The organism is Cobetia sp. Dlab-2-AX, assembly GCF_024124625.1.
Lineage (GTDB): Bacteria > Pseudomonadota > Gammaproteobacteria > Pseudomonadales > Halomonadaceae > Cobetia.
This window is the reverse complement of sequence record NZ_JAMXRV010000004.1, coordinates 230687-346029: the sequence shown is the minus strand read 5'-3', so window position 1 is coordinate 346029 and position 115343 is coordinate 230687. Positions and strand designations below refer to the sequence as shown.

Genomic DNA, 115343 nt, shown 5'->3' with positions numbered 1-115343 from the left:
GTCGCAAGCTCGATGTCCCGGTGCTGGGTTTCTATCACTCGGACCTGCCGCGCCTGATCACCAATCGCTTGGGCGAGTGGTCAGGGGCAAACGTCGATCGCTACGTCAAACGCCTCTATCGCCACTTCGACCGCGTACTGGCTCCCAGCCAGGTGATGGCCGACCGACTCGACCGGCTCGGTGTCGACAATGTCCATATCCAGCCACTCGGTGTCGATCTTTCCACCTTCCACCCTGACTGCCGCGATGAGGACCTGCGCCGCGAGCTTGGCCTGGAAGACCACGTGCGCCTGCTGGCCTTCGCCGGGCGCGGCTCACGCGAGAAGAATCTTGATGAGCTGCTGGAAGCCGCCCGTCTGCTCGGCCCCGACTACCATCTGCTGTTGATCGGCTCGGGCATGCCACGGCATCTACCCGATAATGTCAGCGTGACCGGGCATTTCTGCGGTAGCACCGAAGTGGCACGCCTGGTGGCCTCGGTGGATGTGCTGCTGCATGCCGGCACCCAGGAAACCTTCGGTCTGGTGGTACTGGAAGCCATGGCCTGCGGCACGCCGGTGGTGGCGGCACGCGCAGGCGCCCTGGCCGAGAATGTGCCACTGGGCTGCGGTCAGCTCTGCAACCCGCACTCGCCGCATGCCATGGCGCGTGCCGTGCAGGAAGTCTTCGCCAATGACCCCGCCGCACTGGGTCGCCTGGCGCGGCGTCATGTCGAGAAGCACCATGCCTGGGACCGTGTCGTGGATGGCTTGCTCGGGCATTATCACGCGGTCACCGGGACTCGCATGCAACCGGTGCTCGAGGAGGTGACCCATGGCTGAGTCGCCAGCTGCCAAACAGCACTTTCTGCTGGTCCTGCATGATGTCGCGCCCGAGACCTGGTCCGACTACCGGGACTTCGTCGCCGAGGTGGATGCCCTCTGCCAGGCGCGCCTGAACCACCCCTGTCCGATCACCTGGCTGGTGGTGCCTGACTTCCATCATCGCAGCGCCCTGGAAGACGCTCCCGAATTCATCACCCTGCTGGACTCTCGCCGCCAACAGGGAGACGAGCTTGCCCTGCATGGCTTTTATCACTGCGATGACGCTCCGGCCCCCCGCACCCCGCGCGATTACCTGATGCGCCGCGTACTGACCTGGGAGGGCGAGTTCTACCCCCTCGATGAGGCCGAAGCCAGACGACGCCTGCTCAAAGGCGCCGCACTCTTCAAGCGTCTTGGTTGGCCGCTGGAGGGCTTCGTGGCTCCCGCCTGGCTGATGAGTGACGGCACTCGTCAAGCCCTGAAGTCTCTCGACTTCCGCTACACCAGCGACCCCCAACATCTCTATCGACTACCTGACTTCACGGTCATCGATGCGCCAGGGCTCGTATGGAGCGCACGCTCCGCGCCACGCCGCCTGATGTCGCAGTGGGTGACGCAGCGCAAGCTGAGCCGCGAGCAACAGGCGCCGGTGTTGCGTCTGGGCCTGCATCCGGTCGATATGCGTCATGCACGCTCACGCCAGTATTGGCTGACGCTGGTCGAGCGCCTGCTCGATGAGGGACGCCTGCCGATGACCAAGATCGGCTGGCTGACGCAGCAGGGACTGCTCCCCTCCGCCACGCCTGATACGACGCAACTGAATTCGTACCAGGCGGCGCACAGTGCTGCCTGAGACCCACCCACTGTATGAGTCCCGTCGTATGGGCCTTGTGACAACCCGCTGCGGGAATCTGCCATGAATCGTGCCCTCTGGTTACTGGGTGCTGGCCTTGTGATGGTCATCGCGATACCGCTGGTGCTGGGTGGCAGCGGACTTGGCGGCCAGTTGCGCCAGTTCCCCCTCGACACCTTCCTCTTGATGCTCGGCATGATCGTCATGTGTTGGAACCTGAACGCCGGCCGGCTGCGTCTGCTGCTGGCCGGGCGTGGCGGTCACCTGGGGCAACGGCGCGCCGTCGGCATGGTGATGGCGACCGAGTTCGCCATCAGCGCCACCCCCGGCGGCAGTGGCGGTCCGCTTACCCTGATGGGGCTGCTGTCACGTCAGGGGGTGCGCCCGGCGCAGGCCACGGCGGTCTTCGCGGTCGATCAGATCACCGACATGCTGTTCTTCCTCTCGGCACTGGCCAGCATCGGCCTCTACGCCCTCTCGCATACCATCGACCTGCGCCTGGGGTGGATGCTGGCCGTGCCGGCGCTGTTGCTGATCATCGGCTTTGGCCTGCTGGCCGCGCTGGGCAAGCATCATCGGCGCCTGCTCAAAACCAGCGGACGCCTGCTGCGCTGGCTCAAGGTACGTCATCGCTCACGCGTCAAGCTGGCGAGGGGTCTGATCCACTTTCGCCATGCGCTGGTCGAGACGCTCGCCCTGCCGCGCCTGACACTGAGCCTGATCTTCCTGCTCTGCTGTGCGCATTGGCTGCTGCGCTACTCGATCCTCTATCTGGCCGTGTCCGGGCTGGGGCAGGACATCGACTGGAGCTGGACCTTCATCGTGCAGATGCTCTCGCTGGCAGCGGGCCAGCTGACGCTGCTGCCCGGCGGTGCTGGAGGCGCGGAGCTGTCCTCCACTGCCCTGCTCAGCCCGATAATCGGCGCCGCCAGTGCCGCGGCGGCCGTGGTGATCTGGCGAGCGGTGACCTTCTATTTCTACCTGATCGCCGGCGCTCCTGTGTTCTTCGTGATGGCGGGACGCAGCATGCTGGGAAGCTTGCTCAAGCGTCGCTCGGCGACCACATGACCGGACGACCGAGCAGCGGCTCTTACTCATCATGAAAAACACTTGATGATCGCCTTATGAATAAGACTTTGTTATGTTGGCAGACGACTTTATTGAACGGTCATACAATAACCACAGCTCAAGGTGATCTCACATGCCGCATCCTTCCCAGCGTCACCCGACTTACCCCCGTATTCGTCGTCCGCTGGCCATGATGGGCGTGGTCGGCTCTCTGCTGGCCACCTCGACCTCAGCGGCACTCGCTGATGACAGGCCTCTGCGCAGCATCGACCCCGGCCATGGCACCGACAAGGTCGTGGTCGCCCACCGGGGGGCCTCGGGCTACCTGCCCGAGCACACACTCGCCGCCAAGGCGATGGCCTACGCCCAGGGCGCCGACTTCCTCGAGCAGGACGTGGTGATGAGCAAGGACGACCAGCTGGTGGTGCTGCACGACCGCTTCCTGGATCGCGTGACCAATGTCGCCGAGGTCTTCCCCGAGCGTGCGCGCGACGATGGCCGCTACTACGCCATCGACTTCACGCTGGATGAGCTGCGCAAGCTGTCGTTCAGCGAGGGCTTCACCGTCAAGGATGGCGAGCCCGTCGCCGACTACCCTGAACGCTTCCCGCTGGGCAAGTCGCACTTCGGCCTGCATACCCTGAGTGAAGAAATCGAGATGATCCAGGGCCTGAATCACTCAACCGGACGCGATGTCGGCCTGTACGTGGAGATCAAGGCACCCTGGTTCCACCAGTCGGAAGGCAAGCAGGTCTCCCGAGCCATGCTCGAGACCCTCAAGCAGTACGGCTACATCGCGCACGATGACAATGCCGTCGTGCAGGTCTTCGACCCCAATGGCCTCAAGCGCATCCACGACACGCTGCAGCCTGAGCTGGAGATGGACCTGCGCCTGGTACAGCTGATGGGCGAGACCAGCTGGGACATGACCTTCCAGCCGGATGCGGATGGCAAGCTTGAGCCCTACGACTATGACTGGATGTATCAGGAAGGCGGCATGCAGCGCATCGCCACCTACGCCGATGGCATCGGGCCATGGAAGCCGATGGTGATCGAAGACAGCTCGACCCGGGACGACATCAAGGTCACGCCGCTGGTCGAGGAAGCCCATGCGCAGGGGCTGATCGTGATGCCCTACACCTTCCGGCTCGATGAAGGGCGCATTCCGGACTGGGCCAGCGATTACGACGACATGCTGCGCGCCTTCTTCGTCGACGCCAGGGTCGATGGTATCTTCACGGACTACCCGGACCGCGCCGTACAGTGGCTGAAGCAGCACGGTGAGGCTCTGTAAGCAGCCCTTCAAGACAGGCAGTCCTTGGCAGAGGAACATCAAAAAGCCGGACTCCGTGAGGAGTCCGGCTTTCTCGTCCTGCTTGTTTCTCGTCCTGCTTGATTGGCAGCGATCGATCGTCAGTCCCCGTTGTCAGTGCACGATATCAGCATCGGCACGTGATAAGCGCTGCCTTCATTGACCCGCCGCTTCGGCGGCCAACCCCTTGAGCAGCCCGGCGATCTTGTCCAGCGGCAGCTTGCAGTCGCCCAGATCATGACGATTGGCCATGTACTGGGGATCATTCCACTCGATCACGCTGCCGCCCTCCACGGCGCGAATCAGCATCTTCTGCGGCAAGTCCAGGGCGGCCGCCCCGTTGCACTGCATCAACAGGGTGCCCACCTTGGGATTGCCGAAGATGACGGTATGCGTCGCGGGCAGCTCCATGCCCACCTTCTTGGCTCCCGCTTCATGATCGATGACGCTGAACAGCGTCAGCCCCTTGGCCTCGAGAGCCGTCTCGAGACGCGCCTGGACGGAGGCGACATCATCACGACTGGTCACCGACTCGATGCCCTTGGCAGGTACCTGCATGCTCGCTGAAGCTTCAGGGGCGGAGGCTGCCGCCGCGCCGGAATCTGCACTGGCAGCCAGCGGCACGCCAGCAGCCAACGGCAGGGACAGCAGCGCCAGCAGGCGCGCGGAACGCGTGAGGGCTGGGAATGACTTGAGCATGGAACATCCTTATCAGTGAGTCGTGTTACGCCGTGGGGCATCTGCACGTGTCGCTTGGTCAGGTGCCAATGAACAGTCATCAGACTATCAATTGCTTGATATGAACGCACCTGCCCCGCCTGCATCAGCCGAAACACCTCGCCCCTCGCCCTACGTCACAGGCCGCTGGTAGACCCACTGACATGCATTCGGGAGCCACTATTGGGGGCCAGAAACAAAAAAAGGGCAGGCCCTGTGGGCCTGCCCTTTCGGTGACATGCGATCCGCTTGACGCCGATCGTGTCAGGAGATCAATGGCTTACCAGCCAGTGACTTCCTTGATGGCATCGCCGATCTGCGCGAGGGAACGCACAGTCTTGACGCCAGCCGCTTCCAGAGCCGCGAACTTCTCGTCGGCAGTACCCTTGCCGCCGGAGATGATGGCGCCTGCATGGCCCATGCGCTTGCCCGGAGGCGCAGTCACACCAGCGATGTAGGAGACGACCGGCTTGGTGACGTTCGCCTTGATGTAGGCAGCCGCTTCTTCTTCAGCAGAGCCGCCGATCTCGCCGATCATGACGATGGCTTCGGTCTTCGGGTCCTTCTCGAACATCTCGAGGATGTCGATGAAGTTGGAACCCGGGATCGGGTCGCCGCCGATACCGACACAGCTGGACTGACCGAAACCGTGGTCAGTGGTCTGCTTGACGGCTTCGTAGGTCAGGGTGCCAGAACGAGACACGATACCGACCTTGCCCGGCTGGTGGATGTGACCCGGCATGATACCGATCTTGCACTCACCCGGAGTGATGACACCCGGGCAGTTCGGACCGATGACGCGCGCGCCCAGCTCGTCGCACTTGACCTTGACTTCCAGCATGTCGAGAGTCGGCACGCCTTCGGTGATGCAGACGATCAGCTTGATGCCTGCATTGGCCGCTTCAAGGATGGAATCCTTGCAGAACGGTGCCGGCACGTAGATGACGGACGCTTCAGCGCCAGTCTCGGCAACGGCTTCGGCAACGGTGTTGAACACCGGCAGGCCCAGGTGAGTCTGACCACCCTTGCCCGGCGTCACGCCACCGACCATCTTGGTGCCGTAGGCGATGGCCTGTTCAGAGTGGAAGGTACCCTGGCCGCCAGTGAAGCCCTGGCAGATCACCTTGGTGTTCTTGTCGATCAAAATGCTCATTACTTGCCCTCCGCAGCTTTGACAACCTGCTGCGCCGCGTCAGTCAGGCTGGTAGCAGCGATGATGTTCAGACCGCTTTCGGCCAGCTTCTTGGCGCCGAGTTCAGCGTTGTTACCTTCCAGACGCACCACGACCGGCACGTTGACACCGACCTGCTCGACGGCGCCGATGATGCCTTCGGCGATCATGTCACAACGCACGATGCCGCCGAAGATGTTCACCAGAACAGCTTTGACGTTGTCGTCGGACAGGATGATCTTGAAGGCTTCTGCAACGCGTTCCTTGGTAGCACCGCCACCCACGTCGAGGAAGTTGGCCGGCTTGCCGCCAGACAGGTTGACGATGTCCATGGTGCCCATCGCCAGGCCTGCGCCGTTGACCATGCAGCCGATGTTGCCGTCGAGGGCAACGTAGTTCAGTTCGAACTGGGCAGCATGCGCTTCACGCTCGTCTTCCTGGGACGGATCGTGCATCGCCTGCAGGTCCGGGTGACGGTAGACGGCGTTGGCGTCGATGTTGATCTTGCCGTCGAGACAGTGGAGGTTGCCTTCGTCGGTGATGACCAGCGGGTTGATTTCCAGCAGCGCGAAATCCTTGTCGGCGAACATCTTCGCCAGACCCAGGAAGATCTTGGTGAACTGCTTGATCTGGGTCGGGTTCAGACCCAGCTTGAAGGCCAGTTCGCGCGCCTGGTACGGCTGTGCGCCGACCAGCGGATCGATCTCGGCTTTCAGGATCTTTTCCGGCGTCTCTTCAGCAACCTTCTCGATTTCCACGCCGCCTTCGGTGGAAGCCATGAAGACGATGCGACGAGTGGTGCGGTCAACGACGGCGCCCAGGTACAGCTCTTCGGCGATGTCGGTGCAGTTCTCGACGAGAATCTTGGTGACCGGCTGACCGTTTTCGTCAGTCTGGTAGGTCACCAGATTCTTGCCCAGCCACTGGGTCGCGAAGTCGGAAGCGGCCTGTGCGCTGTCGACCAGCTTGACGCCGCCAGCCTTGCCGCGGCCACCAGCGTGGACCTGTGCCTTGACGACCCACTTGTCGCCGCCAATCTTCTTGCACGCTTCAGCAGCGTCTTCCGGGGTGTCAACGGCAAAGCCCTTGGACACCGGCAGGCCATAGTCGGCAAAAAGTTGTTTTGCCTGATATTCGTGAAGGTTCATCGTGTCATGCCATTGGTTGCATTAGACTCGAACGGCAGTCGCAAGATGCCACTGCCACCGTTCGCCCCGGCCTGGCCGGGGCGACGCGCCTCTTGTTCGGAAGGACGCTTACTTGCGCTTCTTGCGGTTTGCGATGTGAATCGCATGCCCGTCAACGGCCAGCGCGGCTTCGTGCACGGCTTCCGACAGGGTCGGGTGAGCCGTGCAGATCAGTGCGAGGTCTTCGGCGCTTGCGCCGAACTCGAGGGCAGTCACACCCTGTGCGATCAGCTCACCGGCATGCTGGCCGATGATGTGAACGCCCAGGACGCGATCAGTCTCAGCGTCGGCAATGATCTTGGCCAGACCTTCAGTGGCATTGTTGGCCATGGCACGACCGCTTGCCGCGAACGGGAAGCTGCCGGTCTTGACTTCGATGCCTTCGGACTTGGCTTGCTGTTCGGTCTTGCCGACCCACGCCACTTCCGGGAAGGTGTAGATGATGCTCGGGATGGCGTCGTAGTTCATCTCGGCCTTGTGGCCGGCGATGATGTCGGCAACCATCACGCCCTCTTCGGAGGCCTTGTGCGCCAGCATCGGGCCACGCACCACGTCGCCGATGGCGTAGACGCCCGGCACGCTGGTCGCGCACTGGTCGTCGACGTGGATGAAGCCACGCTCGTCCAGATTGATACCCACATCGCTGTCGAGCAGGCTCTGGGTGTAAGGACGACGGCCAACCGCGACGATGACCTTGTCGAAGGTCTGTTCCTGTTCGCCGTTGGCGTCGGTGTACTTGACGACGACTTCGCTGTCCTTGATGTCGGAACCGGTCACACGGGCGCCGAGCTTGATGTCCAGACCCTGCTTCTTGAGCAGCTTCTGGGCTTCCTTGGCGACGGCCGCATCGACCATCGGCAGGAAGCTGTCGACGGCTTCCAGCACGGTGACTTCAGAACCGCAACGGCTCCAGACACTGCCGAGCTCGAGACCGATGACACCGGCACCGATGACACCCAGACGCTTCGGCGCTTCCTCGAACTCGAGCGCGCCGGTGGAATCGACGATCAGACCTTCGGTCAGCGGCGTCGGCGGAATCTCGACCGGCACGGAACCGGACGCGATGACGATGTTCTCGGCTTCGTAGGTGGTCTTGCCACCGTCGTGATCGGTCACTTCGACCTGCTTGTTGGGAAGCACCTTGCCGGTACCTTCCAGCGCGGTGACACCGTTGGCCTTGAACAGACCGGAGATACCGCCGGTCAGGTTCTTCACGATCTGCGCCTTGCGCTCGATCATCTTGGCCACGTCGATCTCGACGCCGTCGGCCTTGATGCCCAGTTCGGCAAACTCATCACGCGCTTCGACGTACTTGTGCGAGGTTTCCAGCAATGCCTTGGACGGAATGCAGCCGACGTTCAGGCAGGTACCGCCGTGAACGACCTTGCCTTCCTTGTTGACCCACTTCTCGACGCAGGCGGTCTTCAGACCCAGCTGAGCAGCGCGGATGGCGGCGACATAGCCACCAGGGCCAGCGCCAATGACGATCACATCAAATTTATCGGCCATGTCTCTTCCTGTTGGTGCAGTTCGATTCGGGTTGGCAACCCGGCGAGTGTCAGTGCCACTCGCCGGGGCCGCTCACGGCCTCGAGATCCTCAAGGCCGTGAGACATTGCGGTCTCAGACGTCGAGCAGGAAACGAGCCGGATCTTCCAGCAGGTCCTTGATGGCGACGAGGAACTGGACTGCATCCTTGCCATCGATCATGCGGTGATCGTAGGACAGTGCCAGATACATCATCGGACGGATGACGACCTGACCGTTCACGGCCATCGGACGCTCCTGGATCTTGTGCATGCCCAGAATGGCGGTCTGCGGCGGATTCAGGATCGGGGTGGACATCAGGGAACCGAAGATGCCGCCGTTGGTGATCGTGAAGGTACCGCCCTGCATCTCATCGATGCCCAGCTTGCCGGCGCGGGCACGCTGGCCGAAGTCGACGATGGTCTTTTCGACATCGGCGAGCTTCATGCTATCGGTATCACGCAGCACCGGCACGACCAGACCGCGATCGGAAGACACGGCCACACCGATGTCCTGGTAACCGTGGTAGACGATGTCGGTGCCGTCGATGGAGGCATTGACGTCCGGGAAGCGCTTGAGCGCTTCGGTGGCCGCCTTGACGAAGAAGCCCATGAAGCCGAGCTTGGTGTCGTGCACCTTCTGGAAGGTGTCCTTGTACTGCTTGCGCAGCTCCATCACCGCACTCATGTCCACTTCGTTGTAAGTGGTGAGCATGGCGGCAGTCTGCTGGGCATTGACCAGACGCTTGGCGATGGTCTGACGCATGCGGCTCATCGGCACGCGCTTCTCGGGACGCTCACCCTCGAAGGCCGGAGCGGCCTTCGGTGCAGCAGCCTTGGGTGCGGCAGCCGGCTTGGCAGCGGACTTGGCCGCAGTGCCTTCCTTGACGGCCTTGGCCACGTCTTCCTTCAGCACGCGTCCGCCCTTGCCGGAACCGACCAGCTTGCTGACGTCCAGATCGTGCTCGGCCACCATCTTGCGCGCTGCCGGGGCGAGGATCTTGTCGCCGACCTTCTCGTCCTGACCTTCGTCAGAGCCGGACTTGTCGTCGCTTGCCTCAGCGGGCGGCGCGGCACCACCGGTAGCACCAGCGCTGAACAGCGCCAATACGGCTTCGGTCTCGCAGGTATCGCCTTCCTCGACCTTGATCTCGCTCAGGGCGCCGTCGGCCGGAGCCACGACTTCCAGCACGACCTTGTCGGTCTCGATCTCGACGATCAGCTCGTCGCGCTCGCAGGCTTCACCGACCTTCTTGTGCCAGGTGGCGACGGTGCCTTCGGCGACGGATTCCGGGAAGCTCGGCGCCTTGACTTCCAGCGTCTTGCCTTCGCCACCGGCGGCCGGCTTGCTGTCGGACTTGCTCTCTTCGGAAGCGGAGTCACCCTTGGTGTCAGCAGAGGCGGAAGCACCTGCCTCACCGATGGAGCCCAGCACCTGCTCGGACTCGCAGGTGTCACCTTCCTGAACCTTGATCTCGCCCAGGGTGCCGTCCTGCGGGGCGACGACTTCCAGCACGACCTTGTCGGTCTCGATCTCGACGATCAGCTCGTCACGCTCGACGCTGTCGCCGGGCTGCTTGTGCCAGGTCGCCACGGTGCCTTCGGCGACGGATTCCGGAAAAGACGGCGCTTTGATATCGATAGCCATTGGAGTTCCTTAACTCAATTCTCTCTCGGTGCCCTTGCGGGTCGCGAGCCTTTACTTGTTGAAGGCGTCGTCGACCAGCTGGCGCTGCTGCTCGTTATGAACGGACATGTAGCCCGCGGCAGGTGCCGCAGAGGCCGGGCGTCCGGCGAAGTCCAGGCTCATGCCAAGCCCCTGACGGTGCTGCTCAGCGACCTGACGCATATGGTGCTGACTCTGATACCAGGCACCCTGGTTGAGCGGCTCTTCCTGGCACCACATCACCTGCTCGAGATTCTCGTAGTCGGCGATGGCAGCCTGGAGCTCTTCCTTCGGGAAGGGATAGAGCTGCTCGACACGGATGATGGCAACATCTTCACGGCCCTGCTCGGCGCGATAGGCGGCCAGGTCATAGTAGACCTTGCCCGCACACAGCACGACGCGCTTGACCTTGGAAGCTTCCAGGTTGCCCTTGTCGGACAGCACCATCTCGAAGCGGCCATCGGCCAGCTCGTCGAGGGTGGAAGTCGCTTCCTTGTGACGCAGCAGAGACTTGGGTGACAGCACGACCAGCGGCTTGCGCAGCGAGCGGATGACCTGACGACGCAGCAGATGATAGATCTGCGCCGGCGTGGTCGGCATGCAGACCTGCATGTTGTGCTCGGCACACAGCTGAAGGTAACGCTCGAGGCGTGCGGAGCTGTGCTCCGGTCCCTGGCCCTCGTAGCCGTGCGGCAGCAGCATGGTCAGACCACACAGGCGGCCCCACTTGCTCTCGCCGGAAGAGATGAACTGGTCCATCACCACCTGGGCACCGTTGGCGAAGTCACCGAACTGGGCTTCCCACACCACCAGCGCATTCGGCATGGTGGTGGCGTAGCCATATTCGAAGGCCAGCACGGCTTCCTCGGAGAGGTAGGAATCATGGATGGTGAAGGTCGCCTGACCATCCTTGATGTGCTGCAGCGGCACGTAGGTATTGCCATCCTTCTGGTTATGCACCACCGCGTGACGGTGGGAGAAGGTGCCGCGACCTACGTCCTGACCGGTGATACGCACCGGATGGTCGGCACCGACCAGGGTGGCGTAGGCCAGTGTCTCGGCGAAGCCCCAGTTCAGCGGCATGCCACCAGCGGCCATCTTGCGACGGTCTTCATAGATCTTGTTGACCTGACGCTGGACCGAGACGCCGTCCGGCACTTCGCACATCTTGTTGGCGAGCGCCTGCAGCTGCTTCATGTCCATCGAGGTATCGGCAACGCCGGTCCACTCATGACCCAGGTACGGCGTCCAGTCGACGAACAGGCCGGTATTCGGCTGTTTCACCAGGGCGTTGGCCACGTGATTGCCGGCATCGAGATCCGAGCGGTACTGGTCGACCAGCTGCTTGGTCTCTTCCTCGCTGAGCACACCTTCCTCGACCAGACGCTGCGCATACTTCTCGCGAGCGGTCTTCTGGGACTTGATCTTGGCGTACATCAGCGGCTGGGTACCGGACGGCTCGTCGGCTTCGTTGTGACCGCGCTTGCGGTAACACACGAGGTCGATCACCACATCACGCTTGAACTGCTGGCGATAGTCGATGGCCACCTGGGCGGCGTGCAGCACGGCGTCCGGATCATCGCCATTGACGTGGATGATCGGCGCCTGAACCATCTTGGCGATGTCGGTGCAGTATTCGGTCGAGCGAGCGTCATCGGCACGCGAGGTGGTGAAGCCCACCTGGTTGTTGATGACGACATGCACGGTACCGCCCGTCTTGTAGGCACGGGTCTGCGACATCTGGAAGGTTTCCATGACCACGCCCTGACCGGCGAAGGCCGCGTCACCGTGGATGGAAATCGGCAGTACGCTGTCACCCTCGGCGTCTTCACGACGATCCTGACGGGCACGAACGGAGCCTTCCACCACCGGAGAGACGATCTCCAGGTGCGACGGGTTGAACGCCAGCGCCAGGTGGACTTCGCCGCCTGGGGTCATGACATTCGAGCTGAAGCCCTGGTGGTACTTCACGTCGCCGGAACCCTTGGCGATCTGCTTCTTGCCGTCGAATTCATCGATCAGCTCGGACGGGCTCTTGCCCAGCAGGTTGACCAGCAGGTTGAGACGGCCACGGTGGGCCATGCCGATCACGACTTCCTTGGTACCGTACTTGCCGCTGCGCTGGATCAGCTCATCCATCATCGGAATGAAGGATTCACCGCCTTCCAGACCAAAGCGCTTGGTGCCCGGGTACTTGCTGGCGAGATAGCTCTCGAGGCCTTCGGCGGCGGTCAGACGTTCCAGCACGTGATGGCGGACATCGCGTGAGAAGTTCGGCTTGGAACGCACGGACTCGAAACGCTGTTGCAGCCAGCGCTTCTCTTCCGTGTTGACGATGTGCATGAACTCGGCGCCGATGCTGCGGCAGTAGGTCTGCTCCAGCGCGGCGTGGATTTCCTTGAGCGGTGCAACATCCTTGCCGAGGAACAGCGAGCCGGTCTGGAACTCGACGTCCATGTCAGCGGCGGACAGCTGATGGAAGGACAGCTCGAGGTCCGGTACCGGTGCCGGCTTGCGCAGACCGAGGGGGTCGATATCCGCCTTCTGGTGGCCACGGAAGCGGTAGGCGTTGATCAGCTGGAGAACACGAACCTGCTTCTTGTTCTCGCTGCTTTCGCCCGCAGAGACAGCCACCGGGCGGCGACTGTTGCGACCCATCTCGTAGAACTGATCACGGATCGGCGCTAGCGGAACATCCTGGGAGGGGCTGCCGTCATGACGCGGCAGAGTATCAAAGTAGTTGCGCCACTCGTCGGGAACCTCATTCGGGTCGACAAGATAACGCTCGTAGAGATCTTCTACGTAGTGGACATTCCCCCCGCTCATATGGGAAGTGCGCCACATCAACTCCATTGTGCCTTCTTGCATCTCTCGGTCACCCTGACTGATGGGGTGGGGTAGGCGCCTGACAAGCGCTGTCGGCGTCACTCGATTATGCCCTGTATGGCGAAACCATGGAGGCCTTCACCATCTGAGTCTTCTTTTATCGTCAAAAGCCGGTGCACAAGGCACCGGCTTCAGCAAGCTGTGCGCTGCGGCAAGGTGTGACACCCTGCCGCAGCTGACGTGCATCATAGCAAGCTAAGGCGCGGCTTTTAAGTGGCGTTTGCCAGCAAAAGCTCACGAATCTTGCCGATGGCACGTGTCGGGTTCAGACCCTTGGGGCAAACCGCGACACAATTCATGATTCCGCGACAACGGAATACGGCAAACGGATCGTCCAGCTCGCTCAGACGCTCCTTGGTGGCGGTGTCACGTGAGTCCGCCAGGAAGCGATAGGCCTGCAACAGACCGCTCGGACCGACGAACTTGTCCGGGTTCCACCAGAAGGACGGGCAGGCCGTGGAACAGCAGGCACACAGGATGCACTCGTAGAGACCGTCGAGCTTGTCACGGTCTTCCGGCGACTGCAGACGCTCGATGGCCGGTGCCGGAGTGTCGTTGAGCAGGTACGGCTGGATGCGCTCGTACTGCTTGTAGAACAGGCTCATGTCGACGACCAGGTCACGCACGACCGGCAGGCCCGGCAGCGGACGCAGCACCAGCTTGTTGTCCTTGACGACTTCGGACAGCGCGGTGACACAGGTCAGGCCGTTCTTGCCGTTCATGTTCATGCCGTCCGAACCACAGACGCCTTCACGACAGCTGCGACGATAGGCCAGCGAGCTGTCCTGTTCCTTGAGCATTTCCATCACGTTCAACACCATCAGGTCACGACCCTGGGTGTCGACCTGAAACTCCTGCATGTACGGCGCAGTATCGGTTTCAGGGTTGTAGCGGTATATGGATACCTGAAGCATGGTTTCCCCTCCGGGCAAACGGGTCAGGTGCATGCGGTGATCTGCACGCACCTTGATCACGGCGAACTCAAGCGAGCGTGAACTCGAGCGAGTGCGAACTTGGTCTGGAGAAACGTGCGCCCCTCGAAGCGGGACGCACGTGTCAGGTCCAGACTCAGTAGGTACGAATCTTCGGCTCGAAACGCTCGACGGTCTTCGGCGCGAAGTTCACGTCGCGCTTGCCGACACGCTTCTCGTTCGGGAAGAACAGGGAATGCTTGAGCCAGTTCTCGTCATCACGATCCGGGAAGTCGTAACGGGAGTGGGCACCACGGCTTTCCTTGCGGGTCAGGGCCGCGATGGCAGTGGCTTCCGCCACTTCCATCAGGTTGTCCAGCTCAAGGGCTTCGATACGTGCGGTATTGAAGACCTGGGACTTGTCGGCCAGACCCGCCTTGGCGATACGCTCACGCAGCTCGGCCAGTTGCTTGACGCCCTCTTCCATCTTGTCTTCCTGACGGAAGACGCCGAAGGAGTTCTGCATGATCTGCTGCAGTTCACGCTTGAGTTCCGGCACGGACTCACCGCTCTCGGACTCGTTCCAGCGGTTCAGGCGCACCAGGGCAGCATCGATGTCGCTCTGGGTCGGCTCGAGGTACTCGACACCTTCATTGAGCGCGCTCTCGATGTACTTGCCCGCGGCACGGCCGAAAACGACCAGATCCAGCAGCGAGTTGCCGCCCAGACGGTTGGCACCGTGCACGGACACGCAGGCCACTTCACCCACGGCATAGAGGCCGTTGACGATGCGATCGCTGCCGTCTTCGTTCTGTGCGATGGCCTGACCGTGCACGTTGGTGGCGATGCCGCCCATCATGTAGTGACAGGTCGGCACGACCGGGATCGGTGCATTGACCGGATCGACGTGCGCGAAGGTCTTGGATAGCTCGGAGATACCCGGCAGGCGCTTGTTGAGCACTTCCTCGCCCAGGTGGTCCAGCTTCAGGAAGACGTGGTCGCCATTCTCGCCACAGCCACGGCCTTCGAGGATTTCCATGACCATAGAGCGCGCGACGACGTCACGGCCCGCGAGGTCCTTGGCGTTCGGCGCATAACGCTCCATGAAGCGCTCGCCGTCCTTGTTGACCAGGTAGCCACCCTCACCACGGCAGCCTTCGGTGACCAGCACGCCCGCACCGTGGATGCCGGTCGGGTGGAACTGCCACATTTCCATGTCCTGGACCGGCAGGCCGGCGCGCAGCGCCATGCCGATACCGTCGCCGGTGTTGATCAGGGCATTGGTGGTGGAGGCGTAGATGCGGCCGGCACCGCCGGTAGCCAGAACGGTCGCCTTGGACTTCACGACCACGGTCTCGCCGGTCTCGATGCACAGGGCAATCACGCCGACGATATCGCCGTTGGCATTCTTGACCAGGTCGATGGCGTACCACTCGTCGAGGAAGACGGTGCCATTCTTCAGGTTGGCCTGATAGAGGGTGTGCAGCAGAGCGTGACCGGTACGGTCAGCCGCGGCGCAGGTGCGTGCCGCCTGGCCGCCCTTGCCGAAGTCCTTGGACTGACCACCGAACGGACGCTGATAGATGCGACCGTTGTCGAAGCGAGAGAACGGCAGACCCATGTGCTCGAGTTCGAAGACCGCCTTCGGGCCTTCGGTACACATGTATTCGGCGGCGTCCTGGTCGGCGATGTAGTCGCCGCCCTTGACGGTGTCATACATGTGCCAGCGCCAATCATCATTCGGATCAGCAGAAGCGATGGCACAGGTGATACCGCCCTGGGCAGAGACAGTGTGCGAACGGGTCGGGAAGACCTTGGACAGCACGGCGGTCTTCTTGCCGGACTGGGACAGCTCGAGGCCGGCACGCAGGCCAGAGCCGCCACCGCCGATGATGATCGCGTCGAATGTCAGGCTACGCATGGTGGACATGTATCAGGCTCCCCACAGGACTTGAACGCCCCAGACCAAGAAGATGAACAACGCAAGGATGACGAAGACCTGGAAACCGAAGCGCACTGCGGTCGGCTTCATGTAATCGGTCGCCACGGTCCACAGACCGATCCAGGCGTGTGCGGCAATCGAGATGAATGCCATCAGAGAGAAGATGCGCATTGCCGTGTTCTCGAACAGACCACTCCAGGTGGTGTAGTCGAGGTTCGGATGGAGCAGCAGATAGCCGACCATGAACACGGAATAGGCTGCCAGAATCACGGCAGAAACACGCTGCAGTACCCAGTCGGACAGACCGCTGCGGCTGAAATTGGTGATGTTGTTTACCATACCCAGACTCCCGCCAGGACTACGAGAACAGCACTGATCACGACAGTGACCTGCGCCTTGCGATTAGCACTTTCCAGTTCGACACCAATATCCATGTCCATCAACAGGTGCTTGATACCAGCCACGAAGTGGAAACCGAGGGCAGACAGCAGGCCCCAGGCCACGAGCTTGGCCAGGAAATTGGTTGCCAGAGCATCACGCACCGCCTCGAACCCTTCCGGGGAGGACAGCGAGGCATCGAGTGCCCACAGCGCAAATACCAGGCCCACGAACAGAATCACGCCGGTAATACGGTGGGTGATTGAAGTCAGCGCAGGGAGAGGGAACTTTATCGTCGTCAGATCGAGATTTACGGGTCGTTTGCTATTCACGGCTCTTACACACTCTCTTGGCCCAACACGGACGCAAGCCCGCAGGGGCGGTGGTTTGAGGAAGGGTCTCGGGCGCAGGCCATCCACGGTACCGAGCCGAATTTCCCGCCAGTCGCGCGACGGGGGATTATAGGGGTTGGCCATTGGCATGACAAATGACATGACGTCGCAGGGCCGCAACCACAGATTGCACAAAATGCAGTGAACAGGACGCGACCTGACACCACGGGATAGGCAAACGTCGGGGAACTCACGCACAACAGCATGGCGCGCGTCTCTACGCCGTGTGGCGAATTGACAATCCTTGGCGGGCTTCTATAGTGGGCGGGATTGATGCAAGCCCGGCATGGCAAGCAAGTCAAAGAGTTACGCGAATAATGAGGAGGTCGGCATGACTGACAAGAAAGCGACATTGACAGTAGACGGTATCGACAAGAGCATCGAGTTCCCGGTTTATTCCGGCACGCTCGGACAGGACGTCATCGACGTTCGCGGCCTGACCGCCGAAGGCATGTTCACGTATGACCCGGGCTTCGTCTCCACTGCCGCCTGCGAATCATCCATCACCTTCATCGATGGCCAGAAAGGCGTACTGCTGCATCGCGGCTACCCCATCGACCAGCTGGCCAAGAGCTCCAACTACATCGAGCTATGCTATCTGCTGTTGTTCGGAGAACTGCCGAGCGACGAGGAATACGACAAGTTCGCCCAGCTGATCAGCAACCACACCATGGTGCATGAGCAGATCGTCAACTTCTTCAAGGGCTTCCGTCGCGATGCCCACCCGATGGCGATCCTGTGCGGTGTCGTCGGTGGCCTGGCCGCCTTCTACCACGACAACCTGAACATCAACAACGAGAAGGAACGCTATGTCAGTGCGGTGCGCCTGATCGCCAAGATGCCGACCCTTGCGGCCATGTGCCACAAGTACAACATCGGCCAGCCCTTCATGTACCCGCGCAATGACCTCTCCTACGGCGAGAACTTCCTGTACATGATGTTCGGCAATCCGTGTGAGGAGTACAAGATCAACCCGGTGTTCGCCAAGGCGATGGACACCATCTTCATGCTGCACGCCGACCACGAGCAGAACGCCTCGACTTCCACAGTGCGCCTGGCCGGCTCCACCGGCGCCAACCCGTTCGCCTGCATCAGCGCCGGCATCGCGGCACTGTGGGGCCCGGCACACGGCGGTGCCAACGAAGCCGTGCTCAACATGCTCGATGAAATCGGCGAGGATTCCGAAGAGAACATCCAGCGCTTCATCGACAAGGCCAAGGACAAGGATGACCCGTTCAAGCTGATGGGCTTCGGTCACCGCGTCTATCGCAACTTCGATCCGCGCGCCAAGGTCATGAAAGAGACCTGTGACGAAGTGCTGGAGCAGCTGGGCATGGCCGACGATCCGCAGCTCAAGATCGCCAAGCGTCTGGAACAGATCGCGCTGGAAGACGAGTACTTCATCGAGCGCAAGCTGTACCCGAATGTCGACTTCTACTCCGGCATCATCCTCAAGGCGATCGGCATTCCGACCAACATGTTCACGGTCATCTTCGCCATGTCGCGCACCATCGGCTGGATTTCCCACTGGAACGAGATGATCGCCGGCGGCCACCGTATCGGCCGTCCGCGCCAGCTCTACACCGGCCACCCGCAGCGCGACTACCCGACCAAGTAACCAGTTGCCTGGCAACCAGGCAATATCGGGTCATCGACCTGCAGGACAGACCGCCTCTTCGGAGGCGGTTTTTTTTGGCCTGTCGCCTCTCATGCGCCCCCCCCCCTGTCGAGATGCAAGTCACAAAGCCGCCCCGCCCCGCCCCGAACGTGCTAGCGTGCTGATGTACCGGCTTCGTCACGCCCTGCAAGCACCGGCACGCCATGCGCCCCACCGCGAGCGGCGCAACCTCACACCTGATCGATGGCAAGGAGCCTTCCAGCATGTCAGAGACACACACCACGCCACGTACCGCCGCCTTCATCGGACTCGGGGTCATGGGTCACCCCATGGCCGGCCATCTGAAACGCGCAGGCCTTGAGGTGCGGGTCTACAACCGCACAGGTGCACGCGCCGAGCAGTGGAGCGAGGAGTACGGCGGCAGCCATCACGCCACCCCGCGAGAAGCCGCCGAGGGCGCCGATATCGTGCTGATGTGCGTGGGCAATGATGATGACGTGCGCAGCGTCACCTACGGCGACGACGGCGTGCTGGCCGGCATGGCGAGCGGCAGCCTGCTGGTGGACCACACTACCGCCAGTGCCGACCTGGCACGCGAGCTGGCCGCCGCCGCGGGCGAGGCCGGCATCGGATTCGTCGACGCACCGGTCTCCGGCGGCCAGCAAGGCGCCGTGAATGGCGTGCTGACCATCATGTGTGGCGGCAGCGAGGCGGATTACGCACGTGCCGAGCCGGTGCTGACGCACTACGGTCGCATGGTGAAGCGCATCGGCGAGACCGGTGCCGGCCAGACCACCAAGATGGTCAACCAGATCTGCATTGCCGGGCTGGTGCAGGCACTTTCCGAGGGCCTGCACTTCGCCGAGCAGGCAGGACTGGATCGCGAGGCGGTGATCGAGGTGATCTCCAAGGGCGCCGCTGGCTCGTGGCAGATGGAAAATCGTCACTCCACCATGATCAAGGACGAGTACGATCACGGCTTTGCCGTCGACTGGATGCGCAAGGACCTCGACATCTGTCTGGCGGAAGCACGCCGCATCGATGCCAGCCTGCCGGTGACGGCGCTGGTCGATCAGTTCTATGCCGACGTGCAGGCCATGGGCGGCAATCGCTGGGACACCTCCTCGCTGCTCAAGCGCCTCTCCAGATGAAGCGGCCTTGAACTCAAGCGAGTGAGCCGAACCGCATCACACGGCCTCGCACTGAAAACGCCTCATTCCAACGCCATATGGACGCGGGAATGAGGCGTTTTTTCGTGCCGCAGCGCAACATCCCAGACAGCAGCGGCGCTCGGCATGCTTTTCCACACTATCTGTGGATAACCTCGTTGATAACCCCTAGACAAGCGCAGCGAACCAGCATGACAGCGGGCTTACCAACAGATTGCACAAAATTTAACCAGCACATAAGCCATTGATATAAAAGAAATTTTTGGTAGCACGACGTAAGCGCCAGCCGCAGGGGCCGCACTTTGGGAGGAGATGCAGGGGGAGATGTGACAGCGCGCGAACAGTGGACAAGACACGAGGTCTGTCAAGGGCGACTTGGGGATAACATGCTTTTCTGCCGACACACAGGCTGTGCATAAGCCAGAATCAGGGACAAAAAAAACACACCCCTTAAGGTGTGCTTTTTTGTTGACTTCACGAGACCTGAAAGGTGGCTCGAGATGTCGAAAGAGTGGCGTCCCATAGGGGGTTCGAACCCCTGTTACCGCCGTGAAAGGGCGGTGTCCTGGACCACTAGACGAATGGGACGCAGTCGCTTGAGAAACTTGGTGGAGCCTAGCGGGATCGAACCGCTGACCTCAACACTGCCAGTGTTGCGCTCTCCCAGCTGAGCTAAGGCCCCGTCTCTCAAGAACGAGGCGTATCTTACTGATAACCCTCGGGGTCGTCAACTTCTTTTTCACACAATTCGCCTCTCGCGCCTTTTCGGCGCATGGCCCCCATGACGTCATTCATTATGGAGGCCATCATCAGCGCGACGCGCCCGTCGGGAGCGCGGTCACGGACTGCGCTCAGAGGTCACGATATTCCTTCTCGAAACGCTTGGCCGCCTTCTTGGAGACGCCACCCAGCACGGCCACGGCGTGGCGCAGACGCGCGCGCGTCATGTCGGAGCCCAGAATGACCATCGCGTCCATCACCGAGGTAGAGGTCGCCGAGCCGGTCACCGCCACGAATACCGGCGCCAGGAAGTCCTTCATCTTGAGCCCGAAGTGCTCGGAGAGCAGCTTCACTTCCGCCAGCAGATGCTCCTTGTCCCAGCGGCTCACGGCTTCAAGCTTCCAGGTCAGGAACTGCATCTGACGCACCAGGTCTTCGCCTTCCAGCTTCGCCTTGGCGAAGTCGTCCGGCGTGATGGCCGGCAGACCCGAGAAGAAGTGCCCCGCCAGCGGAATCGCCTCGGACAGCGTCTCGATGCGCGGCTTCACTTCCGGCAGGATCTGCTTGACGTAGGACTCGTTGAAGGCCCACTGACGCAGCTCGCTCAGCAGCTCATCCTCGGACAGATCGCGGATATAGAGACCGTTCAGCCAGCTGAGCTTCTCGACATCGAACACCGGACCACCCAGCGAGACACGCTGGATATCGAAATGCTCCTGCATCTCGCTCAGGGTGAACTTCTCGCGCTCGTCCGGCATGGACCAGCCCAGACGACCGAGATAGTTGATCACCGCCGCCGGCAGGTAACCCATGCGACGGTAGTAGAGGATCGACGTCGGGTTCTTGCGCTTGGACAGCTTGGTCTTGTCCGGATTGCGCAGCAGCGGCATGTGGCACAGTTCCGGCATCTGCCAGCCGAAGTATTCATACAGCAGCTGATGCTTGGGCGCCGAGTTGATCCACTCCTCGCCACGCATCACGTGGGTGATCTCCATCAGGTGATCATCCACCACGTTGGCCAGGTGGTAGGTCGGCATGCCGTCGGACTTGAGCAGGATCTGCGCATCGACCTGGGCCCAGTCGACCTCGATCTCGCCACGCAGCATGTCCTTGACCACACAGGTGCCGCTTTCCGGCACGTTCATGCGGATGACGAAGGGCGCGCCCGCCGCTTCACGACGCGCCACTTCTTCTGCCGGCAGCGCGAGGTCGGACGGCTTGAGCGCCATGTGCAGACCTTCGGCCTTGCGCGACTCGCGCAGCTCATCCAGCTCTTCACTGGTGCGATAGCACTTGAAGGCGTGGCCGGCATCGATCAGCTGCTGGCAGTGTGTGGCATAGATGTCGCCACGCTCACTCTGACGGTACGGGCCGTGCGGACCGCCGACATCCGGGCCTTCGGCCCATTCGATGCCCAGCCAGCGCAGCGAGTCGAGGATCATCTGCTCGGATTCGCCGGTGGAACGCGTCTGATCGGTATCCTCGATGCGCAGAATGAACTCGCCACCGTGCTGACGAGCGAAGCACTGGTTGAACAGGGCGATGTAGGCGGTGCCGACGTGGGGATCACCAGTCGGCGACGGTGCGATGCGCGTACGAACGGTCATGTGGAGTCCAGTAGTTCGAGAAGAGAGGGCAACAAGCGTCTCGGCAATGACTGACTGCCGGGGCGTGAAATCACGCTGCTGTCTCAGCAGCGAGTGCTGGGGCATATTATACGCAAGGTGAAGATGTGCGACAGTGCGTCGCCGTGTACCAACGCTCTCTCGGCGGTAAGCTTGCGCCAGATGCGTCATTCTCTGCCTTGAGACGTGACGCCAGCGCTTCCCTGCAACTATCTCTGCCACCACCGGCAGGAGCATGAATGCCCCGAACTGCCGCTGCACCCGATGTTTCACCCTCCCCCACCGATGCCACTGCCTCGGCAGAATTCGTGCCACGCCGCTGGCTGGAGACACTGGCACGTGCCGGTGGCCACTGGCCCCAGCTCGCCATCCTGTGCGCCCTGCTCTCGACACTGGTGCTGCTCGCCCAGGCCTGGGCCATCGCCCACCTGGCCCAGGGCGTCGCGATCGACCGCGAAGGCCTGGCGACACTGTGGCCGGCCATCGCGGTACTCGCCGCCAGTCTCTCGCTGCGCGGCGCGCTCACTGGCCTGCGTGGCTATGCCGGCACCCGCGCCAGCCAGCAGATCCGCCGTCGCCTGCGCGAGCGCCTGCTGCAGCGCTTCGCCGAACTCGGCCCGCTGTGGGTGCGTCGCCAGCATCGCGCAAGCCTGGCCAACCGCGCCTGGGACCAGGTCGAGTCACTGCACGGCTACTACGCCGACTTCCGCCCACAGACACGCCTCGCGGGGCTGATTCCGCTGATGCTGCTGTGTGTGGTGTTTCCGCTCAACTGGGCGGCCGGCCTGATTCTCGCCACCACCGCACCACTGGTGCCGATCTTCATGATTCTGGTCGGCATCGCGGCGCGCAAGCGCTCGCAGGAGCAGTTCCGGGAGATGGACCGCATGGGCCGTCACTTCATGGACCTGCTCACCGGTCTCAAGACCCTCAAGCTATTCGGCAGCGCCAGGCGCGGCCCCCAGGTCGAGGCGGTCAGCCATGCCTTTCGCAAGCGCACCATGCGCGTACTGCGCCTGGCCTTCCTGTCCTCCACGGTGCTGGAATTCTTCACCGCGGTGTCCATCGCGCTGCTGGCGGTCTACCTCGGCTTCCATTTCCTCGGCCACCTGCAATTCGGCACCTGGGGCGACTCACCGCTGACCCTGCAGACCGCACTCTTCATTCTGGTGCTGGCGCCCGAGTTCTATCAGCCGCTGCGCGAGCTGGGCGTGCACTATCACGCCAAGGCCGAGGCCGAGGCTGCCGCCAGTGATCTCGCCCCCATCGTCGGCAGTGCCCCCTTCACCCAGGAGGCGGATGGCGAGGCTGCCACACAGACGCACAATGCCAACAGCGACCTGCCCGCGGCGCGCCCTCAGACCCGCAAGCTGCACTCGCTGATGCTGGAAGAGGTCTGTGTGCGCTATCCCAATCAATGGACCCGCCAGACCAGCACGCTGACTCCACCGGCACTCGGCCCGCTGACCCTGCGGATCACCCAGGGCGAACGCGTCGCGCTGACCGGTGCCTCCGGCTCCGGCAAGTCGACGCTGCTCAATCTGCTGCTCGGCTTCGTCGAGGCCAGCGACGGCCTGCTGTATCTCAATGGCCATCCGCTGAGCCACGGCCTGCCGCCGGGCATGGCGACCTGGGTCGGTCAGGAGACGGTGGTGCTGTCCGGCACGCTGGCCGACAACCTGCGTCTGGCCAGGCCTCACGCCAGCGACACCCAACTCGAAGCGGCGCTGGACAATGCCGACCTGCTTGACTGGTACCAGCAGCTGCCGCGAGGGCTCGAGACGCGCCTTGGCGAGGGCGGTCAGGCGCTGTCCGGCGGCCAGGCACGCCGCCTGTCACTGGCCCGCGCATTCTTGCATGACGCGCCACTGGTGCTGCTGGATGAACCCACCGCCAGCCTGGACGCCGACAGCGAAGCGCGCGTGATCGCCGCGCTCAAGCGTCTCGGCGAGGGCCGCACCCTGCTGTTGCTGACCCACCGACCAGAGCTGCTGACGCTGTGCCAGCGCCTGATTCACCTCGACGATGGCCAGCTGGTGCAGGACCGCCCGCTCCCCCTCCCGACGCCGCGAGGTGACGCATGAGCCGCGCCATCTGCAAGTCCGCGCCTGACACGCCCGCGGCCGTCACAGCCAGCGAGCCAGCACTAGGTGAAGCGTATAGCGAACAGCGCCCACGTCTGCGCGAACTGACGCCCTATCTGGCCTTGATGCGCGAGCATCGTGGCTGGCTGGGCATCGGCGCACTGCTGGCGCTGATCACTCTGCTGGCGGCCACCGGCCTGTTGGCACTGTCGGGCTGGTTTCTCTCCGCCACCGCCGTGGCCGGCTTGAGCGTCGCTGCCACCCAGGCCTTCAACTTCTTCACCCCGGCGGCAGGTGTGCGCGGTCTGGCACTGGCGCGCACCGCCGGACGCTATGGCGAGCGTCTCACCACCCACGAAGGCACGCTGCGTCTGCTGGCGAGCCTGCGCCGTCGCCTGTTCGAGGCCATCGAGCCGCTCTCCCCCGCCGCCCTGCAGCATGCCGGCCAGGGCGAGCTGATGACCCGCCTGGGCGCGGATGTCGACGCCCTCGACAGCCTCTACGTGCGCGTATTGATTCCCTCGCTGGTGGCGGTCTGCGCCATCCTCGCCGCCGGCACGCTGATCGGCATCTTCGCGCCGACACTGGCGCTGGTCGCAGTGATCGGGCTGGTGCTGACCGGCGGACTGGTGCCGTGGCTGGCCTGGTGGCGTGGTAGCCGTGACGCCATGCGTCACCAATCCTCGGCCAGCCGCCTGCGCGCACGCCTGCTGGAGCGCCTGCAGGGACTGGGCGAGCTGGTGATCTATGATCGCTGGAATGAAGAGCTTGAGCGCCTGGCCGAGCAACAGGCCGAGCGGGACCGCATCGAGCGCACCCAGGCACGCCGTCAGGCACTGGCCAGCTGGCTGAGTCACAGTCTGCTGGGGCTGACGCTGGCCGGGGTCGCCCTGCTCGGCGTCATGCAGATGGCGCCATATGCGAACGACGACATCACGACGCATTCTGGCGAGCTGCTCGATGGTCGTCTGCTGGCGCTGTTCCTGCTGGCGGTACTCGGCGCCTTCGAGGCACTGGCGCCACTGCCGCTGGCCTGGCAGGGTCTCGGTCGCTGTCTGTCGGCGGCCGCGCGCCTCAACCGCGTGCAGGCCAATACGCCGGCGGCCCAGTTCCCCAGTGACTCCGAGGCTGCCACGCCGGTGGGACACGCCTTGGAGATCGAGCAGCTGAGCGTCACCCACGGCGACACGCCGGTGCTTGAAGAGCTGTCACTGACACTGGCCGCAGGCGAGCATCTGGCACTGCTCGGCCCGTCCGGCAGCGGCAAGAGCACCCTGCTGGACGTGCTCAGTCGCTTCCATGCCCCCAGTGCCGGACAGATCACGCTGGGTGGCGTGGCGCTGGACTCGCTCGACGAGGCCACGCTGCGTGCAAGCTTCGCGGTCTGCCCGCAGGACACGCACCTGTTCTGTGCCAGCTACGCCGACAACCTGCGCCTGGCCGCTCCCGAGGCCAGCGATAAGTCACTGACGCGCATGCTGGAAAGCCTTGGCCTCGGCGACTGGCTGGCCCGCCAGCCACAGGGACTGGCCGGCTTCCCGGATGAAGGGGGACGTTCATTGTCCGGTGGCCAGCTGCGCCGCTTCGGCGTGGCACGCGCACTGCTGTCACCGGCGCCGATCGTGCTGCTCGATGAGCCCTGCGAAGGACTGGACCGCACCAGCGCCGAGCAGGTGATGAGCGCGATTCTCGCCGCCTGCGAGGGCCGCAGCCTGATCATGATCACTCATCAGCCGCTGGGGCTGGAGCGCTTTGCGCGTCTGGCGCTGCTGGAAGCGGGCCGACTGCAGGAAGACACCACCCCGACCACACTGAGCCGCGATTCCCGCCTCGCCAGGCTGATGGAGCGCACTGCCTGACGATAATCCTGTTCAGCCACTACAGAGGGAGACATATATGGTAGACAGCAGACTGGAAGATCAGCCATTGGCGGCGGACACCTTCGCGCGCCTGCCACGGGGCTTCTGCGCACTGGTCACCGGCGCCAGCGGCGGGATCGGGCGGGCGCTGATCGATGAGCTGCTCGCCCATCCGCACTGTGGAAAAGTGCTGGCGGTGAGTCGCGATGTCTCATGCCTTTCGACGCATCCCGAGCTCGAGACGCTGGAGGCCGACCTGACCACCGAGCAAGGCACCGCACGCCTTGAGAAGTGGCTGGCACAGCAACTGGATGGCGAGAGCGAGACGGGGCAGCCACCGGCGCTGATACTCAACGCGCTGGGCCTGCTGCATGACGAGCGCGAGCAGCTATGGCCGGAGAAGCGTCTGGAAGACTTGAGTCTGGCGGCCCTGACGCGTCTGCATCAGGTCAATGCCTTCGCCCCGGCCCTGCTGCTGGGGATGCTGGCGCCACGTCTGCGCCGACGCACGCCAGTGATCTTCGCCTCGCTGTCGGCGCGGGTCGGCTCGATCTCCGACAACCGCAGCGGCGGCTGGTATGCCTATCGCGCCAGCAAGGCCAGCCACAACATGCTGCTCAAGACCGCCGCCATCGAGATCGCACGGCGCAATCCCGAGGCGCTGCTGGTCGCGCTGCATCCCGGCACCACCGACACCGGCCTGTCGACTCCCTTCCAGTCCCGCGTGCCCGAGGGCAAGTTATTCACGACGGGCTTCGTGGCGCGCCGTCTGCTGCGCGTCGCCTGCGAACTCTCGCCCACCGCCAGCGGCGGCTTCTACGACTGGGCCGGCCAGGCCATCGAGTGGTAACCCTCTCGGTAGAGGCGACTCAGAGCTGCAGATGCTCCTGAAACCACTCGGTGATGAAGTCGAGGTAGGCGCGGGTCTTGTCAGGCAGGTACTTGCGTGAACGGAACAGCACCACCATCGAGCCATGCTCGTTCCAGTAGGGCTGCAGCAGCGGCACCAGTTCACCGCTTTCCACTGCCGCGCGGGCCGAGAAGGTCGGCAGGTAGGCGAGACCGAAGCCGGCCTTGGCCGCCTCCACCACGCCGAGCAGATTGTTGATCACCAGCCGCGACTCCGGCTCCACATCGAAGGGCTGACCATTGAGCGTGAAGCGCCAATGCGCCCCCAGGTCGTAATTGCCGTAGAAGATGGTATCGAAGGCGCGGATGTCCTGGGGCTGCACCGGCGGTGAATTGACGCGCGCCAGGTAATCCGGTGCGGCGTACAGGCCGTAGACCACCTTGCACAGCGGCCGCGAGACCATCGAGGAATCCGGCAGCGGCCCCATGCGAATCGCCAGGTCCACCGACTCATCGATGGGCTCGAAGCGCTGATCCTCGAGCAGAATCTCGACGCTGACATCCGGGTAGCGACGCATGAAGGCGGTGGTCGGCGCGGCCAGATACATGAAGCCGAACGACACCTGTGCCGAGACCTTGAGCTGGCCCATCGGCTGCGAGGTCACGGACTGTACGCGGGCCTCGGCGGATTCCAGCTCCTCGCGGATGCGCAGGCCGTGCTCGTAGTAGATGCGCCCCGCCTCGGTGAGATGCAGCTTGCGGGTCGAGCGATTGATCAGGCTGACGCCCAGCTGCTCTTCCAGTGCCGCCACCCGCTTGGACGCCAGCGACTTGGAAATTCCCAGTCGGCGCGCCGCCGCAGTGAAACTGGCCGCGCGCACGACTTCGACGAAGACGCGCAATGCATCAAGTGTCGCCATGTGTCTCCCTTTCCCTCGCTCTGCAACCGCCATGGCCCTCCGGACACGGCCAGACACCCCATCAATCTCTCAGGTTTCCATATTGGAAACCCTAGTTTTCAATTGTACGCGCTTATTCTCCAAAGCGCGGCACCCTATACTGTGCGCCACGAACATGCGGGAGCAGGCGCGCCGCGGCATCGGCCGCCTGCTTCCGGACTAGACCGAAGACGGCCGGGCCTGCGTGGCGCAGCCCGACCGTCCAGGTTCGCGCTCAGGTAGTTGCACTGCTCATCCCACCGATTCCCGGTGACTGGTCTGCATGGCGACGCCCCCACGCGCGGTTTCGCTGTCGGCCCATCCTGGGCCTCGGTGGCGATCTTCAGTGTTGTAATGCAAGTTTCTTGTGCGCCTGGCCGTCTCACGACGCCAGGCGCTTTTTTATGCCTGTCTTCAGCAACTTACAGCCACTTCTTCCACTTGAAGAACAGATAGGTCGAGAGCGCCGATACCCCCATCAGGCACAGCGCGAAGGGATAGCCCCAGTTCTCGTCCAGCTCCGGCATCCAGTGGAAGTTCATGCCGTAGATGCTGGCGATCAAGGTCGGCGGCATGAAGACTACCGCCGCCACCGAGAAGATCTTGATGATGCGGCTCTGATCGAGGTTGGTGAAACCGATCGAGGCATCGAGCAGGAAGTTGACCTTGTCGAAGATGAAGGTGGTGTGCGGATTGAGCGAGTCGATGTCGCGCAACATGTCGCGAATCTCCTGACGTCGCGATTTCTGACGTGGCGCCGAGGGCAGATGGCGCGTCAGCTGACGCAGCAGGCGCTGGCTGTCCAGCAGCGACTGGCGCACCTTGTCGTTGTAGCGCTCCTGCAACAGGATGCCGTGCAGGGTGTCTTCCAGCGCCTCGGGGTGCACCGCCTGCTTGCCCAACGCCTCCAGGGCCCGGTAGATATCCTCGATCTCATCGGCCAGGTAATCGACCTTCATCGCCAGCAGCGCCAACAGCACTTCCCAGCCATCCTCCGGGCTCAGTCGCTGGCGACGCAGGTGATTGCGGAACAGCCGCAGCAGGCCGATATCCTCGTGGCGCATGCTGATCAACTGGCGCCCATGCAGATGGAAGGCGACGTTGGCCGTCTGTGGCTCGCGCCCCTTGCGATGCGGAAACAGCGAGACGACGTGGATGCCATCGCCTTCCAGATAGAAGCGCGACGACGACTCGATCTCCTCCAGCTCCTCGACATCAGGCAGCTCTACCGTGAACTGTTCGCTCACCCAGCGCTTTTCCTGCTCATCCGGCTCACAGAGATCGATCCACAGCACATCGCTACGCACCAGAATCGGTGGCGCCAGCTCGTCATCGGCCAGCAACCCGGCATGCAGGGCTGCCGCCTCTTCAGCGCTATCCGCCAGGCGCGGCGGCGTATCGGGCTGGCCGGGCTGCGGGTCGGGCAACACGATATGTTCACCGCGCAGGCGCCCATCATCGTGCAGTCGATAGAGTGTGATCATGATGACTTCCTCGGAAAGCCCCGCGGGTCGCGCCCGTGCTCTGACTGATGACAATGATTGACCGCAATGGCCAACCCTCTGAAAAGGCAGCGGAACCCGGGCACCTTGGCGGCGTGGGAATAGGATGTCGTCATTCTAAACGAGATGGCGCGCCAGCGGAGGCAGAGCGACGGGGCGCACCAAGCGTAGATGAGGAGGCAAGCGGGAGAGCGACGGAAGGAAGATCGAGGTAAATCGCCAGAGAAGTGCCAGACACGAAATGGAGAAGCGCCAGACATGAAAAAAGGCGACCCGTGAGAGTCGCCCTAAGACCGTGACTAGCTTGATGAGGAGAAACCCGAACAGGGGCCTGACTCCGCTGTTCTGGCTACCGCATTCCATGGCGGGAAGCGATGAATCCAGATTATGCTCTCCGGCTGACGCCGTCAATACTAATGAGAAATATTTTCATTAACATTGAGTCAGCGTTTATCTCACGCGCCGCTGGCCTCCCCTCACCGGCTGACGTATCATGGCGCCAGAATATCAAGGTCGTGACTGGCCTGATGAGACGCTTGCCAGGGACCTGACATCCAAATCTGGTGAGCACGAAGCACCGCTCGACTCGCAAGCCTTCCTCCCTGTCATTGGCAGACGGAAAGCGAATGACTCGAGAAGCGCTTCCGGACGCCTCCCTCGTGCAAGCGAAGGAGGCGTCTTTTTTTGCGCATAAAAAAGCGGCCCACCCCGTAGGATGAGCCGCTGGCAAGGACCGTAAAACTGTCTGATGAGAAGCCTCCCGGACAGGGGCCTGACTCCGCTGGCCGGGACACCGCTACCCATGGCGGGGAAGCGATGACCCCAGAATATGACCCGCGGACTCAGACGTCAATACTAATGAGAAATATTTTCATTAGTATTGGAGAGTCAGGCACTTGCCGCCGCCTCTCACCTCAGCTTCAGCCCTGCTTGTGCCACTCGAACTTCTTGAACGGCTCGTCGATCGGCGTCTCGGCCAGGTGATTGGTGTAGTTGCTCATCACCTTCTGGGACAGGCCCAGAATCACTTCCAGCACATTGCGCTTGGTATAACCGGCATCGAGGAAGGTCTGCACGGTAGCGTCATCCACGAAGCCACGCTCACGTACCACGGCCAGCGTGAAGGTGCGCAGAGCTTCCAGACGCTCGGTCGGCAGAGGCGTCTCGTTGCGCAGTGCTTCGGTGATGGCGTCATCCACCTTCATCGACTTGGCGATGCCGGTATGCGCCGGCACGCAGTAGTGGCAGTTGTGCTCGACGTTGATGGTCTGCCACACGACGGTGGTCTCTTCATCATCGAAGCTGCTATCGAGGAACAGCTGGTGCAACACCTGGTAGCCTTCCAGCAGACCCGGTGCTTCCGCCATCACGGCGTGCAGGCCCGGTACCATGCCGAAGGCTTCGACGGACTTGCCAAGCAGCGGCTTGCTGTCCTGCGGGGCATTGTCGGCGGTATAGAGTGTGAAATCAGTCATGAGAACTCCTTCGGAATGATGAGCGAGATGCGCGGAACCTCAGGGGCTGTCAGTCAGTGGCATGAAGCCTCCAGCGGCGCCCCTGAGGATGCAGGGCAAGATATGAGCAAACGCTCAAAATAAAGCCTGACCATCCGCTGCACTGCGTTGTCGGGGAACACACTAGCTGGATTTGAGCGATCATTCAAGTTAAACTTGAGTACTCACTCAATACCTTGCTCCTTGCAGACCGCCCGCTTCGCCATGCCGCGCGAAGACAGGCGTCGCTCGCGAGCCCCATCGTCAGGACAGCCATGCCACGCGCGACCTTGCACAACCGCCAGGATTCCCTCGAACGGGCGCTCAATCTCTTCTGGCAGAAGGGCTTTCATGCCACTTCGCTGAAGGACATCGAGCGCGCGCTCGACATGCGCCCCGGCAGCATCTACGCCACCTTCGGCAGCAAGGACGGCCTCTTCCAGGAAGCGCTGGACTGCTACTCCGCGCGCAGCCTGCGCGAGATGGAAAGCCTGATGGCCAGTCACGACTCACCCTTGACCGCCCTCGCCACCTATATCCGCAAGCTCGGCGGACTACGTGACTGCGAAGTGCCGTCCCGCGCCTGCATGCTGGCCAAGAGCCTGCTGGAACTCGGCGAGCGTGAACAGGCCGCCCGCGACAAGGTCGAGACGCTGCTCGCCAACATGGAAGCCCGCTTCCGCCAGGCCTTCGCGGACGCCCGCGACGCCGGAGAACTCATCGACCCCGAGCGCCCCGCTCACCAGCCGGAACGCCTCGGCCGCCGCCTGCAGGCCGAAGTCATGGGCCTGCGCGCCTACGCCCAGCGTGAAGGCGAAAGCGACGCCGTCCGCCAGCTCGCCGAAGACATCGCCCAGGATATCGAAGCGCTGAAGGTCAACAACACGCATTGAGCCATGAGCGGCGCATTGGCTCGCGGCTCCCTCTGACTCGGCGCTTCGCCTCACAAGCTGCTAGAATCACCGCCCGCTTGTCTCGACAGCGCCTGATGCTCCGATCCCTGCTCCCACACCAGCCGATATGACTGCCATGCCGATGACACCGATTGACCGCACCTTCTCCGTTGCGCCGATGATGGAATGGACGACCCGTGACTACCGCGCCTTCGCGCGCGTGTTGAGCCGTCGTACGCTGCTGTACACGGAGATGGTGACCACCGGGGCATTGCTGTTCAATCCGGACCGCGAGCGCTTCCTCGGCCATGACGAGACGGAGCATCCGCTGGCGTTGCAGCTGGGTGGCAGCGATCCGCAGGCGCTGGCCGAGTGTGCGGCGATCGCCGAGAGCTGGGGCTATGACGAGGTGAACCTGAATGTCGGCTGCCCGAGCGATCGCGTGCAGAACAACATGATCGGTGCCTGTCTGATGGGCCATCCGGAGCTGGTGGCAAAATGCGTGGCGGCGATGCAGGCGCAGGTGAAGATTCCGGTGACGGTGAAGTGCCGCATCGGGATCGATGATCAGGATGAGGACGCCGATCTCGAGCGCTTCATCACCACCGTGGCCGACGCCGGCTGCGACACCTTCAGCGTGCATGCGCGCAAGGCATGGCTGCAGGGCCTGTCGCCGAAGGAGAACCGCGATATTCCCCCGCTGAACTACGGCCGCGTGCACCGCCTCAAGCAGGCGCACCCGTCCTTGCATATCGGCATCAATGGCGGCCTGAAACGGATGGATGAGCTGCACGAGCAGCTGGAGCACGTCGACAGCGTGATGGTCGGCCGTGAGGCGTACCACAACCCCTGGTTGCTGGCGACGGTGGACAGCGAGCTGTACGGTGAGGCCGAGAATCCGCACACCAGCCGCCACGATGCGCTGCGTGCCTTCCGCCCCTATATCGAGAAGCGCCTCGCCGAGGGCGTGCGTCTCAACCACATCAGCCGCCATCTGCTGGGACTGTTCCAGGGCCAACCGGGCGGTCGCCAGTTCCGCCGCCATGTCTCCGAGAACGCCCACAAGCCGGGCGCGGGCATCGAGGTCATCGATGACGCCATGGCGCGCGTACCGGAACAGCGGCCCGAGGCGCAGGTCGAGCAAGCCTGATCGAGCTGGCCTGTTCGCGCCGCTTCTGCTCTCTTCTGTCCTTTCTTGCTCTCTCTTCTGCCCTCTCTTGAGAGCAGCGCTGTCAAAAGTCAGTCCCCGACACCTGGCCCTCACGCCGGGTGTCGTCGTCTTGGCAGTCAGGAAGTGGCGACGCGGCACGGGCAGACGTGACATCCGACGCAACCCTGCGTCGCCATCTAAGCTAATAACTCTTTGAATACCAATGACATACATGACTTTCGTTTGATTGTCTGACAAAGACATCTCACGCAAAATGATTGACCATACGGACAACAACAGGTCTCGACATCGTTACGCCCTGCGCGAGTGACGTCAGCCACACAACTGCTCCGTCATCGGCGATTCCTCCACAGTCCTCCTCTGCGACCTGTGGGCCGGTCCATGCAGTCCCGTCCTCCGGGCTGCGCTGCTTCTGCTGACACTTCCTTCGAGGTTCCATGTCCACATCCTCCTCCTCCGGAGCCAACGGCCGTGAGCTGTTCGGGCATCCGGCCGGACTCTATCTGCTGTTCTCCACCGAACTGTGGGAACGCTTCTCCTATTACGCCATGCGCGCCCTGCTGGTGCTCTATCTCACCGATGCCGTCACCAGTGGCGGTCTGGGCTGGAGTCAGGGCGATGCCCTGCAGCTGTATGGCATCTTCACGGGCCTGGTGTACATCACGCCGATGTTCGGCGGCGCCCTGGCCGACAACTGGCTGGGCGCACGCCGTGCGATCCTGATCGGCGGGCTGATCATGGCGGCCGGACAGTTCGTGCTCGCCGTGCCGCCGGCCATGAGCGGGCTCGATGCCGAGATGCTGCTGTATGTCGGCCTTGGCCTGCTGATCATCGGCAACGGCCTGTTCAAGCCCAACATCTCCACGATGGTCGGCGACCTCTACCAGCAGGGCGATCACCGCCGTGATGGTGCCTTCACCATCTTCTATATGGGCATCAACATCGGTGCGCTGCTGTCGGGTATCGTCGCGGGCTCCATGGCCGAAGGCTATGGCTGGAATGCCGGCTTCTTGGTGGCCGGTATCGGCATGCTGCTGGCAGTCGTCATCCAGCTCATCTTCGCGCCGCGCCATCTGGGGGATCTCGGGATGGAGCCCAGCGCCCGCCGCGAGGCACGCCTGAACAAGAGCCACGAGCGCAAGACGCCGCTGAGCCGCGAAGAGCGTGACCGCATCAAGGTCATTCTGGTGCTGGGCCTGTTCACCATCCTGTTCTGGGCCGGTTTCGAACAGGGCGGCGGCCTGATGGCGCTGTATGCGCAGGACTACACCGACCGCATGCTGATGGGCTTTGAAGTGCCGGCGGCCTGGTTCCAGTCGCTCAACCCGCTGTTCATCATCCTGCTCTCGCCGCTGCTGGCGGGTCTGTGGACCCGCATGGACAACCGCGAGCCCAGCTCGCCGGTCAAGTTCGCCTTCGGCCTGATCGCCCTCGGCATCGGCTTCGTGTGCATGATCGGCGCGGTGCTGGAGCAGAAAGCCGCAGGCAGCGCCTCGATGATCTGGCTGGTCGGCGCCTTCTTCTTCCACACCCTCGGCGAGCTGTGCCTGTCGCCGGTGGGGCTGTCGATGGTCACCAAGCTGTCACCGGTGCGCATGGGTGCGCTGATGATGGGCGCCTGGTTCGCCTTCGTGGCACTGGCCAACTACCTGGCCGGAATGATCGGCTCGCTGGTCGGCGAAGCCGGTGCCATGAGCGTGTTCGGCGGCATCGCCATCACCGGCGTACTCGGCGGCCTGCTGTTGCTGGTATTCGCCGGCAAGCTGGTGGACTGGATGCACGGCGCGGAAGCGCGTCATGACGGCCCGTTCGAGACCCAGAGCAGTCACGGCTGATCTCGTACTCGTCGTCATCTTGCTGCGACGACATCACAGACTGCTGCAACGCAAACGCCCCGCTCATCGAGCGGGGCGTTTGCGTTGTCACTGCCGGCAACCAGGACCATGAGGGGGCCTGAAGTGAAACGAGACGCCTAGATGGAGTCCGGCACGAACAGCTGCTGGAAGTTGTCGACGGCGCTCTCGGCATCGTCGATCGCATGGAAGCGCGCCACGTGATAGAGCGCCTCGCCCTCGTTGGCCAGCGGTAGATTGGCCATGCCGATGATGATGCCGTCGGCGGGTGATAGCACCTCGCTTTCGCTGTTTCCGAAGGGGTCGGCGACGATGCCCAGCACCTGATGCTTCTCGACGCGGTCCCCCAGGCCCACGCGGCTCTGGACGATGCCATCGATGGAGGCCCGCGCCCAGCTGGAGCCGTTGGACATCTCCACCGCACGCGAGCTGGGCTTGCGGTCGCGGTCCTTGGCCAGCATGCCGATGGAGCGCATCACGCGCTTCACGCCGCTGACGCCCGGGCGAATCGCCCACTCATCGAAGCGCAGTGCCTCACCGGCCTCATAGGTGATGACCGGCACGCCGCGCTCGCTGGCATAGGCACGCAGACTGCCCTCGCGCAGCTCGGCATTCAGCAGCACCGGTGCGCCGAAGGCATCCGCCATCTGACGCGTGGCATCACTGCCCGTCATGGTGGCGCGGATCTGCGGCAGGTTGGTGCGGTGGATCGCGCCGGTGTGCAGGTCGATGATGTGGGTAGCCTGATCGGCGATCTCCTCACGGAACAGCGCCGCCACCCGCGAGCCCAGCGAGCCGCTCTCGCTGCCCGGGAAGCAGCGGTTGAGGTCGCGGCGGTCCGGCAGGTAGCGCGTGTGCTGCACGAAACCGAAGACGTTGACGATGGGTACCGCGATCAGGGTGCCGCGCAGCCGTGCAAGGCTGGAACTCTTGAGCAGCCGCCGCACGATCTCGACGCCGTTGATCTCGTCACCGTGGATGGCACCACATACCAGCAACACCGGGCCGGACTGGCGACCATGCACCACCTCGACGGGGATGTGCAGCGGCGCATGGGTGTAGAGCTTGGCGACAGGCACATCGACCTGGGCCCGCGTTCCCGGCGCGATGCGGGTACCGCTGATTTCAAATGGAGCGCGTGACATCGCCACCTCAGAGATTGTTCGACCAACGAGCGACAGGCATTGCGACATGCCCGACAGATCAGGCTATTCGCTCAGTGTCTCGAAAGAAAACACTGTGCGACATGCGCCTTTTAGCGCATTGGTGCGCCAAGGGAAAGACTTCATTGCAGCGTATCGGGATGAAGCGCGGGCAGAATTGTTCAACAATGGGCCTTCACGACTCACCTTGCCCGCCCTCTCGACATGAGATGCCCGTGACCGATTCTCTCGATGCCCTGCTGACACTGCCCGATTACTCTGCGCTGGCCTGGAGCGCGATCATCTTCTCGACCTACCTGACCGGTATCTCCAAGGGCGGCTTCGCCGGTGGCTTCGGCTCGCTCTCGGTGCCGCTGATGGCGCTGGCCATCGGGCCGCTGGAAGCCGCCGGCATCCTGCTGCCGCTGTTGCTGGTGATGGACTTCCTGAGCTCCCGCGCCTGGTGGGGCAAGCAGCTGTGGTCGGAGGTGCGCATCATCCTGCCCAGCGCCGCCATCGGCATCGCGGTGGGCGTGGTGCTGTTCGACGAGCTGGACGAGAACATGATTCGCGGCCTGCTGGGTGTCATCTCGCTGCTGTTCGCCGCCTATATGCTGTTCAAGCCCACTGCCAGGAAACCGCTGCCGCGCTGGCTGGCGGTGCCTGCAGGTGCGACGGCGGGCTTCACCAGCTTCTTCGCCCACGCCGGCGCGCCGCCTTACAACCTGTACATGATTCCGCGCCAGCATCCCAAGGAAACCTTCATCGCCACCACGGTGATCATCTTCGCTGGCATGAACCTGATGAAACTGGGCCCCTACGTGGCGCTGGGCGAGATCAACCTCACCAGCCTCTCCACCTCGCTGCTGCTGGTACCGGTGGCCTGGGCGGGCGTCAGAAGCGGCCTGTGGCTGCAATCCCGCGTCAACGAGACGCTGTTCTTCCGCCTGATCATCATCGCGATGGCGCTGGTGGGCGTGCAGCTGATCTACAGGGCCTGGGGCTGAGGGCCGCAAGGCCCATCACGCCCTGACGACCATTGCCGCCAGCCTTTGAAAACTCCCGGTACGGCCCTTGAGGCCGAGTACCGGAATGCCCCATGAGAACGATCGAGACAACGCCATGAGCGACTCCATGACAAGCCGCATCAGCTACTACCATGCACATCTCTACTACACCGATGAGCAGGGCCTGGCCGCCGCTCGCGAGCTGGCGGCACGCGCCGAGCAGCAGTTCCCGCTGCGCGTCGGCCGCTTTCACCAGCAGCCGGTAGGCCCGCATCCGCTATGGAGCTGTCAGCTGTCATTTGCCCCGGAAGAATTCGGCCGCATCATCCCGTGGCTGGCACTCAACCGTGGTTCGCTGGACATCTTCGTGCACGTCGGCACCGACGATGACCTCTTCGATCACACCCAGGGCGTGATGTGGCTGGGCAACTCGCATGCGCTGAATCTCGCCGCCTTCACCAGCCAGTGAGACCGCACGACGCAGCAATGCCACGACGTTGCTTGATGCCCGCGGCGGGCCTGACACGCTACCATCGCCTTGCCTCTTTGCCTTGTCCCTTCGCCTTACCCACTGACTCAAGGATGACCCCATGACACGACTGCGTCGCTTTACCTCGCGTACTGCCCTGCTCGGAGTGATCGCCTCGGGCCTGCTGCTGGCCGGCTGTGATGACAACGAGGTCGGCGATGTCTCGCTGGGCCTGTTCACCACCAAGGACATCAAGATCGAGAGCCTGATCGACCCCAAGGTGCCAGGCGTGACCTGCCACCTGAGCAACATCGAGGCGGACCTCGACTTCTCCGACCCTTCCGACATGAGCATCGCCTGCCGTCAGACCGGCCCGATCACCCCGGCGATGATCGCCGACATCGACACCTCCAAGAGTGGCGAGGAGGTCTATCGCAAGTCCAAGAGCGTGCTGCTCAAGAGCCTCAAGATTCGCCGTATCCTGGACCGCGACTCACAGAGCCTGCTCTACATCGCCTACAGCACCAAGGAAACCAGTGGCAGCTTCAAGCACGCGTTGAGCAGCGTGCCGCTATGGGGCAGCGACGCCTGGCAGGCACCGGCAGCGCAGTGAGTCACCTCGACGCCTGAATCAAGCGCCGATTGATCAAGTGCTGACTCATCAAGCGAAAGCTTCACCATCATCCCTTGAAGTTGTGGGGTGTCGCTCCAAGGTCTTGTGCAACGGCTAGCCAGCCGGATTTTCATTCGCATGACGCAAAGGAGTGACAGACGATGTCGAGCCCGGAGCACAAGCAGAAGATCTGGAAGCTGATCAAGGACGTGAAGGTCGGCATGTTGGTGACGCAGGGCGACGGCCTGCCCCATGCCCGCCCGATGCATCTGGTGCAGGATGACTACGACGGCACCCTGTGGTTCTTCACCCGTGCCAGCGCCGAGAAGGTCTTCGAGGCCAGCAAGGACAGCGAGGTCTGCCTGAGCTTTTCCGATCAGGATGATGGCGTCTACGTCTCGCTCAACGGCCATGCCAACCTCAAGCGTGATCAGGACCTGATCGACAAGTTCTGGAACCCGTTCGTGGCCGCCTGGTTCCCGGAAGGCAAGGATGACCCCGATGTCACCCTGCTGGAGGTCAAGGTACAGTCCGGCGAGTACTGGAAGGCCAAGGAAAGCAAGGCCTACCAACTCTACGAGATCGCCCGCGCCAACCTCGACAAGGACCACACCCCGGACATGGGCGAGAACGAGAAATTCGGCACGCTGTGAGCAAGAGCCGATTTCGGTAAAACGCCCGCTTGCCCCGTCACGCACACGCCAGACACGACAACGCCAGCCCGAGGGCTGGCGTTGTCGTGTCTGGCATTCGAGCCTGGAACCCGGAACTTGGAACCTGGAGTCTAGAAGAAACCGAGCGGATTGATGTCGTAGCTGACCAGCAGGTTCTTGGTCTGCTGGTAGTGCTCCAGTGCCATCTTGTGGGTCTCGCGACCGACACCGGATTTCTTGTAGCCACCGAAGGCGGCATGGGCGGGATACTGGTGGTAGCAGTTGGTCCATACGCGGCCGGCCTGGATGCCACGCCCCATGCGGAAGGCGACGTTCATGTCGCGACTCCAGACGCCGGCGCCGAGACCGAATTCGGTGTCATTGGCGATGGCCAACGCCTCGGCCTCGTCACGGAAGGTGGTGACGGCCACCACCGGCCCGAAGATCTCCTCCTGGAAGACACGCATCGAGTTGTTGCCCTTGAGCAGGGTCGGCTGGATGTAATAGCCGTTGGCCAGCTCGTTCTCCAGCTGCTCGCTGCTGCCACCGGTGAGCACCTCGGCACCTTCCTCGCGGGCGACATCCATGTAGGACATGATCTTGTCGAACTGCTCGCGGGAGGCCTGGGCGCCGACCTGCACGTCGGTGTCCAACGGGTTGCCGCGCTTGATGGTCTTCACGCGCTCCATCACCCGAGCCATGAAGTCGTCGTAGATGCTTTCCTGGATCAGCGCACGTGACGGGCAGGTACACACCTCGCCCTGATTGAAGAACGCCAGTACCAGGCCTTCGGCGGCCTTGTCGATGAACTCGGGTTCGGCATTCATGATGTCGGCGAAGTAGATGTTGGGCGACTTGCCGCCCAGCTCCACCGTGGAGGGGATGATGCTGTCGGCGGCGCACTTGAGAATGTGCGAGCCCACGGGAGTGGAGCCGGTGAAGGCGATCTTGGCAATGCGCTTGCTGGTGGCCAGCGCCTGGCCGGCCTCGGCCCCGTAGCCGTTGACGATGTTGAGCACGCCCGCCGGCAGCAGGTCACCGACCAGCTCCGCGAGCACCAGAATCGAGGCCGGGGTCTGCTCCGCCGGCTTGAGCACCACGCAGTTGCCGGCCGCCAGCGCCGGGCCGAGCTTCCAGGCCGCCATCAGGATCGGGAAGTTCCACGGGATGATCTGCCCGACCACGCCCAGCGGCTCATGGAAATGATAGGAGACGGTATTGGCATCGATATCCGCCGCGGTGCCTTCCTGGGAGCGCAGACAACCGGCGAAGTAGCGGAAGTGGTCCGCCGCCAGCGGGATATCGGCGTTCAGCGTCTCGCGCACCGCCTTGCCGTTGTCCCAGGTCTCGGCGACGGCCAGCATCTCGAGGTTCTGCTCGATGCGATCGGCGATCCTGAGCAGGATGTTGGAGCGCTCCTGCACCGAGGTCTTGCCCCAGGCAGGCGCTGCCTTGTGAGCGGCGTCCAGCGCGAGATCGATATCCTCCGCGCTGGAGCGCGGAATACGGCAGAAGGCCTCGCCCGTCACCGGACTGACATTGTCGAAGTACTCACCCTTCACCGGCTCGACGAAGCGACCGCCGATATAGTTGCCGTAGATATCCTTGAACGTGACCAGCGCATCGGCGCTGCCCGGGGAGGCGTAGATCATGGCGAACTCCTGTTGGCCGGATTCACGAGTGGCGCTCGTGATCGACGGCCTGTTGTTGTCGATGTCCTGAACAGGAGGTGGCGCTCCTGTCCATCACCTGACCGTCAATGACTGCATCAATGACTACTTGATCAGACGACTTTCACAGTCTTGTTCACTCACGCCGATCCCGACATGCCCCCATGGGTGGAGACCGTCTCATCCCTTGGGAGGAGAAAAGCGAGGAGACACGAACGCCGCCATACCGCGAAGGCCGCCATACCGCGAAGGCCGCAAGGCACGACACCACGCCATGACGTTATGCTCAAGATATCGCCCGTTACCGGCCAGGAGCCTCCATGTACCGTCTGTTGATCGCGGATGACCATCCGCTGTTCCGTGACGCCATCAGTCGTACCCTGAGTCTGAGCGTCGCTGACGCCTCGGCGGCGCCCTACGAGCTGCTGCAGGCCGCCAGTCTCGCCGAAACGCTCAGCCTCATCGATGTGCACGCCGATAGCCTCGACCTGCTGCTGCTGGATCTCGACCTGCCCGACAGCCATGGCCTGGAAGGCCTGAGGCGATTGCGCCAGGAGGCAGACTGGCTGCCGGTGGCGATTCTCTCCGCCCACGAGGCACGCGAGACGGTGCTGGAGGCCTTGTCACTCGGCGCGGTGGGCTACCTCTCCAAGTCGAGCTCGGCGGAGGTATTGCGCGAGGCGCTCGCGCGCATGCTGGCAGGGGAAGTCTACGTGCCTGCCCAGTTGATGCGCGCTGCGCCACGTCCAGCCTCGCTCTCGGCACCGTCGGCATCAGCATCAACATCGGCAGCATCATCGACATCGCTGCCACCGCCGGCGCCTCAACTGGTGCCGAGCCTCAGCGAGCCGGAATTCGCGCGGCGCTGGCAGACCCTCACCACCAAGCAACGTGGCGTGCTGGAGCGCATGGTGCTGGGCGAATCCAACAAGATGATCGCCTGGCAGCTGGGCGTGGCGGAAACCACGGTGAAGTCGCACGTGTCCGCCATCCTGCACAAGCTGGAGGTCACCAGCCGGGTGCAGGCAATCCTGCTGGCCAGCCACGCCCTGGCTGCCATGTCTGACACGGATGCGTCCCCGGCCTTGCCGAAACGCGCAACGCCCCGCCGAGGCGCTCATGAGTGAGGCGCACCGCGGGGCGTTTCATGGGCCTGCTACCCACAGGACTCTTGTCTCTCACAGGGGCACAGACACTGGGAAATAGGGCTTGGGACATAGAGCCTGGAACATAGGCCCTACATCAGCTCGCCGACCAGCACATAGCCATTGAGCAGGATGATGATCGCCGCGACCAGCACCCCGATGGCCGTCACCCAGTGACGGTTGACCAGGTCTCCCATCAGGCGGCGATTGGCGGTGAACATCAACAGCGGCACCAGCGCGAAGGGAATCCCGAAGCTGAGTACCACCTGGCTTGCGACCAGCACCTGCTGCTCCGGCAACTCCATCAGGATGATGGCGATGGCCGGCGCCATGGTGATCACGCGGCGCAGCCACATCGGTATGCGGAAGTTGACGAAGCCCTGCATCACCACCTGACCGGACAGGGTGCCGACGATGGAGGAGGACAGCCCCGCCAGCAGCAGCGTGAATCCGAAGATGAGACTCGCCGCATCCTGCCCCATCAGCGGTGACAGCAGCTTGTAGCTTTCGGTGATGGAGGCCACGCCGGTCTCGCCGTTGCCATGGAAGACCTTGGCGGCCAGCACCAGCATCGCCATGTTGATCAGCCCCGCCAGCGCCATGCCGAGGATGACATCCAGACGGTAGTAGCCCATCACGCGACGACGCTGCCCGCTGTCACGCACCCGGATGCGATTCTGGGACAGCGCGGAATGCAGGTAGATGACATGGGGCATCACGGTGGCACCGAGAATGCCGGCCGCCAGGAAGATGGCGTGGCTATCCGGAAAGTCCGGGGACAACAGGCCATGGATGATCGGCTCCACCGGCGGTCGGCTGAGGATGATCTCGAGCAGGAAGCCCGCCGAGACCGCCAGTATCATCGCGCCGATGATCATTTCCATCATGCGGAAGCCGAAACGCTGCATCACCAGTACCGCATAGGTGATGGCGCCGGTCAGCAGCGCCCCTTCCAGCATGCTGAGCCCGAACAGCAGATTGAAGGCCAGCGCCGCCCCCAGGAATTCAGCCAGATCGGTCGCGATGGCGACGATCTCCGCCTGCACCCAGAAGGCCCATACCACCGGACGCGGGAAGCGTTCACGGATGACCTCGGCCAGATTCTTGCCGGTCGCCAGCCCCAGCCGCGCCGACAGGGTCTGGATCAACATCGCCATCAGATTGGCCCACAGCACCACCCACAACAGGGCGTAGCCATAACGGGAACCGGCCTCGAGATTGGTCGCGAAGTTGCCCGGGTCGATATAGGCGACGGCAGCGATCATCGCCGGGCCGAGGAATGGCAAGGCGCGGCGCAGGCGGCCAGCGACACGGACAGGGGGAGCTGTGCGCGCACCACCGGCAGCAGAGGCGTCGCCATCGCTGCCCAGTGACACGCTTGCGGCATGACGTACGGATTTATCGGACATGACATTCAGCATGGGGGGAAAACCTGCCAGATCAATGACCCGCGAACAGATAAGGAAATATGCGGGAGGCTATGTGACAAGCATACACCCCAAACGCCATTGATTCTCATTAAAAACAAGCGTGATATCCGATAGGCACTTTCAATCGCCCTGTGACGGACGTTTATTTGCCATTGCCTTTCTCAGCGCTCCCTTCCAGCCCCTTCTTGTGCCCCCTCAATTTCTTTCCAGCGCTCTCTTCCCTTCCCCTTTACAGCATCTCTTGCAGCGCTTCTTACAGCACTTCCGTGAGCGGCTAGCGACAATTGACCAGCAACTGGCGCAGACGCAGCGGCTTGACCGGCTTGAGCAGAAAACCGAAACCGAGCGCACGCGCCCTGGCCTTGAGCGGTGCCGAGTGATCCGCGCTGATCACCACCACCGGCAAGCCCGGCCAGCGTTGTCGCAGACGTTGCGCCTGCTTGAGGCCATCGGGCTGCCCTTCGCCGAGCTGATGATCGACGATCAAGACCTGCGGCGCGGCCACGGCCTGCTGCAACAGCACCTCGGCATCCTCGGCGCAGTAAACACTCGCGCCCCAGCCCCCGAGCAATGACTGCATGCCGGCGCATACCTCTCGATCATCCTCGACCACCCAGATAACGGTATCGAGTAGCGGCTGCGCGAGCGGTGACGCGCAAGGCTGGCCGGGAGAAGAGGCGTCAGCCGCCGAGCCCTCCACACTGGCAGGCTGACGAATCGGCACGCGCACCGCGAAGGCGGCGCCGCGCCCCGGCGTGCTGGTCAGCGACAGGGGGTGCTCCAGCAGGCCGGTGATGCGCTTGACGATCGCCAGCCCCAGCCCGAGGCCGCGCTGCTCGTTGTCCCGGCGCGGCGCCAGACGTCGGAATTCCTGGAAGACCACCTCGCGCTGATGCTCGGCGATGCCGGGGCCGTTGTCGGCCACGGTGATCTCCAGCCAGTCATCGCGACGCCGACACCCCAGCAGCACCCGCCCGCGTGCCCGGCCATCCGGCACATAGCGCAGCGCATTGCTCAGGAAGTTGCGCACCACTCGCGCCAGCAATTGCAGGTCCGACTCGATACTCAGATGACTGGCCACGTAATGCAGCTTGAGCCCACGGGCGGCACCCAGCTGGCGATATTCCTCGGCGAGCACATCCAGAAGCTCACGCACCGGGAAGACGGCGACATCCGCCGTCAGCACGCCGGCATCCAGCCGCGAGATATCGACCAGCGTGCCCAGCAGACTCTCAACATCTGACAGCGAGCGCCCCAGCCGCGCCACCAGCTCGCCGGGCGAAGCGTCACCCGAAGTGGCATCGCTCTGCAGGGATTGGTTCATCTCCAGCCTCACCAGTTGCTCTTCCAGGGTGCTTGTGAACAACCGGGCGGCATTCAGGGGTTGCAGCAGGTCATGGCTGATGGCGGCGAGAAAGCGGGTCTTGGAGTGATTGGCCGCCTCGGCGGCGGCCTTGGCGGCGGTGAGGCGTCGATTGAGCGCTCCCAGCTCATCGAGGGTGCGATGCAGGGCATCGGTGCGCTCGCGCACCTGATCCGCCAGCAGTACCGCATGCTCGAAGGCGGCGTAGGGCGCGCTCGGTGAAGGACTGCTGGATTCGACCCGCTCGATCAGTGCGGCATTGATCTTCTCCAGCTGGCGATTGCGCGCCTTGAGGGCGGCGAGTTCGGCGCTCAGGGCGTCCTTTCGGGAATCTGTCAGCGGCGTATCAGGCGCCATCCTCTCCTCCCATGCCGTCGACAACCAAGCGGCGCTGGCCGATCACCACGCCGGTGAAGGTCTGGTTGATGTGCATGCCGCGGTGCTGCTCACCGTAGGTATTGAAGCCGATCACCCGATGCCGCCTGAGCATCCGTGAGGCCTCATCCTCCAGCCCCAGTGCCTCGATCTCCATGCGTCGCAGGAAGCAGTCGCAGCCAATGGTCAGCGCAGGCGCCCCCAGACGTGACTCCACCGCGCTCAGGCACTGCTCGAGCTGCTCGAGAATCGGCGTGGCCTGCATGGCGGTGAGCACGATGCCGATCTCCACCGCACAGTAGAAACTCAGGCTGGCATCATCATTCACGCGCTGGATGGAGCGCACGTAATGCGCCTCGCCGATGCGCACCGCCAGCGGACAACGCGCGAAGACCACCTCATCCAGCGCCTCGGGCGCGACGCCGGCCAGCCGGGCGTACTCCTCGGCGGCGGGTACGGCATTCAGCTCCAACACGCGGCGTGAATCACGCTCCACCGCCGTCACTACCAGCTTGTCGGCCAGCGGCGTGAGGTGATGGGTGCTGATGACCTCGAAGGGCAGCCGCGTGTTGACCACCACCACGACCGCCGCCTGATCATGGAAGACGCCCTCGGCGTAGACATAGGTATGTGACAGGCGATTGTCATCCCCGGCGGAACCTCCGAAGGCGGGAATGCTGCCCAGCGCCGCATCCAGCGTCGCCAGGACCTGCTCCTCGCTGCTCGACAGGCCATCGAGCAGCGTCAGCGCGAAGCTGTTGCCCATCACCGGTGCCACGGCCTGCTCGCGACAGCGCGCCAGCAGGCCATCACTCAGCGCCTGGGCACGCGGAAGATCGAAGCCGTCCAGGTCATCGATCAGCACCTGTGCCAGCGCGAAGTCACTGCGCGCCAGGCCGATGGCGGTAATGGAGCCGCGCGCATAGCCCTCGGGCGTGATCTCGCCGGCGGTGGTACAACCGCTGACCGGTACCTCGCCGAAGGTGGCGGCCAACGCCTGACCGAGTGCCGCCAGCGGATAATCCGCCGAGCAGAAGAACAGCACCCCGCCGAGCCGCTCACGACTTCCCAGCGCCAGATCAAACGTTCGGGCAAGCTCAGCCACCGCGGCCAGTGGGTCCTTGAGCTGGCTGGCCGCCGTGGCCAGCGGCACGGCATGCATCTCGCTCTGTGGCTGCGCCCTTTCCTTCACGTGACTGCTGACATCCGTCATGTCCCCTCCTCCCGTCGAGCGTGGCGGAGCCGGAGATGACGATCATCCGTCGGCGTCCGGCCTAGAGCACCAGCCCGCTGGCTCTCACCACGCGTCGTTCAATGGCACCTTCCAGCGTCTCACGGCGGGTGCCCGCCAGCGTGACCCGCGATTTGGCCCGCGTGATGCCGGTGTAGACCAGCTCGCGGGTCAGAATCGGGTTGGCGCCTTCAGGCAACACGAATACCACATGGCGGAACTCGGAACCCTGCGACTTGTGGACCGTCATCGCGAAGACCGTCTCCACCGCCTCGAGGCGTGACGGCAATACCGCGCGTACGCCACGGTGGAAGCGCTGGATGTCGGTGTCCTGCCCATCACGCTCGGTGTCTGGCGTCGCCTCCTCCTCGACCGGAAAGAACACGCGCAAACGCCCCCCGGCGGCGGGGTCCGGCAGGGTGATGCCGACATCGCCGTTGTAGAGCCCCAGCGCGCGGTCGTTGCGCGTCACCATCACCGGACGCCCGGCGTACCAGCCGCGCTCCTCAATGATCAGTCCACGTCGCATCAGCACCCGCGCCACGCGCTGGTTGAGGCCATCGACGCCGTAGGGGCCACGGCGCAGCGCGCACAGCAGCTGGAACTCGAGCAGCAGGTCGATCACCTCACGCGCCGGGCGCCGCTCACGCACGGCCTCCAGCGCCGGGCGATAGCCATTGATCACCAGCCTTTCCAGATCGCGGTCTTCCGGTCCACTGAGCTTGAGCCAGGCGATATCGCTGTAGCCTGTCTTCCAGGCGGTGCGCAGCGCCTGACGATCCCCGGCGTTGCTGGCACGTGCCAGGGCGCCGATGCCACTGTCGGCGGAGAAGCGATAGCTCTTCTGCAGCACCACCACGTGATCGGCGAGTCGGCCGCGTGTCGCTGAGGTCTCCTCCGGGTCCTGGTCATCAGGCACGGCGATGGCCTGCTCCAGCGTTTCGCCGGTCAGACGGGCGAGGTCATCACACAGCGCCGGTGAGTAACGCGGCGGCAGCGCGTGCTCGCAGAGATCGCCCAGCACGGCGCCGGCCTCCACCGAGGCCAGCTGGTCCTTGTCGCCGAGCAGGATCAGGCGGGCGTGAGCGGGCAGCGCGCCAAGCAGCGCCGCCATCAGGTCGAGATCGACCATCGAGGCTTCATCCACCACCAGCAGATCCAGCGCCAGCGGGTTGCCGGCGTGATGACGGAAGTGGCGAGAATCCGGACGCGCGCCCAGCAGGCGGTGCACGGTGCTTGCCTCGCGCGGGATGGCGGCGCGAACCGCGTCCGGCACCTCGAGCTTCGCCACCGCGCCGCGGATCGACTCCGACAGCCGCGCCGCCGCCTTGCCGGTCGGGGCGACCAGGCGGATATCCAGCGCTCGCCGCTCGTGGGGATGGCCTGTCTCAGCGCCTTGCGTCTCGCCCTCGCCCTCGCCCTCGCCACCGTCAGCGCCACCCGCCAGCGCCTGTGCCTGCAACAGCGCCAACAGGCGCGTGACGGTGGTGGTCTTGCCGGTACCGGGGCCGCCGGAGATCACCGTCAGGCGCTGACGCAGCGCCAGGGCGCAGGCCAGCTTCTGCCAGTCCGGCTCGCCGTGGGGGTCCGGCTGATTGCCGGCGAACAACTCGCGCAGGCGCTCACCCAGCGCATCGCTGACCCGCGTCTCTCCCTCCTCGCTCGGGCCCATCCGCGCACGCAGTCCCGCGGCGACTTCCCGCTCGGCCTGCCAGTACCGGCGCAGATAGAGACGATCGCCCACCAGCACCAGCGGGCGCAGCGACAGATGGCCCGCCGGGGCATCGGCCTGGGCCAGCACGCTGACCAGCCGTGATGACGCCAGCTGTTCGGCCCAGCGAGTGGCATCGAGATCCGCCAGAAAGGCCTCCGGCAGAGCCACGCTGACCTCGGCCAGGTGCGCCTCGGACTGCTCCAGCGGTGGCAGCGACAGGGTCGCGCGTGGTTCGGCCAGCGCCCGCGACAGCGACAGGCACACATGTCCGCGCCCCAGCTGGTGGCTGGCCAGCGCAGCCGCCAGCAGCACGCTGGCCGGGGCCTCCGGCACATGACGTGCCATGAAGCGCACCAGATGGGCATCGACGCGCCTGAGCCAGCCCAGCTCGACCCACAGGCCGAGCGTGGCGAGCAATTGATCGGAGGAAGCAGCGCTTCGCCGGGTTTCCACGGGCATGACGTCAGACATCGAAGGCCCCCTGCTGGCCGCTTTGCGTGAGTGGCGTGGTGTCGGTGGTGTTGAGGAGCAGGCTGTCCAGGGCGGAGCTGTCGCCACCCAGCCAGAGATCCAGCGCCTCGATCAGCGCCTGTGATGGCCGGCGCTGGAAGACGCCGGGCGTCGCTGTCCTTTCAAAGGGCAGGCCGGGCGTCTCCCCTTGGGCGTCCACCGCAAGCGCGGGTGAATCACCGCCGGCATCCAGGCCGCGCAGGAAGACATACAGCACCCCGCCCATGCAGCGTTCGTAATCGTAGTCGTCGCCGAGACGCGCCTTGAGCAGACGATGCAGCGCGAGGGTGTAGAGCACGTATTGCAGGTCGTAGCGGTGCTCGACCATCGCACGCGCCAGCGACTCGCCAAGATAATCCTCGGGGCGCTCGCCCAGATAGTTGGATTTCCAGTCCAGCACGTACCAGCGTCCGCCGGACTGGAAGGTCAGATCGATGAAGCCCTTGAGCATGCCGTGCATGCGGCGTGGCGCGAGTCTGGGCCGCGAGCGCGGCAACGGCTCCAGCGCGGTGACCACGGCATCCAGCGGCAGACTGCGTGCATGGACAGCGGGCAGCCAGAATTCCAGCTCCGGCTGCCAGGCCTCGAGTCGATTGAGCAGAATCGGCTCGCCCTCGAAGCCCTGCAGCGGGCGGGTCAGCGCCTGCTCCAGCCAGTCGGTGAGGCGCGGCTGCCAGCTGGCATCGAAGCCACCGAAATGCAGCCGCGAGCCCACCAGCCGCTCAAGCTCGCCGCGATAGTCATCCGCGCCGAGGCGATCAAGATCCACCGCTTCCAGCAGACCATGCAGGAAGGTCCCCGGGCGCGGTCCGCGCGGGAAGTCATGCAGATGGATCTCGCCCACCGTCATCGGCAGGCCGCCGGCCAGCAGCGGGCCTGACTGGCCCGTCACCTCGCGGTCCGGACGCGTCAGCCCCTGCTCGCCTTCTTCCAGCGCGATCTCGGTGGCGCCCTCGGGCACGCGGTCATCCGCGGCATCGGCGGTGTCTTCCAGCGCCGCCGTCACCTGACGGGCATCGGTGAGCAAGGCGGTGTAGGAGGCGATCCACCAGTCATCCTCGATGCCGCCCGCGAAGTGGCGCGCGCCGTGGAAGTGCTGGTCACGCTCCGCCGGTGGCTGATACTCGTGGCCGGGAATCCCCGGCAGACCGGCGACACTGGCAAGCCCACTCGGCTGCTGATCACACCAGCCGTGCAACGCGGCCTCGACGCCACTGGCCTCGACGTTCGGGTCTTCGCTCAGGCCGAGCAGATAGCCGATGGCCGTCGCCGGCAGACTCAGCTGCTTGCTGAAACCGCCCTTGCCGATCGGCGCCAGTCCCAGCCAGCAGGCGTACTTGGGACGCGTCAGCGCCACATAGAGCAGACGCACGTCTTCCATCAGGCGCGCATGATCGGCCGCCGCGATGGCCTCCTTCGAGGGCTTCTTGACCAGGATGCTGTCATCGAGAGCGTCATCCTCCTGATCGGCTCTCCGAGCAGAGACTTCCTCGTCATCACCTCCTTGGTCATCACCTTCCTGGTCCTCGCCTCCCCCGTCAGCCGAAGCCAGCCAGCGCTGCTTGAGATTCAGCAGACCAAAGGTCTTGTCCGGCTCGGCCGCGCGGAAGCTGGCCATGAACGGCAGCAGCACGATGGGATACTCAAGCCCCTTGGACTTGTGGATGGTGACGACGCGCACCAGCCCCTCATCACTTTCCAGCCGCTGGCTGAGGCTGTCGCTGTCCAGCGCTTCATGGCCCGATTCCAGCGCCTGATGCCACCAGCGCAGCAACGCCTGCTCGCCATCGAGGCGCTGGGCAGCATTCTGGGCCAGTTCGCCAAGGTGCAGCACGTCCGTCAGGGCGCGCTCGCCCCCGGCGCGCGCCGCCAACCGCTCACCGACCCGGAAGTCGCGCATCACGCCGCGCAGCATCGGCAGCACGCCGCGCCGCTGCCAGTCGCGGTGATAGCCATCGAAGCGCTCGACTTCACGCTCCCAGGCCAGCTCATCCACCGCGAGGCGTTCGACCAGCGAGAGATCCTCTGCCAGCAGCCGCGTCGCCAGCGCCGCGCGCAGGCGACGGTCATCCCGCGGATGGGCCACGGCCTCGAACAACTGCAGCAGCTCGAAGGCCTCCGGTGTATCGAACACCGAGCTCTTCTCGCTCAGATAGACGCTGCGGATGCCGCCTTCGGCAAGCGCCCCACGCACCGCGGCTGCCTCGCGACCGTTGCGCACCAGCACGGCGATATCGCTGGCAGCTACGCCACGTGGCGTCGCATCCCCTGCATCCATGAACACCAGCCCCGGCTTGCCCGCCGCCAGACGCTGCTGTCCTTCCAGCAGGGCCTGGATCTGGGCGCGACAGGCCTCACTCATGACGCGGCGGTGGTCATCGGCGCTCAGACGCTCACCGCTGGCCCACCACAGGTTCAGCGCGCAGGCGGCCTTTTCGCGGCCATCCGGATGACGCAGTACCAGCCGGGTGCGCGTGCCCTGGGCCTCGACCGGCTGGAAGGGAATGTCCTCACTGCCGAAGGGCGCGGGATGCTGGGCGAACAGGGCATTCACCGCGGACACCATCGCGGCGCTGGAGCGGAAGTTGCGCGGCAGGGTGAAGCGCGAGGGGGTGACCTTGCGCGCCGCCAGATAGGTGTCGATATCGGCGCCGCGGAAGGCATAGATGGCCTGCTTGGGGTCACCGATCATCAACAGCGTGCTGGACGCCTCGCCAGCATCGTTGCCGACATCACTGCTGAAGGCATCGTTGTCGGTCGGGCCATCGCCCGCCGTCTGCGGATAGATGCGCCGGAAGATGCGGTACTGGACCGGGTCGGTGTCCTGGAATTCATCGATCATCGCCACCGGCAGTTCCTGACGGATCTGGCGCGCCAGACGCTGGCTGGCCTCGCCATTGAGCGACGGGTCCAGCGCGTGATCGAGATCATTGAGCAGGTCCGAGAATTCCCACAGCCCGAGGCGGCGCTTCTCGCAGATCAGGGCACGGGCGACGCTGTCACGCGCATGCACGGCGACCTGATCCAACAGTACGGCGTCCGGGGCGGGCACCTCGGCCAGCATGTCCAGCGCCGCGAAGAAGGGATGACGCGGCGTCTGGCAGTTCTTCTTGGTGCCCTTCTCGAGCTTGGCCTGACTCAGCCAGCACAGCTTCTTGCTGTCGAGCATGTCGGCGGCGAAGTCGTGCTCGCCGCTGGCCAGCCAGGCGGCCGTCGCCGCCAGACGGGGCTCGAGTTCGGCCTCCTTGTAGCTGTTGCCGTTGAGCGCCTTGCTGGCGAAGGCCTCGCCCATTACCGCGCGGATGGCCGGCTCATCGAAGCTTTCCTCGACGGCGCGACGGGCGGCCTCCTGCTGCTGACGCCACTGTTCGGCATTGCCGAGCAGCTCGCTCAGGTCATGCGGGGCCTCAAGACATTCGCCGTCGCGGTACAGCGGGCGTGGCGTGCCATCCCGCAGCAGGCCGCGCAGCTCCTCTCCCAAGGCGTCGGGGCCGGCCCAGCGGCCACGGATCAAGGCCTGCCACTCGCGGGCCAGCGGATAGAACTCGCAGCGCCAGTAATCCTCGACGCAGCGCGCCAGCAGCGACTGGCCGTCCTGCAATAGCTCGGCGCCGAAGCGTCCACCGGCATCGAAGGCATGCCGGCTGAGCATGCGCTGGCAGAAGCCATGGATGGTAAAGATGGCGGCGTCATCCATCAGGCGCGCGGCCTGATCGAGGCGCCGTGCCGCCGCGGCCTTGAGACGCGATGCGTCCTCGGCAGATGAGGATGTCAGCAGCGGCGCGAGCAACTCGGCCAGCACCGGATCAGGACTGGCACGCTCCAGCAGCGCCTCTCGTGCCTGCTTGAGGCGCGCCCGAATGCGGTCTCTAAGCTCGGCGGTGGCGGCTTCAGTGAAGGTCACCACCAGAATCTCTGGCGGCGTCAGCGGGCGCGGATAGCAGACGCCCGCGTCCTGGCCGGGCAAGGGCCCGAGCACCAGCCGCACGTAGAGCGCGGCGAGGGTGAAGGTCTTGCCGGTGCCGGCACTCGCCTCGATCAGATGCTGACCGAGCAGGGGCAGCGTCGGAATATCGAGGGCCTGACCCTGCTGGCTCTGATCCATCTCGTCACACATTGCCGCTTCCTTGTCCCGAGCCATGACGCTCTGCACACCGCGCATGCCTTCCACTCTGGTATCGCTCATGACGCCGCCTTCCCGGTGGCAAGCTCCACCGCGCGTTCGCCGAGTATGCCCTGCCGCACGCCGATCATGCTCTCGATCAGTGGCTGGTAGAGCTGCACGCTGTTGAGCACGCCGCCGGCCTGTGCAAAGGCCTCGAACTCCGGCCACAGCTCGCCCAGTGCACCTTCCTGACGCCTGAGCGCCTGGGGGCCCTTGAAGATGTCTTCGCTGAAGCGGGTTTCCATGGCGCGCATCAGACTGTCGGCAAGCCAGGACTTGTGAATGGCGGCCAGCGCCGTCTCAAGATTTGCGCTGCCGTCAGCGGCCTGCGCCTTGAGCGCACCGAACAGGGCATTGCGATCCTCCTCGCCGACCACCTCCCAGAGGGTGGTCGCCAGTTCCAGGGCGGCCGCCAGCGGCGCCTGCCAGCCCTGGGCATAGGCCTTGACGAGATGGCGCAGCGCGGCCTCGGCCTGCTCGATGCGCAGCGCGGGGAACAGCAGCCAGCGGTCCTCGAACACCGCAAGCCACTGATAGCCTTCACGGCTTGCGCCCTGATTACCCGCCAGCTCCCCGAGGCCGGGGCGCGCATTGGCCATCAGCCACTCGAGGTAGCCGGCCAGCAGACGATGCGGCTTGCCAAGCTTCTTGTAGCGCCCTTCCTTGCCGGGCTTAAGGGTGCCGAAGTGGGTCGCCTCCAGCGTGGCCAGCAGGCGGCTCTCGCCCTCGGCGTCATCGCGCAGCTGCTGACGGCTGATCAGACGCGTGGTGAGGGTCACGCGCAGCATCTCGCCGCCCTCATCCTGCATGATCAGCGGTACCTCGAGGGTGCGCGGCGGCAGCGAGATGGCATCGCTGAGCTGGTCACGCCAGCTGGCCAACTGCTGATCGAGGCGCTTGAGACGCGGTTCGATCAAGGCATCGGCAAAGCCCAGCGCCGGCAGCCGCCCGGCCCGGCGCAGACGTTCGGCGGCCAGCGGCAATGACTGCCCGGCAAGCGCGGCGTCCAGCAACTCGCGGGTCAGGGTGAAGTTCTCCAGACCGTCGGGGGCGAAAGGTTCGTTGTCTTCATCCGGCACCTCGGCATCGCGGAAGCGCACGCCGACGCGGTCCAGCCCCAGCTGCCAGGGGCGGCGCAGGAAGCGCGCCAGCGAATCGGCACCGAGGCGCAGGTGGGACTCCGGCGCCTGCTCCACCAGCTGCTTCAAGGCAGTCGTTGTCGCCGAACCCGCCTTGGCCTCGCTTGGCTTTTCCGGATCTTTTTCAGTCACTTGAGCCTGATCTGTCGCGCGATACAGGCTCGACCAGCTGGCGTCATAGCTGAACAGATCGACGACCGCCGCCTGGCAGGCATGGAAATAGCGCCGCGAGAACGGCTGCAGCGGGTGTTCGGTGATCAGGCGTTCACGCAGTGCCGCCTCCCGCGAGCGCTTGGCGGAGTGCAGCTGCTCGGGCTCCCAGCCCAGTTCGATGTAGTCGAGCAATTCGCCGACCAGCACCGAGGGCGGCCGCTCGCCATTGTCGCGCTGGTCGCGGCCGACCCACGAGATCGACAGGCGATCCCGCGCCGCCAGCAGCGCCTCAAGGAACAGGTAGCGATCATCGTCGCGCCGCGAGCGGTCCCCCGCCTGCGGGCGGCTGGCCATCAGGTCGAAATCCTGCGGCATGCGCACCCGCGGGTAGTCGCCATCGTTCATGCCCAGCAGGTGCACTTCGCGGAAGGGAATCGCACGCATCGGCATCAGGGTGGCGAAGTTGACGCGCCCGGCGAGGAAGCGCTGAGCGAGACCGCCGCTGTCCAGCTCGCCGCGCAGTGCCTCGCGTACCACCTTGAGCGACAGGCAGCCCTCGAAACCGGCCTGCTGCCAGCCCTTGTCGAGGCGTGACAGCGCCGCCTGCAGGCGCGCCAGAATGTCGAATTCCTCGGCGCTGTCCGGGCTGAGGCTCTCCTCCCACAGCCGCTGCAGCGTGGTGGCCCAATCCGCTGGCGTGCGCGAGGTATCCAGCCAGCGGCGCCAGCGATCCAGACTCTCGATCAGCTCGCCGACCTTGCCTGCCAGCTCGGCCTCGAGACCGGCCACTTCATCGAAGGGCACCACGCCATCGAAACTCAGGCCGTTCATGTCGACAAGGCCGTCCATCATGTCGTCAATCGGAACGCCATTCTGCCCATCCCCAAGTCCCCCCTGCGCCGGATCGCCGGCCGCCGGGGATCCGGCCGCCGGGGCCCCGGTGGCGTAGCCCAGCAGCATGCGCTCGAGCCCGAAGCGCCAGCTGTTCTCATCGAGGGGCATGAAGCCGAGCTGCTCCCGATGCTCACCGGAGAGCCCCCAGCGCACGCCGCTGTCGGCCAGCCAGCGCCGCAGACGCTCGAGCTCACCCTCCTCGATGGCGAAACGACGTCGGAAGGCGGCGACATCCAGCGCATCGAGTACCTCGCTGACCCCGAGGCGGCGCTCCGGCAGTTCCAGCAGCATCAGCACCAGCCCGAGCAGCGGATTGGCCTGACTGGCCACACGGTCGGCGATGGTGAAGGGAATATGGCGCGGATTGCCCGGCGGCAGCTGACCGAACACCGCCTCGATATAGGGAGCATATCGGTCGATATCCGGCACCATCACCAGGATGTCGCGCGGCCGCAGCGGCTCGCCCTCGCCACGTTTCTCGGCGTCATGGGCCCGCTCGAAGGCCGCCAGCAGACGGTCGTGGAGAATCTCGACCTCGCGCAGCGCCGAGTGGGCGCTGACCAGGCTGATGGAATCGTCATCGGCCGCAAGTGCCCGCGGACTGCCCTCGGCCAGCGCACGCTCGCCGGGATGGACCAGCTCGAGGATCTCGTCCTGGATCTGCAGCAGCAGCGGTGCCTGCTCGGGTGGCGTGTCCTCGCTGATGCGCGGCACGAAGACGTCCAGCTCGAGATCGAAGCCGCTGTCGCGCCCCGACAGCGCACTCTCGAATTCATACAGGCTGACGATGAAGTCACGCCCCTGTGCGCCAAGCCCTGCCAGCAGCGGGTTGGCCTTGAGGTGCAACTCCTCCTCCGCCAGCCCGATCAGCGCCGGCGCCTCGGGGTGACGGGCACGCTGTTGCGCGAGGCGCTCGCTGTCCATGCGCTGGCTGTCTGCTCGCGAACTGCGCCGCACGGCTTCGCGGTCGGAGACGATATCACCCCAGTAATGGCGGCAGGGATTGGTGATCATCAGGTAGATGTCCATCACCCCGGACAGCGCATGCAGCGCATCCAGTGTCTGGCCCGGCAACGCCGAGATTCCGAACACGAACAGGCGTGGCGGCAGCGGATGACGACGGGTCGAGGGCAGTGTCTCCAGCGCGCGCGCCGCCGCGACGAAGCGACCATGCAGGGCGGCGCGGTGATGCTGGCGGCTGCTGGAGGGCGCATCGGCCAGCACCGCGCGCCACAATGCCGGCTGCCACTGCTGGCTGTCCGGCAGGTTGTCGGGCAGCAGATTGGCCGGCAGCTCGCTTGCGGCCTGCTGGCGCGCGAAGGCATCCCGGAAGTTGTCGTCTTCGAGCCCGCTCTCCCAACTGCGCACCCACTCGGGGCGATAGTTGAGGTACTGATCGAACAGGTCCGCCAGCTGGCAGGCCAGCTGCCACTGCTGACGCTCAGCCTCCGGGCCTTCGGGCAGCGCTGGCAGTGCATCCTCACCGACCGCCTCGATCAACTGGCCACGCTCGTCGCGACACAGGTAATCCCTGAGCGGCGCATAGCATTCGGCCCGGGATTCATCGGCCAGCAGCCCCGGCAGCAGGCGCAGCAGACGCCAGGCAAGCGGGCCCTTGTCGAAGGGCGACAGCTCCGGAATCTCGTCGCCCAGCACGCTGCCCAACACCCCGCGATAGGCACGCCACACGAAGCTCGAGGGCAGTGGGAAATCCACCGAGGCGGCAATGCCATCGGCCTCGGCCAATGACAATCTCAGCCACTGGGCCATGCCGTTGGACTGGACGAGGAAGGTTTCCGGCACCAGCGGAGGCTGAGGCGCGGCCTTGATCACCTTGAGGGCCAGATCGCGAAGGTCCTCGAGGTGATTGGCGTGAAGAACGGTAAACATGCGGGCATCCTGCTGGGAGTGACAACCCGGCCATCGTGGCCGTGGCAAGCCGCTGCGCGGAAGAGACAATGAATGGTTCTATCCTAGCGTCGCCGTGGCGCCGGCCCAAACGAAAAACGCGCACCACCCGGAGGGTGATGCGCGTTTTCAGGCAGAGGCAGGCCACAAGGGCCTGCCTCTCATCCTGCGATAGCAGACACGCTGATCAGACGATGCGCATCAGTTCGCGGCCGCGCGGGCTGATCGCCAGCCACAGGCCGAGCACCACGCCCATCAGCGACAGCGCCGCCACGTACCAGGTCGGCGACAGCGGCGAGACGGTCATCATCAGCGAGACCAGAATCGGCGTGAAGCCACCGAAGATGGCGTAGGCGACATTGTAGGAGAACGACAGGCCAGTGAAGCGCACCGCCGGCGGGAAGCCGCGGATCGCGATGCTCGGCACCGCGCCGACGATGCCGACGCTGAAGCCGGTCAGGCAGTAGAGCGGCACCAGCAGGCTGGGGTCTGAGTGCATGGTGGCGAGGAAGACCCAGTAGGTGATGCCCAGCAAGGCGCTCCACAGCACCAGGGTGACGCCGGCGCCGATGCGATCGACCATGTAACCGGAGGCGATGCAACCGATGCATACCGCCACGATCGCCAGACTGTTGGCGGAGAAGGCCGCGGCGCGGCTCAGGCCCTCGAGGCCTGCGATCAGGCTCGGCGTCATCAGGATCACGACCACGATGGCAGCGGTCAGAATCCAGGTGACCGCCATCGCCACGGCAATCGCCGAACGCTGTTCCCGCAGGATCATCTTCAAGGGCAGCTCGGCGGCCAGCGCCTTCTTCTGCTGCATCTCGGCGAATACCGGCGTCTCGTGCAACCAGCGACGCAGATAGACCGAGAACAGCCCGAACACGCCGCCGATGATGAACGGAATCCGCCAGGCGAAATCACTGACCTCTTGCGGGGTGTAGACACTGTTGATGGCGCTGGCCATCAGCGAGCCGAGCAGGATGCCCCCCACCAGCCCCATCGAGAGCGTGCCGCAGGCCAGGCCATTGTGACGCGGTGCGACGTGCTCGCTGACGAACACCCAGGCACCCGGCACCTCACCGCCGACCGCGGCGCCCTGGAACAGACGCAGGATGATCAGCAGCAGCGGCGCCCACATGCCGATGACGGCATAGGTCGGCAGCATGCCCATCAGCAGGGTCGGCAGCGACATCATGAAGATGGACAGCGTGAACATCTTCTTGCGGCCCAGCGTATCGCCGAAGTGAGCCATGATGATGCCACCCAGCGGGCGCGCCAGATAACCGGCGGCGAAGATGCCGAAGGTCTGCACCTGACGCAGCCACTCGGGAATGTCGGGCGGGAAGAACAGCTGGCCGACGACGGTGGCGAAGAATACGAAGATGACGAAGTCATAGAACTCGAGGGCGCCGCCGAGAGCGGACAGACCGAGCACCTTGATGTCACCACGCTTGAGCGAATTTTCGTTGGGCAAAACGTGAGCAGCGGAGGCGGAGCCCGCTGCGGGGACGGAATCGTTCATGGATCTCTGTTTAGCGGGGGCTGGTGTCCAGCGATGGTCAAGGGTGATTCACGCGTCGCGCATCTTGTCTTGGAGGCTTTCAGTCGGAGAGACATCATCCGGTCGAGAGACATCATCGATCACGGAGCGGAAGTCGTGCTGATGATGACTGAAAGCACCGGGGTTGCCCCGGAGGCGTGGCGATCATGCGGAATCCTGCCAGCGTACGACGCATCACTGCATTGCACAAAACACAATACAGGTCGATGCAGTCATGCGTTTCATGTATCGCGCCCAGAGTAGCAAAGGCGACCTTGGCTGGGTAGCGTTCGCTCACTGTTTGGCAGGGGGCTTGCGGGAAATCACGCCGGCCTTGCAAGGAGTTGGCATGAAAGACCCCGGTGCCTCGACAAGGCGAACCGGGGTGGGGGGGGAAGTCTTTCTGTCTAGTTCAAGCAATGAGGGAGGGAATGTGATGGGCGTCCTGCAGTGGGTCACCTTCCCTCCCCTGCCGGGCGACGCACGAGTCCTGGATTCAAGCTCAGGTTCATCGACAAGCGTCAGCTGCAGTAGCCCCAGCCTTCCAGGCGTTGGCGAATGTCCTCGACCCGCTGACGGTTCTTGCCGAGATCGGAATGCCCTCTGCGTGAGACGCTGCGCACATGACAGACCCCCTCCTCTTCATTGCAGACGATTTCCACATCATCGACGAAGCCCAGCACGGGGGTGTGGAACTCGGCGTGCAGATAGCCGCCATCTTCGCTGATGATTTCAGCATGGCCCATGGACTCTATGATGCTGTGCACCTTCTCCATCGCACTGACGCAGCAATCCTGCGGCATCGGGAGTGGCGCGACATAGTGCTTGCTGTCAGTGGCCTGGGAACTGACCCCGTTGGGGGTGCTGGGGGCCGGAGCCAGCATGCCATCATGCAGGCCGAGATTGTCGGGACGAGGTGAAGCAAAAAGACCTTGGCGCATTTCGAATCCTTCCTGTCATCTCTGGGCGTCGGTAACAGCATCCTCTGTCACCAGCCTGATTGTTATCCAAGTCAGCTTGAAGACATTGCGAAGTCCTTGAGAAGACTGCGCGCAAGAAAGCCCCGTGCGGGCTGCTCCGCTGATGTGATTCGCTGAGGCAACTCCCACACGCTGCCATCGCACGGGCTTGTCGGTGAATGACAAGGGCCTCGACTTTCAGCGTAGCGACTTTTGTCGATTTTGCCCGTGGAAGGCCTTGATCCAGATCATCTGCCTGATAATGCGCCGCACCTTGAGCGGCTTGAGGCCGTGCCCTCTTCCGCCCCAGCGAAGCCAGACCGTACACTGGGCAGCATTTCACCCGGCCCGGCTTTGCCCCATCCGCAGCTCCAGCCCCAGCCGCCGGCCAGACGACTTCGCAAGGACCCCATCGTGAGCTTCCGCTTCCTGCACACTTCCGACTGGCATCTCGGCCAGAGCTTTCACGGCCAGAGCCGTCACGTCGAGCATGCTGCCTTTCTCGACTGGCTGCTCGGGCAGCTCAAGACTCTGGCGCCGGATGCGCTGCTGATCGCCGGAGACCTGTTCGATGTGGTCAACCCGAGCCTGGCCGCCCAGGAGCTGCTCTACGACTTCATCGTGCGCGCCCACGAGCAGGACGCGGCGCTGGAGATCGTGATGATCGCCGGCAATCACGATTCCGGCTCGCGCATCGAGCTGCCGGCCGCGCTGCTGGCCCGCCTCAAGACCCATGCGCTGGGGCGCGTGCGCTGGGTGGATGACTCCACCGACGGCGACGATGCCCACAGTCTCGACTGCCAGCATCTGCTGGTGCCTCTGCACGATCGTGACGGCAAGTGCCGCGCCCTGTGTCTGGCGGTGCCCTTCCTGCGCCCGGCCGAGGTCACCGGCCTGAGCAGCGGCGAGCCAGCCGAGCAGGAAGGGGAAGCAGGCAAGGGCGAACGCACCCGCAGCGAGGCCTACCGCGACGGCGTGGCCCGCGTGCACCAGCAGCTGGTCAGTGCTGCGCGTGCCGCCCGCCAACCCGGCGAGGCGCTGATCGCCATGGGTCATGCCCACATGCGTGACGGCGAGGTGTCCGAGAACAGCGAGCGCCCGATCCTGATGGGCGGCGAAGAGGCGCTCTCGACCAGCCTGTTCCCCGACGACATCGCCTATGTGGCGCTGGGCCACCTGCATCGCCCGCAACGCGTGGGCGGCGAGGAGCGCATCCGCTATTGCGGCACGCCGCTGGCGATGGACTTCTCCGAGGTCGACTACGGTCACCGCATTCTCGATGTCACGCTCAACAATGACAGCCTGGAGAAGGTCGAGGAGCATCGCGTGCCCTGCCATGTCGCTCTCACGCGCGTCGGGCCTGCGCCACTGGCCGAGATCACCACTCAACTCACGGCGCTGGTCGCCGAGGCGCAAGAGGATCTCGAGCCGACACGCTGGCCGTGGCTGGAAGTGACCGTGCAACTGGAAGCCCCGCTGATCGACCTGCGCGCCCGTATCGAGGCACTGCTGGAAGGCGCGCCGCTGCGTCTGATCAAGCTGGCCACCCGCTACCCGGCGCCCAGTGCCGAGCATCGCGCGCCGAAGGGCGTGAAGCTCGATGAGCTGGGGCCGATGGGGCTGTTCGAGCGTCACTATCTCGCCACCTATGACAGTGAGCCGGACCCGACGCTGATCGAGGATTTCGCCCAGCTGCTCGAGGAGGTCGAGGCCGCGCGCGAGACGCGCCTCGAAGGCGAGCCAGCCACCCGGCCCGCTCGCAAGGCCGGCAAGGCGGCTTCGATAGACAAGACAGCCTCGACAGACAAGGCCAAGGGAGGTCAGGCATGAAGATTCTCGCCCTGCGTCTCGACAACCTGGCATCGCTTGCCGGCACGCATGAGGTCGACTTCGAGAAGGCGCCGCTGTCCGATGCCGGCCTGTTCGCCATCACCGGCCCCACCGGGGCCGGCAAGAGCACGCTGCTCGATGCCCTGTGTCTGGCGCTCTATGGCACCACGCCGCGCCTAGATCAGACTCCGGGCGACGGTAAACTGACCGACATCGGAGAGCATCAGCTGACGCTCAAGGACCCGCGCAGCCTGCTCCGGCGTGGCTGCGGCGAAGGCAAGGCCGAGGTGGATTTCATCGGCCGCGATGGGCTGCGCTATCGCGCCAGCTGGACGGTCAGCCGCGCACGCGGCAAGCCCGGCGGCCGCCTGCAGAATGCCAGGCAACATCTCCAGCTGCTGGCCACCGGCGATGACACCCAGCCGGCTCAGACCCTCAACACCACCAACAATGACGCCAAGGCGTTGATCATCGACAGGCTGGGGCTGAATTTCGCGCAGTTCACCCGCGCCGTGCTGCTGGCGCAGAGCGAGTTCAGCGCCTTCCTGCGCGCCAAAGACAATGAACGCTCGGAGTTGCTGGAGAAACTGACCGATACCGGCCATTACTCCGAGATCTCGATGGCCGCCCATGAGCGCGAGCGCGCCGCCCGCGAGGCCGTCGCTGAACTGGAACGCAAGCTGGAAGGCCAGCTGCCGGCCAGCCCGCAGGAGCGTCAGGCGCTCGAGGAGGAGGTCCATCTGCGCCAGACGGCCATGACTCGACTCAGCGCACAGCATGATGCGATGACGGCCTATCACCAGTGGACCACCACGGCGGGCGAACTCGAACAGGCCCTGCGTCAGGCGCAGCAGGAACAGACCGAGGCCCACGCCGTCGGTGATGATCTTTCCCGTCAGCGCGAGAAACTCAGCGCCCTGGAAGCCCTCGCGCCGATTCGCCCTGCCCTGCTGCGCCTCAAGGCGATCGCGCCGCAGCATGCGCAGCTGGTCACGCAACTGGCCCAGCTGGAGCAGCAGCTAGAGACCCTGTCACCCAGGGTTGAGCAGGCCCGAGCCGCCAGGCAGGCTGCCGATGAACGCATGCAGCGCTGCGAGACCTGGCGCGGCGAGCAGCTGCCGAAGCTTGAAGAGGCACGTCAGCTGGCCTCGCGACTGGCGCAACAACGCGAAGCACACGCCAGCCAGCTGAGTGAACAGCAACGCCTGCGTGACACGCTCGGCCAACATCAGCAGGAGCTCGAGGCGCAGGATCGCCAGCGTCAGCAGCTGGAGCAGCAACTCCAGCAGCTGCAGGCAACGCTGGTCGACGAGTCCGGCCAGCCGCTGCGCGATGCCGAAGAGTATCGTGACCAGCTGCAACGTCAGCGCGATGCACTACTGGAGCTCAAGCCCGTACTCAGCGAGCAGATCACTGGTCTGGCCCGCCGTGATGAAGTGCAGCAGCGTCTTGTCGAGCTGGAGCAGCAGCTGCCCCGACAGCAACAGGCGTTGCGCGATGTGGCTGCCCGGCAGGTGCAGGCATTGCAGGCCCGCGACCAGGCGCGCCACGAGGAAGACGCCGAACGCCGCCAGCAGGAGCAGGAGCGTCTGGCACGCAGCGACAATGTGCTGGCGCTGCGCCGCGGGCTGGTTCAGGGCGAGGAGTGCCCGGTGTGCGGCAGCCACGAGCACCCCGCCGCCGGCCAGGCCGCACCGGCCGAGGCGCTGATCGCTCAGCTGGAACAGCAGGCCCGCGAGCGCCTTGACCAGCGTCGCCAGGCCACGGCCACCGCACAGCAAGCCATGGAGACGGCCAGTCACGAGCACGCCCGCCTCGAGCAGCAGCTCGGCTATCTGCAGCAGGAACAGACCCAGCTGCACTCGGAGCTGCAACGCCTGCAGCAGCAGGCGCAGAGCTGCCAGACGAAGCTGACCGAACTTCTGGCCCGGCACTCGCTGTCAGAGCACCCCCAGCTTGAACCCTTGCCGACATTGCCGGCTGCCCACGCACTGCAACTGATCGAGCAGCGCCTTGGGGAGCTGGACGCCCGCCAGAACACGCTGGTGACGACACTGCGTCAACTGACGCCACTGCGTGAGCAACGCCAGGCACTGGCAACACGCCACGCCACGCTGACGACGCAATGCCAGCATGGCGAGGCTCAGCTTCAACAGTGCGAGACGCAGATCACTGCGCTGGCGCGCGAGATCGAGCAGCTCAGCGGCACGCTTGCCCAGCAGCTGAGCGCGGACCCCAAGCGGCAGCATGCCAGCGTGAGCGACTGGTCCGACTGGATCGAGTCGCTGACCACCCGGATGCGCAACGAACAAGAGGATGCGCGTCAGGCACTGCAGGAGCTGAACGATCAGCAACAGCAGCTGACGCAGCAACAGACCAACCTGCAGCAACGCCAGACGGAGCTGCGCGAGGAGCAGGACTCGCTCGATAGCGAACGCTCGCATTGGCAGGCAGCGAACCCTGCTCTGGATGATGCGCGCATCGCGGAGTTGCTGGCCGTCGAGGATCACGAGCTGCAGGCACTGCGCCAGCAACTGCGCAGCGCCCACGAGCGCGTCGCACGCGCGGATGCCCTGCGTGAGGAGCGCAATGCGCGTCAGTTCAAACACTGGCAGGCCGCTCGAACCTCCAACTGGCAGACGGTACTCGAGCAGCTGGCAGCGCCCGCCGAGGAGACGTCAGGAGCAGGTATCGCTGGAGAAGGTGTGGCGGGAGACGGCGCGGCGGGGACTGAAGAGACGGGCGTCATTCGCGCCCAGGCCCGGCAGGCACTGGCGCTGCATGCTCGCTTGCAGGCTCATGTGCAGCTCCCGCAAGAAGACGCTGGTGCGCCGGAGGATGCGCAGCCACGGCCCGCGGAAGATACCCACGCGCTTGGCGAGGCGTTGGCCGGCCTGATCGCGGCGCTCAAGACACCGCTCACTGCCGTGCGCGAGGCCCATCAATCGGCGCAGGCGGCGATACTCAATGATGATCAGCGCCGCAGCGGCAGCGCCGAACTTGGCGAGCAGCTGGCCCGCGCCCGCGCAGTCCATGAACGCTGGGGCGCGCTGTCGGAGCTGATCGGCAGTGCCAGCGGTGCCAAATTCCGCACCATCGCCCAGGCCTTCAACCTCGAGCGTCTGATCGAGCATGCCAATCTGCATCTGGCCAATCTGGTGCGCCGCTATCGTCTGGCGCGCGGCGCCAGCCCGCTCGGACTGGTGGTGGTGGACACCGAGATGGGCGACGAGCTGCGCAGCGTGCACTCGCTGTCCGGCGGCGAGACTTTTCTGGTCTCGCTGGCGCTGGCGCTGGGCCTGGCGGGCATGGCCTCCGGTGAGCTGCGCATCGAATCGCTGTTCATCGACGAAGGCTTCGGCAGCCTCGACCCGGATTCGCTGGCCCTGGCGATGGAGGCGTTGGATGGCCTGCAGGCCAGCGGCCGTCGCGTCGGGGTCATCTCGCACGTGGCCGAGATGCATGAACGCATTCCGGTGCGTATCGCGGTGCGCCCCTCGGGCAACGGCCAGAGCCGACTGGAGATCGAAGGCTAGCGGCGGTCAGGCGTCACGAAGCCAGGTTCAGCGTAGCCGCTTGAGGCAGCTAGGCATCACGAAGCCGCTTGAGGCGGCGGCTGGCGAGCTGGTCCGCCAGTCGGGTCGGCTCGGGCAGCTTGGTCTTGCCCAGACAGTGCAGGGTCATCGCCAGCGCCGTGTCCAGATTCATGCGCTGGCCCGGCGAGACGAATACCGGCTTGACCTTCGCGCGTGAGCGCAGCACGGCGCCCAGCTGGCTGCGCTGTTCGCGTTTGGGCAGCTCAGTATTCTCGATGATGCCGAGCTTGCCATCCGCTTCACGCACGCAATCCGTCAGCGCGACCCAGTCACCGCGCGCATCGCCCGGTTCGCCATACTTGCCGCACAGGCGCTTCTTGGCCACGCCGAAGGATGGCAGGTCACACCACAGGCCGAGATGCGCCGCCACGCCCAGGCGGCGCGGGTGTGCGATGCCGTGGCCGTCCACCATCAGGCATTCGGGCGGACGCTCCAGCGATTCGAGGGCGGCGATGGCGGCGGGCAGCTCGCGAAACGACAGCAGACCCGGAATATAGGGCATGCGGGTCGGCTGACGGACCAGCTGCTGCTCGAGGGGCTCCAGCGTCGCCAGATCCAGCGTCACCACCGCCGCGCGTGTCACCTCGCCCCCATCCTCGAAGCCGATATCAACCCCGGTGATGGTCGCTGGCCACGCGTCGGGACTTGATCCCCAGGGCGGTGTCAGCGTCAGTCGAGTGGCCATTTCGCGTTGCTTGGCAACGGCGGCGGCAGGGTCGAGATTCCAATCGTGCAGTGCTGCCATCCACTCACTCATGCATTCCCTCTCGGCGGTTGCGAGTCTCTTTCCCTCAGATGCTATCGATCGCCCTCGCCTTCAAGCTGCTTGCCCAGTGAACGCAGCACCTCCGCCGCCTGATTGCGGAAGCTGTCCAGCCCGTTGCCGACCTCCCCCATGCTGCGTTCCAGCTGACGCGACAGGCGATTGGACAGCGGTTGGTCCGCGCGGGCCGTCAGCTGCTCCGGCGTCATGTCGAGCACCAGTCGGTAGCGGATGTCGCCGGGCGCCGCGGCTGCCAGCGGGTCACTGACCGCCTCACGGGTGAAGCGCGAGAAGTCGATGCTGGCCGCCTTGTCACCGGCGTCAGGGCGAATCAGCAGGCGATGGATCTGGCCACGCGTATCACTGAGCACATCCTCGACCTTGCCCAGCGTCTCGCCCTGCGGTGACACCACCGGTGCCAGACGCAGGGCCTCCAGCGAGACCAGCGGGATGCGAATCTCCGGCGTGGCGCTACTGACGGGCATGTCGGACTCGGCGTGGGCCGCACTGAGTGGCAACCAGGGTGTCGCCAGCAGAGTACACAGCATCAGCTGGCGGGCAGGCGTGGCGGGCAGGCCACGGCGCAAGGCATCGAGTGAAGAGATCATGTGGGCATCCTCGGAAAATGATCGACGGTGAAGGCGCCACCGCCATGTCACGACAGGATACCAGCACCGGGGATGCCTTTCGTCCAGGCACAAAAAAACCGGCACCTCGTGAGAGGTACCGGTCTTTTCAGGAGCCGTGGCCAACACTGCGATCAGTGCTGGCCCGACTCAGGCCTGATCAGGCGCGACGACGATCGTCGTTGCCACCTTCACGACGCTGCGGGCGGCCGCCATCTTCAGACAGCTCCAGCGGGCGACCGGCGACGCGAGCACGCGCCATCTTGGACACGATGCTGGTCGGCAGACCGCTCGGCAGTTCCACGACACTGTGCGTGTTGCGGATGTCGATGCGACCGATGCGTGAACCTTCGATGCCACCTTCGTTGGCCAGGGCGCCAACCAGCTGGCCCGGCTTGACCCCGTCGCGGTGACCGACGGCCACGCGGTACAGTTTCATGCCTTCCCGGGCGACCGGGGCAGAGTTGCGACGCTCACCACGCTCCGGACGCTCACCACGCTCGGAACGCTCGTTGCGACGCGCGCCCGGCTTCGGCAGGGACTGGATCGGCGTCTCTCCGGCACGCGCCATCTTGACGAAGACAGCGGCCAGCTCGACCGGATCGTGACCTTCCTCGATCAGGCTCTGGACCAGCGCGCGATGACCGTTGGAGCTGCTGCCCAGGGCCTCGACGACGCGAGCGCGGAAGGCCGCGTCACGGTGAGCACGGATCTCGTCTTCGCTCGGCAGCTGGCGTTCGGTGATGCGCTGACCAAGGGCCTGCTCCATCCAGCGGACCTTGCGCATCTCGCGACCGCTGACGAAGGTGATGGCACGACCTTCACGACCGGCACGGCCGGTACGACCGGTACGGTGAACGAAGGCTTCGCTGTCACCCGGCAGGTCGTAGTTGATGACGTGGGTGATGCGCGCCACGTCCAGACCACGAGCAGCGACGTCGGTGGCGACCAGCACGTCGACCTTGCCACGCTTCAGGCGAGTCACGGTGCGCTCACGCAGGGACTGGTCCAGATCACCGGACAGTGCCGCCGCGGAGATACCGCGAGCGATCAGCTGCTCGACGACAGTGGTACAGGCCGCACGAGTGCGCACGAAGACGATGGCCGCATCGACGGTCTCGACTTCCAGCAGACGGGAAAGGGCTTCCAGCTTCGCGCCGCCTTCGACACGCACCATCATCTGCTCGATGGTGGAAGCAGTCTTGGACTCGGACTTGATGGTCACCTTGACCGGATCAACCAGGTAACGGTTGACGATACGCTCGATCTCGGCCGGCAGGGTCGCGGAGAAGAAGACACGCTGCGCTTCCTTCGGGGTATCGGCGACGACGCGCTTGACGTCATCGATGAAGCCCATGCGCAGCATCTCGTCGGCTTCGTCCAGCACCAGTGCGGACAGGCCGTCAAGCTTCAGGCTCTTGCGGTCCAGGTGGTCGATGACACGACCCGGAGTACCGACGACGATCTGGGCGCCGCTCTTGAGGCTACGCATCTGCTCGCGGTAGTCCTGACCACCGCAGAGAGTGGCCACTTCCAGGCCACGCATGAACTGACCGTAGCGAGTGAAGTTGACGGCGACCTGCTGGGCCAGCTCACGGGTCGGAGCCAGCACGAGAACCTGCGGTTCACGGCGGTCGAGGTCCAGGCGGGTCAGCAGCGGCAGAGCGAAGGCCGCAGTCTTGCCGGTGCCGGTCTGGGCCTGGCCGATCATGTCACGGCCTTCGAGCAGGCTCGGGATGGTCTGGCCCTGGATGGGGGACGGCGTTTCGTAGCCCAGCTTCTCGAGAGAGGTCAGGACGGCAGGCAGCAGGGCAAGATCGCTGAAGCGATCGACGACGGAAGTCGTGGTCATGTATATCTCACACCTAAATGGCTGCAAGTGAAGCTTGCAGCTGAAGAATGGGTCGGGTTGAACCGACACGAAGCGTAAGGGCTCCGTCTGGCGATGCGATCAGGCACGAGGCGCTGGCATCATCAGAAAAAACGTACGAGTGCTGGACGTCTTGGCATGGACGGGCCCGGGTTGCTCTGAAGATGGACGCATTTCCACTTTCAGGCACAACGCTGCGGCGACCGTACAGCAACCAGAGGCTCTTCTACTCAGAGTCTCGGGGCGCTCCATCATGCACACTGTGGACAGGGACGGGTCTTGCATCGCGGCGGCCGGACATCGATCGAATCGAGGGGTCACGGATGGCTGGGGCAAGCTACGCCACGCGGTCCGGGAGGCGCGAAATACCGGCTGATGGCCACAAGAAACGGCGATCACGTCGGGCTCGGCTACTCAGGATGGTGGGTCACTACATGCGAGGAGCTGGCATTCTAGCAGTCCCTCGCGCATTCTGCATCCTTTCTTTTGACCTTGGTCGCAAGCCTGACGCTCATCGGCGCGGCGCGCCCTCGCCCATCATTCTCTGACAGGAGACGGCATGACTGATACGCAAGCCCCCGCCAGCACTGACTCGAGCGAGCCCCTCGCCACGCTGTGGGTCGACGCCGACGCCTGTCCGCGCGCCGCGCGCGACATCCTGGTGCGCGCCGCGGAACGCACCGCGACGCCCACCTGGTTCGTGGCCAATCACCAGGTTCCCCTGCCCCGCTCCGCGCACGTCAAGGCACTGTCGGTGCCGGCCGGCGCGGATGCGGCGGATCAGTTGATCGTCGAGCGTGCACGTCGCGGCGACATGGTGATCACCTCCGACCTGCCACTGGCGCTGGAAGCGATCGAGAAAGGCGCGCTGGTGATGACCAGCCGTGGCGAGACGCTGGATGCCAACAATATCCGCGCCAAGGTCCAGATGCGCGATTTCATGGAAAGCATGCGCTCCAGCGGTGAGCATACCGGCGGCCCGTCCGCCTATGGCCAGCGCGAGCAGCGCGACTTCGGCAACGCTCTGGATCGCTGGCTGGCGAAGGCCAGACGTCCGAGACCGGGCGCCTGACCCGCGCCGGAGGCAACGGCAGGAATCCGGGAGACTTTCGTCAGGCGTGACGGCGGATGCCCTGTCCCGTCAGGCGCTCACGATCATGGGGCGCCTCAAGGTCCAGCGCCGGGCCGATGGGCACGATGCCGGTCGGATTCACGGCCAGCTGGCTGCCGTAGTAGTGGGTCTTGATGTGATCGAAGTGGCAGGTCTCGGCGATACCCGGCCACTGGTAGAGTTCACGCAGGTAGTTGGCGAGATTGAGATAGTCGCTGATGCGGCGCTGGTTGCACTTGAAGTGACCGTGATAGACGACGTCGAAGCGCACCAGGCTAGTGAAGAGCCGGATGTCCGCTTCGGTCAGCCACTCACCGGTGAGGTAGCGCGAGTCGGCCAGCCGACGCTCCAGTAAATCCAGGCACTCGAACAGCGCCGTGAAGTGACGCTCGTAGACCTCCTGCCGCGTGGCGAATCCGGTCTTGTAGACACCATTGTTGACCTTGTCATAGACCTCGGCATTGATGGCATCGATCTCGCCGCGCAGGTCCTCTGGATAGAAATCCAGATCATTGCCGGTCAGCGAATCGAAGGCGTCATTGAAGATGCGCACCAGCTCCGCCGACTCGTTGTTGACGATGCGACCGGTCTGCTTGTCCCACAGTGCCGGCACGGTGACACGGCCGGTGTAGTGCGGGTCGGTCAGGGTGTAGAGCTGGTGGTGATAGCGCACGCCATTGATCGGATCACCGCTGGAGCCTTCTTCCTCGAGGTAGCTCCAGCCATGTTCAAGCATCAATGGGCTGGTGCAGGACATGCCGATCAGCGGCTTGAGCCCCTTGAGAGAGCGCATGATCAGCGCGCGATGCGCCCAGGGGCAGGCCAACGAGACGTAAAGATGGAAACGGTCTGCGCTGGCGGGCACGGCCGCTTGTCCCTGCGGCCCCTCGAGCGTGGCATCGGGCGCCACGACCCAATCCCTGAGCCGCGCGCTCTCGCGCTTGAATTCACCGCCGGTGCTGTCGGTGTCATACCAGCGATCCTGCCACTTGCCGTCGACCAGTAAGCCCATCTTGCACGCTCCTTGTATGGCTTGAGGGGATGCCCCCAGCCTAAGAGCCAAGCGCGACAGCGCAAGCGAATTCACTGCGTGGCAACGATCGAGTGTCTCGAACGATCACGTCACGCGCTTTTCTCAAGCCCTCACGCCGTTCAGGAACGCCGCTCGCTGGCATCCCGCTCGACGGCAGCGTGCAGCTGCGCCTTCATCGCCCGGACGGCAGGGCCCGCGCGATCATCGTCCGACAGATAGAGCATCAGCGACACTTCGCGCTCGCCGCCATTGGCCAGCGGCAGTGGCAACAGCCGCCCCCGAGCCAGAGCCTCGCTCATGCGGGTGCGGGGCAACCAGGCGAAGCCCAGTCCGCGTTCGGCAAGATCGACTGACGTGGCCAAGTGGCTCACCGTCCAGCGCGCCTCGGCCTTGAGCCAGCCGGCATCCATGCCGCTGGAACGGCTGCTGTCGCGTACCACCAGCTGGCGATGCTGCACGAGGTCACGCAGATCCAGCGGACGCCCGAGGGCATGCAGCGGGTGCCCCGGCGCCGCTACGGCGATGAAGGTTTCACGCAGCAACGGGGTGCCGAGATGGTCATCCAGCATCAGGCCGCTGATCAACAGGTCCGCTTCCTTCTCCTCGAACAGCTCGCGCCCGCCGGTCAGCGTCGTCTCGTGCAGCTGGACACGCACCTGAGGGTAGGCCGTCGAGAAGGCTTCCAGCGCCCGTGCCAGCACATCCGACGGAAACAGCTGATCCACCGCGATGGCGATCTCGCTCTCCATGCCTGCCGACAACGCATCGGCCACATCCTCGAGTGCCCGCGCATTCTCGATCAGCTGACGCGCCCGGCGCAGCAGCAATTCACCCGCCTCGGTCAGCCGGACATTGCGCCCGACCGGCTCCAGCACCTGCACGCCCAGCAAGGTCTCGAGACGATGCACGGCGTGATTCAGGGTCGAGGGACTCTTGTGGATCGCGGCCGCCGCACGCGCGAAGCTGCCGTGGTCCACCACGGCGGCCAGCATCTGCCACTGAGCCAGTGTCACGCGTGACGACATCGGGATTCCTCTTGCAGAACGTACGGGAATGCACGGGGCAATCCTGACATGCCAGACGCAAAAAACCAGACACCTGATACTGCAACCCGACGGAAGCAAAAGAGCATTCTGTGCTGTCAGACTCCCGACATCTGGTCGCAATCCTCGGACATCAGGACGGCATCCTCTGAAATGCAGGAGGACAAATACGCTATTTTGCTTAACTTTACAAAATTTAACACCAAGCAGGATTTACTGCCTGAACAGCGTTTCCTAAGCAAAAATGGCGCTATTTTCGCCAGACCTCATGTTGCCGGTACCGCCAACTGCGTCGTCAATGATCTAAACAGGGTTGAATTACTCATACTGGATATGCGTCCAGCCTATCGAACGATGGGAACCTTGGTTAAGGTTCGAATGCCTCATTGTTGCCATCTTTTCATTTCACATAACTTTATCGGTCACATATGCTGCGAATTCTTCATTCGCTCCCTCGCGCGCACAAGTATCTTCTTTTACCTGTTGCCACCATGGTTACCGTGCTGGGTGCTCACAAGCTTCTCGAAACATTCGATGCTCCTGATGTCTCCAAGACATCACAGTCCATCGCCATCGATCTGGCCAGTGCAAATTCCAGCACCCCGGCCAAGCTGCCGCTGGCAATTGCTGCCGCCGACGACACTCAGTCTCCTCTGAGCCCGGCGCAGCTCGCCAATCAGACAGCGGCCAGCTCGGCCTCCGGTGACATTCCGCTGGCAGCGCTGACGCCCAGCGAGATCGTCGCCATCGATTTCGACATGCCGACACTGCTGACGGATGCCAACTATCACCCTGACAGCCAGACGGCAGCCCCGATCGTGGCACTGGCGCCGGCGGCAGTGAAGACCGCGGAAGCCGTCATCGGCACCGCGACCGACGAACAGGCCGGCGGCACCTCCTATGACGACCTCTCCGTCGACCCGGTCGAGCTCGGCGAAAGCCCGACGCTGCAGACCGAGCTGGCGGTCGAGGAAGTCTATGTGCCCGAGTGGCAGACCTATACCGTGCAGGCCGGTGATACCTTCGCCGTGATGGCGGAGCGCTCGCTGGGCCTTGGCTACAGCGAAACCACGCGCATCCTCAAGGCGCTGCCTGACAAGCGCGTGCTGACGCATTGGCGCATCGGCGACAGCTTCGATTACAAGCTGGATGAAGACGGCAACCTGCTGGCGCTGCGCATCATGAAGGACGCGCGTCGCGGCTTCATGGTCAAGCGTGAGACCGGCGGTGAAAGCTTCAATGTCGCCAAGATAGAGAAGGCGACCCAGGCCACTCAGCGCATGTTCGCCGGTACGGTCAGTGGCAGCTTCTCCCTGTCAGCGGAATCCACTGGCCTGGGCGTCGCGGAAGTCAGCCAGCTGACCCAGGTGCTGGGCAAGAAGATCGATTTCCGACGCGATACGCGCAAGGGTGACAAGTTCCAGGTACTGGTCGAGTCCGACATGATCGACGGTACCAGCATGGATTCCCGCATCCTCGCCGCACGCTACGAAGGTTCTCGCAAGTCACTGACCGTGGTGCGCAACAGCAGCGATGGCCGCTACTACACCCCTGATGGCAAGGGCCTCGACCCGGCCTTCAATCGCTACCCGCTGGCGCACAAGGCGCGCATCAGCTCGCCGTTCAACCTGAGCCGTCGCCACCCTGTGACCGGACGCATCAGCCCGCACAAGGGCACTGACTTCGCGGTGCGTACCGGCACGCCGGTGCTTTCCACCGCGGATGGCGTCGTCGAGCTGGTCGGCAACCACCCGCTGGCCGGTCGCTATCTGGTGCTGCGCATGGACAACGGCTACAAGACCCGTTATCTGCACCTGTCACGTCCGCTGGTCAAGAAAGGCGAGCGCGTGACCATGGGTGAGAAGATCGCCCTGTCAGGCAACACCGGCCGCTCCACCGGCCCGCACCTGCACTATGAGGTGATGGTCAACAACCGCCAGGTCGATCCCATGCGCGTTCAGCTGCCGAACAACAAGTCTCTGTCCGGCAAGGCGCTCGCCAACTTCAAGCGTCAGTCAGAGAACATGCTGGCCAAGCTGGAAGCCGCCGACAACACTGGCGCCATCGCCAAGGCCTCCACCCCGAGTCAGGGTGACGAGAGCTAGACGCGAACCCAGGCGCGGGCCCTCAAGCACAGGGTCTGCGCCTGACAGGAAACACGCACGACAAACGAAAAGGCCCCTCACCATACGGTGGGGGCCTTTTCGTTTGTCGGTGTCTCAGCCGGGGATCAGGTCACTTCTTGATGCCCTTGTTGGAGGCCTGCTCCAGCAGCTCTTCCGTTTCGCTGCTCGTGCCCTCCTCACGCATCTTGGCCACATCGGCATACAGACAGATGTAGGTACCGCAGGATGCACAGAACACCTTGTCGTCGGGATTATGGACCTGCGAGACGCGGACTCGCTGGCTACCACAGTCCGGGCACGGCTTGGGAATACGCAGTTCCTCGGAAAGATCTGACATGAAGCATTCTCCTGTTCGGTGTCTGGGCCGCTCACCTTGAAGCTGATCGATTGGCGGCTCCCCAAGACATGGGGCCACTCACACGGCATGCAACCCCGCTGGCCAGGAGTCGCTCGCCATTCGGCTCGAGCTAGCTCACCGAGCTACCGCGCCCAGGCACTGCGCTCAGACGCAAAGCCCCGACACGGTGCCCGGGGCTTGAGGGGCAGGCGCGAACAGACAGATGTCACGCGGCGCTGATGCTGCCGGCAAGCGACTCATGGCTGGTGCCGTGACTTGCGGTGTTGGACATGCGCGCGACGGGGCGCTCCGGCACACGATGCTGGCCGTGTGACCTGGCGCCATCACGCGTCAGGCGGAACTCTTCCTGCAGCGCCATCTCACGTGCCGCCAGGCGAAAATCGCCCATCGAACACAACGCATGGCCGTTGGGGCACTTGAGGATGTGATCATCCGGCAGATCACGGGCAGGCCAATCCAGCGCTTCGTTGCATTCGGGACACTGAGGCCCATTACGGGTCGGGACTGATGGGGTAAACATGCGCGAACTCCTTTTCGACGCAAAAGATGACGATGTCATGACCAGGTTCTCAGTACAGGAAACATCAAGACGTGGCTCATTTTGCGTGCGCATGATGGAGACAGATAGCAACAGGCTCCATTGCACTTTTGGTTAGATGCCACAATTTATCGCTGGTCAGCCTCTTCGCTCACGGCTGCGAAAGCTATCGCACAGAGCGCGAAACACTCTTCATGGCCGCGCGACCGGCAAGAGTCTGACAGCACTATCTTACAGTCTGATAACACCTCGCGAATGACGCAGATCAAACGCATACCAGATCAAGGAATGTCTGCCACACCACTCTTCGGACGGGCGTAAGACGGGTATTGATGGGCTTGAGCCCAAAAAAATCCCGACCAAAGGCCGGGAAAACACTCTCAGGCAGAATACGACCTATCGCGGAAGCAACGCGGCTCGTCGCAGGTCAACCAGGACGCTGAACAGTCGTCAGCGGTATCACGGAAATCTCTACTCAACCTACAGTGCCAGACGTCAAGTCTCGATTGACCGAGACAGAACGACAAACTGCTGACACAGGGGTAAAAAACTCTTGTGCGCCCTCACGAACACTGGCGAACACTGGCCTTGCAGGCACTTGCTTCAGGTCGGGGCGTCCAACTGCTGGACCACCTTCTGCGCCATAAGAGCCGGGTCAATCGCAGCTCGCTTGCGTGCACTGACTTCAAGGCGATCACGCAACATGAACCAGACACCCAGAAACTCATCACATTCGGCACAACTGACGATGTCATCATCTGCCGGGGAATCTTCGAGGTGAACCCGGTTGCTGCCACAGCGTGAACACTCCATGGGAACCTTGCGTACTGTGTTCATCTCGATGCCCTCCATTGGATCCATGATGAAAAACATGTGCTCGAAACCGGTGGAGCGGGCGGCATGACGATGTGAAAATTTGCGGCAACCTGACAGGGGATTGAAAAAGCGGCTCTGCAGCTCCATCAATGTCGTATCAGGAAATCTCCCGCCTACCCCGCCGTGCTTCGACAAATACAAAGTTAGACACTTACAAGTATTTGTACAAGTTTTAACGCGTATCAAAACGTAACTGTACAGCTAGCGTAGAGGAATTGGCAGGCATTTACGTGTGCGCTGATCAAGCGTTTACCTCTCACCATGTGCCCGCTGTGGCATGATAGCGCCCCACAGAAACTGTGTAACACTTCGCTACAAAAAGCCTCATCTGACGTGTAAAACATCTTGCTCCACTCTTCAGGAAGCCAGCCAGCGAGCAGAAAAGCCTCGAAAACGCACTGATTTCGGCACAAACAGATGTCTTTTTCGACTTTTTGCATCGTACAGAGCGGACCTTGCCCCCCCCTTCAGCACCTCACCTCTCTGCTCGCATCCTCCACTCGCCCCCTTCATCAGGCCCCTGCTGACAGTGTGCGGGCGCCCTATTCGTGACAGGTACAGGGCTCCATTACACCTTGCATGTGACAGACAGAGAAATTCTCGTACAAGTTTTTCTTTCACCCCCTTGAAACTTGTCGGTCTCGTCAGGATCTCAGTGGGTAAGGTCATGGTTCTGGCGAATCATTTGCGCCACGAGCGAGAAGGAAGCGCTCGATGGACCAGACCAGAAGTACCGATTCAACACGCAAGGAGTACTGCATGAGCAAGCTGAACCGTAAACAGATTCTGGGTGCGATCACCGCGACCACGCTGCTGTCCACTACCAGCATGGCCATGGCCAGTCCGCAGGGGCTCTACTCCGCAGATGAATTGATGGATGCCGATGTCTACCTTCACAACGATGACAGCAATGCGGTCGGTGAAGTCGAGGACATCCTGCTTGACGACAACATGCAGGTTGCCGCTCTGGTCATCGAAAGCGATGACTCCATGGGGCTGGACGAGAACCAGTACGTCGTGGAAACGGGCAAGTTCACCCTCGAGACCGAGCAGGGCGATGATCCGGACGCCCTGGAATACCGCATCCACCTCGACATGGATATGAGCGAGTTCGAGCAGCAGCCGAACTACACCACTGACTGGTGGCAGGACACGCGCAAGAGCGCCGCAGCGGCCTGGGATGAAACCAAGAACACTGCTGCCAGCGCATGGCAGGACACTCGTCAGGCGACTGCCAATGCGCTGACCACCGCCGGCAACGCCATCAGCGGTGCCGCCAATGACACTGAGCAGAAAATGGAAGAAGAGACTCAGTGATAGCGACCCTGCAAGAGATCACCTGAATCGGATGATCCGCATCAATGCAGAGGAAAACGCCTCATGCCCCACGGCATGGGGCTTTCGTGGTTCAGGACCACGAGAAATCACGCCATTGATGCACTGATGGGGGAAGAAGAGAAAGAAAGAAGAGAAAGAACAGCCAGAGAAGCCGGAATGGCAGGCAAAAAAAGCCGCCATTGGCGACTTGTCGGGGCACTGGAGCTTTCGAGCATCAGCTGAATGAAACCCCACTGGAAGGCATGCATGGTGGGCCCAGCAGGACTTGAACCTGCGACCAATCGATTATGAGTCGAGTGCTCTAACCAACTGAGCTATGGGCCCATGCAGCGCGCATATGATAGCGAAAGCATGAGCCTCGGGAAAGCCCGAAAACTCAACAACATAGCGATTTCCCACTCCCGGTTGCGACGCGAGATGTGCGTTGGTCCTCCCCCATCAGCCTTGTTGTCTGCGACGAGTGCCGCGAACCCTTGGCGCCGCCGTCTGTCCAAGGTGCCATTGCAGCATCGAATCTTTTCCAGGCGCTCATGGCGGGCCTCGCCCGATCAAGCCCCTGGCCATCAGGAGTCATGACATGTCATTGCCTTTCTCTCGCTGGACCCGCGCCCTGAGCCGCACGCTTGCGCGCCGCTCGACCGGCCAACCCGCCAGCCGACTCACCGGCACGACCAACGGAGGCCGCTTCAGCGCCCCGATCAAGGCCGCTGCACTGGCCTTCGCCATGAGTGGTATCGGTGTCAGCCTGCCGACCCAGGCCGCCTGGCAGCTGGTACCCGACAGCAGCGGCGCCACCGCGACGCTGACCGCGCAGGGCAGCCAGGGCAACGTGGAGCACGTGCATCACCTCAATGGCCTGAGCGGCACCGTGGGAGATGATGGCAAGATGAGCATTCCCTTGAGCGTCGGACAGACCGATCTGCTCGACAAGGTCGGCGAGCTGCCGCCGTGGCTGTCCGGCGTCAGCCAGATGCGCCTGGCCACGCTGACCCTGAATCTTGACCCGCTGGCCATCGCGGCGCTGGAGCCCGGCCAGACGACGCGCATGCAGGTGCCCTTCTCGGCCACCGATGGCAACCGTACCCACCGCGAGATCCTGCCGCTGAAGGTCACCCGTCAGGATGCCACCCACCTGACCTTCATCAACGCCGACCCAATCTCTCTGGACAGTGCAGAAGTCGCCAGAAATCAGATCGGCAGCACGCTGCTCAACCTGCTGGGCTACGGCAAGCTGGTAGGCGACATTCCCGTCACGCTGCAGGGCGAGATGGTCGACCAGTAACTTTCCGCACAGCGCGTCATCAGAACCGCCCCACGGGGCGGTTTTTTTGTGCCGGTAGCCGCCGAGGATGACGGCCTGCGCCGGCCAACGAGGACACGCCTGACGGCGATGGCCTGCCCTCATGACGCCACGACATAAGATAATGATAAAAATAATTCTCATTCATGGTTCAGAAAGCTGTCATCTGAACGTCTACCCACAGGAGAAAACGACGAACAAGAATCATTCCTATATAAATCATTCCGGATGGAACACCGCGCTCATGAAAGACTCCGCCACACATAAAGCCACTCGCTCCCTGCTGATGACCCTGCCCAGGCACCCTCTGGCACTGGCGATTGGCCTTAGCCTGCCCTTTGCCGGCCAGGCCATGGCGGCCGACCACCGTGAGTCTCAGGACGAGACCCTCGACACCATGACGGTGACCACCACAGCGGCTACCAAGACCGACACCGGCTATCTGGAAACCCCCCAGGCCGTCTCCACCATCACGCGCGACGATATCGACAAGCGCGCCGTCGAGACGGTACAGCGTGCCGCGGATTACACGCCGGGCGTCTTCACCAACCAGATCGGTGCCTCCAACCGCTATGACTATCTGGTGCTACGTGGCTTCTCCGATGGCAGTGTCAGCAACACCTTCCTGGATGGCCTGAAGCTGATGGGTGACTCGGGCTCCTACAGCTCGATGACCATCGACCCCTACTTCCTCGACAGCATCGAGGTGGTGAAAGGGCCGTCTTCCGTCCTCTACGGTCGCTCCTCGCCAGGTGGCCTCGTCGCGATGCAGTCCAAGCGCCCCGAGTTCCAGGACTCCGGACAGGTCCGCTTCACCGTCGGCGACGACAACGAACGCAGCGCAGCCTTCGATCTCACCGGCCCGCTGGATGACGAGCAGCGTATCGCCTACCGCCTGACCGGCCTCGCCAGCGCCGAGGACACCCAGGTCGACTCCGTCGAGGAAGAGCGTTACGCCTTCTCGCCGCAGATCACCATGGACGTCACCGACGACACCACCGTCACCCTGATGGGCTACTTCCAGAAGGACCCGGAAGGCGGTTACCACTCAGGCCTGCCCTACGAAGGCACAGTGGTCAGCTACAACGGCACCAAGCTCGGCAACGACTTCTACGAAGGTGACGAAGACTACGAGGAATTCGATCGCACCGAACGCATGCTCGGTTACGACTTCGAGCACCGCTTCAATGACGCTGTCACCGCACGCCAGAAATTCCGCTATCTGCGTTCCGATGTGGACCTCGAGCAGGTCTACGCCTATGGCTGGGCCTCGGACACCGAGCTGACCCGCTACTACTCCGGCGGCGAGGAAAGCCTGCGCGCCTGGACCGTCGACAACCAGCTGGAAAGCCGCTTCTCCACCGGCGCCTTCGATCACACCCTGCTGTTCGGCGCCGACTATCAGACCCGCACCAATGACGTGGACTGGGAATACGGCACCGCCAGCACGCTGGATGTCTCCGGCAGCAGCGATGCCGATGTCTCCATCTATGCCACCGAGAACCAGAAGCGTGAGCTGGACCAGACCGGTGTCTACCTGCAGGACCAGATCAGCTGGGGTCGCTGGAACCTGGCCGCCGGTCTGCGTCAGGACTGGGTCAACATCAAGAACACCGATCGTGACTACAACACCACCAGCGAGCTGAACGACAACGAGATGAGCGGCCGCATCGGCCTGATCTACGGCTTCGACAACGGCATCTCGCCCTATGTCAGCTACTCCACGTCCTTCTCGCCAAACTCCTACACCGATGAAGACGGCGACCTGCTCGACCCGACCACCGGCAAGCAGGTCGAAGTCGGCATGAAGTACCAGCCCAACGGCACGCGTGATCAGTACAGCGTTTCGCTGTTCCGCATCAATCAGGAAAATGTCGCCTCCAAGGACCCGGAAGACAGCTACTACACCGCCTACGGCGAGATCGAGTCCCAGGGCCTGGAGCTGGAAGCCCGTACCCAGGTGACCCGCGACTTCGCGCTGCAGGCAGGTTACAGCTACACCGACGTGACCTATGCCAAGGCGGAAGATGGCACCGAAGGCAACGATGCCAACCAGGTGCCCAAGCACCAGGTCAGCGTCTGGGGTGACTACGCCTTCAATGAAGGCCCGCTCACGGGTCTGAATGCCGGCCTCGGCGTGCGCTACTACGCCGACATGTGGGCGGATTCCGAGAACACCGAGAAGGTGCCGAACTATGCACTGGTCGATGCCCTGGTCGGCTACGACCTGAGCCAGATCGGCTGGAGCGGCACCAGCGTGCAGTTCAACGTCAGCAATCTGTTCGACAAGGAATACATCGCGTCCTGCTATAACACCAGCTTCTGCTACTACGGTGCCGAACGCAGCATGACCGCGACCCTGACCTATGATTTCTGATCCCGACACCTCCGCAGTCCGTCGATTCTGAATCGATCCGCAAGACTCGCCGGCGGCAAGGATGTCGCCGGCACCATCGCCCTGAACCACTCATCATCTGAAACACCTAGCATGCAGGCACCTCTGACATCGCACTCGCACTCTGCGCTTACGATGTCGAATCACGTGATACCGATGCCCACGGCTCGCGTGATTGACGTGACGACTACATCGCCAATAACTCCCCAACAACAACGACCGCAAACGCGGCACTTGATGAATGTCCTGACTGGTCCTCGCACCTGAGCCATCTGTCCCAGCTGGCTGCGAGTCTCTTCCAAGTCTTTATCTGCGAACATTCGCATAAGGTTATGTAATGCACAGCCTTCAAGATTCCGCCGCCACCTACGGCGCTGCCGCAGGATCCTCCGCGTCTGACACCCAGACCGACGCCTGTGCGGGCTCCCTGTCCCGCTCGCCCAGCGCCGCCCTGTTCTCGCCTGCCAACATGGATGCCTGGCAAACCGGCATGCAGCGCATCAGCACCCTGGTGGCTGAACAGCTCGACAGTGTCCAGCAACCGTTCAGTGGCATCACCCCGGAAGCTCTGCGTCCGGCCTTCGCCGACCTCGATCTCGAGACGCCCCTCGAGAGCCTCGAAGCCGGCCTGGAGGAGCTCAAGTCGCTCTACCTGAAGGATGCCGTCTACTTCCATCATCCCCGCTACATCGCGCACCTCAACTGCCCGGTCGTGCTGCCCGGTGTGTGGGCCGAGAGCCTGCTGGGCGCGATCAATTCCTCCCTCGACACCTGGGACCAGAGCGCCGGCGGCACCCTGATCGAGCAGCGCCTGATCGACTGGACCACCGAGCGCCTGGGGCTGGGGCCGACTGCCGACGGCATCTTCACCAGCGGCGGCACCCAATCCAACCTGATGGCGCTGCTGCTGGCCCGTGATGCGGTCTGCGAGAAGCTGCCCAACCACCCCGGCAACCAGACCCACGGCCTGCCGCCGGAAGCCGGGCGCCTGCGCGTCTTCGCCTCCGGCATCAGCCATTTCAGTCTGCAGAAGGCCTGTGCCCTGCTCGGTCTCGGCCACAACGCCGTCGTCCCGGTCGCCGTGGATGAGCGTCGCCGCATGGACCCCGATGCACTGCGGGAAGCGCTGGACAAGGCCCGCGCCGAAGGCCTGATCCCGATGACCGTCGTCGCCACCGCAGGCACCACCGACTTCGGCAGCATCGACCCGCTGGAGGCCATCGGCCGCGAATGCCATGCACGTGGCATCTGGTTCCATGTCGATGGCGCCTACGGCGGCGGCCTGATCACCTCGCGTCGTCACGGACACTGGCTCAAGGGCACCGAGATGGCGGACTCCGTCACCATCGATTACCACAAGACCTTCTTCCAGCCGGTCAGCTGCAGCGCCTGCGTGGTGCGTGACCGCACCCAGCTGCGCCACGTCACCTATCACGCCGACTACCTCAACCCGGAACTTCAGGCCCGTGAAGGCACGCCGGATCAGGTCAACAAGAGCCTGCAGACCACGCGTCGTTTTGACGCCCTGAAACTGTGGATGACCCTGCGTCTGATGGGCGCCGATGCGCTGGGCGACATGCTCGATTGCGTGATCGATCTCACCCGCGAGGGCTATCAGCTGCTCGAGGCGGCACCGGACATCGATGTCGCCCAGGCGCCGGAACTCAGCACCCTGGTGTTCCGCTTCCATGATGCCAATGAAGAGACCCTCAGCGCCGAGCAGTGGGATGCCTTGAACCGTGAGATCCGCAAGCGCCTGTCACGCAGCGGTGAGGCCATCGTCGCCGCCACCAAGGTGTCCGGCCGTCAGTATCTGAAGTTCACCCTGCTCAACCCGGAAACCACCCGCGATGACATCGCCGCGGTGGTCGAACTGATCCGCCAGCACGGCCAGGCGCTGGTCAAGGCGCATCATCTGGCTGCCAGCACCACGGCCCAGGCAAGCCACGCCGCAGCCCTGGTCGATACCCCGGCCGCCAAACGTCGCAGCCACACCACAGAAGCCAAGGAAAGCCGTCATGCATGACACCTCGACTCCTCACGTCACCGATACCGCTGAACCGCGCAATGAGGTGCTCGACTTCGTCGCCATCGGCATCGGCCCCTTCAACCTGAGCCTTGCCTGTCTGAGCGAGCCGCTGGAAGACGTGAACGGCGTCTTCCTGGAGCGCAAGGCAGAGTTCGACTGGCACCCGGGCATGTTGCTGGAAGATGCCAGCATGCAGACGCCCTTCATGGCGGACATGGTCTCGCTGGCCGACCCGACCAGCCACTTCAGCTTCCTCAACTATCTGAAGCTGCATGACAAGCTCTACAACTTCTACATCCGCGAAGACTTCTTCCTGCTGCGCCGCGAATACAACCAGTACTGCCAGTGGGCGGCGCGCGAGTTGACCAGCCTGCGCTTCGATCACGACGTCCAGGACATCCAGCATGTCGGCGACATCTATGTCGTGCGCGGCACTCGCCCCAGCACCGGCGAAGCCTTCGCCTATCGCGCACGCAAGCTGGTGCTGGGCACCGGTACCCAGCCCTACCTGCCCAAAGCCGCCGATGCCATACGTGACGTCGTGCCGGTCGCGGGCAGCCGCGTGTGCCATAACGCCCACTATCTGGCGCGCAAGGACGAGCTGACCTCCCAGCCGGCCATCACCATCATCGGCTCCGGCCAGAGCGCCGCCGAGATCTATCTCGACCTGCTGCGCGAGATCGATCAGCACAGCTACCAGCTCAACTGGATCACGCGCTCGCCGCGCTTCTTTCCGCTGGAGTACGGCAAGCTGACGCTGGAGATGACCTCGCCGGATTACATCGATTACTTCCACGCCCTGCCGCGTGAACAGCGCAACACCCTGCTGGCGACCCAGAAGGGGCTCTACAAGGGCATCAATCTCGAGCTGATCGACGAGATCTACGACACCCTCTACGCCAAGCAGCTGCAAGGTGTGGTGCCCACCACCCTGATGACCAATACCGAACTGACCTCGCTGAACAAGCAAGAGACTGACGGCGACTTCACGCTGGGGCTCTATCAGCGCGAACAGCAGCAGGCCTGGCGTCATGACACCAGCGCCGTGGTGCTGGCCACGGGCTATCAGTACGTGGCGCCACCCTTCCTGCGCAGCATCGAGTCGCGCATTCGTCGTGACGAGGAAGGCCGCTACGCCGTCGGTCGCTTCTACGCGGTCGATGCGCAGAGCACCGCCGATACCGACGGCAACGAGGGCGATCAATCGCCGTTCGCCGGCGAGATCTTCGTCCAGAACGCCGAGCTGCATACCCACTCGCTGGCCGCCCCGGACCTGGGCATGGCCTGCTATCGCAACAGCTGCATCCTGCGCGCCATCACCGGGCGTGAGGTCTATACCATCGAGCGCCGCATCGCCTTCCAGAGCTTCGGCGCGCCCGGCTCTGAAAAGGGCTGTGGCAATGGCTTCACACCGCTGCCCGCCGCACACCTGCCCTACGGCGAGACGGATATCCATGCCGGCACGTCCGCCACCGGCACGTCCGCCACCGGTACGTCCGCTACCGCCACCACCGACACGACTCACACCGCTGCACCGCAACACCGGGAGACCACCGCATGAACATGCCAGTCGACATCACCAGCGCCGCAAGCGCCGAACAGTCCAGCAGCGCGGCAAGTTCTCACAGTGCAGCGACACCGTCACAGCAGGTGTTCGGAACGACATCGCTCGCCGCGCCGGCACCGCTCGATCTGCTCAGCCCGGCACCGGGAACGCGCTTCACCCGCCGCGCGGTGGAGCTGGAGCAAGCCCAGGCGCGCCTGCGCAAGCCCCAGGATGACAGCGCCAGCGAGCGCGCCGAATTCGCGCTGCGCCCGCTGGATCTCGCCGCCGACATGGCGCTGGTGGATGAGTGGACCAGCGGCGAACGCGCCAGCTTCTGGGGCATGAGTGATGACCTCATCACCGCCAAGTATGACTTCTACCAGGGTCTGGAAGACAGCCAGCATGCCCAGGGCTGGGTCGGTCTCTACAACGACCAGCCAGCGTTTCTGGTCGAACTCTATGACCCGGCACACGACCCGCTCGGCAAGCATTACAGTGTGCAGCCCGGCGACTTCGGCATGCACTTCCTCGTCGCGCCGCGCAGCGAGGACCAGGCCCCCATCAGCGGCTTCTCGCGTGCGGTGATCGAGACGATCATGGCGATGATCTTCGCCGGCCAGTTCCGTGACGAGCATGCCGCTGAAGGGAAAGATGCAGTACGTCCCGTCAGCCGCGTGGTGGTCGAGCCTGACAGCCGCAATCGCGCCATTCATCCACTGAATGCCGCGGTGGGTTTCGTCGATCATGGCCCGCTGGATCTCGACGGCAAGCCGGCCCGCCTGTGTTTCTGCACCCCGCAGGACTTCCGCGCCGCTCTGGCCACTCGCAGCCCGCGTCTGGACAGCGGCATCACCGCCAACCCGGCCGTGGCCAGCCAGCACCTCACCGGGCCGGACTGGCAGCAGGCCAATCGCCTGCTGGTGCGCAAGGCGCTGGCCGAGTTCAGTCACGAGCGTCTTATCCACCCGCGATGCGCCGATGACTGTGGCACCCGCACCGCCTGCCAGAGTCATGACAACTGGCATCACTTCCGCCTGCCGCTGGCCGAGTCCGCAAGTGACAAGGCGCCCGTCAGCCGCCGAGCGGTGGAATATCGCTTCGTGGCGCGACGTTTCCAGCTCGATCACTGGTTGATCGATGCCGCCTCCATCCAGCGTCTGGATGCCGACGGCAACTCCCTGCCACTGGAAGCGCGTGAGCTGATTCTGGAACTCAACGATGTGCTGGAGATTCCGCCGCGTCTGCTGCCGGTCTATCTCGAGGAGGTCAGCGCCACGCTTGCCTCCAGCGCCTGGAAGATGCAGCGCGCCGTGCGCGAGAACCAGTCCGCCCGCGTGCTGGCCGGTGCCTCCTTCCAGACCCTGGAATCGGCAATGAGCGAAGGCCATCCGTGCTTCGTCGCCAACAATGGCCGCATGGGCTTCGATGCGCTGGACTATCGCGCCTACGCGCCGGAAGCCGCTCAGCCCTTCGCGCTGGTGTGGATCGCCGTGCATCGCGACAACGCGCACTACTCCGCCGTGGATGGTCTCGATCCGCGCCGTCTGCTGGAAGAGGAACTGGGTCAGGCCGAACTGGCCCGCCTGGAGGATCAACTGACGGCCAAGGGCCTCGATGCCGCCGATTATCTGATGATGCCGGTGCACCCATGGCAGTGGAATCACAAGCTGGCGATCACCTTCGCCGCCGAGATCTCAAGCCAGCGCATCGTCTGTCTGGGGCTAGGGGAGGACCGCTATCAGGCGCAGCAGTCGATCCGCACGCTCTACAACCGCAATCAGCCGAACCGCCGCTATGTGAAGGTGGCGCTATCGATCCTCAACATGGGCTTCATGCGCGGTTTGTCGCCCTATTACATGCGCGCCACTCCGGTCATCAATCAATGGCTTAAGGGCCTGATCGATTCGGACCCGTCCTTCGAGAAGTGGGGCTTCCGCCTGCTGCGTGAAGTCGCGGCCATCGGCTATCGCGATGATGTGCTGGAAGACGCGGACACGGCGGCCGTCGGCTATCGCAAGATGCTGGCCAGCCTGTGGCGCGAGAGCCCGGAAGACGTCAAGGATGAAGGCGAGCGGCTGATGACCATGGCCGCGCTGCTGCATGTCGACAACGATGAGAAGGCCTTGCTGCCGGCGCTGATCGAGCGCTCCGGCATCGGCGCCGAAGCGTGGATCGACAAGTGGCTGACGGCTTACATGACGCCGCTGCTGCACTGCTATTTCAAGCACGACCTGGTGTTCATGCCGCATGGCGAGAACCTGATCATGCGTCTGCGCGATGGCGTGCCGTGTGGTGCACTGATGAAGGACATCGCCGAGGAAGCCTGCCTGTTCGCCACCGATGAGACCCGTGCACTCGAATTGCCGGCAGGGGTCGAGCGGCTGGTGGTCGAGGTGCCGGAACCGATCCGCATCCTGTCACTGCTCACCGACGTCTTCGACTGCATCTTCCGCTTCGCGGTGCCGCTGCTGGTGCGCGAGCAGGTGATGAGCGAGGAGACCTTCTGGTCGCGTGTCGCTGCCTGCATCCACGCCTACCAGGATGCCCATCCGGAGATGGCCGACAAGTTCGCGCGCCATGACCTGTTCGCACCGCGCTTCACGCTGTCATGCCTCAACCGCTTGCAGCTGCGCAATAACCAGCAGATGGTCGATCTCACCGATCCGTCCGGCGCCCTGCAGCTCAAGGGCGAGCTGGACAACCCCATCGCGGCCTTCGCCCGCCGCTGAGCGCTGACGGCGAGCCAGGCAGTGTCAGCACGCCAGGCAGTGACCCAGCGTCTCGGGCCGTACACCTGAAACGCCCTGTCACTGCCGGGTGATATCAAGCAGCACCGGGACCGCCCTCGTCATGCACAGGGGCGGTCCTTGGCGTGCCTGACAAGCAAGTATTGATAATGATTCGTAACAACAATACCATTGGCTTTCCATCACGACATATCTCATTGCGAGCCGTGGATGCCCTCTCACGCCAAGCCCCCAGTTCGGACTCATCGCGACACGGATGATCGAACGCCTGACACACGCGGGCCAGAAGCTGAAACGCCCGCTGAGCTGCAGGCTTGTGCTGCACAGCAATACCGCCACTCGCTGGACCAGCTGTTTGCCGAGCATCGTCACGAACTGACCGGCTTTCTGGTGCGCCAGCTGGGCTCGCATGAGCTGGCGGAAGACATCAGCCATGAGGTCTATCTGCGTCTGCGCCTGACCGGTGACTGGCCCGCCAACCCGCGCGCCTGGCTGTTTCGCATCGCACGCAACCTGATCATCGATCATCACCGTCACCAGTCCCGCGCACCGGAATTCGAATCGGTGTCCGAGGGTGATGAGCGTGTGGCGGCCGCCCACCTGGACCCGGAGAGGAGCCTGGCGCGCCGCCAGAAGCTGCAGGTCGTCGATGCGGCACTCTCCGAGCTGGCAGGCCATTTTCGCCTCGCCCTGACCTGGTATCGCCTCGAAGGGCTGACCAAGCGCGAGATCGGCGAGCGTCTCGGCGTGTCCGAGCGCATGGCGGGTCGCTACGTCACCCAGGCGCAGCAACACTGCGAAAAGCGTTTGGCCGCGGCGAGCTGTTATCGCAATGAAGTCAGCCACGACTGCGCCGCCTGCCAACAGGGCGACGCGGACTCGCCGCCAGCCGCGCAGGGCATGTCAGCCGCGCCGCCCAGCAAGGCGCGACGACGACGCCGGCGTGATGACGTCCCGATAGCAAGAGCCGATCAGCACTGATGGCCCCGCGGAGCACGGATGGGCGAACGTCTCCGCGTCATGTCGCCCAGAATGAATCGCCCTTAGCCTGACGCCCTGACCACGGATGACGATGCCTTCATGTTCACTCTCGATCACCTGCGCTTTGACCTCGGCGAGCGCTGTCTGCTCAAGACGCAGTCTCTCGATTTCGCCCCCGGCCAGGTGCATGGCCTGATTGGCCACAATGGCTCCGGCAAGTCGACACTGCTCAAGTTGCTGGCGCGCCAGAACACGCCGACCAGTGGCAAGCTGGCGCTGGATGATCGCCCGCTCTCGCAGTTCGGCAGTCGGGAATTCGCGCGCGCCGTGGCCTACCTGCCGCAGCATCTGCCGGCGGCCGAAGCGCTGACCGGCCGCGAACTGGTCGCCTTCGGCCGTTATCCGTGGCACGGCCTGCTCGGGCGTCCCGGACCCAAGGATGAAGAAGCCATCGAGCGCGCCATTGCGCTGACCCACACCGAAGCCTTCGCCAACCAGCAGGTCGATACCCTCTCCGGTGGCGAACGTCAGCGTGTATGGCTGGCCATGCTGCTGGCCCAGGGCAGTCGCTATCTGCTGCTGGACGAGCCGCTGGCGGCGTTGGATATCGCCCATCAGATCGAGGTGATGGAGCTGGTCTCGCATCTGAGTCATACCCTGGGGCTGGGCATCATCATCGTGCTGCACGACATCAATCTGGCAGCGCGTTACTGCGATCGCCTGGTGGCGCTGCACGGCGGCAAGGTACTGGCCGAGGGCGCGCCCGACGAGATGATGACCCCGTCCACGCTCAAGGACATCTATGGCGTCGAGATGCAGGTGATCACCCCGCCGCAGAGCCGGCAGCAGATCGCGGTGCCGCTATGAAGTGGCTGTCGGCACTGATCAGTCTGAGTCTGCTGGCGGTGGGTCCCGCCTGCGCTGCCACGACGGTTGACGACCACGAGGCACCAGTGGGCTTCGTCGATCGTCCCGTCGTGGCGCTGGACTGGACGCTGGCCGAGACCCTGACCGGTATCGGAGTCCGCGCCATGGGCGTGGGGCAGGTGGAAACCTACGCAAGCTGGGTGGATCAACCGGCGCTGCCGCAGGGCACGCGGGATCTTGGCCTGCGCACCCAGCCGAACCTGGAGCAGCTGGCCGCCCTCGCCCCGGACGACATCCTGATCAGCCCGATGCTGGCAAGCCTCGCACCGCGCCTGTCGGCCATCGCGCCGGTCACCAGCATTGCCATCTATACCCCGGATGCCGACACCTGGCAGACACTGGTCACCGCGACGCGCCAGCTGGGCAAGCTGACGCAGCGCGAGCCACAGGCCGAACAGCTGATTCGCCTGAGCACCGCTCGCCTGGCCGGTTACAACGCCGCACTGCGCCAGCAGTCGGCACACGATGGCAAGACGCCGCTGCCGCTGTTGATGGTGCAATTCATGGATGACCGCCATGTGCGCATCTTCGGTGACAACAGCCTGTTCCAGGCCGTGATCGAACGCATGGGCATCGACAATGCCTGGCAAGGCGACACCAACGCCTGGGGCTTCGCCACCGTCAGTCTCGAGAAGCTGGTGACGCTGGAGGGCCGCATGGTGGTGGTGGAACCGCTGCCGCCGGGCGGACGCGAAGCCCTGGCACGCAATGGCCTGTGGCAGGCCATGCCCGGCGTGCGCGAGAACAGTCAGGCCTCGGCACCGCTGTTCCTGCCCCCGGTCTGGAGCTTCGGCGCCCTGCCCTCGGCCAACCGTTTCGCCGAACTGCTCGCCAGCCATCTGATTGACGGCGAGACGGCACCTGAGGGGGAGACCACCGATGGCAACCACTGAGCAGGCCATGAGCACTCGCCCCGCATCAAACCGACACCCGCTGCACCTCACGCCGGGCCGGGCCTGCAGCCTGTTGGCCCTGGCCCTTGTGGTACTGGGCAGCCTCGCGCTCAATCGTGAAGGCCTGAGTCTGATGCAGGGCCTGACCGCACTGTGGGTATCGCCCGACTTCAGTGATGCGGCCAGTCTCGGCCAGTCAGACAGCGCACTGCTCTCCGCCCAGCTGGTGGCACATGTCAGCTGGTGGCCGCGACTGGTCTGCGCGCTGCTGGCCGGGGGCGCGCTGGGCATGGCGGGCGTGCTGATGCAGCAGGTACTGCGCAATCCACTGGCTGCGCCCACCACCCTCGGCGTCGCCAGTGGCGCGAGTCTGGCGATGATGCTGGCGACGCTGTTCGCCCCGGCGCTGATGGCCGGTACTGGCCTTGGAGGTGATGGATTCCAGCTGGGCCGTGAATGGGTCGCGCTGGCCGGCGGTCTTGCCGCCATGGGGCTTGTATTTGCGCTGGCCTGGGCGCGTGGCATGTCGCCGACCGTAGTGGTGCTGGCCGGACTGGTGGTCAATCTCTACATCGGCGCGCTGGGCATGGTGCTGTTGCTGTTCAATCAGGAAGCCCTGCACGGCACCCTGGTATGGGGCGCAGGCTCGCTGGCCCAGAACAGCTGGGATGGCGTGATCACGCTGCTCACCCGCCTGCTGCCGGGCATGTTGCTGGCGATGGTGCTGATGCGTCCGCTGGCAGTGCTGGATCTCGACGAGGCCAATGCCCGAAGCCTGGGCGTCTCGCTGCGCAAGCTGCGTCTGATGAGCCTGGGGCTGGCGGTATTCCTGAGTGCCTGCGTGGTCAGCGTGCTGGGCATCATCGGTTTCATCGGCCTGGCCGCACCGGCATGTGTACGTCTGATGGGCGCGCGCCGCCTGGGGCAGCGCCTGCTGTGGGCACCCTTGTTCGGGGCACTGCTGCTGGCGGTGACGGACCAGGTGGTCGCCAGTCTCGATGGCCTGCTGCCCAACCTGATTCCCACCGGCGCGATGACGGCGGCCCTCGGCGCGCCGCTGCTGCTGTGGCTGATTCCGCGCCTCAAGATGGCCCAGGGGGCTGGCCCCGCCAGTCATCACGGCATGTCCCTGACGCATCGTCACCCCCGCCCCGACCGCCTGCTCGGCTGGCTGCTGGCCGGGGTCTGCGTGGCCCTGATGCTGGCCCTGCTGGTCGGCAATGGCGACGATGGCTGGACTTTGGGCGGTGACATGCTCCAGCAGTTGCTGGCCGGCCAGACCAGCGTGCTGGACTTCCGCCTGCCAAGGGTACTGGCGGCGGCAGGCGCCGGCGTGCTGCTGGCCCTGGCCGGCACCCTGTTGCAGCGCCTGACCAGCAACCCGATGGCCAGCCCCGAGATTCTCGGCATCAGCGGCGGCACCGCCATCGCCCTGATGCTGACGCTGCTGCTGGTCCCGTCGCCGGGGCAACTGACCCTGCTGGGCGCAGGCATCTGCGGGGCGCTGGCCTGTCTGGCGCTGCTGGTGGTGCTCAATCTTCGCAGTGGCTTCATTCCCGAACGCGTGCTGCTGTGCGGGGTGGCGATCACGGCGCTCTACGATGCGGTGCGCGGCATCATCCTTGCCGATGGCGACCCGCGCGGTCAGCAGATTCTGGCCTGGCTGTCCGGCTCCACCTATTACGTGGGCCTCTCCGCGGCGGTCGGCGTGCTCGCGCTGGCGATCATCGCGGTGCTGCTGGTGCGTCCGCTGGCGCGCTGGCTGGATATCCTGCCGCTGGGCATGGCGAGCGCCAGTGCGCTGGGCATCGGCGTGACCCGCGCCCGCCTGGTGCTGCTGGGCGCGGTGGCGGTGCTGACCGCGCTGGCAACCCTGATCGTTGGTCCGCTGTCCTTCGTCGGCCTGCTGGCACCGCATCTGGCACGCCTGCTGGGGCTGAGCCGCGCTCGCGAGCACATGCTCGGCGCGGTGTTGTGCGGCGCTCTGCTGATGGTGCTCGCCGACTGGCTGGGCCGCCAGCTGCTGTCGCCCTACGAGATCCCCGCCGGCCTAATGGCCTCGCTGATCGGCGGCAGCTACTTCCTGTGGAGTCTGCGCAAGTCGAGCTGATGTTCCCTCGATGAGAGGCCTCAAGCCAGACGACACGCAGCCAGAAAACACGAGACCAGAAGACACGAAGCCCGCGATCTCTGATCGCGGGCTTCGTGTTTCAGCGTTTCTCGTTTGGCAATCTGCACTCAGTTGCCGAACACCACCGTGCGCCTGTCATGCAGGAAGACGCGGCGCTCGAGGTGATAACGCACGCCTCGCGACAGGGTCAGGCACTCGATATCACGGCCCTTGGCGATCAGGTCTTCGGGATAGTGGGCATGATCCACCGTCTCGACGCCCTGGGTGATGATCGGCCCTTCATCGAGATCATCATTGATGTAGTGCGCGGTGGCTCCGACCAGCTTGACGCCCTTCTCGTAGGCCTGGTGGTAGGGGCGTGCGCCCTTGAAGCCCGGCAGCAGCGAGTGATGGATGTTGATCGCCCGCCCCGAGAGCTTCTCGCACATGTCGCTCGACAGCACCTGCATGTAACGCGCCAGAATCACCAGCTCGGCGCCGGTGTCCTGCACGATCTGCCACACCTGCGCTTCCTGCTCGGCCTTGGTCTCGGCGGTGATCGGCAGGTGGTGATACGGCAGGCCATGCCACTCGGCCAGCGGTGCCATGTCCGGATGGTTGGAGATGACGGCGGTGATATCCATCGGCAGCTGGCCGATGCGATGCCGATAGAGCAGGTCATTCAAGCAATGGTCCGAGCGCGAGACCATGATGACCACCTTCATGCGCTCATCCGGCGCACTCAGGCTGACGTCCATCTCGAAGTCGGCGGCACGCGTGCCCAGGCCCTGCTCGAAACTCGCGGCATCGAAGCCGTCATCGAGGGCACCGGCCTCGGTCTGCGGACGAAATTCGGCCCGGATGAAGAAGCGCCCCGACAGGCGGTCATCGAAGGAATTGAGCTCGGTGATATAGCAGCCCTGCTCGCGCAGGTAGCGTGTCACGACGTCCACCGTGCCGATGCGGCTGGGACATTGGGCGGTCAGAATCCAGGTATCACGCATACGTAGGTGCCTGTCATGTAAGGATTATCTATTGTTGGAAGCAGCAACGTCAGGGTTGCATTCGAGGCCCTGCGCGACAAACCAATATTATTGAGGCGGGCTTCAGTATTTCTGAAGCCCGCCTCCTGGCCCGGGCGAGGCCCCTGGCGGTTGATTCAGGTCGTGGCGTGCGCCTGCGACAGAGCTCTCTCCAGACACAGACCTTTCCAGATACAGACCTCAGGCCTTGATACAGACCCCGAATTCCTCGCTGGCATCCAGCAGCCAGCGGCCGAGATAGTCGGCGAAGCTCCTGCGCACCACCAGCTCGAATTCGCTCTCGCTGACGCGGCGCAGCACCAGTGTCGCCTTGGCGAACACCGCCGGCACGCCGCGCCCGACCGGGAAGGCACGCGGATGCACATCGGTAGGCGTCGACTTCATCAACACCTGCCGCGCCTGGTCACCGCTCAGCGAGATGACGGTCTGACCACCGCTGACGTTGACCACCTGATAGCGACCGGCCAACGCCTCATGCAGCGCCTTCTCGACAGTGAAGGCTTCCTCGCCGGGCACCAGGATCAGCCACTCATCCGGTGACAGCCACTGAATCGAGCGCCCCCCCTCATTCTGATGGAGAGTCGCCGGCGTCAACGGCAGCGCCAGACCCAGCGCCGCCTCGACACCCTCGGCGAAGCCCGGCTGCGCGGGGTCACCGCGCAGCGTCAGGTGACCGAGAAACGCCTTCTCCTCAAGCACAACGCCGGCATCGCCGTCATCGCGGGCCGTGAACAGATGCGCCAGCGGCGAACGGGCGCACTGAGCGTGAACCTCGGGCATCGGGCGCTGATCGATCACCGATGTCCGGGAACTTGTCATGTCCTGCGGCTGCGCCTCGACGGCGACACCCGCTTGCGGGTCGAGTGTGGTGGCATCAGACATGCTGGCGCTCCCCTTTCTTGTCGTAGAACACCGGTGAGGTGATTTCGGCTTCCAGCGTCGTACCATCGGCCTGGGGCAGGAACACCGTCTCGCCGATGCGCTTGGCACCGCCCTTGACCACCGCCAGCGCGAAGCCATGCCCCAACGTCGGGCTGTAGTAGCTGGAGGTCACATGGCCGACCATCGGCATCGGGATGGCGTGCTCGGGGTCGAAGACGATCTGCGAGCCTTCCGGCAGCACGATGCGCTCATCGCCGGCCTTCTTGCGCGTCGGAATCAGGCCGACCATCTGCTTGCGGTCGTCGCGGCGGGTATCCGGACGCGACAGCGCACGCTTGCCGATCCAGGAATACGGCTTGTTGTAGCCGACGCACCACTGCATGCCGAGGTCTTCCGGGGTGATCGAGCCATCGGTGTCCTGACCGACGATGATGAAGCCCTTCTCGGCGCGCAGCACGTGCATGGTCTCGGTGCCGTAGGGCGTGAGGCCGTACTTCTGGCCGCACTCGAACAGACGCTTCCAGACATGCAGCCCGTAGTTGGCCGGCACGTTGAGCTCGTAGGACAGCTCACCGGTGAAGGAGATGCGGAAGATGCGCCCGGGAATGTCGGCGATCAGCCCTTCGCGCACTTCCATGAACTTGAAGCTGTCGCGGTCGAGGTCGATATCGGTCAGCTCGCCGACCAATGCACGCGCCTCGGGGCCGGTGACGGTCAGGGTCGCCCAGTGATCGGTGACGCTGGTCATCTGCACGTCCAGTTCCGGCCATTCGGTCTGATGCCACAGCTCCAGCCATTCCAGGATCGCGGCCGCGCCACCGGTGGTGGTGGTCATCAGGAAGTGGTCTTCGGCCAGACAGGTGGTGACACCATCGTCCATCACCATGCCGTCGTCATGACACATCAGGCCGTAGCGCGCCTTGCCGACGCCCAGCTTGGCCCAGGCGTTGGTGTAGATACGGTTGAGGAACTCGCGCGCATCGCGACCGGTGATGTCGATCTTGCCCAGGGTCGAGGCGTCCAGCACGCCGACCTTCTCGCGCACCGCCAGACACTCGCGCTCCACCGCGGCGTGCATGTCTTCACTGCCCTGCGGGTAATACCACGGGCGCTTCCACTGGCCGACATCCTCGAATTTCGCTCCCTGCGCCAGGTGCCATTCGTGCATCGCGGTGTAGCGGATCGGATCGAACAGCTCGTTGCAGTGACGACCGACGATGGCACCGAAGGTCACCGGGGTGTAGTTGGGGCGGAAGACGGTGGTGCCGGTGTCGGGGATGGTCTGCCCCAGACAGCGCGCGGCGATGGCCATGCCGTTGATGTTGCCCAGCTTGCCCTGATCGGTGCCGAAGCCCATCGCGGTGTAGCGCTTGACGTGCTCGATGGACTCGAAGCCCTCGCGGGTGGCCAGCTCGATCCCGGCGGCGGTCACGTCGTTCTGCAGATCGACGAACTGCTTGGGGGCGCGAGCGGTGGGCTTGTCGTGCGGCACCTGGTAGAGCGGCAGCAGCGGGGCTTCTGCCAGCTCGGAGACTGCCGGCACCTCGCACGCCGCGACCTCGAACTCGCAGGCTTCCACCGCGGCGACACCGCTGGCGTAGGCCGCGACCAGCACGTCTTCCAGCGCGAAGCTGCCATTGGCGGCGCCGCAGGCATCGAAGCCCTTGAGCATCGGGGCGCCCAGCGCCGGCAGGAAGCCGTGGATCTCGTCGCTCCATACCGGACGTGCGCCGGTGTGCGCTGCCAGGTGAACCACCGGGCTGTAGCCGCCGGAGCTTGCGATGGTGTCGCAGGCGAGCTCTTCCACCGCCCCCGTCACACTGAAGGCATCGATATCGATGGCCGCGATGCGCGCGCCTGTCACGCGACGCTCGCCCTTGGCCTCGATCACGGCGGCACCGGCGATGATGCGGATGCCCGCGGCACGCGCCGCCTCGACCATCACGCCGGAAGGGGCCGGGCGCGCATCGGCGATCGCGACCACTTCACGACCGGCCGCCTTCCAGGCCAGCGCCGCGCGATAGGCGTGGTCGTTGTTGACCGACAGCACCAGTTTGTCACCGGCGGCGACGCCGTAACGGGTCAGATAGGTGGTGACGGCACCGGCCAGCAGGTTGCCCGGCACATCGTTGTGGCTGTAGACCAGCGGCCGCTCGTGGGCGCCGGTGGCCATGATGACGCGATGGGCACGCACGCGGTGCAGGCGTGAACGTGCCTGACGCGCGCCACGGGCATTCAAGGGCGCGAGATCGGCCTGATGTTCGGTACGGCGCTCGTGCAGGGTCACGAAGTTGTGATCGTGGTAGCCGTTGGCAGTGGTGCGTGGCAGCAGCTGCACATCCTCGCAGGCTTCGAGTTCCGCCAGCACGGCATCACGCCATTCGATGGCCGGCTTGCCGTCCAGGGTCTGATCGAGACAGTCCGCCGACATGGAGAGCAGCGAGCCACCCAGCTCTTCCTGCTCATCACACAGGATGACGCGCGCGCCACTGCGGGCCGCAACCAGCGCCGCCATCAGGCCCGCCGGGCCGGAGCCGATCACCAGCACATCGGTGTGCTGATGCAGGTGATCGTAGATGTCCGGATCGTCCTCGAGCGGAGAACGCCCGAGACCGGCGGCCTTGCGGATGTACTTTTCATACGTCATCCACAGCGAGGCCGGCGCCATGAAGGTCTTGTAGTAGAAGCCCGGCGGCATGAACTTGCCGCCCAGCTTGCCGACCTGCGGCAAGAAGCGGCTCATCAGGTCCTTCTGGGCCTTGACCCAGCCGCTGACGGCGTGGGCTTCCAGGCCTTCATAGAGCGCCTGCTGGGTGGCCCGCACGTTGGGCACCTGACCCGCTTCGGTGCTGCCCAGCTGCAGGATGGCGTTGGGCTCTTCAGCACCGGCGGCGACCAGGCCGCGCGGACGCGCATACTTGAAGCTGGCGTTGAGCACGTCGAGGCCGTTGGCCATCAGTGCCGAGGCGAGGGTATCGCCTGCCAGGCCCTGATAGCGCTTGCCATTGAAGGTGAAGGTCAGCGGCGTGGCGCGGTCGATGCGTCCACCCGAGGCGAGACGGCGCGGGGCAGCGGCGGTCTGGTGGTCTTGCTGGTTCATGCGCTCACCCCCTTGGCTTGCGTGGTCGGATCGGCTTTCGTCTCACCGGTGATGCTGGGCTGCTCGCCCATGCGATAGGTCTCGAGAATCTCGTAGGTCACGGTATGGCGGGTGATGTTGAAATACTTGCGACAGCCCACGGCGTGAATCCACAGCTCGTGGTGAACGCCACGCGGGTTGTTGCGGAAGAACAGATAATCCCCCCACTCGGCATCGGAGCAGGCTTCGGGGTCCTTCGGGCGCTCGATATGCGCCTGGCCCTTGACGTGGAATTCCTCTTCCTCGCGCAGCTCGCCGCAGTAGGGACAGAAGATATGCATCATGGTCGGTCGTCTCCTGACGGCAGGTTCAGTGCGCGACGCCAGCGGCGCCGTGTTCGTCGATCAGCTTGCCCGTGTTGAAACGGTCATAGGAGAAGGGTTCCGCCAGCGGATGGGTGCGCCCCTTGGCCAGTGTCCAGGCAAAGACGTTGCCGGACCCCGGCGTGGCCTTGAAGCCACCGGTGCCCCAACCGCAGTTGAAATAGAGCCCCTTCACGGGCGTCTTGGAAATGATCGGGCAGGCGTCCGGACAGGTATCGACGATGCCGCCCCACTGACGGTTCATGCGCACCCGTGAGAAGACCGGGAACATCTCGACGATGGCCTGCAGGGTGTGCTCGATGGTCGGGTAGCTGCCACGCTGGCCATAGCCCACATAACCATCAATGCCGGCACCGATGACCAGGTCGCCCTTGTCGGATTGGCTGATGTAGCCGTGGACGTGATTGGACATCACCACAGTGTCGAGAATCGGCTTGAGCGGCTCGGAGACCAGCGCCTGCAGCGGGTGGGATTCCAGCGGCAGGCGGAAGCCGGCCTTCTCGGCCATCACGCCGGAGTTGCCGGCGGTGACCACGCCGACACGCTTGGCACCGATGAAGCCGCGCGAGGTTTCCACCCCGACGATGGCGCCATCCTGCTTGCGGAAGCCGGTGACCTCGGTCTGCTGGATCAGATCGACACCCAGGCTGTCGGCACCGCGCGCGAAGCCCCATGCCACGGCGTCGTGACGCGCCACGCCGCCGCGCGGCTGCCAGGAGGCACCGAGGACCGGATAGCGTGCCCGGCTCGAGCAGTCCAGTGCAGGTACCAATTCCTGCACCTGCTGAGTGTCCAGTACCTCACCGTCGATACCCTGCAGACGGTTGGCATTCACGCGGCGCTGGATGTCGCGCATGTCCTGCAGGGTGTGGCCCAGGTTGAGCACGCCACGCTGGGAGAACATCACGTTGTAGTTCAGGTCCTGAGACAGGCCTTCCCACAGCTTCATGGAATGCTCGTAGAGCGCCGCCGCCTCGTCCCACAGATAGTTGGAGCGCACCAGGGTGGTGTTGCGCGCGGTGTTGCCGCCGCCCAGCCAGCCCTTCTCGATCACCGCGACATTGGTGATGCCGTGCTCCTTGGCCAGGTAGTAGGCCGTGGCCAGACCATGCCCGCCGCCGCCGACGATGACGACGTCGTATTCCTTCTTGGGTTCTGGGCTACGCCAGACCTTCTGCCAGTTCTCATGGTGGCTGAGCGCATGCTTGACCAGCCCGAATCCCGAGTAACGCTGCATTTGCCACCCTCCTCACATCTTTGCCACCGCAAGCGCTGTCCGGTGCTCTCGCCCGAGTGATATCTGTTCTTGTCACCCGAGTGATGTCTCTGCGCTTGCGGCATGTGTCGTTGTTATCGTTGTCTCTCGCCAGCGCCTTGTTCAGGCAAGTGCGGTGGGGTCGGTCACGCTGTTGGATGCGTAGACCGGGAAGCGTGCACAGACTTCCTCGACCTTGCCGCGCACCTCGGCTTCCACCTTGGCGCTCTCGCCGGTGGACAGCGCGTCGAGCAGATCACAGATCCAGCCGGCCAGTGCCTCGCACTCCGCCTCGCCGAAGCCGCGCGTGGTGGCGGCCGGGGTGCCGATGCGCAGCCCGGATGTCACGAAGGGGCTCTGCGGGTCATTCGGTACGCTGTTCTTGTTGACGGTGATGTGGGCGCGGCCCAGTGAGGCATCCGCGTCCTTGCCGGTCACGCCCTGGCGGATCAGCGAGACGAGGAACAGATGGTCATCGGTGCCGCCGGAGACCACGTCATAGCCGCGCGCCATGAAGACCTCGGCCATCACGCGGGCATTGGCGATCACGCGGGCCTGATAGCTGACGAAGTCCTGGCTCATCGCTTCCTTGAAGGCCGCGGCCTTGGCGGCGATGACGTGCATCAGCGGGCCGCCCTGCTGACCGGGGAAGACGGCGCCATTGAGCTTCTTGTGCAGCGCTTCATCACCGGTGGCGGAGAGGATCAGGCCACCGCGTGGGCCGCGTAGTGTCTTGTGGGTGGTAGTGGTAACGACATGGGCGTAGGGCAGCGGGCTCGGGTAGTGACCCGCCGCGACCAGACCGGCCACATGGGCCATGTCGACCATCAGCGAGGCGCCGATCTCGTCGGCGATATCGCGGAAGCGACGCCAGTTGACCAGGCGCGAATAGGCGGAGAAGCCGGCGATGATCATCTTCGGCTTGTGCTCGCGCGCCAGACGCTCCATCTCCTCGTAGTCCAGCTCGCCGCTTTCGGTCAGGCCGTACTGGATGGCGTTGTAGTGCTTGCCGGAGAAGTTGGGGGCCGCGCCGTGGGTCAGGTGACCGCCATGCGCCAGGCTCATGCCGAGGATGGTGTCACCCGGCGAGACGAGTGCCATGAACACGGCCGCATTGGCCTGGGCGCCGGAGTGCGGCTGCACGTTGGCATAGTCACAGCCGAACAGCGCACAGGCGCGCTCGATGGCCAGCGTCTCGACCTTGTCGACGTATTCGCAGCCGCCGTAGTAGCGCTTGCCCGGATAGCCTTCGGCGTACTTGTTGGTCAGCTGGCTGCCCTGAGCCTCCATCACCAGCGGGCTTGCATAGTTCTCGGAGGCGATCAGCTCGATATGCGCTTCCTGACGCGCTGTCTCTTCGAGGATGGCCTCGGCCAGTGCAGGGTCGAGTCTGGCCAGTCGGTCATCACGGGTGTAGCCATGTTGCTGAGACATTGCGCGCCTCCGGTAAGCGGATCGTTGTTGTTGGAATGGTTCGATGAAGGGTGATCAGTGATCGTCTGTTCGCTCAGATCCTGTCGAGTCAGCCCGGCGCCAAGGCCTTGGGTGGCTGTCTTGACCCGATACTAGCCCTGCCCCCCTGCGGCAAACTGCTTGTCAGCGTCACACCGCAGCGCGAATGCGACATCGGCAGGCAAAAACGACATCCCGTCGGCCCGCACAGAGCTGCTGCGAATGGTGGCTGCCCCACTGGCGCTACACCGACGCCCCTGCGGGCAGGTATGCTAGACACCGATACCATGCGATCAGGCGCCGGGTGACGACTGATCCATGCAAGCGCGCGCCTGGGGAAGGGAGTTGAGAATATGCTGATGGAATTGCTGGCGGTGATGGCACCGGTACTGTGTGGCGCCGCCATCGGCTTCTTCTGGGTCAGGCTGGGCAATGACTACCCGATGGCCTTCATCACCCGGCTGGTGCTCTACATCGGCACACCGGCGCTGATCCTCAATGCGCTGGGCAGCGCCGAGATCGACAACTCGAGCTTTTTGCGCACGGGCCTGGCGACGCTGTCCGTGATGGCCCTGCTGCTGGCGCTGAGCTGGCCCTTCGCGCGCTTGATCGGCAAGCCCTGGAAGGTGGCGGTGGCGCCATTGCTGTTCTCCAACGTCGGCAACATGGGTCTTCCCGTCTCGCTCTACGCCTTCGGTCAGGCCGGCTTCGCCTACGCCATCACCATCATGGTCACCATGTCGCTGCTGCAGTTCACCCTCGGCGCCTGGCTTGCCAGCACCAGCGGCAACCCGCTGCGCAGCGTGGTGCGCTCGCCGACCATCTGGGCCAGCATCCTCGCCACCATCATGTTGCTCTGTGATGTACACATGCCACGCTTTGTCGCCAACAGCCTGGAGCTGATCTCCGGCTTCACGGTGCCGCTGATGCTGATCACCCTGGGCGTGTCGCTGGCCAGCATTCGCGTCAAGAATCTGGCCGCGGGCGTGGGCTTCAGTGTCCTGCGCATTCCCTTTGCCGCCCTGTGTGCTTGGGGGATCGGCACCCTGCTGGACCTGCCCCCGCTGGCACTGCATGTGCTGACCATGCAGATGGCCATGCCGGTGGCTGTATACAACTACATGTTCGCCCAGAAGGCCGGGCGTGAGCCGGAGTACGTGGCCACGCTGGTGTTCTGCTCGACGCTCGCCGCCTTCCTCTATCTGCCCATGCTGCTGGCGGCGCTGGGGGCGACACTGGGCTGACCCGACGGCGGCTGCCCGAGCCTTCCCGCAGTAAATGACAGGCATAAAAAAACCACGCGAGCCTGAAGCTTGCGTGGTCGTGTGACACCTTCCTGCGGAAACTGCCGTGCCGTGAAGAAGACGGTATTGCACCATCCCGATATTGAGCAGCACGGCGCTTCCTGTTGCGACGATCAGCCTTGTAGTCCTGCTGGCACCCGCTCCCGGCCTGGAGGTGGCGCACCGTTCCCCTGTGTCATCATTGCCCTTTTGACCAAACCCGTGACTGGAGTGGCAGTCGTGGACCTGACGTGAACGCTCTCCGCTCTCGACCCGCAGCTGAAGAGGGCATGCAGCCCAACGGGGCCTTGTGCTCATGACACCAGGGCGACACCTGGCATGGCCTGGCGAGACTTCTCGCAGAGCCCCTGCACTGCATGCGCTCATTCACGTGGCAACATCTGAAGGGTAGCCCCGAAGTCGTCTGCACCTCCAGATGGTTTGTGCCGTCTTCCTGCGCGAGTCGACTTGCTCATGAACCTGAGCATGAAGTCTTAGAGCACTCATACCCGGCAGACTGTCAACGCACCTCAGGCGTGGCGGTTTGCAGTCCCGCCAGGCCCTCGGCCTGCTGCTGACGCAGCTGGGCCAGCGTTGTCACGGCATGTCCGCTGGCTTGCCATTCGGCGCGCTCGGCATCATCGGCCCGGATGATGCAGCGTCCAAGCAGGGTGTAGAGCAGCCCCAGCAACGGTGACAGCCAACAGGCGAAGGCCAGCGGTATGTAAAGCAGCCCCTCCATGCCCACGCCACCGGCCATCAGCCCCAGTGAACTGACGACCACCGCGCCGCCGGCATTCCAGGGAATCAGCGGCGAGATCAGCGTGCCGCCCTCTTCCAGTGAGCGCGACAGATTGAGCGTCGAGTATCCCTCACCCCGATAGACCGGCGCGTACATGCGCCCCGGCAGAGCGATGGAAAGGTAGGGGTCGCCCGCGATGACATTGGTCAGCGCCGCCGTGGAGCTGGCCGCGACCTGCAGACCGAAGATACCGCGCACCTTGACCAGCACCGCGGCACACAGCGCCTCCAGACAACCGATGATTTCCAGCAAGCCCCCGAAGGCCAGTGCGATCATCACCAGCAGGATGACCCAGGCCATCGACATGATGCCGCCGCGATTGAGCAGGCTGTCGATCTCGCTCACGCCGGTGCTCAAGGCGTAGCCGCCCTGCATATAGCCGAACAGCGCCTTGACCGCCTCGCCCTGTACGCCGAATGCCACGACCGCCCCGGCCAGTACCCCGACGAACAGCGCCGGCAGTGCCGGCATGCGCGCAACGGCCAGCGTCATCACCAGCAGCGGCGGCATCAGCACCCACAGATTGAAGGTGAAGTGTCCGGAAAGCCCTTCGGTGATGGCGGTGATGCGCTCGAGATCCAGCACCTGACCGGCGGCGAGCAGGTTGCCGGCGACCAGATAGACCACCAGCGCGATCAGCATGGCGGGAATGGTGGTCGGCATCATGTTGCGAATGTGCGCGAACAGATTCACGCCCGTCACCGCCGGCGCCAGATTGGTGGTATCCGACAGCGGCGAGACCTTGTCACCGAAGAAGGCGCCGGACACCACCGCGCCGGCGGTCCACCACGGCGGAATGCCGAAGCCGGCCCCGATACCCATCAGCGCAAGCCCCACCGTGCCCACGGTGCCCCAGCTGGTACCCAGCGCCACCGAGACCACCGCGCACAGCAGCATGGCCGCTGCCAGGAAGTATTCCGGCGAGACCAGCTTGAGCCCGTAGTAGATGATCATCGGTACACTGCCGGAGGCGATCCACACCCCGACCGTCATGCCGACCAGAATCAGGATCGCGATGGAGGGCAGACCGACACGCACGATGCGCATCATGCCCTCTTCCATCGCCGACCAGCCATGGCCCAGCTTCCAGCCGATCAGCGCCGTGATGGCGACACCGCATACCAGCGGCACATGCGGGGTGAATTCGCCGAACACGAACAGTTGCAACGCAAGAACGGCCAGGGTGGCCACGATAGGCAGGCAGGCCATCTTGAGCGATGGCCGTAGCGGGGTCTTCACGTCCCGAGTCATGTCTTGCTCCATTAGTTGGTTGTACTTTTTGTACCCCCAACGCTAATGGGACCCGGGAAGTCGAGGCTGACTGACTGCGTCATCCAGCCGCGCGAATGCGACATGTCCCCTCATTTTCCAGCACATTTGTCCAGCGCCTGCGCCCGCCCGTGAATATCGCTCGCGAAAGCCAGCAGGGCGGGAGGCCAGGTTGTGGATCAGTAATCGATCACCACATCGCCATTGGGCACACTGCAGCAGGACAGGATGAAGCCTTCGGCGACGTCTTCGTCGGTGATGCCACCGTTGTGTTCCATCGCGACCTCGCCGGAGACCTTCTGTACCCGGCAGGTACCGCAGATACCCATGCCGCAGGCCTTGGGAATATGCAGACCCAGCTTGGCGGCAGCGGCGTGGACGGTTTCGCCCGGGGCGATCTGCACCGACTTGCCGGTGGCGGAGAACTCGACCCGCATGAGATCGGAGCGGTCCAGTTCATCGGCCAGCACCTCGGCCTGTTCGGCCTGCTCGATGGCCTCCTCCTCGACCTCGACCGGCGTGGCGCCGAAGGATTCCTCGTGATAGCGGCTCATGTCGAAGCCGTGACTGCGCAGCAGGTGCTTGATCGCATTCATGTAGGGCGTGGGCCCACAGCAGAAGATCTCGCGTTCCATGAAGTCCGGCGCGATCATCTCGAGCATCGCGTCAGTGAGATAGCCGCGATAGCCGGACCAGGTCTGGCCCGTCTCGAAGCGCTCGCAGATGACGTGCAGGTTGAACTCCGGCACGCGGGAATCCATGAACTCGAGCTGACGCCAGAAGATGATGTCGCGCGGGCTGCGCGCACTGTGCACGAAGGAGATGTCCACGTTGGCGTTGGTATCGAAGTACCAGCGCGCCATCGACATCAAGGGCGTGATGCCTACGCCACCGGACAGCATCAGAATGCGTTCCGCCGGGTAGTCGATGCAGTTGAAGTTGCCCACCGGGCCATGCACCGCCAGCACGTCGCCTTCATTGAGGTTGTCGTGCAGCCAGTTGGAGACCAGCCCGCCCGGCACGCGCTTGACGGTGATCGAGAAGCTGTAGGGCACCGACGGTGAGCTGGAGATGGTGTAGGAGCGCATGATCTGCTGGGCATCGATCTCGAGCTCCAGGGTCACGAACTGTCCCGGCTTGAAGAAGAACATCACCGGCTGTTCGGCCATGAAACAGAAGGTGCGCACATCCCAGGTTTCCTGAATGACCTTCACGCAGCGCACGCCATGTCGACCGTTGGTCCAGGTCTGCGTCGTAACCGGATTGAAGTTGCTGAGAGTGGTGCTCATGAAGGCCTCGCTGGGCATGTTGTTCTTGGAGACATGTTCGTGAAGAGACAGTGTCAGGCCACCCTGCGCTGCGTGCGCGGCCAACGGTGGGACATGCTCAGGATTGTCGAGTCAGCGCTCGGCAGGCATTTATCCGTGCACGACAGAAACATGCCCGATCCCTCCAATCCCGCCCCCGCAGACCCCTGCCCACGCCTCGCCGCTGCGCCTGCCTGTACCTCAAAGCCCCTGCGCAGACGATTGGCGTCGGAAATGCATCATTGAGCGTCGCCATCAGACATAGGTCGCGACTTGACCTCAGCCACACTGCGCTCCATGCGTGGCAATGCCATTCAGATGTCATGCGGGCTGCCTGAACTTCCACGCTGACCATCCTGTTGAACGAGCGGCCTCCTGGCATGCGCCGCCCTCGACACCCGAACCGACCAGGACGGGACGACGCACCGCGCGATGCATCGGCACTCACTCATAGGTGCACTGATGTCGACTCGCGGTGCTGCCCGGCAATGGTCTGTTCACTCGTTCTCTCTGTCCCGGCTTCACAACAACAATGATCAGCACACTCACTCAACCCAAGGCGACCCTGCTCCCGGCGCCTACCGACCGTGCGAGGACACCGCGATGAGCGACTTACTGGAACACGCTCAGGATCAGCAGCGTCAGGCGGTACGCGAGGCCGCCGCGCGGCTTCTACAGGCCCGCAGTCCCGGCTACACCCTGCCCCAGCCCTTCTACAATGATCAGCGCCTGTTCGATCTCGACATGAAGGAGATCTTCGAGCGCGAGTGGCTGTTTGCCGGTCTCAGCAGCGAGATTCCGCTCAAGGGCAACTTCATGACCATGGACGTGGGCAACAGTCCGATCATCATCGTGCGCGGTGACAACGGGGCCATCCATGCCTTCCATAATGTCTGTCGTCATCGCGGGTCCCGCCTGTGCAGTACCGAGCGTGGCAAGGTCGCCAAGCTGGTGTGCGGCTATCACAAGTGGACCTATGAGCTGGATGGCCGTCTGCTGTTCGCCGGTTCCGACATGGGCACCACCTTCGATACCAGTGAGTACGGCCTGCACCCCGTCCACGTGCGCTCAGCCGGTGGCATGCTGTTCATCAACCTCGCCGAGCAGCCCGAGAACTGTGAGCCGTTCTTCAAGACGCTGGAGTTCTATCTCAAGCCCTACGACATGGAGAACGTCAAGGTCGCGGCCAGCTCCTCCATCATCGAGGAAGGCAACTGGAAGCTGGTGATCGAGAACAATCGCGAGTGCTATCACTGCGATGGCTCCCACCCGGAGCTGCTCAACACCCTGCAGGAATTCGATGACACCGATGACCCCCGTGCCACCGAAGCCTACAAGGCGCTGGTCACGAAGAAGCAGGCCGACTGGGATGCCGAGAAGGTGCCCTATCAGCTGGTGCGCTTCGGCCGCCGCAATCGCATGACGCGCACGCCGCTGCTGGAAGGCACCGTCTCGATGACCACGGACGGCACTCCAGCATGCAAGAAGCTGTTGGGTCGCCTGCAAAGCCCCGACATGGGCTCGCTGCGCATCCTCAACCTGCCCAACTCCTGGAACCACTTCATGGGCGATCACGCCGTGGTCTTCCAGGTCGACCCGATCGGCCCCCTCAAGACCCGCGTGACCACCAAATGGCTGGTGCACAAGGACGCGGTGGAAGGCGTCGACTACGACATCGAGAAGCTGCGCAAGGTGTGGGATGCCACCAATGATCAGGACCGTCAGCTGGTGGAAGAGAACCAGCGCGGCGTCAACTCCAGCGCCTATCAGCCCGGCCCCTACTCGGCGACCTTCGAGTTCGGTGTCGTCGACTTCGTCGACTGGTATGCCGAGCGCATGCAGGAAGCGCTCAAGGAACAGCAGGAGCCGCATCTACAGCTGGCCTGAGGGCTTGAGTCCTCGAAACCTGAGTCTCTGAAAGACAGGCAAGAAAAAACCCGCCACCGGCAAGCCGGTGGCGGGTTTTCTGGCTTTCACCCGGGCAACACGCCGAAGGCAGGTCACCCGGGAGGTACTACGGCTGGATTACAGCTGCGTGTCCAGGCTCATCATCAGGCTGAGCGCCATGACGATGATGATGGAGAAGCCGAACAGCTTGCGTGCCCAGGAGGCATCAGGCTGATCCTTGAGGCGCCAGGCGGCCAGATACAGCCACCAGCCACCCGTGACGGTCGCGACTACCAGATACCAGATGCCGGTATATCCCCACAGTGTCAGCAACAGCGACACCGGGATGAAGCCGGCAATGTACCCCGTCACTACACGCTTGGCATGCTCCATGCCTCGCGCTACCGGGAGTACCGGAATATTGGCGGCCCGATAGTCATCGACACGAAACATGGCAATCGCATAGGAATGCGGCATCTGCCACATGCTGAAGATGATCAACAGCAGCAGCGCCCCCATGTCCGCCTGACCGGTGACGGCCAGGTAGCCGACCACTGGCGGCGCAGCGCCGGACAGTGAGCCGATGAGGGTGCCATACACCGAGCCACGCTTAAGCCACATGCTGTAGGCCCCGACGTAGATCACGAAGCCCAGCCCCACGGCGATCATCGCCATGAGATTGGTCATCGCGGCCAGAAGCCAGAAGCCCGCAAGGCCCAGCACGCTGCCGAAGACGAAGGCCCCCTTCAGCGAGATGTCGCCCTGCACCAGAGCACGGCCCTGGGTACGTGCCATGTGGCGGTCGATATCGCGATCGATGCAGTTGTTGAACACACAGCCTGAGGCCACGATCAACGCCACCCCGACCAGGGTGGCGATGAACAGCGCCCAATCCACCTCACCACCGGAAGCGAGAAAGAAGCCGCCGCTGACGGTGATCAGGTTGCCGAAGATAATGCCCGGCTTGGTGGTACGCAGGTAGTCCTTGATCATCAGGCTCACGCTATCAGATGGGCATCATGTTCTGATTCAGCTCGATCATGATCCATATGGAACCACCAACGACGATTGCCACGATCACCACGGTGAACAGCATGGCCATGACATTCCAGCTCTGCTCCTTGGAGCCGTCCAAGTGCAGGAAGAAGTACAGCTGCACGAAGACCTGAGCGATGGCGAAACCGTAGATGGCCCAGATCACGCCGACACCCGGATCATCCATCATCATCACCATCCCGAACGGGATGATGGTCAGGATGATGGAGAGAATCAGACCGGTCACGTACTGCTTGACGCTGCCGTGATTGTCGTTGTGGTCGTTGTTGGAATGGCTCATAGCATCACTCCTGTGAGATAGACGACGGTGAAGACGCAGATCCAGATGACGTCCAGGAAGTGCCAGAACAGGCTGAGCATCATCAGACGACCGCGATGCACTTCCGTCAGACCTTTCTTCTTGACCTGGAAGATCAGCAGCGCCATCCAGATCAGACCGACGGTCACGTGCAGACCGTGGGTGCCGACCAGGGTGAAGAAGGCAGACAGGAACGCGGACTTGTCCGGACCCTGGCCGTTCACGATCAGGTGGTAGAACTCATAGATTTCCATCGCGATGAAGCCTGCGCCACAGGCGAAGGTGATCATCAGCCACTTGATCACCGCGGAGCTGTCCCCGCGGTTCATGCCCAGCATCGCCAGGCCGTAGGTGAAGCTCGAGGCCAGCAGCAGCGCGGTCTCGACTAGCACGAAGTTCAGCTCGAAGATCTCGGCGCCCGTCGGGCCACCGGCATAGGCCTGGCTCAGTACCACGTAGACCGCGAACAGCATCGCGAACAGGATGCAGTCGCTCAGCAGATAGAGCCAGAAACCGAAGACCTTCAGGCCGTTGGTATCGTGATGCTCGTGATCGTCATGGGCGTCATGCGCCCCATCGTGAGATGTCATTGCATTATTCGCCATGATTACCCCTGAACCACTGTGTCGTTAGGTGTGCGGGCGCTGGGCAGGGCGCGACGCTCGCGACCCTCACGCTCGACACGCTCCACTTCCTCGACGGACACGTAGTAGTCGATGTCGTAGTTGAAGGAGCGCACGATGAAGGTAGCGATCATGCCGACCAGCCCGACCACGGCCATCCACCAGATGTGCCAGACCAGAGCGAAACCGAACACCAGGCTGAAGGCGGAGATGATGACGCCAGCAGCGGCGTTGCGCGGCATGTGGATCGGCGCATAAGGCTTCTTGGCCTCCTGCTCGATGCCACGTTCCTTCATTTCCCAGAACTCGTCGAGCTCGGAAACCTGCGGCTCGTGAGCGAAGTTGTAGAACGGTGCCGGTGAAGTGGTGCTCCACTCCAGGGTACGACCGCCCCAGATATCGCCAGTGGTGTCCTGCAGCTGCTTGCGGTTCTTGATGCTGACCGCGATCTGGATCACGGTGCAGGCGATACCGATCAGGATCAGGACAGCACCGATGAAGGCGACGACCAGGTACGGCACCCACAGCGGGTTGTCGACGTGCTGCAGACGACGGGTCATGCCCATGAAGCCGAGGATGTACAGCGGCATGAAGGCGAGGTAGAAGCCAGTGATCCAGAACCAGAAGGAACGCTTGCCCCACTTCTCGCACAGCATGAAGCCGGTCGCTTTCGGGAACCAGTAGGTAATACCGGCCATCGCACCGAAGACCACGCCGCCGATGATGACGTTGTGGAAGTGGGCGATCAGGAACAGCGAGTTGTGCAGTACGTAGTTGGCGCCCGGAACGGCCAGCAGAACGCCGGTCATGCCACCGATGGTGAAGGTGACGATGAAGCCCAGGGTCCACAGCACCGGAGAGGTCATTTCGACACGACCACGGTACATGGTGAACAGCCAGTTGAAGATCTTCACACCTGTCGGGATCGAGATGATCATCGTCGCGATACCGAAGAAGGCGTTCACGTCAGCGCCGGCACCCATGGTGAAGTAGTGGTGCAGCCAGACGATGAACGACAGGACGGTGATGACGAGAGTCGCCCACACCAGCGAGGTGTAACCGAACAGCTTCTTCTTGGAGAAGGTGGCGATGACTTCGGAGAACACACCGAAGACCGGCAGCACCAGGATGTACACCTCAGGATGGCCCCAGGCCCAGATGAGGTTGACGTACATCATCATGTTTCCACCAAGGTCATTGGTGAAGAAGTGGAAGTCGAGGTAGCGATCGAGCGTCAGCATCGCGATGGTAGCGGTCAGAATCGGGAAGGCCGCGACGATCAGGACGTTGGCGCACAGTGCGGTCCAGGTGAAGACCGGCATCTTCATCAGGGACATGCCCGGCGCACGCATCTTGAGGATGGTGGCGATGAAGTTGACACCTGTCAGCAGGGTACCGACACCGGAGATCTGCAATGACCAGATCCAGTAATCCACCCCGACCCCGGGGCTGTAATTGGCCCCCGACAACGGCGGATAGGCCAGCCAGCCAGTCTTGGCGAACTCACCCAGACCCAGAGAGATGTTGACCAGCAGCGCGCCGACCACGAACAGCCAGAAGCTGAGCGAGTTCAAAAACGGGAAGGCCACGTCACGTGCGCCGATCTGCAGCGGCACGACAACGTTGATCAGACCGATGACCAGCGGCATCGCCACGAAGAAGATCATGATCACGCCGTGGGCAGTGAAGATCTGGTCGTAGTGATCCGGGGGCAGATAGCCCTGACCACCACTGGACGCCAGCATCTGCTGGGAACGCATCATGATCGCATCGGAGAAACCACGGATCAGCATCACCAACGCGACGATGATGTACATCATGCCGATCTTCTTGTGATCGACAGAGGTGAACCACTCATTCCACAGGTAGGCCCACTTTTTCTTTACCGTGATGAACCCGAACAGGGCTGCACCACCGAGGATTACCGCCGCAAGCACGATCATGATGATCGGCTCGTGATACGGAACAGCCTCTATTGTGAGTTTTCCAAGCATTGCTTATTCCTCGGTTGCCATCGCAGATTCAGCGTGACCAGAAGCGTCATGATCGGACATGCCGTGTTCGGCGCTGTCGTGATGCATTCCACCCTTCTTCATGTGGCGCATCTGATCATCGCTCATGCCCAGCTCCATGCCGTCCATGTAGGGCGCCATGATCTGCTCATACAGGTTCGGCTTGACCTGACCATAGAAGGTCGGGGCAACGTCCTCGCTCGGCTCCTTGAGAGCGGCAAGACCAGCGTCATCCAGCACCTTGCTGCTGCCGCGTGCCTTCTCGATCCAGGCGTCGAAGTCGCCTTCGCTCATGACATGCGCCTTGAAGTGCATGTCGGCGAAGCCGGCGCCGCTATAGCTGGCAGAGATACCGTCGTAGGTACCCACTTCACTGCCGATCAGGTGCAGACGGTTTTCCATCCCCGCCATTGCATAGATCTGGCTACCGAGCTGCGGGACGAAGAACGAGTTCATCACCGTGTCGGATGTGATGTGGAAGCGAACCTGACGATCCACCGGCATGGCCAGTTCATTGACCGTCGCGATGCCCTGCTCCGGATAGATGAACAACCACTTCCAGTCCATGGACACGACCTGCACCTCGATCGGCTCACCGCCGTCGACGATCTCGGCACGCGGGTCCAGCTCGTGCGTGCTCTTCCAGGTCAGGATGCCAAGCGCGAGGATGATCAGGCACGGAATGCCCCAGACCACGATCTCGATCTTGGTGGAATGCGCCCAGTTGGGCGTGTAGGTCGCCTTGCTCTGCTTGGTATCGCGATAGCGCCAGGCGAACCACAGCGTCATGAAGATGACCGGGATAACAACCACGAGCATCAGGTAGGTAGCAGTCAGGATCAGCGACTTTTCGGATTCACCGATAGGCCCCTTGGGATCGAAGAGTACGGCGTCACAGCCGGACAGCATCAATAATCCCGCGAGGATAGGGAGTCCCCGCAGAGCCCCCCGCATTAGGCTTTTTCTCATCTCACGACCTCGTTGGAACACGCCATGGCGTCATGACGAGCCCACATGTGGAACACAGCGTTCGAAGAAATGACCAACAGGAAGCCGTCGATCTTTCGAACGAAATCAGAAGATTTCCCGCAGGCGGGCACAGGATAGAGAAAAGACAGGGGGGCTGACTACGGGGCAGGATGACGCACCAGGGGCCACATGCGGATGACTTCGGCCATCCGGCGCGCGCCAATCATGCCTTGAGCGGCATGAGTTCTCTCACGCTCCAGGGGGGGGCAGGCAGCGGGATCGGGTGGCAAAGCCGACACACACCGCGATGATGTCGCGACAGTGCATGCCCTGCAGGAACAGACAGAACCTCAATCGCCAGCCTTCTCCACAATGCCAGCCCCCCCTGCCGTGCCTGATGATGCCCGAGAGAATCACGACCTTGTCGCGCCATAATTCAGTGCATCACCGCAGATGTCCTGAACATCGGCGCATCACGCGATATCGAAGCAATCACTGCCGTCATACGATGTTGCGCAATTAAAAACCAAAAAATAACCAAATATCGACATTAAATACCAAAAAAACTGCTCTTTAGCCTTTCAAAGGTGACTGAAGTACTCTCCCAACCAGGGCGCGAGAGGCATTTTCCCGACATGATACTCAAGTGACGTCGGCATTCATTGGCGAGAAACATGCAGCATTATCGATCATGATCTGACAGGTAAATGCACCATGATGCGTCTCGCATGATACTGACACCCTCGATCAACAGGGGACACTTTTTCGCAACCTTGGCATGCCATTCTCATGATCAATTCCGAACCAAATGGCTTGATGGCTGTCATTTTCCGTCATCCATTTACGCGGACTCACCACCTTTCTGCCAGATGACGCCCAGCCCGACATCATAAAAAATATACAAATAAACACAATCCAGAAACCTTCTGGTTACCAACATTGCACAAAAATCCGGTTTCTCGCCCCCATTGTGTGACTTGAGTCAGACTAGGAATGAACTCGACCGAGGCGTCAGGAACAACACCCTCAAAAAAGGTCAAGACCTGCGACAATTGACCACACCAAAAATAGGGGCAATGATCTGGGAGAATTTCCCGAGACCTTTTCCACGCCCGGCGGCCAGACAGGCCACTCTTCACTAGCACCACCGGCCTATGGCCAGGCGCGATTCGCGTTCCGCATCAACGATGATTCACGGACCCCGCTAGCCGAGGCGGCCAGATTCGCGAGCTCTTGATCCAATGGTCATCTGGCTTGTCGGTCGCCTGGCCTGCCAGGCTCTCACTCTCTCGGATGGCAGGCGCCGTGCGAGATGCTGCCTGAGCGGGTCGAGCGCCATGCCCTGCGACGCAGGCTCTGCCATGACAGTTCTATAACAACAACTCCGCAATGACAGCTCTATGACATCGGCCCTACCACCAGAGCCCTGCAACGAGACCCTCACCATGACTGCCTCCTCGACCGCGCATCCCCTCATCGCCGCCGACCAGCTTCCCGCGGGCACCCTCTATCGCCTGTTATCGGGCAGCATCGCACCTCGACCGATCGCCTGGGTATCGACCATCGATGCGGCAGGCAACACCAATCTCGCGCCCTTCTCGTTCTTCACCATCGCCAGCATCAATCCGCCGGTGCTCGCCTTCAGCCCGCTGCGCAATGGCGAAGGCAAGACCAAGGACACCCTCAACAACCTCGGGCAGGTGGCGGAGTGCGTCATTCACATCGGTGGCGAGGCGATGAGCGAGGCGCTCAACCTCACCAGCGCCAGCCTCGCGGCCGACGAGGATGAGTTCACCCATGCCGGCCTGAACAAGGTGGCCATGCCGCCGCTTGCGGTTCCGCGCGTGGAGGGCGCCCCGATCGCCTTCGGCTGCCGACTGCGCGACATCATCTCGTACGGTGATCAACCGCTGGCCGGTTCACTGGTGCTGGCCGAGGTAGTGGTGGTGCATGCCGATGAAGCGGTCTGGGATGGACGGCATGTCGACAATTCGGTACTGCGTGCCATCGGGCGCATGGCCGGCAGTGACTATGCACGCACGGATAGCCTGTTCAGCCTGGAGCGCCCCGAGTAACGGACGCAGGTGCAGAGACATTTACTCCGCCCTTTTCGATGATGAGCCTCCCATACGCAAAAGGGCCTGTCAGTCGACAGGCCCTTGTGTACATCAGGTAAACGGTGTCAGTGCGTGGCGCGCAATCTTCCCGGCGCGCGCCTAGCGAAGCCCGGGCAGCAGATACTTGTCCAGCGCCTGGCGCACCGACGGCAGCAGGATATCGGAGTGCATCACCAGCTCGCGCACCAGTTCCTGCAAGCCCGGCACACCCACCTCGGCATGCTTTCTGAGTGCCATGCGTGCGCAGGTGTCCGCGCAGGCATGCTCGGAAATCTGCACGCCAAGCGCCACCAGCCGCTCACGAAAGTCTTCGTGATCAATCAGCTCCACGATCATCATCGTCATTCTCCTTGCTCGCTGACGGCGGGCATTGTCATTGGTATTGACCCACTCTGTTCTGAGCATCGCCCTTGTGAGGATAGCCGAAATGCACGACGGGCTGTCTCCGACATTCTGGTCAGACCGGGGCGCCCTCTGCGTGCCTGCCCACGCCACTGGCGTAGGCATTTGCGTCAGGCGCGTCTGGCTCGGTTGCGGTCTATTGCCTCGATCTGTCCGCTCGGTCCAGCCCGCTTGCCATGTCCACCTCACATGTCCGCTTCAGCTCTCCACACCCGCCGAGGCGGGTTCGGCCTTGGCCAGACGACAGGCGGCGTACTTGAACTCGGGAATCTTGCCCACCGGGTCGAGCGCCGGATTGGTCAACAGGTTGGCGGCGGCCTCGGCGTAGCAGAAGGGCACGAAGACCATGCCGGCCGGTGTCAGCGGATCGGCGCGGGTAGCGAGGGTGATCTGGCCACGCCGCGTGGTGATCGAGAGCAGCTCGCCCGGCGTGATGCCCAGGCGCTCCAGCTCCACCGGATTGAGCGTGGCCACGGCGGCCGGTTCGAGATTGTCGAGCACCGTCGCGCGGCGCGTCATCGAGCCGGTATGCCAGTGCTCCAGCTGGCGCCCGGTGGTCAACACCGTCGGGTAGTCAGCATCCAGCGTCTCATCCGGCGGCGTGGGCCAGGTCGGCACGAAGCGGGCACGGCCACTGGCGCGCGGGAAGCCCTCGCCGAACACCACATCCTCGCCCTCACCTCCCGGCGTCAGGCACGGATAGGTCACCGAGTTCTCCTCGGACAACCGCGCCCAGTCGATGTTGTCGAGGGAATCCATGCCCTTTTGCATCTCGGCGTAGATGTCCTCCGGCCCGGCGTAATCCCAGCCAAGCCCCATGCGCCGCGCCAGCTGCTGGGTGATCCACCAGTCCGGCTTCGCCTCGCCCGGGGCGCGCAGTGCCGCTCGCCCGCGCTGCACCTGCCGGTTGGTATTGGTGACGCTGCCGTCCTTCTCCGGCCAGGCGTACGAGGGCAACACCACATCGGCGAACTGTGCCGTCTCGGTGACGAAGATGTCCTGCACCACCAGGTGCTCCAGATGCGCCAGCGCACTGCGCGCATGCTCGAGATCCGGGTCCGACATCGCCGGGTTCTCGCCGAGAATGTACATGCCGCGGATCTGATCGGCGTGGATGGCGTGCATGATCTCCACCACCGTCAGGCCCGGCGTCGCCGAGAGCGGGGTCTGCCACAACGCTTCCAGTCGCTCGCGCGCCGCCGTGTCACCCACCGGCTGATAGTCGGGGAACACCATCGGAATCATCCCGGCATCCGAGGCACCCTGGACGTTGTTCTGCCCGCGCAGCGGGTGCAGGCCGGTGCCTTCACGCCCGACATGACCACACACCAGCGCCAGCGCGATCAGACAGCGCGCGTTGTCGGTGCCGTGGGTGTGCTGCGAGATGCCCATGCCCCAGAAGATCATCGCGCGCCTGGCGGTCGCGTACTCGCGGGCCACGGCGCGAATCTCTTCTGCCGCCACGCCACACAGCGGCGACATCGCCTCCGGCGTCAGCGCCGCGACATGCTCCGCCAGCGCGGCGAAGTCCTCGGTATGCGCCTCGATATAGGCCTGATTGGCCAGACCCTCGCTGATGATGACATTGAGCATGGCATTGAACAGCGCCACGTCCGCCCCCGGCGTGAACTGGATCGAGCGATGCGCCTGACGACGCAGCGCCAGCGCACGCGGGTCGATCACGACGATGCGCGTGCCACGCTTGGCGGCGCGCTTGAAGAAGGTCGCCGCCACCGGATGATTGACGCCCGGGTTGCAGCCGGTCAGCACGATCAGGTCGGACTGCTCGGCCTGCATGAAGGAGGCGCTCACGCCGCCCGAGCCGACGCCTTCCATCAGCGCCGCCACCGAGCTTGCATGACACAGGCGCGTGCAGTGATCGACATGGTTGGAGCCGAAACCGGTGCGCACCAGCTTCTGGAACAGCCACGCCTCTTCGTTGGTGCACTTGGCGCTGCCGAAGCCCGCCAGGCTGTCGGGGCCATGCGCGCGCTTGAGGCGCATGAGCCCCTCGGCCGCGACCTCGAGGGCCTCGTCCCAGCTGGCCTCACGGAAGTGGGTCAGCGGGTGTGCGGGGTCAAAGTTCGCATCCAGCCCCTTGGCCACACCGTCACGGCGGATCAGGGGGCGGATCAGGCGCTCCGGATGGCGCGGATAATCGAAGCCGAAGCGCCCCTTCACGCACAGCCGGCCGTGGTTGGAGGGCCCATCGCGGCCACTGACCGCAATGATGTTGTCCAGCCGCGTATCCGCGACGCGCTGCCAGCGCTTGTCAGTCTTGAGGGAGTCGCCGTCCGCCATGCCCTGCTGGGCATCCGCCAGGGTCGCAACCGGCTGGCCCTCGACACTCAATGCCTCGCCGCTGCCACGACTGACCTGATACTCCAGCTGACAGCCCACGCCGCAGTACGGACAGATGGAGGCGACGCGCTCATCGACGGCGGCGCTGTCGCCATGGCCCTGCTCATCCACCTGGGCGGCGGGCATCAGGGCGCCGGTCGGGCAGGCCTGCACGCACTC

Annotated in this window: 82 protein-coding genes and 3 tRNA genes (2 of these 85 running past the window's edge); 35 read left to right on the top strand and 50 right to left on the bottom strand. The window is 63.7% G+C overall.

What is annotated here, in order from left to right:
* From NH396_RS09335 to glpQ, 4 genes are all read left to right on the top strand, one after another.
* Window positions 1–821, top strand: the 3' portion of a protein-coding gene (locus NH396_RS09335) for a glycosyltransferase family 1 protein (RefSeq protein ID WP_253063138.1). It extends 304 nt beyond the left edge of the window; only the last 821 of its 1125 coding nucleotides appear in the window; its start codon lies off the left edge, out of view; it ends in the stop codon at window positions 819–821.
* Window positions 814–1656, top strand: a complete 843-nt coding sequence (locus NH396_RS09330; protein ID WP_176676177.1) for a polysaccharide deacetylase family protein — start codon at window positions 814–816, stop codon at window positions 1654–1656. Before NH396_RS09335 ends, NH396_RS09330 begins: the two co-directional genes overlap by 8 nt.
* Window positions 1657–1719: 63 nt before the next feature.
* Entirely contained in the window at window positions 1720–2724 is a 1005-nt protein-coding gene (locus NH396_RS09325) for a flippase-like domain-containing protein (protein WP_176676176.1), read from the top strand.
* A 133-nt stretch (window positions 2725–2857) separates the two neighbouring features.
* Window positions 2858–4018, top strand: a complete 1161-nt coding sequence (gene glpQ, locus NH396_RS09320; RefSeq protein WP_253063136.1) for a glycerophosphodiester phosphodiesterase — start codon at window positions 2858–2860, stop codon at window positions 4016–4018.
* A 174-nt stretch (window positions 4019–4192) separates the two neighbouring features.
* Here the strand turns inward: glpQ and NH396_RS09315 are convergent, their stop codons facing one another.
* From NH396_RS09315 to sdhC, 10 genes are all read right to left on the bottom strand, one after another.
* Entirely contained in the window at window positions 4193–4735 is a 543-nt protein-coding gene (locus NH396_RS09315) for a DUF302 domain-containing protein (protein WP_253063134.1), read from the bottom strand.
* A gap of 298 nt (window positions 4736–5033) precedes the next feature.
* On the bottom strand, window positions 5034–5906 hold the full coding sequence (gene sucD, locus NH396_RS09310; protein WP_043333998.1) for a succinate--CoA ligase subunit alpha: 873 nt from the start codon (window positions 5904–5906) through the stop codon (window positions 5034–5036).
* Entirely contained in the window at window positions 5906–7072 is a 1167-nt protein-coding gene (gene sucC, locus NH396_RS09305; RefSeq protein WP_175090459.1) for an ADP-forming succinate--CoA ligase subunit beta, read from the bottom strand. Before sucC ends, sucD begins: the two co-directional genes overlap by 1 nt.
* A gap of 108 nt (window positions 7073–7180) precedes the next feature.
* The gene (lpdA, locus tag NH396_RS09300) at window positions 7181–8620 is read right to left on the bottom strand and encodes a dihydrolipoyl dehydrogenase (protein WP_175090458.1); all 1440 of its coding nucleotides are present in this window, start codon (window positions 8618–8620) and stop codon (window positions 7181–7183) included.
* A 113-nt stretch (window positions 8621–8733) separates the two neighbouring features.
* Window positions 8734–10284, bottom strand: a complete 1551-nt coding sequence (odhB, locus tag NH396_RS09295; protein WP_176676174.1) for a 2-oxoglutarate dehydrogenase complex dihydrolipoyllysine-residue succinyltransferase — start codon at window positions 10282–10284, stop codon at window positions 8734–8736.
* Window positions 10285–10335: 51 nt separating this feature from the next.
* Window positions 10336–13170, bottom strand: coding sequence for a 2-oxoglutarate dehydrogenase E1 component (locus tag NH396_RS09290; protein ID WP_176676173.1), 2835 nt, complete (start codon window positions 13168–13170; stop codon window positions 10336–10338).
* 227 nt (window positions 13171–13397) lie between these two features.
* Window positions 13398–14102 (bottom strand): succinate dehydrogenase iron-sulfur subunit, encoded by a 705-nt coding sequence (locus NH396_RS09285; protein WP_176676172.1) that lies wholly within the window; start codon window positions 14100–14102, stop codon window positions 13398–13400.
* 154 nt (window positions 14103–14256) lie between these two features.
* Complete coding sequence (gene sdhA, locus NH396_RS09280; RefSeq protein ID WP_176676171.1) at window positions 14257–16029, bottom strand: succinate dehydrogenase flavoprotein subunit; 1773 nt, start codon at window positions 16027–16029, stop codon at window positions 14257–14259.
* Between the two features lie 3 nt (window positions 16030–16032).
* Window positions 16033–16380, bottom strand: coding sequence for a succinate dehydrogenase, hydrophobic membrane anchor protein (sdhD, locus tag NH396_RS09275; protein WP_176676170.1), 348 nt, complete (start codon window positions 16378–16380; stop codon window positions 16033–16035).
* Complete coding sequence (sdhC, locus tag NH396_RS09270; RefSeq protein ID WP_253063132.1) at window positions 16374–16751, bottom strand: succinate dehydrogenase, cytochrome b556 subunit; 378 nt, start codon at window positions 16749–16751, stop codon at window positions 16374–16376. Before sdhC ends, sdhD begins: the two co-directional genes overlap by 7 nt.
* A gap of 391 nt (window positions 16752–17142) precedes the next feature.
* Here sdhC and gltA point away from each other — a divergent pair, with 391 nt between their 5' ends.
* Window positions 17143–18429 (top strand): citrate synthase, encoded by a 1287-nt coding sequence (gene gltA / locus NH396_RS09265; protein ID WP_176676169.1) that lies wholly within the window; start codon window positions 17143–17145, stop codon window positions 18427–18429.
* 263 nt (window positions 18430–18692) lie between these two features.
* Complete coding sequence (locus NH396_RS09260; protein ID WP_176676168.1) at window positions 18693–19580, top strand: NAD(P)-dependent oxidoreductase; 888 nt, start codon at window positions 18693–18695, stop codon at window positions 19578–19580.
* A 530-nt stretch (window positions 19581–20110) separates the two neighbouring features.
* Here NH396_RS09260 and NH396_RS09255 read toward each other — a convergent pair.
* The 3 genes from NH396_RS09255 to gltX all read right to left on the bottom strand — a co-directional run bounded on the left by NH396_RS09255 (window position 20111) and on the right by gltX (window position 21925).
* Window positions 20111–20186: transfer RNA gene (locus tag NH396_RS09255), tRNA-Glu, on the bottom strand.
* An 18-nt stretch (window positions 20187–20204) separates the two neighbouring features.
* Window positions 20205–20280 (bottom strand) — tRNA-Ala (locus NH396_RS09250).
* Between the two features lie 169 nt (window positions 20281–20449).
* Complete coding sequence (gene gltX, locus NH396_RS09245; RefSeq protein WP_176676167.1) at window positions 20450–21925, bottom strand: glutamate--tRNA ligase; 1476 nt, start codon at window positions 21923–21925, stop codon at window positions 20450–20452.
* Between the two features lie 257 nt (window positions 21926–22182).
* Here gltX and cydD point away from each other — a divergent pair, with 257 nt between their 5' ends.
* Genes cydD through NH396_RS09230 form a run of 3 tightly spaced genes read left to right on the top strand, consistent with a single transcriptional unit; the run spans window position 22183 to window position 26736 of the window.
* The gene (gene cydD / locus NH396_RS09240) at window positions 22183–24027 is read left to right on the top strand and encodes a thiol reductant ABC exporter subunit CydD (protein WP_253063130.1); all 1845 of its coding nucleotides are present in this window, start codon (window positions 22183–22185) and stop codon (window positions 24025–24027) included.
* Entirely contained in the window at window positions 24024–25886 is a 1863-nt protein-coding gene (gene cydC, locus NH396_RS09235) for a thiol reductant ABC exporter subunit CydC (RefSeq protein ID WP_176676165.1), read from the top strand. The genes cydD and cydC overlap by 4 nt, the downstream gene beginning before the upstream one ends.
* 37 nt (window positions 25887–25923) lie before the next feature.
* Window positions 25924–26736 carry an SDR family NAD(P)-dependent oxidoreductase gene (locus NH396_RS09230; protein WP_176676164.1) on the top strand — a complete coding sequence of 271 codons (813 nt, stop codon included), beginning with the start codon at window positions 25924–25926 and terminating at the stop codon, window positions 26734–26736.
* A gap of 19 nt (window positions 26737–26755) precedes the next feature.
* Here NH396_RS09230 and NH396_RS09225 read toward each other — a convergent pair whose 3' ends face one another.
* The 3 genes from NH396_RS09225 to NH396_RS09215 form a co-directional block, all read right to left on the bottom strand.
* Window positions 26756–27655, bottom strand: coding sequence for a LysR family transcriptional regulator (locus tag NH396_RS09225; RefSeq protein WP_176676163.1), 900 nt, complete (start codon window positions 27653–27655; stop codon window positions 26756–26758).
* A gap of 440 nt (window positions 27656–28095) precedes the next feature.
* Window positions 28096–29157, bottom strand: coding sequence for a magnesium/cobalt transporter CorA (gene corA, locus NH396_RS09220; RefSeq protein ID WP_176676162.1), 1062 nt, complete (start codon window positions 29155–29157; stop codon window positions 28096–28098).
* A 938-nt stretch (window positions 29158–30095) separates the two neighbouring features.
* Window positions 30096–30650, bottom strand: coding sequence for a carboxymuconolactone decarboxylase family protein (locus tag NH396_RS09215; RefSeq protein WP_176676161.1), 555 nt, complete (start codon window positions 30648–30650; stop codon window positions 30096–30098).
* A gap of 293 nt (window positions 30651–30943) precedes the next feature.
* Between NH396_RS09215 and NH396_RS09210 the strand changes: the two genes are divergently transcribed.
* The 3 genes from NH396_RS09210 (at window position 30944) to NH396_RS09200 (ending at window position 34567) form a co-directional block, all read left to right on the top strand.
* A complete protein-coding gene (locus NH396_RS09210) occupies window positions 30944–31561 on the top strand; it encodes a TetR/AcrR family transcriptional regulator (protein WP_176676160.1) in 618 nt (205 codons plus the stop codon).
* Window positions 31562–31703: 142 nt separating this feature from the next.
* Window positions 31704–32711 carry a tRNA dihydrouridine(20/20a) synthase DusA gene (dusA, locus tag NH396_RS09205; RefSeq protein WP_176676159.1) on the top strand — a complete coding sequence of 336 codons (1008 nt, stop codon included), beginning with the start codon at window positions 31704–31706 and terminating at the stop codon, window positions 32709–32711.
* Window positions 32712–33169: 458 nt separating this feature from the next.
* Complete coding sequence (locus tag NH396_RS09200; RefSeq protein WP_176676158.1) at window positions 33170–34567, top strand: oligopeptide:H+ symporter; 1398 nt, start codon at window positions 33170–33172, stop codon at window positions 34565–34567.
* A 137-nt stretch (window positions 34568–34704) separates the two neighbouring features.
* Here NH396_RS09200 and NH396_RS09195 read toward each other — a convergent pair whose 3' ends face one another.
* Window positions 34705–35730, bottom strand: a complete 1026-nt coding sequence (locus NH396_RS09195; protein ID WP_176676157.1) for a succinylglutamate desuccinylase/aspartoacylase family protein — start codon at window positions 35728–35730, stop codon at window positions 34705–34707.
* A gap of 233 nt (window positions 35731–35963) precedes the next feature.
* On the opposite strand from NH396_RS09195, the gene NH396_RS09190 reads away from it, so the two are divergent.
* The 4 genes from NH396_RS09190 (at window position 35964) to NH396_RS09175 (ending at window position 38469) form a co-directional block, all read left to right on the top strand.
* The gene (locus NH396_RS09190) at window positions 35964–36734 is read left to right on the top strand and encodes a sulfite exporter TauE/SafE family protein (RefSeq protein WP_253063128.1); all 771 of its coding nucleotides are present in this window, start codon (window positions 35964–35966) and stop codon (window positions 36732–36734) included.
* A 115-nt stretch (window positions 36735–36849) separates the two neighbouring features.
* The gene (locus NH396_RS09185; protein ID WP_176676155.1) at window positions 36850–37203 is read left to right on the top strand and encodes a DOPA 4,5-dioxygenase family protein; all 354 of its coding nucleotides are present in this window, start codon (window positions 36850–36852) and stop codon (window positions 37201–37203) included.
* Window positions 37204–37324: 121 nt separating this feature from the next.
* Window positions 37325–37816, top strand: a complete 492-nt coding sequence (locus NH396_RS09180) for a CreA family protein (protein WP_176676154.1) — start codon at window positions 37325–37327, stop codon at window positions 37814–37816.
* Window positions 37817–37977: 161 nt separating this feature from the next.
* Window positions 37978–38469: a pyridoxamine 5'-phosphate oxidase family protein gene (locus NH396_RS09175; RefSeq protein WP_176676153.1), complete on the top strand. Its 492-nt coding sequence runs from the start codon at window positions 37978–37980 to the stop codon at window positions 38467–38469.
* A 131-nt stretch (window positions 38470–38600) separates the two neighbouring features.
* On the opposite strand, the gene NH396_RS09170 is transcribed toward NH396_RS09175, so the two are convergent.
* Window positions 38601–40121 carry an aldehyde dehydrogenase family protein gene (locus NH396_RS09170; RefSeq protein ID WP_176676152.1) on the bottom strand — a complete coding sequence of 507 codons (1521 nt, stop codon included), beginning with the start codon at window positions 40119–40121 and terminating at the stop codon, window positions 38601–38603.
* 338 nt (window positions 40122–40459) lie between these two features.
* On the opposite strand from NH396_RS09170, the gene NH396_RS09165 reads away from it, so the two are divergent.
* The gene (locus tag NH396_RS09165; protein ID WP_176676151.1) at window positions 40460–41266 is read left to right on the top strand and encodes a response regulator transcription factor; all 807 of its coding nucleotides are present in this window, start codon (window positions 40460–40462) and stop codon (window positions 41264–41266) included.
* A 110-nt stretch (window positions 41267–41376) separates the two neighbouring features.
* Here the strand turns inward: NH396_RS09165 and NH396_RS09160 are convergent, their stop codons facing one another.
* The 8 genes from NH396_RS09160 to NH396_RS09125 form a co-directional block, all read right to left on the bottom strand.
* On the bottom strand, window positions 41377–42693 hold the full coding sequence (locus tag NH396_RS09160; protein WP_176676150.1) for an Nramp family divalent metal transporter: 1317 nt from the start codon (window positions 42691–42693) through the stop codon (window positions 41377–41379).
* A gap of 295 nt (window positions 42694–42988) precedes the next feature.
* Window positions 42989–44434: a hybrid sensor histidine kinase/response regulator gene (locus tag NH396_RS09155; RefSeq protein ID WP_253063126.1), complete on the bottom strand. Its 1446-nt coding sequence runs from the start codon at window positions 44432–44434 to the stop codon at window positions 42989–42991.
* The gene (gene nosP, locus NH396_RS09150) at window positions 44424–45614 is read right to left on the bottom strand and encodes a nitric oxide-sensing protein NosP (protein WP_176678247.1); all 1191 of its coding nucleotides are present in this window, start codon (window positions 45612–45614) and stop codon (window positions 44424–44426) included. The genes NH396_RS09155 and nosP overlap by 11 nt, the downstream gene beginning before the upstream one ends.
* A 112-nt stretch (window positions 45615–45726) precedes the next feature.
* Window positions 45727–47868: an exodeoxyribonuclease V subunit alpha gene (recD, locus tag NH396_RS09145; RefSeq protein WP_176676148.1), complete on the bottom strand. Its 2142-nt coding sequence runs from the start codon at window positions 47866–47868 to the stop codon at window positions 45727–45729.
* A complete protein-coding gene (locus NH396_RS09140; protein WP_253063124.1) occupies window positions 47861–52093 on the bottom strand; it encodes a UvrD-helicase domain-containing protein in 4233 nt (1410 codons plus the stop codon). The genes recD and NH396_RS09140 overlap by 8 nt, the downstream gene beginning before the upstream one ends.
* Window positions 52090–56148, bottom strand: coding sequence for an exodeoxyribonuclease V subunit gamma (locus NH396_RS09135; RefSeq protein WP_176676146.1), 4059 nt, complete (start codon window positions 56146–56148; stop codon window positions 52090–52092). Before NH396_RS09135 ends, NH396_RS09140 begins: the two co-directional genes overlap by 4 nt.
* A gap of 205 nt (window positions 56149–56353) precedes the next feature.
* Window positions 56354–57691 (bottom strand): MFS transporter, encoded by a 1338-nt coding sequence (locus NH396_RS09130; RefSeq protein WP_176676145.1) that lies wholly within the window; start codon window positions 57689–57691, stop codon window positions 56354–56356.
* Window positions 57692–58230: 539 nt separating this feature from the next.
* Window positions 58231–58650: a DUF1499 domain-containing protein gene (locus tag NH396_RS09125; RefSeq protein WP_176676144.1), complete on the bottom strand. Its 420-nt coding sequence runs from the start codon at window positions 58648–58650 to the stop codon at window positions 58231–58233.
* Between the two features lie 432 nt (window positions 58651–59082).
* Between NH396_RS09125 and NH396_RS09120 the strand changes: the two genes are divergently transcribed.
* Together NH396_RS09120 and NH396_RS09115 are read left to right on the top strand one after the other, a co-directional pair.
* Window positions 59083–60498 (top strand): exonuclease SbcCD subunit D C-terminal domain-containing protein, encoded by a 1416-nt coding sequence (locus NH396_RS09120; protein ID WP_176676143.1) that lies wholly within the window; start codon window positions 59083–59085, stop codon window positions 60496–60498.
* Window positions 60495–64034, top strand: a complete 3540-nt coding sequence (locus NH396_RS09115) for an AAA family ATPase (protein ID WP_176676142.1) — start codon at window positions 60495–60497, stop codon at window positions 64032–64034. Before NH396_RS09120 ends, NH396_RS09115 begins: the two co-directional genes overlap by 4 nt.
* A gap of 49 nt (window positions 64035–64083) precedes the next feature.
* Here the strand turns inward: NH396_RS09115 and nfi are convergent, their stop codons facing one another.
* The 3 genes from nfi to NH396_RS09100 all read right to left on the bottom strand — a co-directional run bounded on the left by nfi (window position 64084) and on the right by NH396_RS09100 (window position 67335).
* Window positions 64084–64851, bottom strand: a complete 768-nt coding sequence (nfi, locus tag NH396_RS09110) for a deoxyribonuclease V (RefSeq protein WP_253063122.1) — start codon at window positions 64849–64851, stop codon at window positions 64084–64086.
* A gap of 41 nt (window positions 64852–64892) precedes the next feature.
* The gene (locus NH396_RS09105) at window positions 64893–65465 is read right to left on the bottom strand and encodes a hypothetical protein (RefSeq protein ID WP_176676141.1); all 573 of its coding nucleotides are present in this window, start codon (window positions 65463–65465) and stop codon (window positions 64893–64895) included.
* Window positions 65466–65643: 178 nt separating this feature from the next.
* Entirely contained in the window at window positions 65644–67335 is a 1692-nt protein-coding gene (locus tag NH396_RS09100; protein ID WP_176676140.1) for a DEAD/DEAH box helicase, read from the bottom strand.
* 577 nt (window positions 67336–67912) lie between these two features.
* Here NH396_RS09100 and NH396_RS09095 point away from each other — a divergent pair.
* Window positions 67913–68425: a YaiI/YqxD family protein gene (locus NH396_RS09095; protein ID WP_176676139.1), complete on the top strand. Its 513-nt coding sequence runs from the start codon at window positions 67913–67915 to the stop codon at window positions 68423–68425.
* Window positions 68426–68465: 40 nt separating this feature from the next.
* Here NH396_RS09095 and NH396_RS09090 read toward each other — a convergent pair whose 3' ends face one another.
* The gene (locus tag NH396_RS09090; protein ID WP_176676138.1) at window positions 68466–69476 is read right to left on the bottom strand and encodes a glutathione S-transferase family protein; all 1011 of its coding nucleotides are present in this window, start codon (window positions 69474–69476) and stop codon (window positions 68466–68468) included.
* Window positions 69477–69616: 140 nt separating this feature from the next.
* Window positions 69617–70522 (bottom strand): LysR family transcriptional regulator, encoded by a 906-nt coding sequence (locus NH396_RS09085; RefSeq protein ID WP_176676137.1) that lies wholly within the window; start codon window positions 70520–70522, stop codon window positions 69617–69619.
* A 509-nt stretch (window positions 70523–71031) separates the two neighbouring features.
* On the opposite strand from NH396_RS09085, the gene NH396_RS09080 reads away from it, so the two are divergent.
* Complete coding sequence (locus tag NH396_RS09080) at window positions 71032–72645, top strand: peptidoglycan DD-metalloendopeptidase family protein (RefSeq protein ID WP_253063120.1); 1614 nt, start codon at window positions 71032–71034, stop codon at window positions 72643–72645.
* Between the two features lie 130 nt (window positions 72646–72775).
* Here NH396_RS09080 and NH396_RS09075 read toward each other — a convergent pair whose 3' ends face one another.
* The 3 genes from NH396_RS09075 to NH396_RS09065 all read right to left on the bottom strand — a co-directional run bounded on the left by NH396_RS09075 (window position 72776) and on the right by NH396_RS09065 (window position 74525).
* A complete protein-coding gene (locus tag NH396_RS09075; protein ID WP_176676135.1) occupies window positions 72776–73003 on the bottom strand; it encodes a hypothetical protein in 228 nt (75 codons plus the stop codon).
* Between the two features lie 226 nt (window positions 73004–73229).
* Window positions 73230–73544, bottom strand: coding sequence for a hypothetical protein (locus NH396_RS09070; protein WP_043333132.1), 315 nt, complete (start codon window positions 73542–73544; stop codon window positions 73230–73232).
* Window positions 73545–74165: 621 nt separating this feature from the next.
* On the bottom strand, window positions 74166–74525 hold the full coding sequence (locus NH396_RS09065; RefSeq protein WP_253063118.1) for a hypothetical protein: 360 nt from the start codon (window positions 74523–74525) through the stop codon (window positions 74166–74168).
* A 672-nt stretch (window positions 74526–75197) separates the two neighbouring features.
* Between NH396_RS09065 and NH396_RS09060 the strand changes: the two genes are divergently transcribed.
* Both NH396_RS09060 and NH396_RS09055 read left to right on the top strand, forming a co-directional pair.
* Complete coding sequence (locus NH396_RS09060; RefSeq protein ID WP_176676133.1) at window positions 75198–75755, top strand: PRC-barrel domain containing protein; 558 nt, start codon at window positions 75198–75200, stop codon at window positions 75753–75755.
* Window positions 75756–75818: 63 nt separating this feature from the next.
* Complete coding sequence (locus NH396_RS09055) at window positions 75819–75998, top strand: hypothetical protein (RefSeq protein WP_253063116.1); 180 nt, start codon at window positions 75819–75821, stop codon at window positions 75996–75998.
* A 25-nt stretch (window positions 75999–76023) separates the two neighbouring features.
* Here the strand turns inward: NH396_RS09055 and NH396_RS09050 are convergent.
* Window positions 76024–76100 (bottom strand) — tRNA-Ile (locus NH396_RS09050).
* Between the two features lie 253 nt (window positions 76101–76353).
* Between NH396_RS09050 and NH396_RS09045 the strand changes: the two genes are divergently transcribed.
* From NH396_RS09045 to fhuB, 9 genes are all read left to right on the top strand, one after another.
* On the top strand, window positions 76354–77058 hold the full coding sequence (locus NH396_RS09045; RefSeq protein ID WP_176676131.1) for a hypothetical protein: 705 nt from the start codon (window positions 76354–76356) through the stop codon (window positions 77056–77058).
* Between the two features lie 262 nt (window positions 77059–77320).
* Window positions 77321–79453, top strand: a complete 2133-nt coding sequence (locus tag NH396_RS09040; protein WP_253063115.1) for a TonB-dependent siderophore receptor — start codon at window positions 77321–77323, stop codon at window positions 79451–79453.
* Window positions 79454–79808: 355 nt separating this feature from the next.
* Window positions 79809–81497: an aspartate aminotransferase family protein gene (locus NH396_RS09035; protein ID WP_253063105.1), complete on the top strand. Its 1689-nt coding sequence runs from the start codon at window positions 79809–79811 to the stop codon at window positions 81495–81497.
* The gene (locus tag NH396_RS09030) at window positions 81490–83061 is read left to right on the top strand and encodes a SidA/IucD/PvdA family monooxygenase (protein WP_253063103.1); all 1572 of its coding nucleotides are present in this window, start codon (window positions 81490–81492) and stop codon (window positions 83059–83061) included. The genes NH396_RS09035 and NH396_RS09030 overlap by 8 nt, the downstream gene beginning before the upstream one ends.
* Window positions 83058–85775 carry a GNAT family N-acetyltransferase gene (locus tag NH396_RS09025; RefSeq protein ID WP_253063101.1) on the top strand — a complete coding sequence of 906 codons (2718 nt, stop codon included), beginning with the start codon at window positions 83058–83060 and terminating at the stop codon, window positions 85773–85775. Before NH396_RS09030 ends, NH396_RS09025 begins: the two co-directional genes overlap by 4 nt.
* Window positions 85776–86003: 228 nt before the next feature.
* Window positions 86004–86774: an RNA polymerase sigma factor gene (locus tag NH396_RS09020; protein ID WP_253063099.1), complete on the top strand. Its 771-nt coding sequence runs from the start codon at window positions 86004–86006 to the stop codon at window positions 86772–86774.
* A 99-nt stretch (window positions 86775–86873) separates the two neighbouring features.
* Window positions 86874–87641, top strand: coding sequence for an ATP-binding cassette domain-containing protein (locus tag NH396_RS09015; protein WP_176676127.1), 768 nt, complete (start codon window positions 86874–86876; stop codon window positions 87639–87641).
* A complete protein-coding gene (locus NH396_RS09010; protein ID WP_176676126.1) occupies window positions 87638–88594 on the top strand; it encodes an ABC transporter substrate-binding protein in 957 nt (318 codons plus the stop codon). The genes NH396_RS09015 and NH396_RS09010 overlap by 4 nt, the downstream gene beginning before the upstream one ends.
* A complete protein-coding gene (fhuB, locus tag NH396_RS09005; RefSeq protein ID WP_253063096.1) occupies window positions 88581–90704 on the top strand; it encodes a Fe(3+)-hydroxamate ABC transporter permease FhuB in 2124 nt (707 codons plus the stop codon). Before NH396_RS09010 ends, fhuB begins: the two co-directional genes overlap by 14 nt.
* Window positions 90705–90832: 128 nt before the next feature.
* Here the strand turns inward: fhuB and purU are convergent, their stop codons facing one another.
* The 6 genes from purU to glyA all read right to left on the bottom strand — a co-directional run bounded on the left by purU (window position 90833) and on the right by glyA (window position 98780).
* The gene (gene purU / locus NH396_RS09000; RefSeq protein ID WP_176676125.1) at window positions 90833–91708 is read right to left on the bottom strand and encodes a formyltetrahydrofolate deformylase; all 876 of its coding nucleotides are present in this window, start codon (window positions 91706–91708) and stop codon (window positions 90833–90835) included.
* A gap of 219 nt (window positions 91709–91927) precedes the next feature.
* Window positions 91928–92629, bottom strand: a complete 702-nt coding sequence (gene soxG, locus NH396_RS08995; RefSeq protein ID WP_253063094.1) for a sarcosine oxidase subunit gamma family protein — start codon at window positions 92627–92629, stop codon at window positions 91928–91930.
* Entirely contained in the window at window positions 92622–95729 is a 3108-nt protein-coding gene (locus NH396_RS08990) for a sarcosine oxidase subunit alpha family protein (RefSeq protein ID WP_176676124.1), read from the bottom strand. Before NH396_RS08990 ends, soxG begins: the two co-directional genes overlap by 8 nt.
* Window positions 95726–96052 carry a sarcosine oxidase subunit delta family protein gene (locus tag NH396_RS08985; RefSeq protein ID WP_176676123.1) on the bottom strand — a complete coding sequence of 109 codons (327 nt, stop codon included), beginning with the start codon at window positions 96050–96052 and terminating at the stop codon, window positions 95726–95728. Before NH396_RS08985 ends, NH396_RS08990 begins: the two co-directional genes overlap by 4 nt.
* Window positions 96053–96077: 25 nt before the next feature.
* Window positions 96078–97328, bottom strand: a complete 1251-nt coding sequence (locus NH396_RS08980) for a sarcosine oxidase subunit beta family protein (RefSeq protein ID WP_253063092.1) — start codon at window positions 97326–97328, stop codon at window positions 96078–96080.
* Window positions 97329–97469: 141 nt separating this feature from the next.
* Window positions 97470–98780: a serine hydroxymethyltransferase gene (gene glyA / locus NH396_RS08975; protein ID WP_253063090.1), complete on the bottom strand. Its 1311-nt coding sequence runs from the start codon at window positions 98778–98780 to the stop codon at window positions 97470–97472.
* 371 nt (window positions 98781–99151) lie between these two features.
* Here glyA and NH396_RS08970 point away from each other — a divergent pair, with 371 nt between their 5' ends.
* Window positions 99152–100042, top strand: coding sequence for an AEC family transporter (locus tag NH396_RS08970; RefSeq protein WP_253063088.1), 891 nt, complete (start codon window positions 99152–99154; stop codon window positions 100040–100042).
* Window positions 100043–100601: 559 nt separating this feature from the next.
* Here the strand turns inward: NH396_RS08970 and nhaC are convergent.
* Entirely contained in the window at window positions 100602–102134 is a 1533-nt protein-coding gene (gene nhaC, locus NH396_RS08965; protein WP_253063086.1) for a Na+/H+ antiporter NhaC, read from the bottom strand.
* A gap of 197 nt (window positions 102135–102331) precedes the next feature.
* Entirely contained in the window at window positions 102332–103441 is a 1110-nt protein-coding gene (locus tag NH396_RS08960) for a hybrid-cluster NAD(P)-dependent oxidoreductase (protein ID WP_176676118.1), read from the bottom strand.
* 621 nt (window positions 103442–104062) lie between these two features.
* On the opposite strand from NH396_RS08960, the gene NH396_RS08955 reads away from it, so the two are divergent.
* Complete coding sequence (locus NH396_RS08955; protein ID WP_253063084.1) at window positions 104063–105346, top strand: aromatic ring-hydroxylating dioxygenase subunit alpha; 1284 nt, start codon at window positions 104063–104065, stop codon at window positions 105344–105346.
* Between the two features lie 138 nt (window positions 105347–105484).
* Here the strand turns inward: NH396_RS08955 and cyoE are convergent, their stop codons facing one another.
* Genes cyoE through cyoA form a run of 5 tightly spaced genes read right to left on the bottom strand, consistent with a single transcriptional unit; the run spans window position 105485 to window position 110289 of the window.
* On the bottom strand, window positions 105485–106339 hold the full coding sequence (cyoE, locus tag NH396_RS08950) for a heme o synthase (protein ID WP_043333143.1): 855 nt from the start codon (window positions 106337–106339) through the stop codon (window positions 105485–105487).
* A 13-nt stretch (window positions 106340–106352) separates the two neighbouring features.
* Window positions 106353–106682 (bottom strand): cytochrome o ubiquinol oxidase subunit IV, encoded by a 330-nt coding sequence (gene cyoD, locus NH396_RS08945; protein WP_043333144.1) that lies wholly within the window; start codon window positions 106680–106682, stop codon window positions 106353–106355.
* Complete coding sequence (gene cyoC / locus NH396_RS08940) at window positions 106679–107305, bottom strand: cytochrome o ubiquinol oxidase subunit III (protein WP_043333145.1); 627 nt, start codon at window positions 107303–107305, stop codon at window positions 106679–106681. The genes cyoD and cyoC overlap by 4 nt, the downstream gene beginning before the upstream one ends.
* A 2-nt stretch (window positions 107306–107307) precedes the next feature.
* Window positions 107308–109317 carry a cytochrome o ubiquinol oxidase subunit I gene (cyoB, locus tag NH396_RS08935; protein WP_253063082.1) on the bottom strand — a complete coding sequence of 670 codons (2010 nt, stop codon included), beginning with the start codon at window positions 109315–109317 and terminating at the stop codon, window positions 107308–107310.
* Window positions 109318–109320: 3 nt separating this feature from the next.
* Window positions 109321–110289: a ubiquinol oxidase subunit II gene (cyoA, locus tag NH396_RS08930; RefSeq protein WP_082388205.1), complete on the bottom strand. Its 969-nt coding sequence runs from the start codon at window positions 110287–110289 to the stop codon at window positions 109321–109323.
* A gap of 1460 nt (window positions 110290–111749) precedes the next feature.
* Here cyoA and NH396_RS08925 point away from each other — a divergent pair.
* Window positions 111750–112379 carry a flavin reductase family protein gene (locus NH396_RS08925; RefSeq protein WP_253063080.1) on the top strand — a complete coding sequence of 210 codons (630 nt, stop codon included), beginning with the start codon at window positions 111750–111752 and terminating at the stop codon, window positions 112377–112379.
* Between the two features lie 141 nt (window positions 112380–112520).
* Here NH396_RS08925 and NH396_RS08920 read toward each other — a convergent pair whose 3' ends face one another.
* Both NH396_RS08920 and NH396_RS08915 read right to left on the bottom strand, forming a co-directional pair.
* Complete coding sequence (locus tag NH396_RS08920) at window positions 112521–112760, bottom strand: hypothetical protein (RefSeq protein ID WP_043333148.1); 240 nt, start codon at window positions 112758–112760, stop codon at window positions 112521–112523.
* 261 nt (window positions 112761–113021) lie between these two features.
* Window positions 113022–115343 carry the 3' portion of a molybdopterin-dependent oxidoreductase gene (locus NH396_RS08915; protein WP_253063078.1) on the bottom strand. 705 nt of this gene lie beyond the right edge of the window, so 2322 of the gene's 3027 nt are visible here — the last part of the coding sequence; the start codon falls outside the window, past its right edge; its stop codon occupies window positions 113022–113024.

Coding starts and splice junctions, on each gene's coding strand:
- NH396_RS09035 (WP_253063105.1), top strand. CDS start 79,809: ATGCACAGCCTTCAAGATTCCGCCGCCACCTACGGCGCTGCCGCAGGA.
- NH396_RS09315 (WP_253063134.1), bottom strand. CDS start 4,735: ATGCTCAAGTCATTCCCAGCCCTCACGCGTTCCGCGCGCCTGCTGGCG.
- sucD (WP_043333998.1), bottom strand. CDS start 5,906: ATGAGCATTTTGATCGACAAGAACACCAAGGTGATCTGCCAGGGCTTC.
- NH396_RS09285 (WP_176676172.1), bottom strand. CDS start 14,102: ATGCTTCAGGTATCCATATACCGCTACAACCCTGAAACCGATACTGCG.
- cyoD (WP_043333144.1), bottom strand. CDS start 106,682: ATGAGCCATTCCAACAACGACCACAACGACAATCACGGCAGCGTCAAG.
- corA (WP_176676162.1), bottom strand. CDS start 29,157: ATGATCACACTCTATCGACTGCACGATGATGGGCGCCTGCGCGGTGAA.
- NH396_RS09045 (WP_176676131.1), top strand. CDS start 76,354: ATGTCATTGCCTTTCTCTCGCTGGACCCGCGCCCTGAGCCGCACGCTT.
- NH396_RS09165 (WP_176676151.1), top strand. CDS start 40,460: ATGTACCGTCTGTTGATCGCGGATGACCATCCGCTGTTCCGTGACGCC.
- NH396_RS09325 (WP_176676176.1), top strand. CDS start 1,720: ATGAATCGTGCCCTCTGGTTACTGGGTGCTGGCCTTGTGATGGTCATC.
- NH396_RS09085 (WP_176676137.1), bottom strand. CDS start 70,522: ATGTCGTCACGCGTGACACTGGCTCAGTGGCAGATGCTGGCCGCCGTG.
- lpdA (WP_175090458.1), bottom strand. CDS start 8,620: ATGGCCGATAAATTTGATGTGATCGTCATTGGCGCTGGCCCTGGTGGC.
- NH396_RS09015 (WP_176676127.1), top strand. CDS start 86,874: ATGTTCACTCTCGATCACCTGCGCTTTGACCTCGGCGAGCGCTGTCTG.
- NH396_RS08980 (WP_253063092.1), bottom strand. CDS start 97,328: ATGCAGCGTTACTCGGGATTCGGGCTGGTCAAGCATGCGCTCAGCCAC.
- NH396_RS09135 (WP_176676146.1), bottom strand. CDS start 56,148: ATGTTTACCGTTCTTCACGCCAATCACCTCGAGGACCTTCGCGATCTG.
- NH396_RS09215 (WP_176676161.1), bottom strand. CDS start 30,650: ATGACTGATTTCACACTCTATACCGCCGACAATGCCCCGCAGGACAGC.
- NH396_RS09260 (WP_176676168.1), top strand. CDS start 18,693: ATGTCAGAGACACACACCACGCCACGTACCGCCGCCTTCATCGGACTC.
- NH396_RS09080 (WP_253063120.1), top strand. CDS start 71,032: ATGGTTACCGTGCTGGGTGCTCACAAGCTTCTCGAAACATTCGATGCT.
- cydD (WP_253063130.1), top strand. CDS start 22,183: ATGCCCCGAACTGCCGCTGCACCCGATGTTTCACCCTCCCCCACCGAT.
- NH396_RS09230 (WP_176676164.1), top strand. CDS start 25,924: ATGGTAGACAGCAGACTGGAAGATCAGCCATTGGCGGCGGACACCTTC.
- NH396_RS09155 (WP_253063126.1), bottom strand. CDS start 44,434: ATGGCGCCTGATACGCCGCTGACAGATTCCCGAAAGGACGCCCTGAGC.
- NH396_RS09125 (WP_176676144.1), bottom strand. CDS start 58,650: ATGCGCCAAGGTCTTTTTGCTTCACCTCGTCCCGACAATCTCGGCCTG.
- dusA (WP_176676159.1), top strand. CDS start 31,704: ATGACACCGATTGACCGCACCTTCTCCGTTGCGCCGATGATGGAATGG.
- NH396_RS08955 (WP_253063084.1), top strand. CDS start 104,063: ATGAGCGACTTACTGGAACACGCTCAGGATCAGCAGCGTCAGGCGGTA.
- NH396_RS08920 (WP_043333148.1), bottom strand. CDS start 112,760: ATGATGATCGTGGAGCTGATTGATCACGAAGACTTTCGTGAGCGGCTG.
- recD (WP_176676148.1), bottom strand. CDS start 47,868: ATGTCTGACGTCATGCCCGTGGAAACCCGGCGAAGCGCTGCTTCCTCC.
- NH396_RS09115 (WP_176676142.1), top strand. CDS start 60,495: ATGAAGATTCTCGCCCTGCGTCTCGACAACCTGGCATCGCTTGCCGGC.
- gltX (WP_176676167.1), bottom strand. CDS start 21,925: ATGACCGTTCGTACGCGCATCGCACCGTCGCCGACTGGTGATCCCCAC.
- NH396_RS09020 (WP_253063099.1), top strand. CDS start 86,004: ATGCCCTCTCACGCCAAGCCCCCAGTTCGGACTCATCGCGACACGGAT.
- NH396_RS09095 (WP_176676139.1), top strand. CDS start 67,913: ATGACTGATACGCAAGCCCCCGCCAGCACTGACTCGAGCGAGCCCCTC.
- NH396_RS08960 (WP_176676118.1), bottom strand. CDS start 103,441: ATGAGCACCACTCTCAGCAACTTCAATCCGGTTACGACGCAGACCTGG.
- NH396_RS09175 (WP_176676153.1), top strand. CDS start 37,978: ATGTCGAGCCCGGAGCACAAGCAGAAGATCTGGAAGCTGATCAAGGAC.
- odhB (WP_176676174.1), bottom strand. CDS start 10,284: ATGGCTATCGATATCAAAGCGCCGTCTTTTCCGGAATCCGTCGCCGAA.
- NH396_RS09130 (WP_176676145.1), bottom strand. CDS start 57,691: ATGAACGATTCCGTCCCCGCAGCGGGCTCCGCCTCCGCTGCTCACGTT.
- NH396_RS09140 (WP_253063124.1), bottom strand. CDS start 52,093: ATGAGCGATACCAGAGTGGAAGGCATGCGCGGTGTGCAGAGCGTCATG.
- NH396_RS09180 (WP_176676154.1), top strand. CDS start 37,325: ATGACACGACTGCGTCGCTTTACCTCGCGTACTGCCCTGCTCGGAGTG.
- nosP (WP_176678247.1), bottom strand. CDS start 45,614: ATGCATGCCGTGCCGCTGGCCACGGCGGCCAGCCAGCTCAAGGACCCA.
- NH396_RS09065 (WP_253063118.1), bottom strand. CDS start 74,525: ATGGAGCTGCAGAGCCGCTTTTTCAATCCCCTGTCAGGTTGCCGCAAA.
- NH396_RS09290 (WP_176676173.1), bottom strand. CDS start 13,170: ATGCAAGAAGGCACAATGGAGTTGATGTGGCGCACTTCCCATATGAGC.
- NH396_RS08925 (WP_253063080.1), top strand. CDS start 111,750: ATGACTGCCTCCTCGACCGCGCATCCCCTCATCGCCGCCGACCAGCTT.
- NH396_RS09160 (WP_176676150.1), bottom strand. CDS start 42,693: ATGTCCGATAAATCCGTACGTCATGCCGCAAGCGTGTCACTGGGCAGC.
- NH396_RS09195 (WP_176676157.1), bottom strand. CDS start 35,730: ATGTCACGCGCTCCATTTGAAATCAGCGGTACCCGCATCGCGCCGGGA.
- gltA (WP_176676169.1), top strand. CDS start 17,143: ATGACTGACAAGAAAGCGACATTGACAGTAGACGGTATCGACAAGAGC.
- sdhA (WP_176676171.1), bottom strand. CDS start 16,029: ATGTCCACCATGCGTAGCCTGACATTCGACGCGATCATCATCGGCGGT.
- cyoA (WP_082388205.1), bottom strand. CDS start 110,289: ATGCGGGGGGCTCTGCGGGGACTCCCTATCCTCGCGGGATTATTGATG.
- purU (WP_176676125.1), bottom strand. CDS start 91,708: ATGCGTGATACCTGGATTCTGACCGCCCAATGTCCCAGCCGCATCGGC.
- NH396_RS09060 (WP_176676133.1), top strand. CDS start 75,198: ATGAGCAAGCTGAACCGTAAACAGATTCTGGGTGCGATCACCGCGACC.
- NH396_RS09185 (WP_176676155.1), top strand. CDS start 36,850: ATGAGCGACTCCATGACAAGCCGCATCAGCTACTACCATGCACATCTC.
- NH396_RS09055 (WP_253063116.1), top strand. CDS start 75,819: ATGCCCCACGGCATGGGGCTTTCGTGGTTCAGGACCACGAGAAATCAC.
- NH396_RS09025 (WP_253063101.1), top strand. CDS start 83,058: ATGAACATGCCAGTCGACATCACCAGCGCCGCAAGCGCCGAACAGTCC.
- glpQ (WP_253063136.1), top strand. CDS start 2,858: ATGCCGCATCCTTCCCAGCGTCACCCGACTTACCCCCGTATTCGTCGT.
- NH396_RS09075 (WP_176676135.1), bottom strand. CDS start 73,003: ATGTCAGATCTTTCCGAGGAACTGCGTATTCCCAAGCCGTGCCCGGAC.
- sdhD (WP_176676170.1), bottom strand. CDS start 16,380: ATGGTAAACAACATCACCAATTTCAGCCGCAGCGGTCTGTCCGACTGG.
- NH396_RS09040 (WP_253063115.1), top strand. CDS start 77,321: ATGAAAGACTCCGCCACACATAAAGCCACTCGCTCCCTGCTGATGACC.
- NH396_RS09100 (WP_176676140.1), bottom strand. CDS start 67,335: ATGACCACGACTTCCGTCGTCGATCGCTTCAGCGATCTTGCCCTGCTG.
- cyoE (WP_043333143.1), bottom strand. CDS start 106,339: ATGATCAAGGACTACCTGCGTACCACCAAGCCGGGCATTATCTTCGGC.
- NH396_RS08985 (WP_176676123.1), bottom strand. CDS start 96,052: ATGATGCATATCTTCTGTCCCTACTGCGGCGAGCTGCGCGAGGAAGAG.
- nhaC (WP_253063086.1), bottom strand. CDS start 102,134: ATGACTCGGGACGTGAAGACCCCGCTACGGCCATCGCTCAAGATGGCC.
- NH396_RS09030 (WP_253063103.1), top strand. CDS start 81,490: ATGCATGACACCTCGACTCCTCACGTCACCGATACCGCTGAACCGCGC.
- NH396_RS09200 (WP_176676158.1), top strand. CDS start 33,170: ATGTCCACATCCTCCTCCTCCGGAGCCAACGGCCGTGAGCTGTTCGGG.
- NH396_RS08970 (WP_253063088.1), top strand. CDS start 99,152: ATGCTGATGGAATTGCTGGCGGTGATGGCACCGGTACTGTGTGGCGCC.
- NH396_RS08990 (WP_176676124.1), bottom strand. CDS start 95,729: ATGAACCAGCAAGACCACCAGACCGCCGCTGCCCCGCGCCGTCTCGCC.
- NH396_RS09010 (WP_176676126.1), top strand. CDS start 87,638: ATGAAGTGGCTGTCGGCACTGATCAGTCTGAGTCTGCTGGCGGTGGGT.
- cyoB (WP_253063082.1), bottom strand. CDS start 109,317: ATGCTTGGAAAACTCACAATAGAGGCTGTTCCGTATCACGAGCCGATC.
- NH396_RS09330 (WP_176676177.1), top strand. CDS start 814: ATGGCTGAGTCGCCAGCTGCCAAACAGCACTTTCTGCTGGTCCTGCAT.
- NH396_RS09070 (WP_043333132.1), bottom strand. CDS start 73,544: ATGTTTACCCCATCAGTCCCGACCCGTAATGGGCCTCAGTGTCCCGAA.
- fhuB (WP_253063096.1), top strand. CDS start 88,581: ATGGCAACCACTGAGCAGGCCATGAGCACTCGCCCCGCATCAAACCGA.
- glyA (WP_253063090.1), bottom strand. CDS start 98,780: ATGTCTCAGCAACATGGCTACACCCGTGATGACCGACTGGCCAGACTC.
- NH396_RS09170 (WP_176676152.1), bottom strand. CDS start 40,121: ATGATCTACGCCTCCCCGGGCAGCGCCGATGCGCTGGTCACGTTCAAG.
- soxG (WP_253063094.1), bottom strand. CDS start 92,629: ATGTCTGATGCCACCACACTCGACCCGCAAGCGGGTGTCGCCGTCGAG.
- NH396_RS09225 (WP_176676163.1), bottom strand. CDS start 27,655: ATGGCGACACTTGATGCATTGCGCGTCTTCGTCGAAGTCGTGCGCGCG.
- NH396_RS09090 (WP_176676138.1), bottom strand. CDS start 69,476: ATGGGCTTACTGGTCGACGGCAAGTGGCAGGATCGCTGGTATGACACC.
- sucC (WP_175090459.1), bottom strand. CDS start 7,072: ATGAACCTTCACGAATATCAGGCAAAACAACTTTTTGCCGACTATGGC.
- NH396_RS09210 (WP_176676160.1), top strand. CDS start 30,944: ATGCCACGCGCGACCTTGCACAACCGCCAGGATTCCCTCGAACGGGCG.
- cydC (WP_176676165.1), top strand. CDS start 24,024: ATGAGCCGCGCCATCTGCAAGTCCGCGCCTGACACGCCCGCGGCCGTC.
- nfi (WP_253063122.1), bottom strand. CDS start 64,851: ATGAGTGAGTGGATGGCAGCACTGCACGATTGGAATCTCGACCCTGCC.
- cyoC (WP_043333145.1), bottom strand. CDS start 107,305: ATGGCGAATAATGCAATGACATCTCACGATGGGGCGCATGACGCCCAT.
- NH396_RS09105 (WP_176676141.1), bottom strand. CDS start 65,465: ATGATCTCTTCACTCGATGCCTTGCGCCGTGGCCTGCCCGCCACGCCT.